This window comes from Paenibacillus sp. 37, assembly GCF_008386395.1.
Taxonomy (GTDB): Bacteria; Bacillota; Bacilli; order Paenibacillales; family Paenibacillaceae; genus Paenibacillus; species Paenibacillus amylolyticus_B.
The window spans coordinates 57,672-173,014 of record NZ_CP043762.1 but is presented as its reverse complement, the minus strand read 5'-3'; the positions used below and the strand labels follow the sequence as shown (position 1 = coordinate 173,014).

The 115,343-nt window shown below is 39.9% G+C and carries 60 protein-coding genes, 4 tRNA genes, 3 rRNA genes and 1 CRISPR repeat array (2 of these 68 cut by a window edge); of the genes, 56 read left to right on the top strand and 11 right to left on the bottom strand.

Annotated elements, in window-relative coordinates:
- The 7 genes from cas3 to cas2 all read left to right on the top strand — a co-directional run.
- A protein-coding gene (gene cas3 / locus F0220_RS30880; protein WP_149847024.1) for a CRISPR-associated helicase Cas3' crosses the window boundary here: on the top strand, positions 1-1,385 show its 3' portion. The gene continues 1,072 nt to the left of window position 1, outside the view; only the last 1,385 of its 2,457 coding nucleotides appear in the window; its start codon lies beyond the left edge, outside the window; it ends in the stop codon at positions 1,383-1,385.
- Between the two features lie 78 nt (positions 1,386-1,463).
- Positions 1,464-2,186: a type I-C CRISPR-associated protein Cas5c gene (gene cas5c / locus F0220_RS30875; protein ID WP_149847023.1), complete on the top strand. Its 723-nt coding sequence runs from the start codon at positions 1,464-1,466 to the stop codon at positions 2,184-2,186.
- Positions 2,183-4,114 carry a type I-C CRISPR-associated protein Cas8c/Csd1 gene (gene cas8c, locus F0220_RS30870; protein ID WP_149847022.1) on the top strand — a complete coding sequence of 644 codons (1,932 nt, stop codon included), beginning with the start codon at positions 2,183-2,185 and terminating at the stop codon, positions 4,112-4,114. Before cas5c ends, cas8c begins: the two co-directional genes overlap by 4 nt.
- Entirely contained in the window at positions 4,115-4,984 is an 870-nt protein-coding gene (gene cas7c / locus F0220_RS30865; protein ID WP_149847021.1) for a type I-C CRISPR-associated protein Cas7/Csd2, read from the top strand.
- Positions 4,971-5,630, top strand: coding sequence for a CRISPR-associated protein Cas4 (gene cas4 / locus F0220_RS30860; protein ID WP_149847020.1), 660 nt, complete (start codon positions 4,971-4,973; stop codon positions 5,628-5,630). Before cas7c ends, cas4 begins: the two co-directional genes overlap by 14 nt.
- Positions 5,627-6,658: a type I-C CRISPR-associated endonuclease Cas1c gene (cas1c, locus tag F0220_RS30855; protein WP_149847019.1), complete on the top strand. Its 1,032-nt coding sequence runs from the start codon at positions 5,627-5,629 to the stop codon at positions 6,656-6,658. The genes cas4 and cas1c overlap by 4 nt, the downstream gene beginning before the upstream one ends.
- 9 nt (positions 6,659-6,667) lie before the next feature.
- A complete protein-coding gene (gene cas2 / locus F0220_RS30850) occupies positions 6,668-6,958 on the top strand; it encodes a CRISPR-associated endonuclease Cas2 (protein ID WP_026081267.1) in 291 nt (96 codons plus the stop codon).
- Between the two features lie 193 nt (positions 6,959-7,151).
- A CRISPR array of direct repeats spans positions 7,152-8,469; the repeat unit is 33 nt; unit sequence GTCGCACTCTGTATGGAGTGCGTGGATTGAAAT.
- A gap of 625 nt (positions 8,470-9,094) precedes the next feature.
- On the opposite strand, the gene F0220_RS30845 is transcribed toward cas2, so the two are convergent.
- Positions 9,095-10,963: an ATP-dependent helicase gene (locus F0220_RS30845; protein ID WP_223200062.1), complete on the bottom strand. Its 1,869-nt coding sequence runs from the start codon at positions 10,961-10,963 to the stop codon at positions 9,095-9,097.
- Positions 10,964-10,996: 33 nt separating this feature from the next.
- The gene (locus F0220_RS30840; protein WP_149847018.1) at positions 10,997-12,733 is read right to left on the bottom strand and encodes an ATP-dependent nuclease; all 1,737 of its coding nucleotides are present in this window, start codon (positions 12,731-12,733) and stop codon (positions 10,997-10,999) included.
- A 788-nt stretch (positions 12,734-13,521) separates the two neighbouring features.
- Here F0220_RS30840 and F0220_RS30835 point away from each other — a divergent pair.
- From F0220_RS30835 to F0220_RS30805, 7 genes are all read left to right on the top strand, one after another.
- Positions 13,522-15,074 (top strand): 16S ribosomal RNA (locus F0220_RS30835).
- Between the two features lie 305 nt (positions 15,075-15,379).
- Positions 15,380-18,307 (top strand): 23S ribosomal RNA (locus F0220_RS30830).
- Positions 18,308-18,387: 80 nt separating this feature from the next.
- Positions 18,388-18,504, top strand: a 5S ribosomal RNA gene (rrf, locus tag F0220_RS30825).
- Together the 16S, 23S and 5S rRNA genes with 4 tRNA genes alongside form the textbook arrangement of a ribosomal RNA operon.
- A gap of 93 nt (positions 18,505-18,597) precedes the next feature.
- Positions 18,598-18,669 (top strand) — tRNA-Glu (locus F0220_RS30820).
- 6 nt (positions 18,670-18,675) lie between these two features.
- Positions 18,676-18,752: transfer RNA gene (locus F0220_RS30815), tRNA-Met, on the top strand.
- A gap of 6 nt (positions 18,753-18,758) precedes the next feature.
- A tRNA-Trp gene (locus F0220_RS30810) sits at positions 18,759-18,832 on the top strand.
- 9 nt (positions 18,833-18,841) lie between these two features.
- Positions 18,842-18,914: transfer RNA gene (locus tag F0220_RS30805), tRNA-Lys, on the top strand.
- Between the two features lie 294 nt (positions 18,915-19,208).
- On the opposite strand, the gene F0220_RS30800 is transcribed toward F0220_RS30805, so the two are convergent.
- The 4 genes from F0220_RS30800 to F0220_RS30785 are packed head-to-tail and all read right to left on the bottom strand — an operon-like array spanning position 19,209 to position 21,305.
- A complete protein-coding gene (locus F0220_RS30800; protein WP_149847017.1) occupies positions 19,209-19,745 on the bottom strand; it encodes a phage tail protein in 537 nt (178 codons plus the stop codon).
- A 17-nt stretch (positions 19,746-19,762) separates the two neighbouring features.
- Entirely contained in the window at positions 19,763-20,260 is a 498-nt protein-coding gene (locus F0220_RS30795; protein WP_100529038.1) for a phage tail protein, read from the bottom strand.
- 30 nt (positions 20,261-20,290) lie between these two features.
- Positions 20,291-20,800 carry a phage tail protein gene (locus F0220_RS30790; RefSeq protein ID WP_149847016.1) on the bottom strand — a complete coding sequence of 170 codons (510 nt, stop codon included), beginning with the start codon at positions 20,798-20,800 and terminating at the stop codon, positions 20,291-20,293.
- Complete coding sequence (locus F0220_RS30785; protein ID WP_149847015.1) at positions 20,793-21,305, bottom strand: GNAT family N-acetyltransferase; 513 nt, start codon at positions 21,303-21,305, stop codon at positions 20,793-20,795. Before F0220_RS30785 ends, F0220_RS30790 begins: the two co-directional genes overlap by 8 nt.
- Positions 21,306-21,639: 334 nt before the next feature.
- Between F0220_RS30785 and F0220_RS30780 the strand changes: the two genes are divergently transcribed.
- On the top strand, positions 21,640-26,418 hold the full coding sequence (locus F0220_RS30780) for an Ig-like domain-containing protein (RefSeq protein WP_149847014.1): 4,779 nt from the start codon (positions 21,640-21,642) through the stop codon (positions 26,416-26,418).
- A gap of 326 nt (positions 26,419-26,744) precedes the next feature.
- Here F0220_RS30780 and F0220_RS30775 read toward each other — a convergent pair whose 3' ends face one another.
- On the bottom strand, positions 26,745-27,740 hold the full coding sequence (locus F0220_RS30775) for a hypothetical protein (protein WP_149847013.1): 996 nt from the start codon (positions 27,738-27,740) through the stop codon (positions 26,745-26,747).
- A gap of 771 nt (positions 27,741-28,511) precedes the next feature.
- Between F0220_RS30775 and F0220_RS30770 the strand changes: the two genes are divergently transcribed.
- From F0220_RS30770 to F0220_RS30755, 4 genes are read left to right on the top strand one after another with little or no spacing between them, the layout of a single operon-like run.
- Positions 28,512-33,341 (top strand): non-ribosomal peptide synthetase, encoded by a 4,830-nt coding sequence (locus F0220_RS30770; protein WP_188310595.1) that lies wholly within the window; start codon positions 28,512-28,514, stop codon positions 33,339-33,341.
- 18 nt (positions 33,342-33,359) lie between these two features.
- A complete protein-coding gene (locus tag F0220_RS30765; protein WP_149847011.1) occupies positions 33,360-41,009 on the top strand; it encodes a non-ribosomal peptide synthetase in 7,650 nt (2,549 codons plus the stop codon).
- A gap of 18 nt (positions 41,010-41,027) precedes the next feature.
- Positions 41,028-48,746, top strand: coding sequence for a non-ribosomal peptide synthetase (locus F0220_RS30760; RefSeq protein ID WP_149847010.1), 7,719 nt, complete (start codon positions 41,028-41,030; stop codon positions 48,744-48,746).
- Positions 48,747-48,762: 16 nt separating this feature from the next.
- A complete protein-coding gene (locus F0220_RS30755; protein WP_149847009.1) occupies positions 48,763-58,158 on the top strand; it encodes a non-ribosomal peptide synthetase in 9,396 nt (3,131 codons plus the stop codon).
- 328 nt (positions 58,159-58,486) lie between these two features.
- On the opposite strand, the gene F0220_RS30750 is transcribed toward F0220_RS30755, so the two are convergent.
- Positions 58,487-60,202 (bottom strand): ABC transporter ATP-binding protein, encoded by a 1,716-nt coding sequence (locus F0220_RS30750; protein WP_076329997.1) that lies wholly within the window; start codon positions 60,200-60,202, stop codon positions 58,487-58,489.
- Between the two features lie 50 nt (positions 60,203-60,252).
- Positions 60,253-60,651, bottom strand: a complete 399-nt coding sequence (locus F0220_RS30745) for a CopG family transcriptional regulator (protein ID WP_076329996.1) — start codon at positions 60,649-60,651, stop codon at positions 60,253-60,255.
- 865 nt (positions 60,652-61,516) lie between these two features.
- Here F0220_RS30745 and F0220_RS30740 point away from each other — a divergent pair.
- The 19 genes from F0220_RS30740 (at position 61,517) to F0220_RS30650 (ending at position 88,792) form a co-directional block, all read left to right on the top strand.
- Positions 61,517-64,582: an S-layer homology domain-containing protein gene (locus tag F0220_RS30740; RefSeq protein WP_149847008.1), complete on the top strand. Its 3,066-nt coding sequence runs from the start codon at positions 61,517-61,519 to the stop codon at positions 64,580-64,582.
- A gap of 522 nt (positions 64,583-65,104) precedes the next feature.
- Positions 65,105-68,212, top strand: coding sequence for a hypothetical protein (locus F0220_RS30735; protein WP_149847007.1), 3,108 nt, complete (start codon positions 65,105-65,107; stop codon positions 68,210-68,212).
- 902 nt (positions 68,213-69,114) lie between these two features.
- A complete protein-coding gene (locus tag F0220_RS30730; protein WP_149847006.1) occupies positions 69,115-69,678 on the top strand; it encodes a hypothetical protein in 564 nt (187 codons plus the stop codon).
- A 299-nt stretch (positions 69,679-69,977) separates the two neighbouring features.
- The gene (locus F0220_RS30725) at positions 69,978-70,412 is read left to right on the top strand and encodes a hypothetical protein (RefSeq protein WP_100528080.1); all 435 of its coding nucleotides are present in this window, start codon (positions 69,978-69,980) and stop codon (positions 70,410-70,412) included.
- 246 nt (positions 70,413-70,658) lie between these two features.
- The gene (locus F0220_RS30720; RefSeq protein ID WP_223200059.1) at positions 70,659-71,063 is read left to right on the top strand and encodes a TrbC/VirB2 family protein; all 405 of its coding nucleotides are present in this window, start codon (positions 70,659-70,661) and stop codon (positions 71,061-71,063) included.
- Positions 71,064-71,167: 104 nt separating this feature from the next.
- Positions 71,168-71,482 carry a PrgI family mobile element protein gene (locus tag F0220_RS30715; RefSeq protein WP_091037044.1) on the top strand — a complete coding sequence of 105 codons (315 nt, stop codon included), beginning with the start codon at positions 71,168-71,170 and terminating at the stop codon, positions 71,480-71,482.
- A 39-nt stretch (positions 71,483-71,521) separates the two neighbouring features.
- Complete coding sequence (locus tag F0220_RS30710; protein WP_223200058.1) at positions 71,522-72,433, top strand: TraC-like domain-containing protein; 912 nt, start codon at positions 71,522-71,524, stop codon at positions 72,431-72,433.
- A complete protein-coding gene (locus F0220_RS30705; protein WP_223200057.1) occupies positions 72,381-74,432 on the top strand; it encodes a VirB4 family type IV secretion system protein in 2,052 nt (683 codons plus the stop codon). Before F0220_RS30710 ends, F0220_RS30705 begins: the two co-directional genes overlap by 53 nt.
- Positions 74,432-76,861, top strand: coding sequence for a hypothetical protein (locus F0220_RS30700; RefSeq protein ID WP_149847005.1), 2,430 nt, complete (start codon positions 74,432-74,434; stop codon positions 76,859-76,861). The genes F0220_RS30705 and F0220_RS30700 overlap by 1 nt, the downstream gene beginning before the upstream one ends.
- 44 nt (positions 76,862-76,905) lie before the next feature.
- On the top strand, positions 76,906-78,801 hold the full coding sequence (locus tag F0220_RS30695) for a bifunctional lytic transglycosylase/C40 family peptidase (RefSeq protein ID WP_223200056.1): 1,896 nt from the start codon (positions 76,906-76,908) through the stop codon (positions 78,799-78,801).
- 28 nt (positions 78,802-78,829) lie between these two features.
- A complete protein-coding gene (locus tag F0220_RS30690) occupies positions 78,830-79,312 on the top strand; it encodes a hypothetical protein (RefSeq protein WP_149847004.1) in 483 nt (160 codons plus the stop codon).
- A gap of 16 nt (positions 79,313-79,328) precedes the next feature.
- Positions 79,329-79,826, top strand: coding sequence for a hypothetical protein (locus F0220_RS30685; protein WP_149847003.1), 498 nt, complete (start codon positions 79,329-79,331; stop codon positions 79,824-79,826).
- 287 nt (positions 79,827-80,113) lie between these two features.
- Entirely contained in the window at positions 80,114-80,815 is a 702-nt protein-coding gene (locus tag F0220_RS30680; RefSeq protein ID WP_149847002.1) for a hypothetical protein, read from the top strand.
- A gap of 192 nt (positions 80,816-81,007) precedes the next feature.
- Positions 81,008-81,205, top strand: a complete 198-nt coding sequence (locus F0220_RS30675) for a hypothetical protein (protein ID WP_149847001.1) — start codon at positions 81,008-81,010, stop codon at positions 81,203-81,205.
- Positions 81,206-81,466: 261 nt separating this feature from the next.
- Positions 81,467-83,653, top strand: coding sequence for an S-layer homology domain-containing protein (locus tag F0220_RS30670; RefSeq protein WP_149847000.1), 2,187 nt, complete (start codon positions 81,467-81,469; stop codon positions 83,651-83,653).
- A gap of 709 nt (positions 83,654-84,362) precedes the next feature.
- On the top strand, positions 84,363-84,725 hold the full coding sequence (locus tag F0220_RS30665) for a helix-turn-helix domain-containing protein (RefSeq protein ID WP_149846999.1): 363 nt from the start codon (positions 84,363-84,365) through the stop codon (positions 84,723-84,725).
- Complete coding sequence (locus F0220_RS30660) at positions 84,719-85,588, top strand: ImmA/IrrE family metallo-endopeptidase (RefSeq protein ID WP_149846998.1); 870 nt, start codon at positions 84,719-84,721, stop codon at positions 85,586-85,588. The genes F0220_RS30665 and F0220_RS30660 overlap by 7 nt, the downstream gene beginning before the upstream one ends.
- Entirely contained in the window at positions 85,585-86,334 is a 750-nt protein-coding gene (locus F0220_RS30655) for a hypothetical protein (protein WP_149846997.1), read from the top strand. Before F0220_RS30660 ends, F0220_RS30655 begins: the two co-directional genes overlap by 4 nt.
- A gap of 1,501 nt (positions 86,335-87,835) precedes the next feature.
- The gene (locus F0220_RS30650) at positions 87,836-88,792 is read left to right on the top strand and encodes a tyrosine-type recombinase/integrase (RefSeq protein WP_149846996.1); all 957 of its coding nucleotides are present in this window, start codon (positions 87,836-87,838) and stop codon (positions 88,790-88,792) included.
- A gap of 146 nt (positions 88,793-88,938) precedes the next feature.
- Here F0220_RS30650 and F0220_RS30645 read toward each other — a convergent pair whose 3' ends face one another.
- Positions 88,939-89,364 (bottom strand): hypothetical protein, encoded by a 426-nt coding sequence (locus F0220_RS30645; RefSeq protein WP_100528098.1) that lies wholly within the window; start codon positions 89,362-89,364, stop codon positions 88,939-88,941.
- Between the two features lie 324 nt (positions 89,365-89,688).
- Between F0220_RS30645 and F0220_RS30640 the strand changes: the two genes are divergently transcribed.
- The 16 genes from F0220_RS30640 to F0220_RS30570 all read left to right on the top strand — a co-directional run bounded on the left by F0220_RS30640 (position 89,689) and on the right by F0220_RS30570 (position 105,748).
- Complete coding sequence (locus F0220_RS30640; RefSeq protein WP_149846995.1) at positions 89,689-90,702, top strand: 3D domain-containing protein; 1,014 nt, start codon at positions 89,689-89,691, stop codon at positions 90,700-90,702.
- Positions 90,703-91,232: 530 nt separating this feature from the next.
- On the top strand, positions 91,233-92,531 hold the full coding sequence (locus tag F0220_RS30635) for a sensor histidine kinase (RefSeq protein WP_149846994.1): 1,299 nt from the start codon (positions 91,233-91,235) through the stop codon (positions 92,529-92,531).
- 135 nt (positions 92,532-92,666) lie between these two features.
- Positions 92,667-93,308 carry a flagellar brake protein gene (locus tag F0220_RS30630; RefSeq protein ID WP_091037139.1) on the top strand — a complete coding sequence of 214 codons (642 nt, stop codon included), beginning with the start codon at positions 92,667-92,669 and terminating at the stop codon, positions 93,306-93,308.
- A gap of 216 nt (positions 93,309-93,524) precedes the next feature.
- The gene (locus tag F0220_RS30625; protein WP_149846993.1) at positions 93,525-93,944 is read left to right on the top strand and encodes an AbrB/MazE/SpoVT family DNA-binding domain-containing protein; all 420 of its coding nucleotides are present in this window, start codon (positions 93,525-93,527) and stop codon (positions 93,942-93,944) included.
- A gap of 277 nt (positions 93,945-94,221) precedes the next feature.
- Positions 94,222-94,755: a hypothetical protein gene (locus tag F0220_RS30620; protein WP_149846992.1), complete on the top strand. Its 534-nt coding sequence runs from the start codon at positions 94,222-94,224 to the stop codon at positions 94,753-94,755.
- Positions 94,756-94,800: 45 nt separating this feature from the next.
- Entirely contained in the window at positions 94,801-95,313 is a 513-nt protein-coding gene (locus F0220_RS30615; RefSeq protein ID WP_149846991.1) for a hypothetical protein, read from the top strand.
- A gap of 256 nt (positions 95,314-95,569) precedes the next feature.
- Positions 95,570-95,956, top strand: coding sequence for a hypothetical protein (locus F0220_RS30610; RefSeq protein ID WP_149846990.1), 387 nt, complete (start codon positions 95,570-95,572; stop codon positions 95,954-95,956).
- Between the two features lie 200 nt (positions 95,957-96,156).
- Positions 96,157-96,855: a DsbA family protein gene (locus tag F0220_RS30605; protein ID WP_149846989.1), complete on the top strand. Its 699-nt coding sequence runs from the start codon at positions 96,157-96,159 to the stop codon at positions 96,853-96,855.
- Positions 96,856-97,492: 637 nt separating this feature from the next.
- Entirely contained in the window at positions 97,493-98,068 is a 576-nt protein-coding gene (locus F0220_RS30600; RefSeq protein ID WP_149846988.1) for a hypothetical protein, read from the top strand.
- An 814-nt stretch (positions 98,069-98,882) separates the two neighbouring features.
- Positions 98,883-100,043 carry a hypothetical protein gene (locus tag F0220_RS30595; RefSeq protein ID WP_091037163.1) on the top strand — a complete coding sequence of 387 codons (1,161 nt, stop codon included), beginning with the start codon at positions 98,883-98,885 and terminating at the stop codon, positions 100,041-100,043.
- A gap of 605 nt (positions 100,044-100,648) precedes the next feature.
- Entirely contained in the window at positions 100,649-102,199 is a 1,551-nt protein-coding gene (locus tag F0220_RS30590) for a hypothetical protein (RefSeq protein ID WP_091037166.1), read from the top strand.
- A 144-nt stretch (positions 102,200-102,343) separates the two neighbouring features.
- Complete coding sequence (locus tag F0220_RS30585; protein WP_188310591.1) at positions 102,344-103,417, top strand: hypothetical protein; 1,074 nt, start codon at positions 102,344-102,346, stop codon at positions 103,415-103,417.
- 143 nt (positions 103,418-103,560) lie between these two features.
- Positions 103,561-103,962 (top strand): DUF8808 domain-containing protein, encoded by a 402-nt coding sequence (locus F0220_RS33140; protein WP_223200055.1) that lies wholly within the window; start codon positions 103,561-103,563, stop codon positions 103,960-103,962.
- A gap of 17 nt (positions 103,963-103,979) precedes the next feature.
- A complete protein-coding gene (locus F0220_RS33135; RefSeq protein WP_223200054.1) occupies positions 103,980-104,564 on the top strand; it encodes an HNH endonuclease in 585 nt (194 codons plus the stop codon).
- Positions 104,565-104,583: 19 nt separating this feature from the next.
- Positions 104,584-104,904 carry a nucleoside triphosphate pyrophosphohydrolase gene (locus tag F0220_RS30575; protein WP_149846986.1) on the top strand — a complete coding sequence of 107 codons (321 nt, stop codon included), beginning with the start codon at positions 104,584-104,586 and terminating at the stop codon, positions 104,902-104,904.
- Positions 104,905-105,226: 322 nt separating this feature from the next.
- Positions 105,227-105,748 carry an AbrB/MazE/SpoVT family DNA-binding domain-containing protein gene (locus F0220_RS30570; protein ID WP_149846985.1) on the top strand — a complete coding sequence of 174 codons (522 nt, stop codon included), beginning with the start codon at positions 105,227-105,229 and terminating at the stop codon, positions 105,746-105,748.
- Positions 105,749-106,546: 798 nt separating this feature from the next.
- Here the strand turns inward: F0220_RS30570 and F0220_RS33500 are convergent.
- Positions 106,547-106,639: a hypothetical protein gene (locus F0220_RS33500; protein WP_411157711.1), complete on the bottom strand. Its 93-nt coding sequence runs from the start codon at positions 106,637-106,639 to the stop codon at positions 106,547-106,549.
- A 920-nt stretch (positions 106,640-107,559) separates the two neighbouring features.
- On the opposite strand from F0220_RS33500, the gene F0220_RS30560 reads away from it, so the two are divergent.
- Both F0220_RS30560 and F0220_RS30555 read left to right on the top strand, forming a co-directional pair.
- Entirely contained in the window at positions 107,560-114,093 is a 6,534-nt protein-coding gene (locus tag F0220_RS30560; RefSeq protein WP_188310590.1) for a fibronectin type III domain-containing protein, read from the top strand.
- A gap of 630 nt (positions 114,094-114,723) precedes the next feature.
- A protein-coding gene (locus F0220_RS30555; protein ID WP_149846983.1) for a DNRLRE domain-containing protein crosses the window boundary here: on the top strand, positions 114,724-115,343 show its beginning. 4,336 nt of this gene lie beyond the right edge of the window; 620 of the gene's 4,956 nt are visible here — the first part of the coding sequence; the start codon lies at positions 114,724-114,726; the stop codon falls past the right edge of the window.

The window sequence follows — 115,343 nt, the reverse complement described above, 5'->3', positions numbered from 1 at the left end:
TTAAGCTTGCCCGTGATCACTGGGATCGGCCCATTATTTTTACGACGATGGTCCAGTTCCTGAATACTTTCTATGCCAAAGGAACTCGAAACGTACGAAGATTGCATCAGCTTTCCAATGCAGTCATCGTATTTGATGAAGTGCAATCCGTTCCTGTTCGGTGTATCTCGCTCTTCAACGCTGCACTGAACTTCTTGCATGTAATTGGACGCTCCAGTCTACTGCTCTGTACAGCTACTCAACCCGCACTTGATTTCGTGAAGCACAAACTTCATTTATCGGAGCAGCCTGAGATTATACAGAATTTAGGGGATGTTGGACGCAGTTTTAAACGAGTCGAATTACATGATCTTACACAGGATACAGCCTCAGGCTGGGACGCAGAAGAAGTATCTTCTTTTGTACAGGAACAAATGAGAGAAGTAAACAGCGTACTGGTTATTTTGAACACGAAAACGGCAGTCCGTAAACTATTTGAACAGTTGAATGACGAGGAATGGCTGCAAGACAGCGGGGTTCAAGTTGTTCATCTAAGTACCAATATGTGTGCTGCACATCGCAAAGAGGTCCTTTCTGGAGAGAATGGCGTCATTCAACGACTGGCAAAGGGAGAACGAATCATTTGTGTGAGCACACAGCTTATTGAGGCAGGCGTGAATATCAGCTTCGAATGTGTGGTTCGATCTTTGTCTGGTCTGGATTCGATTGCCCAGGCGGCTGGTCGATGTAATCGGCACGGCAAAGATGAGATTCGTAATGTATACATTATCCGATCGTCGGATGAAGTATTGACCCACTTACCTGAGATTAAAATTGGTGCCGAGAAAACGGAGCGAGTGCTCCATGATTTCAGGGAAGATCCGGAGTCACTGGGGAATGATTTATTATCTTCTGAAGCAATCGCTCGTTATTTTAAATATTACTTTCACGATATTCAAGAAAAAATGAATTACCCCATTCCTAAGCTCGAACAGAACTTGTTTGATCTGATGGATCGGAATCGCTATTACGTGGATGCATATCAAAAGAAACATGCTACAAAACCAGAGGTTGTTAATCATTATGCTATCGCTACAGCAGAGAAATATTTTGAAGCAATATCGACGAATGCCACTGCTGTCCTTGTTCCTTACGGAGAAGAAGGCAGGGAACTGATTATTGACCTGAATGGTGAGTTGGAGCCGAGTGAATTGGGGGATCTGTTGCGAAAAGCCCAACAGTATACGGTGAACATCTATGATCACGAACTCAAGACATTAGAAAAAAGTGGGGACTTGTATCCATTGTTACATGGTCACGTCCTTGCTCTACGGGAACCAGCATACTCTGAAGACTTTGGTGTGGAATCCAAAGGGGAGGGCGCTTGGGAAACGATGATGATATGAAATGGACGCTAACGTAGAGTGGGGAGTTTCATGACATATGCTTCTCCCTCCTAAACCCCATAGAAAGGAGCTGAAACGTTGAGAAATCAAATCGAATTTGAGGTTTCGGGAAAATATGCGCTATTCACTGATCCGCTCACGAAACTTGGAGGAGAAAAATTCTCTTATCAGATTCCTACATATCAAGCTCTCAAAGGGATCGTGGAATCCATTTACTGGAAGCCGACGCTGATCTGGATTATAGACGAAGTCCGCATCATGAATCCAATTCAAACGGAATCGAAGGGCATGCGTCCGATTGAATACAGCGGGGGCAATACACTGGCCTATTACACCTATTTAAGAGATGTTCGATATCAGGTGAAGGCTCATTTTGAATTTAATCCTCATCGTGAAGATCTGGTACATGACCAGAACGAACACAAACACCACAATATCGCTAAACGAGCTGTCCAGGTTGGAGGACGAAGAGATATTTTCTTGGGAACTCGTGAATGTCAGGGCTACGTCGAACCATGCCATTTTGGTGAAGAAGAGAGCTTCTATGATCGTATAGGTGAGCTTGATTTTGGCACAATGCTACATGGAATCAGTTACCCGGATGAAACAGGAAGCAATGAGCGAGAGGTCCGCCTGTGGAAAGCGAAAATGCAGCATGGAGTGATTCGTTTTATCCGTCCGGATGAATGCACATTGATACGCAAAGCGGGAGAAGGTACAGCTAAAATATTTGGCTCAGAGAATATGCAGTCTGTTGATGATTTACACTCGGAATGGTTCGATAATGAGGTGAGTAAATGAGCTGGCTTGCTAATTTATGCAAAACGTATGATGATCATGCCGATGTCGTAGGGCAATTTGAAATGAAGAAAAGCGGCAAGGAATACGCCTTGATTCCAATCTCGCACACAACCCAGACCGCGCATATTGAAGTGCATCTGAATGAAAAAGGAGATATCGTAAATGCCAAAGTAGTAGAAAAGAATGATGGCAGCACGATTATCCCTTGCACCGAAGCTTCCGCAAGTCGAACGAGTGCGCCTGTACCGTATCCGCTTTTTGACAAGTTAGCCTATGTTGCAGGAGATTACACTCAGTTCTGCGGAGAAGCCAAAGGAACACCGTATCAAGATTATTTGATCCAACTGAAAGCTTGGTGCGAATCTCCCTTTAGTCACCCTAGAGTACAGAGTGTGCTTCACTATGTCAGCAAAGGCACACTCATCGCTGATTTAGTAAGCAGAGGCATACTTCATGTGGATAGCCAAGGTAAGCTGCTGGAGAAGTGGATCGCAGGGCCTGGCGACCAGGAAGGGAAAAAGCCTGACATCTTCAATGTCATTGCTTCGGATCAGAGTGGTGCATTTGTCCGATTTGCTGTAAATATTCCAGGAGAACCCGAATCCAGACTATGGCGGGATGCTTCGGTGCAACAATCATTTATCCAGTTCTACGAGATGAGTTTGCAGGACAAGGATATCTGTTTCGTGACTGGAGATTACCTACCAGTTGCTGATAAACATGCTTCTCGCATACGTCACTCAGGGGACAAGTCCAAGTTGATCTCCGCCAACGACTCAAGTGGATTTACGTATCGGGGACGTTTTCGTACCAGTCGTGATGCAGCAGTAGTCAGCTACGAAGCTTCACAGAAAGGCCATAACGCGCTGAAGTGGCTTATTGATCGACAAGGAACCACTATAGACGGCAAAGTTTTTCTGGTGTGGGGTAGTACAAGTCTGGATATGCCAGAACCTCAAGAAGATTCTTTTAGTTTATGGGAAGATGAAGATGATCAGGAAGCTCTTGCTGGTGGAGATACAACACATAAGGATTTTGCCTTGCAAATCAGGAAGGCGATTGGTGGCTTTCGATACGATGGGGAGTATAACTCCAAGCATGAAGTGACTTTGATGACACTGGATGCGGCCACACCAGGACGAATGTCGATTATGTTTTATCGGAGTTTAGATCAGAACGAGTATCTGGACCGGATAACAGCTTGGCATGAGAGTTGTTACTGGATACATCGCTATCGTAAAAATAAAAACGACAAACCCGTCTCGTTTATTGGAGCGCCCGCGACGAAAGACATTGCTTTTGCAGCCTATGGCCCACGAGCCAGTGACAAGGTAGTTAAAGGACTCATGGAGCGGATGCTTCCATGCATCATTGATCAACGTCCCATTCCGCTGGATATTGTTCGCAGTTCTATCCAACGTGCATCCAACCCGGTAGGCATGGAAAATTGGGAATGGGAGAAAACGCTGAGTATTACTTGCGCACTTGTTAATAAGAAGGAGGGGTACGGAGTGAGTCTGAATACCGAAACAACGGATCGTAGCTACTTATTTGGCAGAATGCTTGCCATTGCAGATGTATTAGAGAGAAGTGCTCTGGGAAAAGAGGAAAAACGAGCAACAAATGCCATTCGATATATGAACGCCTTTGCGCAACGACCAGGCAGAACTTGGAGCATTATTCAATCTAATCTCCAACCTTACCAAGCGCGAATGGGGACGAGTGCCAGATATTATAATTCGTTGCTAGATGAAGTTGGAGCCAAACTTCAATTAGAAGATTTTACAGACAAGCCACTCACGGGATTATACTTATTAGGATTTTATAGTCAGCGTAACGATTTATATACAAGTAGAAAAGATAAAGAAGCCGCGGTTGCACTTGATAAAGACGATGAAAACCAATTGAACGAACAAGGGGATAACTAAATGAGTATACTTGATCACAAAATCGATTTTGCTGTTGTACTGTCTGTTCGTAATGCCAACCCGAATGGTGATCCATTGAATGGAAACCGCCCTCGTCAGAACTATGATGGTTTAGGGGAAATCTCGGATGTATGTATCAAACGTAAAATTCGTAACCGTCTGCAGGATATGGGAGAGTCCATTCTCGTACAATCCGATGAAAAACGTAATGATAGTCACCGTTCTATTAAAGATCGTGTTGATGCCAATGAGAATGTGCAAGAACATGCCAAAGGCAAGAAGGCAAACAAAGATCTGTATGCGGAGGCTGCTTGTCAATCCTGGATAGACGTACGTAGCTTTGGACAAGTATTTGCTTTTAGCGGTACCGATGTCTCTGTGGGTATTCGGGGTCCAGTATCCATCCATACTGCGGTAAGCTTGGATCGGATTGATATTTCCAGCATGCAGATTACGAAGAGTGTAAACTCGGTCACAACGGCTAAAGATCCGGACAAAAAAGGATCGGATACGATGGGCATGAAGCATCGCGTAGATTTTGGAGTATATGTATTCTATGGCAGTATCAACACGCAACTGGCTGAGAAGACCGGCTTTACTTATGAAGACGCAGAGAAAATTCGTGAATCACTGAGAACGTTATTTGAAAATGATACGTCTTCTGCCCGTCCTGACGGTAGTATGGAGGTGCACCAACTGTATTGGTGGGAGCATAGTTCCAAGATGGGGCAATATTCATCTGCGAAAGTACATCGTTCTCTGCAAATTGAATTGAAGCCAGACGTAGCAGAAGCAAAGTCCTACGATGATTATAACTATACGGTGGTGCCACTGGAAGGCTTGGCAGTCCAAGAATATGAAGGACTATAACGAAGAGGACTATCTGCTGCTTTCGGGTATTCAGCATTTTAACTTTTGCAGAAGGCAGTGGGCATTAATTCATATCGAACAGCAGTGGGAAGACAACGTGCGCACCATTGAGGGTGATCATCTGCATCGAAAAGCAGATCAACCAGCGCTTCGTGAGAAACGAGGCGATAAACTGGTGGTTCGTGCGCTTCCGGTGCAATCAAGGGAACTTGGGATCACAGGCATCTGTGATGTGGTTGAATTCATTCGTGATCCATCTGGAGTTCCACTTGCAGGAGAGGAAGGGTTATACCTTCCTTATCCTGTTGAATACAAACGTGGGAAGCCCAAACGAAATGATTCGGATCACTCCCAATTGGTAGCACAAGTCATATGTCTCGAAGAAATGCTCGTATGTGATATTCCCAAGGCCTATTTTTATTATGACGAGATCAAACATAGGGTTGAATTCATCATTACTGCGGCAGATCGGGAACGAGTGAAGGCAAGTATTCAAGAGATGAGACATTATTTTGAACGGAACCATACACCCAAAGCCAAAGCAGGACCACACTGCCTAAGTTGTTCTTTGAACAATATATGTGTGCCTGATATCTTGAACAAACGCTCTGTTTCAAGTTACATCGAAAGCAGGTTGAATGAATGAAAAAGCTGCTGAACACCTTATTTGTGACATTACCCGATACATACCTTGGACTGGATGGGGAAAACATTGTGGTGAAGCAGGAGGAAGAAATTCTTGCTCGCTATCCGCTGCATAATTTGGAGGCCGTTTGTACCTTTGGCTATGCTGGAGTAAGTCCAGCATTGATGGGGGCTTGTGCTTCACGAAATGTAAGTTTGACGTTTATGACACGAACGGGGCGATTTCTCGCACGTGTCATTGGTGAGGATCGAGGAAATGTGGTCCTTCGTAAAGAACAGTACCGCATATCGGACAATGAGGAGCGCAGTGCGCGGGTTGCTCGTAATATGATTACAGGAAAGTTGTATAACACCAAGTGGATTTTGGAACGTGCGACACGAGATTATGCGCTACGCATTAACACAGAACGAATCAAGAAGGTCACGGAGTCGCTAGGAGAAACGATGAAGCTGTTGCGCGAGGTGGAGCAATTGGATATATTGCGCGGATTGGAAGGATCCGCTGCCGTACAATATAACTCTGTGTTCGATGATCTGATTCTACAGCAAAAAGAATCGTTTTATTTTTATGGACGTAGCCGACGTCCTCCGCTGGATAAAGTGAATGCACTATTATCCTTTGCTTATACCTTGCTCGCTAATGATATGAAGTCTGCGCTTGAATCTGTCGGACTTGATGCTTACGTTGGTTTTTTGCATCGAGATCGTCCTGGCAGAGCTTCACTTGCACTGGATATGATGGAGGAACTTCGAGGAGTGTACGCAGACCGATTTGTACTTTCTCTCATTAATAAAAAGGTAGTTAACGATAAAGGTTTTTATGTGAAAGAAAATCTCGCAGTGATTATGGATGATGAGACGAGAAAGAAAGTGTTAAAAGTATGGCAGGAACGCAAACAGGAAAAGATTATGCATCCGTATTTGAATGAGAAAATACCTTGGGGTCTTGTACCATACACTCAAGCGTTACTACTGGCAAGATATATACGTGGGGATCTGGATGAGTATCCCCCGTTTCTGTGGAAGTAGGTGTGATGATTGCTTATTTTGATTACCTATGATGTGAGCACGATAGATAGTGAAGGCCGAAGAAGACTATCTAAAGTGGCGAAAAAGTGTGTGGATCACGGTCAGCGAGTGCAAAACTCGGTGTTTGAATGTATACTGGATGCTGCCCAATTTAGACGATTAAGATTCGAACTAGAAGAATTGATTGATAAGGATACAGATAGTCTTCGATTTTATAACTTAGGTGATAATTACAAAAGTAAAGTCCAACATGTAGGAGCGAAAGATTCCTATGATATGGGGGATCCATTAATACTGTAGCAGGTGCGAATGCCAAGCTCACATGATTTTCCTGGGGGATTCGCACCTCGAAAATTGTCGAAAAGGTCATTTTTGTGACCTTTTGGCAATGATTTAAGGCTAAAAATTTTTAGTAACAGTTTTGAATAAGTAGAAATATCGAAAATACGTTAATAGCTATTCTTGAAATATAGTTATTACGTCACTTTTCGCTGTCGCACTCTGTATGGAGTGCGTGGATTGAAATATCTTCGCCCACCGTACCCGTTCCTCGTGCCACTCGTCGCACTCTGTATGGAGTGCGTGGATTGAAATTTGAAGACGGTCAATACGAGGAGATAATGATACACAGTCGCACTCTGTATGGAGTGCGTGGATTGAAATACTCCTTATTGCGCGCTGCCAATTCGTTGTACGTCGCACTCTGTATGGAGTGCGTGGATTGAAATAAAATCCGTATCATATTATGTGCCGTGCCAGATGGTCGCACTCTGTATGGAGTGCGTGGATTGAAATACTGTATTTTGAACATTGGTATTCACATTTCCCGTGTCGCACTCTGTATGGAGTGCGTGGATTGAAATATTTTATTAAATGCATCCTGCATTGCGTTGTATTGGTCGCACTCTGTATGGAGTGCGTGGATTGAAATTTCTGATTGGGACTGACCAATAGACCAATTGGGATAGTCGCACTCTGTATGGAGTGCGTGGATTGAAATGGTCTGCATCACTTGCTTGCGCTGCTAGGGATCCGGTCGCACTCTGTATGGAGTGCGTGGATTGAAATACCACACTCAGGGCAGTTGATCCATGTGACAAACAGTCGCACTCTGTATGGAGTGCGTGGATTGAAATTTCACCTTTTGTATTGTCGCTGACAATCGGTTAGTGTCGCACTCTGTATGGAGTGCGTGGATTGAAATGCACTATTGGTGAAGCTGCTGGATATGGTGTGAGCGTCGCACTCTGTATGGAGTGCGTGGATTGAAATTCGAAAACATCGCAAATAAAGGCGTATCGACATTCGTCGCACTCTGTATGGAGTGCGTGGATTGAAATATCTTTGGACTGATGGATCATCTGTAAATGATGGCGTCGCACTCTGTATGGAGTGCGTGGATTGAAATATATTTTCAGAGGGGATCGGGTGGCTCAGCTGGTCGTCGCACTCTGTATGGAGTGCGTGGATTGAAATTGGAGCGTGCCGGGTGACTTCAATCTGTATCAACCGTCGCACTCTGTATGGAGTGCGTGGATTGAAATTGTTGTGGCGACCGCTGTTTCAGCTACAGGAGCTGTCGCACTCTGTATGGAGTGCGTGGATTGAAATATTGATGTTGCTGTCTTCCAGCCCTTTGATGTACCGTCGCATTCTGTATGGAGTGCGTGGATTGAAATTTGCAAGCGCTGCTCCATGTCGTCAGCGAAGCGGTCGCACTCTGTATGGAGTGCGTGGATTGAAATCCCTCTCTAGATGATATGTATCCATATTAAAGCGTCTCACTCCGTATGGAGTGCCTAAATTGAAATATCTGTTATGTCTAAGAATTTAATGAGCGGGTTATGCCGTACTCCGTTTGGTTAATTGAATTTGTAGGTGAAACAAGGCAAGCTAATGAATGGCTGTCGGTGGCCATGAAAAATAAGGGTTTAATTACGATTTTAATTAATACGAATTACACGATTATAAAAAAATGATATTTAACAACGCCTACCACAAGGGAGTGGCTTACTTTTTTCGCTTATTTCAGTTGCTTTTTTTATGTAACGCCTTTGATGTGGATCTCCTTCAGGAGTCAACACTCCGATATGATTTCCTAAGTGAGTGTAGGTTTCGATTTTCTATGTAATGGTCTTTGAAATAGTAGTTCCTTAATTTATTCCGGCATAACCATTCATTCTACCATTTAAAATGGTAGGCACCCTTAGTTATCAAGAATGGATATTGGATCTCCAGAATTTTACTCCACTCTGCTTCTCATTAACGATTCCTATGTCGAACGTAAAAAAGCGTCGGGGAAAATCTCCGGCGCTTTTAGCGTTGGTACGGACCTTGGTTTTAACCTAAAGGAAATAATATTAGTTCAAAAGGGTGAGGTCTATGCACCATTTTGAGAACAAAATCCCTGAATTTTAAAACACTCACATTTACCATCTATAATAATTTCATCTCTTTAAGGAATCGGGAAGGTTGTCTATACCTAGCACCCATTTTTAATGAACTTGACTTGATATAAGATAGATACAAAAGTTTTTTAGCACGACTTATGGCTACATATAATACGCGTCTGTCTTCTTCTACTGTAAGTTCGTTCATCGGGAAGACTCCTTCATTTATTCCGAGTACATGCACGACATCAAACTCTAAACCTTGTGAAGAATGCGCAGTCAGTAATCTAACACCACCGGAACCGGTTGTTCTTGATAAGGAGGTGAATTTGTTCTTAAACGAAATCAAACTGTATTCATTGGTATCCCGAATATACGTATTCCAATTATCTCGCCACATTTTTAGATCACTCATAAACACGTTTGTTTCCTCTACACTTGCAACAGGTTTTTCAGACATGAAGTACTTTTCTAAAACGAGTATTGCATCTGAAAAATTCATATCAGGTCCCCATAAATATGACCATGCATCTAATAATGCTTTATAGTTCTTTTTCCATTCCTTGCCGACTAATGAATCGAAATGTTTAAGTAAAGCAATTCCGTTTTCAGTGCTGTTGTAATTGATCGTATTTTTATTTTCCACCCCAATTAAACTTTGAAAGAGGTCAAGATAATACCTATCATTGTGATTAATCAAGAGTCTAAAACCAGATTCAAATACTTGCATAATAGTTGATTCGCTCTCTAATATACCAAATGTTTTGTTGATAAAGGGTATATTATCTTCTGAGAATTGCTTTTCGATTCTTCGAAGAGATGAACGGTTTCTTGCAATTACAGCAATTTTGTCCCAATGTATCTTCTCATTTATTTCAGAAGGTTCTTGTCTCACCAATTTTGAAATATTATCTGCAATCCATATTGCTTCTTTCTCCTCATTTTCTAGTTCTTTAATAATCACCGAGCCATTTTTTAAAGAGCTGGATGAAAAACTTGATTTTGAAATTAACTTATCTGCAAGAGATGCAATCTCGGATGAGGAACGGAAATTATTTTTTAGTATAACAACAGTCGGGTCATAATAGGTTTCGAATTGTTCCATAAAAGAGGTACTAGCACCTGTAAAAGAATATATGGCTTGGTTTTTATCACCAACGAGCATAATATTACTGTTATGTTTAGGATATAATGTTTGCAAAAATTGGTAAGATGCATAAGTTAAGTCCTGTGCTTCAAATATATAAGCAAATTTAAAAATTCTTTGGTAAATCTGATTTATAGAAGGCTTTTCATTAATGATTCTATATGCAAGTAAAATGAGATCATCAAAGTCCATTAACGACCGAGCCTTTAAATACAGATCATATTCATAATAAATAGAGTCGTAAAATCTTGTATCATCATCAATGTGTTCATCATAGGGGAGAGGAAGTTTCAGCTCTCTTTTTTGACGACTGATATAATATAAGATCTCTCTTACCACATTTACGCTATTTGTTTGACTTAAATTTTGAGAAGGTGAATTTGTATTTGAACGGGTGACGAGTATTTCTTTAAGAATATTCTCTGATTCTGAACTATCTATCAAAACGATTTCTTTAGTTTTAAGACCTAAAATATCCCCGCGAGTTTCAACAATATCTCTTGCAAATTGATGTATAGTTCCGACAAAAAATCTTTCTAAAATATCTTTATCATCACTTTGAAATTCTTTTAATATTCTCTCTTTGAACTGTTTAGCCAATAAACGATTGTAAGTTAAAATAAGAATTTTGTAATTTCCTTTAACATTCTTAAGTATATGTTCGAGCCTCTTTATTGAGGTTGTTTGTATTCCGGTTTGAGGTCCTGCATTAACTAATATGGGACCATGAATATGTTCTATTACCTTTTGATGATCCCCAGAGATCATATAATCCAAAATGAATCACCTACCATTTTATAATTATGTTTTGATTTGTAGAAATAATTGTCTGATTTTCTCTGGAATTTTTAGCTCTGAGTCTGCTCTCGTGACAATTGTTTCAGCAAGTACAGAAGCATATTTAGTTTTTCCACTTTGTAGTTTTGTCAAAACATCTTCATCAGAGTATTCCTTTTCTTGCAATACTGCCTTATGCTGCTCATTTACTGCGTCGTACTCAATAATAGCACTAATCGCTTCTTCACGATAATGAGCTAATATATATTGTTCATAGTTTTGATGATTCGCAAAATAAATGACTCTAGGATCTTGAAGGTTAGTATCAACGAGTAAGAGAGCCTCATTAAGTTGATCTAAAACGTCTTTTTCACCATCAGAGAAAATAAGCCAATCAATATTTAATCCTTGTGCAACATGGAGAAAAGGAAGGTACTTCCTTCCTTTTCCTCCCACCCCAATAATATTAATTCCAAGTTCAAATGGGTTACAACCGAAATGAGCCTCAAAAAAAATAGGTAATGCTTGTTCTTCTGTTTCTCCTTCACAAAGAATAATACATTTTGAGAAGAGTAATTCACCGCGACTGTTCATTACTTCTCTATTTATTTTTCGAATATCATCCCTACGCATAGAAGTCATATTAATTTCAGAAACCGCTGTTTGTGAATCATGCTTGCTAAAATGCCTAATTGATTCTAATGGTGCAAAGCTAGCAATGTAGGGTGAATGAGTACTGATTATTTTCTGACCATTAAATGATGCCATTTGTTTTAAAATGTTTCTCTGTGCCTGAGGATGTAAGTGTGATTCAGGCTCCTCCAGTGCTAAGATACTCCAAAAAGGTAAGTTCTTTTCTTGGTTAACTCCCTCAATCCATGAAGCATAACTACGAAAAGCGAGTAAAGTTGCCCAGCTCCTTGTTCCCATGCCATGATATTCAAGTGGAAAGCTATCATCACCTGGCTCACTAAAGAGAACGTCAATACCTCGATATATATCTCTGATCTTTCTTACTATAGGTGTTATTTCAACGCCATTGTGTTCTCCCGATGAAAACAGATTTAGCTCTTTTAGATTCTGCTGTAAATGTGCCAAAATGGTACTGTTGCTAACAATCTCTGTGTTTAATCTTAGAAGATCAGCTTCGATGCGTTCCAATTGATCTTCATTTAGATTAATGTCGGAAATTAGTTTACCCCAAAAGGAATGAGGATTTCGCATTTCTCTATGGATATCTCTCTGTGCGTCTAGATACAACAAAGGTAGTTTTTCCATGATACTTAAAGGAATTTTATCTAAAACAGTTGATGTCCACCATTCGTCAGGATTCTCGTTCCAATCGGATAGAAAATGTTGTTCCAATGAGAAGTCTCTTTTTAATTCATCAAATATGATTGTAGTTCTAATAGCAACGTATTCTGAATCATTTTGATCCGTTCGTATCGCGTTTGCTCCCCAGTGACTCGACCATGTTTCATCAAAAAATTGAACTCTCTTTGAGTCTTGCCCTGTGGGTGTAATTAAAGTATCTATAGTAGAACTCTGTTCAGTCGCTATCAGTTTATCTACAGTGGCATGAAAGTCTTCTTTACGAATAAGTTTGCGATCTAACCCGAATACAAGCTCTAATGCTTTTAAAAATGATGTTTTACCTGAATTATTCGTCCCGACTAGTATCGTGAGAGGGGACAATTTAACTTTTATATCTTTCAGCGCTCTAAAATTTTTTATTCTGACTTCGTGCAAGATTATACTCATTGTTCCCTCCAGTAGTATCGTTTAAACTAGATAAGCATATGATATTCGACACATTCTTAAATACACCTGTAAGCATGGATAAGTGATATTACTATTATTCTATTTTTACTTGTTGAGAGAGTCAGCACTAATTTATGTATTAGTATTAAACATTCACTCTTGTTTAAGATAGATTATATCGTTATGGAAGCTCTTGGAGATGATGAAGGAATTAATGTTTGGATCGGTAAGAACGGAACAAGAGAAATACAACAATGAAACTAGGGGATTTAATATGATTTACTAAGTAGTAGCTAATACTTATTGTAATCTCAACAATGTTCGTAGATTATCATTAACAAAAATAGATATACACGTTACACGCATAGGGGCTGCCTGGAGGAATGGATTTTGATATTTCGTACTATGAGCTTTATAACTCAACAAGGGAGTTAAAAGAAACGAATATACATACTTGGAGCCGGAAGTATGGTTAATAAGCAATCTGATAATTTACATCATATTAATTAGGGATAAGTCTGGTGCATTAAATCTTCTGCCGTAAAGAGCTGATAAAAAAATAAAAAGACTTTACAAACAAATCCTATTCATGATATATTATTTATCCGGCCAAGAAATGGTCGACAAAACAAGTTTGATCTTTGAAAACTGAACAACGAGTGAGTAAACATTCTGCTTGCAGAATGAACGCAAAAGTTGAAACAAGCCTTGGCTTGAATCAGCTGGAGCACAAATGAGATTTTTAATCTCGTCAGATTCAAAATGAGCTTATCGCTCTTTTCAATACTTTATTGGAGAGTTTGATCCTGGCTCAGGACGAACGCTGGCGGCATGCCTAATACATGCAAGTCGAGCGGAGTATCAAGGAAGCTTGCTTCCTTGATACTTAGCGGCGGACGGGTGAGTAACACGTAGGCAACCTGCCCTCAAGTTTGGGACAACTACCGGAAACGGTAGCTAATACCGAATAATTGTTTTCTTCGCCTGAAGGGAACTGGAAAGACGGAGCAATCTGTCACTTGGGGATGGGCCTGCGGCGCATTAGCTAGTTGGTGGGGTAACGGCTCACCAAGGCGACGATGCGTAGCCGACCTGAGAGGGTGATCGGCCACACTGGGACTGAGACACGGCCCAGACTCCTACGGGAGGCAGCAGTAGGGAATCTTCCGCAATGGGCGAAAGCCTGACGGAGCAATGCCGCGTGAGTGATGAAGGTTTTCGGATCGTAAAGCTCTGTTGCCAGGGAAGAACGCTTGGGAGAGTAACTGCTCTCAAGGTGACGGTACCTGAGAAGAAAGCCCCGGCTAACTACGTGCCAGCAGCCGCGGTAATACGTAGGGGGCAAGCGTTGTCCGGAATTATTGGGCGTAAAGCGCGCGCAGGCGGTCATTTAAGTCTGGTGTTTAATCCCGGGGCTCAACCCCGGATCGCACTGGAAACTGGGTGACTTGAGTGCAGAAGAGGAGAGTGGAATTCCACGTGTAGCGGTGAAATGCGTAGATATGTGGAGGAACACCAGTGGCGAAGGCGACTCTCTGGGCTGTAACTGACGCTGAGGCGCGAAAGCGTGGGGAGCAAACAGGATTAGATACCCTGGTAGTCCACGCCGTAAACGATGAGTGCTAGGTGTTAGGGGTTTCGATACCCTTGGTGCCGAAGTTAACACATTAAGCACTCCGCCTGGGGAGTACGGTCGCAAGACTGAAACTCAAAGGAATTGACGGGGACCCGCACAAGCAGTGGAGTATGTGGTTTAATTCGAAGCAACGCGAAGAACCTTACCAGGTCTTGACATCCCTCTGACCGGTACAGAGATGTACCTTTCCTTCGGGACAGAGGAGACAGGTGGTGCATGGTTGTCGTCAGCTCGTGTCGTGAGATGTTGGGTTAAGTCCCGCAACGAGCGCAACCCTTATATTTAGTTGCCAGCACTTCGGGTGGGCACTCTAGATAGACTGCCGGTGACAAACCGGAGGAAGGTGGGGATGACGTCAAATCATCATGCCCCTTATGACCTGGGCTACACACGTACTACAATGGCCGGTACAACGGGCTGCGAAATCGCGAGATGGAGCCAATCCCAACAAAGCCGGTCTCAGTTCGGATTGCAGGCTGCAACTCGCCTGCATGAAGTCGGAATTGCTAGTAATCGCGGATCAGCATGCCGCGGTGAATACGTTCCCGGGTCTTGTACACACCGCCCGTCACACCACGAGAGTTTATAACACCCGAAGTCGGTGGGGTAACCGCAAGGAGCCAGCCGCCGAAGGTGGGATAGATGATTGGGGTGAAGTCGTAACAAGGTAGCCGTATCGGAAGGTGCGGCTGGATCACCTCCTTTCTATGGAGAATCGTTTCCTGCAACGGAAACATTCAAATATGCAGCTCAGCTGCAAAACACTCACTCGTTGCTCAGTTTTGAGAGCTCAAACTCTCAAACAGCTTGCTTTTGCATGGAGCTTGTTCTTTGAAAACTAGATATCGAAACGAAACAAACGCGAATTAGAACATTCCTTTTTAGCTGAACTTGTGTACAACAAGTTTCAATAAAAACGGTAGATTGCACGTACGATGGTATCGAGTGGGAGCGACTTTTGGCTTTGCGCAAGCAAAACAAGGGAAGCGAGCAGTCGAACACGAGCACGAGGTTAAGCTACTAAGAGCACACGGAGGATGCCTAGGCGCTAGGAGCCGATGAAGGACGTGGCGAACAACGAAACTGCCTCGGGGAGCTGTAAGCAAGCTTTGATCCGGGGGTCTCCGAATGGGGAAACCCAGCTGGGGTAATTTCCAGTTACTCATAACTGAATACATAGGTTATGTAGAGGCATACCAGGGGAACTGAAACATCTAAGTACCCTGAGGAAGAGAAAACAATAGTGATTCCGTCAGTAGCGGCGAGCGAACGCGGAGAAGCCCAAACCAGAGAGCTTGCTCTTTGGGGTTGTGGGACGTCTCACATGGAGTTACAAAGGAACCGGTTAAGCGAAGAGGTCTGGAAAGGCCCGCCAAAGAAGGTAAAAGCCCTGTAATTGAAAGTTGGTTCCCTCCGAGACGGATCCCGAGTAGTGCGGGGCACGTGAAACCCCGTATGAATCCGGCAGGACCATCTGCCAAGGCTAAATACTTCCTAGCGACCGATAGTGAAGCAGTACCGTGAGGGAAAGGTGAAAAGCACCCCGGAAGGGGAGTGAAATAGAACCTGAAACCGTGTGCTTACAAAAAGTCAGAGCCCGTTTTAGGGGTGATGGCGTGCCTTTTGTAGAATGAACCGGCGAGTTACGTTCCCGTGCAAGGTTAAGGTGAAGAGCCGGAGCCGCAGCGAAAGCGAGTCTGAATAGGGCGACATAGTACGTGGACGTAGACCCGAAACCGGGTGATCTACCCCTGTCCAGGGTGAAGGTGCGGTAACACGCACTGGAGGCCCGAACCCACGCATGTTGAAAAATGCGGGGATGAGGTGGGGGTAGCGGAGAAATTCCAATCGAACTCGGAGATAGCTGGTTCTCCCCGAAATAGCTTTAGGGCTAGCCTCGGAAAACAGAGTCGTGGAGGTAGAGCACTGATTGGGTGCGGGGCCCGCAAGGGTTACCAAGCTCAGTCAAACTCCGAATGCCATAGACTTACTTCCGGGAGTCAGACAGTGAGTGCTAAGATCCATTGTCAAAAGGGAAACAGCCCAGACCATCAGCTAAGGTCCCCAAGTGTGTGTTAAGTGGGAAAGGATGTGGAGTTGCACAGACAACCAGGATGTTGGCTTAGAAGCAGCCACCATTGAAAGAGTGCGTAATAGCTCACTGGTCGAGTGACTCTGCGCCGAAAATGTAACGGGGCTAAACACACCACCGAAGCTATGGCTTGATGCTTTGCATCAGGGGTAGGGGAGCGTTGTATAAGGGTTGAAGGTGTACCGTAAGGAGCGCTGGACATTATACAAGTGAGAATGCCGGTATGAGTAACGAAAAGATCAGTGAGAATCTGATCCGCCGAAAGCCTAAGGGTTCCTGAGGAAGGCTCGTCCGCTCAGGGTAAGTCGGGACCTAAGGCGAGGCCGAAAGGCGTAGTCGAAGGACAACAGGTCGAAATTCCTGTACCACCGTAAGCCGTTATGAGCAATGGGGGGACGCAGTAGGGTAGTGACGCGGACTGATGGATGTCCGTCTAAGCAGTAAGGCTGATGTGTAGGCAAATCCGCACATTGTAAGGCTGAGCTGTGATGGGGAGCGAAAATTATAGTAGCGAAGGTCATGATCTCACACTGCCAAGAAAAGCCTCTAGCCAGGTGATGGTGCCCGTACCGCAAACCGACACAGGTAGGCGAGAAGAGTATTCTAAGGCGCGCGGAAGAACTCTCGTTAAGGAACTCGGCAAAATGACCCCGTAACTTCGGGAGAAGGGGTGCCCCGGTAGTGTGAATAGCACGAGGGGGCCGCAGTGAAAAGGCCCAAGCGACTGTTTAGCAAAAACACAGGTCTGTGCGAAGCCGTAAGGCGAAGTATACGGGCTGACGCCTGCCCGGTGCTGGAAGGTTAAGGGGAGTGGTTAGGGAGTAATCCCGAAGCTGTGAACCGAAGCCCCAGTAAACGGCGGCCGTAACTATAACGGTCCTAAGGTAGCGAAATTCCTTGTCAGGTAAATTCTGACCCGCACGAATGGCGTAACGACTTGGGCGCTGTCTCAACGAGAGATCCGGTGAAATTTTAATACCTGTGAAGATGCAGGTTACCCGCGACAAGACGGAAAGACCCCATGGAGCTTTACTGCAGCTTGATATTGAATTTGGGTACGATCTGTACAGGATAGGTGGGAGCCTTTGAAGCATGAGCGCCAGCTTGTGTGGAGGCAACGTTGGGATACCACCCTGATCGTATCTAGGTTCTAACCTGGTACCGTAATCCGGTGCGGGGACAGTGTCAGGTGGGCAGTTTGACTGGGGCGGTCGCCTCCTAAAGAGTAACGGAGGCGCCCAAAGGTTCCCTCAGAATGGTTGGAAATCATTCGAAGAGTGCAAAGGCATAAGGGAGCTTGACTGCGAGACCTACAAGTCGAGCAGGGACGAAAGTCGGGCTTAGTGATCCGGTGGTACCGCATGGAAGGGCCATCGCTCAACGGATAAAAGCTACCCTGGGGATAACAGGCTTATCTCCCCCAAGAGTCCACATCGACGGGGAGGTTTGGCACCTCGATGTCGGCTCATCGCATCCTGGGGCTGAAGTAGGTCCCAAGGGTTGGGCTGTTCGCCCATTAAAGCGGTACGCGAGCTGGGTTCAGAACGTCGTGAGACAGTTCGGTCCCTATCTGTCGTGGGCGTAGGAAATTTGAGAGGAGCTGTCCTTAGTACGAGAGGACCGGGATGGACGTACCGCTGGTGTACCAGTTGTTCCGCCAGGAGCACCGCTGGGTAGCTATGTACGGACGGGATAAACGCTGAAAGCATCTAAGCGTGAAGCCCCCCTCAAGATGAGATTTCCCAGTATGTAAGACCCCTTGAAGACGACGAGGTAGATAGGCTGGGGGTGGAAGTGCAGCAATGCATGGAGCTGACCAGTACTAATCGGTCGAGGGCTTATCCAATTAGCAAGTGATAATTCGCGTGTTTCGTTTCGAATCTAGTTTTCAGAGAACGATCTCTGAAATGTAAGCTAAGCTATGCGTTTGGTGGCGATGGCGGAGGGGTTCCACACGTACCCATCCCGAACACGACCGTTAAGCCCTCTAGCGCCGATGGTACTTGGACCGCAGGGTCCTGGGAGAGTAGGACGCCGCCAAGCGAAACCCCGCTGGGGTATTTTTTTTGACTTTTCTTGAGAATTTAAGTGGTGAGAACAATTGGCAGCTTCAAATTCTTCATCAGGAGTAAGTAAGGCCCGTTGGTCAAGGGGTTAAGACACCTCCCTTTCACGGAGGTAACAGGGGTTCGAATCCCCTACGGGTCATAATAAGGCGGTGTAGCTCAGCTGGCTAGAGCGTACGGTTCATACCCGTGAGGTCGGGGGTTCGATCCCCTTCGCCGCTACCATTTTTTAGGGGCATAGTTTAAAGGTAGAACAACGGTCTCCAAAACCGTTGGTGTGGGTTCAATTCCTGCTGCCCCTGCCATTTTATTAAGAGCCATTAGCTCAGTTGGTAGAGCACCTGACTTTTAATCAGGGTGTCGAAGGTTCGAGCCCTTCATGGCTCATTGTTATCTATGCGTGCGGTATTAAAAGAATAACATAGACTCTCTGACGTGGATTATAAACTCTTTCCAGGTGAATCCTCTGTATAGTAAGACATGGAGAAAAGGTCGAGAGTCATCTTTACAAACTATGGTCTCTTCGACAGACAAGGGAAAAATTCCTATCCCATCAACGGATAATGGACGCACCCTGTAGTAAATCTAAGAACGCTAAAACTTTTAAATTAATCCGATTATAATATCCCTATTGGAAAAGAGGCTATCCTTATGGACAGCCTCTTTCTTATATTTATTTCCTTAACCACGTGAAGGAAATTCGCCTTGCAAGCATATGATAAAAGTCTGTGTAATAAAAGGTTGCATATTGTTATGTGGCTGAGATGAACCAGTCACTCCTACAGCCATAGGCGTCATATCTGTGCTTGGTGTGTTATTGTACAATGGGGGCTGCGGTGCTGTGGGAATGGGTTTGGCAGCTTGGGCCCAGTACGCATCTTTAGGTGAAGTTTGATTCCCTGTCGCAACAATACCTTGAGGTGTGTGCGTATGAGCAGGGATTTCGGTTTGATTTAGCGTGACAGTTGCATCTCCAACTTTTTCTCCAACAGTACGAGGAGTTAGACCTGTTCCGGAACCTTGATGAATAACAGCGGAACCCATCAAATTGGGCAAAGCAAAGGTCGATTTTCCATCTCCACCATACTGTACACCTAGTATAGAAAATAGAGCTGTATTTTGGTTAATTGACATCAATTGACCATTACATAATGCCCAGCCTTTTGGTGCGAAATTTCCAGAAAAAATTCGGATTTCACCGATATATGCATCAGCCAAAGTCATGTCCTCCTTAATTAGTTGCGAGAAGGGAAAATTCCCTGAATCGCAATGGCGTAATTCAATACGGTGTATGGTTGCATATTGTTATGCGGTTGAGAACCGCCGGCTCCTGAGAGACTTCCTGAATTCATAGTTTCTTGTCCAGGGGTGGATCCGAATGAATTCGGGACAGCTGCCCAAACGTTATTTAGTGGAGTTGCCACCGATGGATTGGTTTCTGAAGCTGTTACTTGATGGTTATGTATCGGCATCTCATTAATGGTTAACGTGTGAGCTGCTTCACCTTGTTTAGTGCCCAGAGGAATTGTATTTGACACATGTATCGGTACTCGTCCACGATAGTCTGGAAGTGCGAAAGTAGTGATACCATCTCCTCCGTAGACGTTGCCAAGCAAAGAGTAGAGAGCTTGGTTGCTGTTGATCTGCAAGATTTGTCCTTCGCAATAAGCCCAGTTACGAGGGGCATAGTTGTTGGCGAACAATCGGATCTCGCCCAAAAATGGTTCTGACATGAGGTGACCTCCTCTATTTTTTTATTCTCTTTAAGGTTGAGACGGGAATATGCCCTCTAGACAGATAATGAACGAAATGACAGTTGAAGGCATCATATTGTCATGAGCCTGGTTTCCACCGACAGAAGATACAGCTGCAGTGTTCATATTCACAGTAGTGGCTTTATCTGAAGTGTAATAGATTTTTCGTGGTGAGTTAGACCAGGTTGCATTACTTGGTGTTGATGTAATTGTAGAGGAATCCGATGCTGTGTACACCGAATGCGTATGTACAGGGAGTTGATTAGAAACTAATGTAACCGCCTCATTACCTGCTTTTTGCCCACGAATAAACGTAGGGTTTGGATGTACAGCCACTCTACCTTGCAAATCAGGCAAAGCAAACGTGGTTTGTCCATCTCCGCCATACGTTGTTCCAAGTAGAACGAACAGAGCCTCATTTTCAGCAATGGGTATTGTTTGTCCATTACACAAAGCCCATCCAAGAGGAGCAAAATTCCCCGCAAACATCCGAATCTCACCTAAATAAGCTTCACTCATTCGTTTTCACCTCACTAAATTCTGATGTTGATTCATTTGTTCTCAAAGGATACCATTCCATTAGTTGATATAAACCTGTGCTGTGTACAGGAACGAAGTTGAGCTTCTGATACAGCCTCATTGCCCTGTTCATGGGAAGTACGCTTAAACGAATAGTTGCGCCAGCATGACTTGCCCTCTGTTGTAGATCCATAATTATGCTCATACCTATTCCCCGATTCCGATACTCTGGAAGTAGAGATATATCAATGAGCACCCATTCGGACCCTTGTTCAAGTACATACGTTTGACCTACAGAGATATTATTTTCACGAACGATCATTCGAATGGCATCTGGGTAAGAAGCCGTATAAGACATGGTTTGAGCTCTCCATTGCATACGCAAAAATAGTTCTTGTTCCTCTGGCTCCCAGTTCCAACTTTGTAATTCTTCTTGGCGGACTAACGAATACAACTGAAACAAAAACGCTTCATCTTCTAGTTTTGAGGCAACTGTATCAATCACTTTTTAATTCTCTCCCTTAATTCCAAGGTGATGGCTAGATATAGTTGTCATAATTTGTTTATAACAGATGGAGGAAAGGCTGTCATTAAAAATTTTGCAGTTTCAAATCGAATGGTGACGAAAATTTATAACAAAACTTCAAAAAAACACGTTAAATCAAGTTGGGAATGGGTTGAAAGTCATTGTTTTATGAAAAAAGTCCCTAATTTTATATTTACCTATATCAAAGTCTCGTTTATGATGAGAGTAATTTCCATTTCATCATTCGACAAACTTCATCGGGAAATAGATAGGCAATAATAATTGCCAATTAAATCATTTTAGGGGGCCGGACATGTCTTTGTTTCCGAGAAAAAAGAGTTTGAATCGTATACTCCGAACTACATTGGCAAGTATTTTACTCATTAGTTCTTTTAGTGGTGGTGGGTTATCTTCTAAAGCGAACGCTGCTACTTGGAGTACCGTACATCATGTTCCTTCAAGTTTTCAAACTATTGTGGAATATGGCGATGGTACATTTTTGTCTTTAGGTTATTTCCTCGATTATCATCTATCGACAGATGCCGTGACTTGGGACAATCGAAATCTGGGGTTTACAGTGGAACCCACTAATGTCAAGTTTCTGAATTCTACTTGGTTTATTACTGCCTCAGATGGAGTTTATAAGTCAAATGATCCCACAACCGGATGGACCCCTATGAATTCATTTTTTGAAAACAAGCATATCAACGATATTGCTTATAGTCCCGTTACTAACCGTTATGTGTTAGCGGGAAACGGAAAACTATATTCATTCATAGAAAATGTTACCCCAGAGGTAGTGTATACGAATACAAACCTTGATTTTTACCGAGTAGTGTACGGCAATGGGATGTTTATTGCAACAACCTATAATGAAGGACAAGCGGCTAAAATCTTCCGTTCTTCCGATGGGTTAGCATGGACTGAGGTATATACAACTAATCCGACCCAAGCCATTTTCGATGTTGCCTATGGAAACAATACATTTGTAGCGGTTGGTGAGGCTGGACAGGCATACGTTTCAAATGATGGAGTAACTTGGAGCAAGACGACCGTATTGAATTACAGCAACGTTAGTTTAGCTTCAGTGACTTATGCTGCAGGTAAATTTTATACCGTTAGCGCAAATGAAAGAGTTGCAACCTCAATTAACGGGGTTGTTTGGGAAGAGGAATGGAGTAATTTATCCTCATCGATCGATTTTGCTGACGTCATTATAGGTGGAGGGCGAGCAGTTGCAGTAGGTTACGACAGTCAAACGTCTGAAGGTTATATAAAGTCGGCTCCCGCCCCACATGTGAATAGCGTGACTGTGACCCCAGCTAACCCAAGTGTGAAGCAAGGGGAAACAGAACAACTGACAGCAACCATGGATGTTAGCGGTGGAGCGCCCCAAACTGTTACGTGGACCAGTAGTGACACGAACGGCAATGTTACGGTAGATGCGAATGGATTGGTGAATGTGGCCGTAAACACTACACCAGGCACATATACGATTACAGCAACATCAACAGTTGATGGTACCAAGTCAGGTAGTGCAACAATTACGGTTACCTCTGCCCCAGCAGTAAACAGTGTGACGGTCAGTCCGTCTAGCCCTAGTGTGGTGCAAGGTGATACAGAACAATTAACCGCCACTGTGAATGTCAGCGGTGGAGCGGCCCAAACCGTTACGTGGGCCAGTAGTGACACGAACGGCAATGTTACGGTAGATGCGAATGGACTGGTGAGTGTAGCAGCAAATACCCCACCTGGTCCGTATACAATTACAGCAACGTCGACGTTTGACGGCACTAAATCAGGTAGTGCAACGATCACGGTTACTTCAGCACCGGCAGTAAACAGTGTGACGGTCAGTCCGTCTAATCCTAATGTGGTGCAGGGAGATACAGAGCAACTAACCGCCACTGTGAATGTCAGCGGTGGAGCGGCGCAAACTGTTACGTGGGCCAGTAGTGATACGAACGGTAATGTTACTGTAGATGCGAATGGACTGGTGAGTGTAGCAGCAAATACCCCACCTGGTCCGTATACAATTACAGCAACGTCGACGTTTGACGGTACTAAATCAGGTAGTGCAACGATCACGGTTACTTCAGCACCGGCAGTAAACAGTGTGACGGTCAGTCCGTCTAATCCTAATGTGGTGCAGGGAGATACAGAGCAACTAACCGCCACTGTGAATGTCAGCGGTGGAGCGGCGCAAACTGTTACGTGGGCCAGTAGTGATACGAACGGTAATGTTACTGTAGATGCGAATGGACTGGTGAGTGTAGCAGCAAATACCCCACCTGGTCCGTATACAATTACAGCAACGTCGACGTTTGACGGTACTAAATCAGGTAGTGCAACGATCATGGTTACCTCTGCCCCAGCAGTAAACAGTGTGACGGTCAGTCCGTCTAGCCCTAGTGTGGTGCAAGGTGATACAGAACAATTAACCGCCACTGTGGGTGTCAGCGGTGGAGCGGCCCAAACCGTTACGTGGGCCAGTAGTGATACGAACGGCAATGTTACGGTAGATGCGAACGGACTGGTGAGTGTAGCAGCAAATACCCCACCTGGTCCGTATACAATTACAGCAACGTCGACGTTTGACGGTACTAAATCAGGTAGTGCAACGATCATGGTTACCTCGGCACCGGCAGTAAACAGTGTGACGGTCAGTCCGTCTAACCCTAATGTGGTGCAAGGAAATACAGAGCAACTAACCGCCACTGTGGGTGTCAGCGGTGGAGCGGTCCAAACTGTTACGTGGACCAGTAGCGACACGAATGGCAATGTCACGGTAGATGCAAATGGATTGGTAAGTGTGGCAGCAAATACCCCACCTGGTCCGTATACAATTACAGCAACTTCTTCTTTTGATGGTACTAAGTCAGGTAGTGCAACAATTACAGTGACTTCAGCACCAGAAGTGAACAGTGTAACCGTGAATCCTACCTATTCAAGTGTGCTACAAGGTGACACACAGCAGCTGACAGCTACTGTGGATGTCAGTGGTGGAGCAGCCCAAACCGTTACGTGGAACAGCGGTGATACGAGCGGAAATGTCACGGTGGATGAAAATGGACTGGTAAGTGTCGCTGCAAACACAACACCAGGTCCATATACGATCACCGCGATCTCAACGGCTAACGGCAGTAAGTCGGGAAACGCTACAATTAACGTAGTTACTGAAATTGAACAATACACTGTAACGATAAACAATTTGGTAGGTGGCACGATTACTGCTAACCCTACAATCTCCCCAGCCGGTAACTTAATTAGCTTGAACATTCTACCGGATTTCGGGAAGAGAGTAAAAATAGGATCGCTGAAGTATATCTTTAATTCTGTGGGTTATCCGATCGTGGGTGAAACTTTCATCATGCCAAGCGGGGATGTTACCATTAGCGCAGAGTTCGAAGATATCTCAGAGACGATACCTTTTTTAAGTATTGTGGCTCCATTATTTTCACCTGTAACGGTTGGTTATGAGCAACCTTCTGCAAAGAAATTAATCATCACGAATGCCGGGGCGGTTGATACCACCATTCGTAGTCTAACTTCCAGTGAACCCAATACATTTGTGGTTGAAGGAAGTGGCAATAATGTAGCTGCGGGTGAAAGTATCGACACGTGGAGCGTTAGACCGGTAGTAGGCTTACCAGCCGGAACCTATACTTCCGTGATTACAGCTGTTTATGGAGACGGGGAAATAGCAACAACTAACCTTGTACTTACTGTCAATTCGTCCAATAGTTCAGGTGGCGGTGGAAATTCAGGCAATAGTGGCAGTGGAGCGGGCTCACAAGGTGGCGGAACACCATCAGCAAACCCACCTCAGCTAGAGCCAAGTGGTGTCCCTGTTGTAATAAACGGTAAGTCAGAGAAGATCGGCAAGTTGGATACAAAAATCGTTGATAATAGAACCATAACAACTCTTACGCCGGATCCTAGCAAACTTCTAGAATGGTTGGCGAAAGAAGGTCAGAATGCTGTAGTGACTATTCCTGTGAATGAGTCATCGGATTCTATTGTGGGAATATTAACAGGGGATGTTGTTAAAAAGATGATAGATCAATCTGCCGTCTTAGAACTGGTCACCCCGCTTGCCACATATAGACTACCTGCGAGCCAAATCTCAATTGAGGCGGTAGCGGGTCAACTTGGTGCGGATGATACACTATCAGACATGACGATTGAGTTAACAATCTCAAAAGCTCTTCCTTCGGAATCAAGCATTGCAAAGGACTCGGCAATTTCAAAAGGTGCTTTACTTTTAGTGGATCCTGTCCATTTTACGTTAATGGCTGAATTTAATGGTTCAAGAAAGGAAATAAATCGTTTCAATACGTACGTTGAACGGTATATTCCACTTCCGGAGACCGTCGATCCAAATCAGATTACAACAGGAATTGTTGTAGGGTCGGATGGTTCCACTCATCATGTACCAACTTATGTCGAGAAAAAAGATAATCGCTACCATGCAGTGGTTAATAGCTTGTCCAATAGCTTGTACACTCTGGTTTGGCACCCAGTCGAATTTACTGATGTGACGAACCATTGGGCAAAAGACGCAATCAATGACATGGGATCACGAATGATTGTTACGGGAGTTAGGGAGGATATTTTCGAACCGAATAGGAGCATTACACGTGCAGAGTTCTCTGCTATGGTTGTAAGAGGGCTGGGTATAGTACCGATAACTGGCAAAAATTCATTTATCGATGTAAATAAGTCCGATTGGTTTGCTGATTATATCTATACAGCTCACGAATATCAATTAATTGAGGGTTATAGTGATGCTGAATTCGCTCCTATGGATACCATCACTCGTGAACAAGCTATGACTATCATTGCGAAAGCGATGAAGATCACAGGCATCAATCCGGATTTATTGCCTGATCAAGTAGACACGTTGATCGGACAATATAAAGACGATTCATCGATTTCAAGCTATGCCAGAGATCATATAGCAGCTGGTTTAGCAATGGGTATTATGAATGGTAGAACAACGACTACGATTCAACCGAAGGACCAAATCACACGTGCTGAAGTGGCTACGTTACTACAGAAATTACTCAAGAAGTCGAATTTAATTCAATAAAAGTAAAAGTGTGAAAGCAAAGGATCAGACCAAGAGGATCTGATCCTTTGTTTATTGAGATACCAATAAGCCAATACTATCGGATTTCAGTCTTCAGTTTCTATAAGGTGCAAAAACACTAAAACCCAGTTTTAGTTATTCTCATGCAGATGAAACTCTTTGCACAAATATCTTATCAGTGTAGAGCTCAACTTATTTTCTTTTATAAATATACACCAAGAAGCCGTTCCTCAATTGGAACGGCTTCTTCCTTCATTGAAGCGAAAATTCGTCGTCTTTTCTATAAACGATTAATGCTCTGACACTGTGGTGTAATTCATTATTGGCTATGTAGAAAAGCCTGAGAGCTCTAAATTACGAATAAGCTTATTCAAGATAGTTTTCTCTTGAGTTATTAAGACATCAATAGAGGACACAAGCTTTAATAATAAGCTATCATCCTTAATCAAGGTATACTTTAATATAATATTTCTTTGATCTTGAGCTAGTTGTACTATCTCTTTATATTCTTTATCAAGATTAGAATTTGTCAAAAAATTGTTCTCTTCCAAATATGCTATTCTCTCAAGCATACATATTTTATGTTCTAATAAGAGGTGGAAGGGTCTAATGTCTGCTCTAGTACTGTCTTGTTTAATTGTTTCAACATATTTCTTGAGATAGTCATATGCCTTAATACCAAATATAGGATTAAGGGGAAGGTAGCTATTTCCATGAACAGTATTAACGGACGAAAGATAATCCTTTATAGAACGTATAACATTATAGATATTAAACTGAGGGATAACATAGTTATTGTAATTATACAAAATAGATAATTTATAATTTGCGTGTGCGTATCCCTCACTAAATTCCTCAAAAGTAACTTGGGTTGAAGCGAAATTTTGATTCTCATCAAACCCCAATACATTAAAATTACCATTTTCATAACCGTAAACAAAAATATTATGTGTATGATGAAATTGATTATGTACATTCCTATGGGGGATATAGAATTCGTCAACATGGGTATAAACATAGCAATCTTTATTAATACTATTGATTACAAAATCAACAATGTTTGTCTGAACATTTGAGAATTCCGGTTTAGATGCATAAGTTTCTAAACAAGGATAGCTAAATAACGGATCATTTGGGAAGTAAAAATCAACAAGATGATCATTTTTATTTTCAAAATATTCAGTATTACAAAGGATTTGAATAAAATTATTATGGAACCAAGGGATATAGTCTGTATAGTTTCCAATTATGGACAAAGGAAAAGCATGATGTAAAAAACCAAGAACCTTTGGCTTTGCAATAGGAAGTACTTTAGTATTCATTTTTACAATCTCCCACTAGTTTATTATAATATTGGACTTATTAAGGGGATAAAAGTAAACATATACTAATTTCACCTAATAAGAAAAAATATCGATAAGCAATAATACTTTTTTTTTGTGAAAAATTCAATCTGTTGTTTTATAAATATTCATGTTCGAATACAATATACTTCTTTCTTGTAAAATCTGCATGTGTCTCTGACAGAATTTATTCGAAGAATTAAAGAATATGAGAATTATAGTGTATTTTAGTTCTACTAACAATGAATTGTAAACACTTTTTTTGAAAGTATATTCGGACTAATGAGATAATTATAGAATGAAATATAAATAATATGATTTGATGGAAAATTATGATTTTGAGATTGACTATTCACTTAAATTCCAATATCATCAAGTTAATAAGCAATATTTCCCTAATTTATTCTTTCAAACGAAAAAATCGAAACGATTCGAATTCGTAATAGAACGAATTCAAATTTGAGATCACTCTTTTAGTTATATATAAAAAGTGATCAATTTGCAACTTTTTACAAATATGATATAAGCAGTCGAGAAATCACCGAATAATTTCATAGTGATTTTTTGAATTAATTGAATTTCAAAAAATTAAATATTCTCAAAATTAAGTAATTCGTCTAACAAGGTGTATTCGTGTAGTTCTGTCATGAAACCAATATTCCTTTTAAAACTAAAGGAAGGAGAATAATGCAGTGCTACTTTAATGAATTGGAATAATTCATCTCGATCTGTTAAAAAGGAGCAATGATAATGTCACAGCAGGATGAAATAAAAAGCCACTTGAAACAGGTATTAACTGAAGTTCTCGAATGGAATAAGGAAATTGATTTAAACTTGAGCTTTTATCATGCAGGAGGAGACTCTTTGAGTGCACAAGTGCTTATTTCCCTTATTCAACAGCACTACTCCGTTTTAATATCGCATGGCCAACTTGATTCTTTTGAAGATATGGGGACTTTGGTAAACTATGTTGCTTCATCGGCGGGTGATCTCGCTTCCGAAAAACTCCCCAGAGCACCGGTATTGGAATCGTATGCAGCATCTTCAGGACAGAAAAGAATGTACTGGATATCTGAACGGACTGAATCTAATACAAGTTATAACTTGCCGCTTGGATTTAAGATTAATGGTCGACTAAATCCAGAAAAGTTGGAGCAAGCTTTTCTGCAACTTATCCGAAATCACCAAGCTTTCAGAACATCCTTTGAGCTTGTTGGAGGTGAAGTTAGACAAAGGATAAAGCACGACGTTTCTTTTGGAATGGAAAGAATTAATGCATATGAAGATAAGTCATACAATAACGAGTTCATTTCAAGTATTATTCAAAACTTTATTCGACCATTCGATTTAACAAAGGCACCTTTGATTCGGGCTTGTCTCGTTAAAATGAATCAAGAGAATAATATATTGTTGGTCGATATGCACCATATCATCTCAGATGGTGTGTCAATTACGAATATATTGAAAGAGCTTTCATCTTTTTATAATGAGGAGAGGGTACCCAAACAGTCTTTGGACTACTGTGACTTTTCCGAATGGCATAATCAACTTATGGAATGTGACACCTTATTGAAGCAAGAGAGGTATTGGTTGGAACATTTAGAAGGCCACTCTTCCATGATTGAATTACCTTTTGATCAGTCTAGGCCAGCACTCCAGAATTTTGAAGGTAGTCGTTTATGGTGTCAGCTAGACGAGAAGACTACTACCAAACTACGTGAACTTGCTAACCTCACAGGCTGCACGCTTTACGTTATTATGATGACTGCATATCAAATATGGCTTAGTAAGTATAGTGGGAAAGATGATTTGGTCGTTGGAACTACCATAGCTGGAAGAGGGATTCCAGAAACTTGGTCTATGATTGGAATGTTCGCCAATACCGTAGTGTTACGGGGAAATCCTAGTGCTGAAAAAAGCTTTCTTAATTTTTTGAACGATGTTAAAACGCTAACCTACAATGCATTCGAAAATCAAGACTACCCATTTGAGCGTTTGGTCGAAAAAACACATATTCAAAGAGATATGAGTAGCAATCCAATATTCAATGCACATCTAACCCTTCAAAATGTTGGAGAATGGAAATTGAATTTTGATGGTTGCGAAGCGAAAAAACTCGAGATTAATAATCCTGCTTCAAAGTTTGACATTTCGTTAGAAGTCGTGGATGAAGGTGCAACGATAGAGTTCTGTTTGGAATATGCCACTAGTTTGTTTGAAACTCCGACTGCTGAAAGGATGTTGAATCAGTGGCTGTATTTATTAGAACAAGTTGCTGCAGAACCAAACAAGCAAATCGCTAACATTACTTTGGTTGATGAGAAAGAACAGGAGTTGTTATTTGAGGAATTCAATAATACAGAAGTGATTTTTGATAACCTAAGCCTGATTCCGGATGGTTTTAAAGATAAAGTGAGGAAAACTCCAAATCATATAGCCATCATCTCTGGCGATAAAACATGGACATATCATGAATTAAACCAAATGGCAATTAGCATTGCAGAGCGACTTAAAAAAAGAGGTATACAACAAGGTGATATTGTTGGAATATCCTTAGAACGTTCTGTTGAAATGCTTGCAGGAATTTTGGGGATATGGATGGTCGGGGCTGCCTATTTACCAATAGACCCTCATTTTCCAGTCGATCGCATAGAGTATATGGTAGAAGATAGCGGGACCCGATTGATGTTGACTCAATCTAAATTCATCATTCGTTTTACAGAACTTGGTATTCCGTGTATGGAATTGAACTTTAATTCTTTTGTTGCAGCAGAAAGTGAAATCGAAATTAACTCTTGTACGTTGAAATCAGAAGATCTAGCCTATGTAATTTACACCTCTGGTTCAACAGGGAAACCTAAGGGTGTCATGATTGAACACGGTGCGTTAGCCAACCGCATTGAATGGATGCAAAGGGAGTTTCCGTTAACAGAGAGCGATGTCATCTTACAAAAGACAACTTTTACTTTTGATGTTTCGGTGTGGGAATTAGTGTGGTGGATGGTTGCTGGCGCAACAGTTTCAATGTTAAAGCCGGGTGGGGAAAAGGATCCGATCGATATTGCTCAGGCCGTGGTAGATCAAAAAATCACGGTAATGCATTTTGTGCCATCCATGTTCAATGCTTTCTTGAGTTACTGTGAACATTCGCGGAATGATCCTTTTACAGGGTTAAAGTACATTTTTACGAGTGGAGAAGCTTTGCCATATTCAACCGTAAAAAGGTTTGAACAATTAAATGGTTTTAGGGAAACCTCACTGATTAATTTATATGGACCGACAGAAGCGACGATTGATGTTACATACTTTGACTGTAGCGAATATCACCAGTATGAATCTATTCCAATTGGTAAACCGATTGCGAATACAGAGATTCTCATTTTGGATCAAAAAGGGCAACTCCAACCTATTGGTGTGGAAGGAGAACTTTGTATTGCTGGGACAGGATTGGCTAGAGGTTATTTAAATAAAGATACACTTACAGCAGAGAAGTTTGTCGCACATCCGTTTAAACATGATAGAAAAATATATAGAACCGGTGATGCTGCAAAATGGCTGAATGATGGGAACCTTGAGTATATTGGAAGAATGGATAATCAGGTTAAAATAAGAGGATACCGCATTGAGCCTGGTGAAGTGGAATCTGCCCTTCTTAAACTTAAAATCCTAGAGGCTGTTGTTATTCCAAAACAGGATAACAAGATGCAATTGTTTCTTTGTGCATACATCGTCCCTAAATCGGGTGCAACGTATTCGATATCAGAACTAAGAATTGGATTATTGAAACTTTTACCTGAATATATGGTGCCGACACAATTTGTATTAATGAATAGTCTTCCACTGACGTCAAACGGCAAGATTGATCGTAGAGCATTACCTGAACCAGATGAGGTTATAGCCACAGGGCGAGAATATATTGCTCCTCACACCAAGCTGCAATCCCAGTTAGCTGAGATATGGGCAGATGTACTAGGTCGTGAGCGGATTGGTATACAAGATCACTTTTTTGAATTAGGTGGAGATTCTATTAAAGCCATTCAGATCTGCGCTCGACTGTATCAGGCTGAGTTGAAGCTTGAAATGAAACAGTTATTTAAGAATCCAATATTGGAAGATGTAACTGCCTACATTCAACCTTTAACTTTTGTTGCAACCGAAGAGGAAACTACAGGTTTAGTTGATCTTACTCCTATCCAACATTGGTTTTTTGAGTTGTATTTACAAGATTCAAATCATTGGAATCAGTCAATCATGCTTCACCGTAAGGAAGGCTTCCATACTGAAGGCGTGAAGTTCATTTTGGAGCAGTTGGTAGATCATCACGATGCTTTAAGATTAAGCTTCAGGTCACACAATAATTTAATTACACAAGAGTATCAAGAAGACTTCACGTACGAAAACCTTTTGCTTGAGGTTAACCTGAAAGATTCAACACTTGTGAACGAGCGTATTGATACTGAAATAAGGCACATTCAAGAGGGGTTTCATCTGAGTAGTCCTCCCTTAATACGTGCGGGGTTGTTTCGAACGAATGAAGGAGACCATCTGTTGTTAACGGCACATCATCTTGTAGTGGATAGTGTTTCATGGCGTATCCTTTTAGAGGACTTTATCTATGGATATGATAAATGGCTGAAAGGTGAGAAAGTAATTTGGCCCCAAAAATCTAACTCATTTAAAGAATGGTCTACGATGTTACATCGTTATGCAAATAGCAATGAACTGCAGCAAGAACGGTCTTATTGGGAAACGATAGAAAAAGTTTCGATGATCCCTTTATCCAAAGACGGGGTTTCCATCAGTAATACTGCGCGGGACAAAAAAGAGGTAGTAGTTGAAACAAGTATTGATGTAACTCGTGAACTTCTCACTAATGCGCACAAAGCATACAACACGGAGATAAATGATCTTTTATTGGCCGCTCTTGGAAAAGCAATAAATCTTTGGTCGCCTGGCCAACAACATATGAAACTGATGCTTGAGGGGCATGGGAGAGAAGAGTTTAACGAGAGAACTAATGTGACTCGGACCGTAGGGTGGTTTACTTCGATGTTCCCTGTTAATGTTCCGCTCAATCATGAGAAGTGGAGTGAGTGGATCAAGACGACAAAAGAAACACTCCGTTGTATTCCGAATCGAGGCATCGGATATGGAATATTAAAATACTTGTCCAAATCAGGCTTGAATACCAACATTCCTGACGGAACTCCTCCAGAAATTTTGTTTAACTATTTAGGGCAATTCGATTGGAAGCAAAATAGTTTAGGTATAGAGATTAATACTGGTGGGATTAAACATCTTATTGGTCAACAAAATAAAAGAGCATTTAGTTTGGAAATTGTTGCATGGGTTGAAATGGAACGTTTGAAGATTCGTCTCGAATATAACAATGGAGAGTATACCGAAAAAAGTATTAGCAGTTTTGCAACCGAATATGTAAATCAGATTAATGAATTGGTCAATCACTGTCTTTCTAAAGAGGTGATAGAGTATACACCAAGCGATTTTGGAGCTCAAAATCATTTAGATGATGATGAACTAGCATATATTCAGATCCTCGCACAAGGATTACAAAACTAAAAATGTAGGAGACATATCATGAGCAAAAAACAAGGAATCAAGACAATCTATCCGTTAAGCCCTCTCCAGGAAGGGATTGTATTTCATACACTTTATGATCAGAATCCGAAGGTATATTTTGAACAAATCTCGTTCGCAGTTGTTGGGGATTTTGATCATCAATTGTTTATAGAGGCTTATAAGGCTCTCTGTGATCGACATGATATTTTACGAACTATTATTGCCCACGAGAAACTATCTAAACCGATGCAAGTGGTGCTCCATTCACTAGAATTCGATATATATGAGAAAGATATTAGTGATTTATGTGATGAAGAATGTGAAGAGTTTGTAGAATCTTATAAAGAAAATGATATTAATAAAGGTTTTCAAATGGTCGGTATAGCGTTACACAGATTGGCTCTTTTCACACAACAAGGGAAATTCCACGTGGTATGGAGTCATCATCATTCTTTGCTTGATGGTTGGAGTGTGGAACTCCTTCTTAAAGAATGGTTCCAAATTTATTGGGCGAAAGTAGAAGGAGGTAATGCTCTCCTCGGTAAGCCTGAACCATTCCGGTCCTATGTGGACTGGCTAGAGAAGCAAGATAAAAATGGAGCGGCAGACTATTGGGAAAAGTTCACCACGGGATATGAAGAAAAAGCTTCGCTTCCTTTTCGAAAGATGAGTTCCGAAAGAGAAGGTAGTCATTTCAAACGAATTGACTTTGCGTTTAACGAAGAAGTGACAAGTCAGCTGAAAGATCTCTCAAGAACTACCGGGGTTACACTTAACACCGTTATACAAACACTATGGGGGATTCTGTTACAAAAATATAGTGGTCATGAAGATGTGATTTTTGGAACGGTTGTATCGGGCAGACCAGCTAGTGTAATTGACATCGAAAAAATGGTAGGTTTATTCATTAATACTATCCCTGTGCGTGTATCCGCTGAAAGGGATGCCAGTTTACCCGAGGTAATGAGGCTTATCCAAGAGGGATCATTGGAGTCAGAAGCGTACAACTTCTTCCCACTTTATGAAATTCAAGCGCTCTCTTCGTTAAAGCAAGATTTAATGGATCATGTTTTAGTTTTTGAAAACTATCCTAACCGTTTTAACTGGGAAGGGATTAATGATGATGAGCATGGATTTCATATTGAAGGGGTCTCTAGATTTGAAGAAACAAACTTCTCATTTGGCCTTATTGTTCATCCATCAGATCGTTTAGAATTTTCTATACTCTACGATACATTGAAATATGAGAGTGACGGAATTGAGAATATTCCAAATCATATGCTTTGTTTGGTAGAGAGCATGCTTGATTCTCCAAATGGAAAAATCAGTGAGTATGGAATTGTTCCGCAGTCAGAGCTTAAGCAGCTTGAAAACTATATGGGAGAAAATGAGTGGTTTGATCGTGATGTCACAATTCAAGAGTTATTTGAAAACCAAGTCGAGAAGGCACCAGATCAAATCGCTTTAATTACTGGAGATATCTCTTGGACTTACTTCGAACTTAATAGAAAAGCCAATTGCATTGCACATCATTTAAGACACGATATTGGAATTAAACCCGGAATGTTAGTAGGGATAATGACAGATCGTTCCTCAGAAATGATAGCAGGGATTTTAGGAATATGGAAAGCTGGGGGAGCGTACTTACCTTTAGACCCGGACTATCCAGAAGATCGACTGTCGTACATCATTTCAGATAGTGGAGTGGAGTGGGTTCTTTCCCAAACTAATATGAAAAATCTACTCCAAAGTCTTGGTGTAAATGGACTTTATCTGGATGAGGCGACTTTTCAAAAGCAGGAGATAATTTTTGAAAACTTATCTGTTGTAAATCAGCCAGATGATCTAGCATATATCATTTATACATCTGGATCTACGGGTAGACCCAAAGGGGTCATGGTCGAGCATCGTGGTGTATCAAACTTAAGTGAAGCATTCAAAAAAGAATTACAAATTGTACAAGATGATAGGATCCTTTTGTTTGCGAGTATTTCGTTCGATGCATCGGTGTTAGAGTTGGCAGAGAGTATTTTACAAGGGGCAACACTCTGTATTCCAAATAATGAAACGATCCACGATCCATGGGAGATGACACAATGGATGACTACACATCAAGTTACAATAGCCACCTTCCCACCCGGATTTGCAGTGTACCTTGATGTTGAACAAATGCCTTATTTGCGTGTGTTAATAACGGCCGGTTCATCATCTTCTATGAATTTGGTTGAAAAGTTTAAGTCTATCAGATACATAAATGCCTATGGACCTACTGAATACACGGTTTGTTCAGCTCTTTGGAATTTTAATTCTGATGAAATGCTAGATAAGAACGTACCTATCGGTAAGCCCATTGCCAATACAGAGATTTTCATCATGAATCGCTGGGGACAACAACAACCTATTGGGGTAGTTGGAGAATTATGCATTGCGGGAGTAGGGTTGGCACGAGGATATCTTAATCGGTCTGATCTCACCGCAGAAAAATTTGTGGAGCATCCATACAAACCGGAAGAGCGAATGTATAAGACAGGTGATTTAGCTAGGTGGTTACCGAATGGGAATCTGGAGTACTTTGGACGGGTTGATCATCAGGTGAAAATACGGGGATTCCGTATTGAAATTGGAGAAATCGAGAGCGCCATGCAACGGCTATCAGGCGTACAAGATGCAGTTGTATTGGCAAGAAACGATAAGGAAGGCCAGCTTTACTTAGTAGCTTATGTGGTCATGGACACTGAAACAACATCAATGGATGTGAACATGATTCGGAGTGGTTTAAAAAAAGAACTTCCGGATTTTATGGTTCCCGAACGATTTATCGCACTGGAGAAGCTCCCGTTTACGCCTAATGGAAAAGTGGATCGTAAAGCCTTGCCAGAACCAAAGGATGGGATGACAAGTGGAAGGGCTTATGCTGCACCGCGTGATGAATGGGAAACCAAAATGGTTCAGGTTTGGCAGGATGTATTGGTGAGAGAACGGATCAGCATCTATGATCATTTCTTTGAGCTAGGCGGACATTCATTAAAAGCGATGGCTTTAGTGTCAGCCCTTCAAAAACAATTGCAGATCGAGATGCCTCTTCGACAGATATTCAATACCCCGATTCTCCATGATTTAGCTCAATATGCAGCGCGAGCAGCTCAGAGTCGGTTTGAGCCCATTCAACCGTTAGCGCCTAAAACGGCATATCTTGTATCATCTGCCCAGCGTCGATTGCTGATTCTCAATCAAATTGGTGAGAAACAGACAAGTTATAACATGCCTATGGCGGTTCGGCTTCAGGGTGACCTGGATGTGGAGAAACTCGAAACTGCCCTTCAAAGGATGGTCGAAAGACACGAAGCTTTGCGTACTTCATTTACATGGGTCGACGGCGAGCCGCTGCAGATCATCCATGAGAACGTCCCGTACCGGTTAGAGCGGCTCGGGCAGTTGGAGGCCAGCGAGAAGTTAGGGAGTTCCCTGCGTCAGAAACTGAGTGAACTCATCCAGCCATTCGATTTACAACAAGCTCCACTCATGCGAACTTGGCTTGCGGAACAGGGGCAGTCGGATTATGTATTAGTGATGGACATGCACCATATTATTTCAGATGGAGTATCTACGGCATTATTTTGGGATGAACTGTCCCGGATATATAGGGGCGAAACTCTAGAACCGCTAGAGCTGAGCTACAAGGATTACGCGGCGTGGGAACAGGCACAAATGGATAGTGAGTCCATGAAAGATCAGGAATCTTACTGGCTGGATCAATTATCCGGAGAGCTTCCCATACTGGAACTTCCTCTTGATCGACCGCGTCCACTGGTGCAAAGCTTTGAAGGTGACCGAATCACATTCGAATTGGAAAAAGAAACAACAGATCGACTGCAAGAACTGGCAGCGAAGAGTGGCAGTACACTGTACATGGTACTCATGGCCGCGTTCCAAGTGTGGTTAACCCGCTACAGTGGTCAAGAAGACATCGTAGTGGGTACCACTATTGCTGGGCGTCGTCACGCTGATACGGAACAGATGTTAGGTATGTTCGTAAACACGCTAGCTCTGCGGGGAGCACCAACAAGAGAGAAAACATTCACTGCGTTCTTGTCGGAAGTGAAGACAACATTGTTACAAGCCTATGAAAATCAGGAGTACGCCTTTGATCGGTTGGTAGAAAAGCTGGAAGTTAGACGGGATGCGAGCCGTAACCCTCTGTTTGATGCTTTATTTTCGATGCAAAACACAGCTATAGGTGATTGGGGTTTGTCTGAATTAAAACTGGATCCATTAGAGATTGAATGGAGTATTTCTAAGTTTGATTTAACTTTAGAAGCCTGGGAAACCGATGTGGGTATTGTCTTTGGCTTAGAATATGCAAGTCAGCTGTTTGATCGAACGACCGTACAGCGGATGGGGGATCACTGGTTAAAACTCCTTCAGGAGATTGCATCTGAAATGGAGCTAACTATCGGGGCCATCGAAATGATATCCGAGCCTGAACGGGAAGAGCTACATCGATTTAATCGCACGGAAGTTCCGTTAGATATCGAGAAAACGGCAGCAGACTGGTTTGAAGAACAGGTGGCAGAAAGACCGAAAGCAACCGCACTGATCTTCAATGAAACTTGTTGGACGTATGATGAATTGAATCGGTTGGCGAATCGAGTGGCTTGGCATTTGCAAGCAACGGGCATTGGCGCAGGACGTCTCGTCGGCATTATGGCAGATCGGTCGGTCGAGTTGATTGCAGGAATTCTAGGGGTTTGGAAAGCAGGAGGGGCTTACGTTCCGCTGGATCCTGATTATCCAGAAGAACGCATTGCCTATATGCTGATGGATAGTGGCGTGGACGTGGTGTTGACGCAAAGCCATCTTGAAGAACGGGTCACTCAGCATGGTGTGAGCAGCGTTTGTATGGAAGCATTGGCCGAAGAAGCGGAAGAAGTAGTCAATCCGATGCGAACGAATGCAGCTGGAGATATCGCTTATGTCATCTATACATCGGGATCGACTGGAAAGCCAAAAGGTGTGATGGTAGAGCATCGAGGTGTTGTGAATTTAAGACAAGCATTACGTAATCAAATGAATATCACTCCTTCGGAACGTATTCTTCAATTTGCGAGCATTTCTTTCGATGTATCGGTAGCAGAAATTGTGCAAAGTTTGTTATCAGGCGGCGTGTTATGTATGCCAGACCGTGAAACGGTGCGGGATGCATGGAAACTAACTCAATGGATGGCGGAGAAACAGGTGACGATAGCGACCTTGCCACCGGGTTTTGCACTGTATGTTGATGTTCAGCACCTACCCAAACTGCGGATGCTGATTACAGCGGGATCCGCTGCGACCGAAAGTTTGTTGGAGCACACCAAAGGAATCACTTATTTCAACGCCTATGGACCTACCGAAAGTACAGTATATGCAACCATGTGGCAAAGACCTGCTGGTCAAACGCAAGGATCTGTACCGATTGGTGGTCCCATCGATAATACGGAAATTTATATCATAGATGAGGCCGGACGGATGCAACCCATTGGCGTCGTCGGGGAACTGTGTATAGCCGGGATCGGCCTTGCTCGCGGGTATCTAAATCGAGCAGAGCTCACGGCGGAGAAGTTTGTAACTCACCCGAATAAACCTGGGGAACGGATGTATAAGACCGGAGACTTCGCGCGTTGGTTGCCGGATGGAACTCTGGAGTACCTTGGTCGGAAAGATGATCAGTTGAAAATTCGCGGATACCGCATTGAAATTGGTGAAATCGAAGCTGCGCTGGACCAGATGGATGGTGTGCGTGAGGCGGTGGTTGTGCCACGGAAAGATCAGGAGGAGCAAGTATACCTGTGTGCTTACTGCGTACCCGTAGAAGAGGGAACAACCGGATCACAACTGAGAAGTGGTTTACTGAGAATCCTGCCTGAATATATGGTGCCTAGCCGAATCGTCATTATGAGCCAGTTACCGCTGACGTCGAATGGAAAGGTAGATAAAAAGGCACTGCCGGAGCCGGAAGAGGCGAAGGCAGCAAGAACATCTTATGTGGCACCAAGAACTCAAATGGAAGAAGACATGGTGGAAATTTGGCAGGAAGTGCTGGGAGTCAGCCAAGTCAGCGTCGACGATCACTTCTTTGAGCTTGGTGGGGATTCCATAAAAGCTATTCAAATTAATGCTCGATTGTACAAGAAACGATTGAATTTAGAGACGAGACATTTATTCAAGCATCCGATTTTAGAAGACGTGGTGAAATACGTCAAAGCGTTAGAACGGAAAGCAGCTCAGAATGTTGCAGGTTCTATACTACCAACACCAATTCAAAGCTGGTTTTTTGAACAAGAATTTGATCAACCAGAGCATTGGAACCAAGCTATCATGACTTGCAAGAAAAGTGGATACAATCCGAAATATTTAAGCGATAGTTTGTCTTACTTAGTTGCTCAGCACGATGCTTTAAGAATAAGTTGTCAAACAGAAAGAAATTCATTTGAACTTAAATATGAAGAAGTCATTGACACAAGTACTGTATTCAACATATTCGATTTTAGAGACGAAGTAGAACTACACGAGCGCATTCGAGAAGAAGCCAACAAACTGCAAAGTAGTTTTCAATTAGATAACCCGCCCTTGTTTCGAGTAGGGTTATTCCAAACTAACGCTGGAGATTATTTACTTCTTATTGCACATCATCTCATTATAGACGGTGTATCATGGCGTATCATCTTAGATGATTTACATGAGATTTATGATCAAATAGAAGCGGGTAAATCACCTGTCTCACCGGATAAGACAGACTCGTTTCAGGCATGGTCACATTTACTGAAACAATATGTGAACGATCCTAAATTTGAAGAGGATTCTACGTATTGGAAAAAAATGGCGAACTATGAGCCACAGCGGTTACGTACGGAAGGACAAGCATGGAGTGGTTGTTGGAAGGATAGTAGAACGGTTTCCATCCGTCTGAACTATGAGGAGACTCAGGGGTTAATGACGGAAGCTCATAAAGCGTATAACACAGAGATGAACGATCTGCTACTTAGCGCTCTTGTTTGCACAATGAAAACTAAAATGGGATTAGATCGTTTTGGAGTTATGATGGAGGGCCATGGAAGAGAAAATTTGGATGCAGACATTAATGTTTCTCGGACAGTAGGTTGGTTTACCTCGTTATTTCCTGTATTTTTATCTCATTCTTCAGGAGAATTGGGAGAACTTATAAAAGAAACAAAAGAAACAATAAGGCAAATACCTAAACATGGAATTGGCTATGGGATGATGAAATACTTATCCAGTTCAGAGTCGAGCTTCCCGTTCAAGTCCGACTTGGAACCGGAAGTCTGCTTTAACTACTTAGGTGAGTTCTCTTCAGGAAAAGGGTTTGAGTTATCTTCTTATGATGTAGGAACAGTTATAGGTGGAATCAACAAGCGATCATTTGTATGGGACTTCGTTGCTATTGTAGAGGATGGAGAAATGAAGATAAATCTGACATTCAATGGTGGCGAGTTCCTTGAAGAAACGATGATGGGAATTCTAAAGGAATATAGTCAACAGTTACGTGAGGTTTCTCAATATTGCCGAGAAAAAAATGAGACAGAACATACACCAAGTGATTACACGATGAAAATTTCCCAGTCTGAGCTCGATGAATTAGCTCAAGAAATAGAATTTTCAATCGATTAAAGAAGTGGGAGTGGAGTTATGGCTACGAAAATTGTTAACTTGTATCCTCTGACAGCCATGCAAGAAGGCATGTTCTACCAATATGAATTAGAGAGAAAGTCTGAAGCATATTTTGAACAAACAAATATTACAATACAAGGAAAACTTGATCTTAACATTCTTCAAGAAGCAGCTAACTATATGATCCATCGCCACGAAATATTCCGTTCAGTGTTTAATTTCTCAAAATTAAACAAAATGGTTCGTGTAGTTTTGGCAGAGCGTTCAATTTTAATTCCATATCAAGACTTACGAATGTACGATGAAGCAGAACAAAAACATTTAATAGAAGAGTATTGTCGGAGTGACAGGAAAAAAGGATTTGATTTAACTAAGGATTTGTTGATAAGAATGTTTGTGTACCAAACTGGGAAGCAATCATTCAATATCATCTGGAGCTTCCATCATATTCTTATAGATGGTTGGTGTGTGGGCCTGTTTCTGCGAGAATGGTTCGCTACCTATGAATCACTTCTTCATGGGTTAGAGCCAAAGCTTCCTTCAGTCGCACCATTTAGCAATTATGTGGAGTGGTTGGAAGCACAAGATAAAGTTGCATCTTCTATTTACTGGGAAAAAAGATTGAAGGGGTTTGAACAGAAAACTTCTATCCCAGAGAATAAATTTGTAGAGCAAGTGATAGATCAAAATAATAATCAACAATATTTATTCTCATTCAATTCTCAGTTAACCAAGAACATTCAATCCCTAGGTTTATCTAGTGGAGTTACCTTAAATGTAGTTATTCAAACATTATGGGGTCTTCTGCTTCAACGATATAACAATAGTCAAGATGTTGTTTTTGGAGCGGTCTATTCAGGCCGTTCCTCCCAAGTAGCTGATATTGAGCAAATGATGGGTTTATTTATTAATACAATTCCTGTACGGGTGAAATGCGAACCACAAGATAAATTAATAGATGTAATGCATATGGTACAGACCTTGTCCATTGAATCTGAACCTCATAGTTACTATCCCCTTTACGAAATTCAGTCCAAGTCTGAACTGAAGCAAGACTTACTGGATCACGTACTGGTTTTCGAAAATTACCCTAGTCATGGATCCCTTGCAGACAGGGATAAAGTAGGTTTTGAAATAACCGACATCCATGCTTCAGATCGAACAAATTATGCACTCGATATCATTGTGGTTCCTGGAGCAGAATTGACTTTTCGAGTGAACTATAATTCTAGCGTTTATGATGGGGAATTAATCAAAGAAATATCGGAGAATCTGAAACAACTTGCTCAGCATGCATCTAATCATCCTGATTCACAAGTATGTCAGCTCGAGATGATCTCTCATTCTACTCAAAGGTTATTGTTAGAGGAGTACAGTGGGGTATCAGTAAAGTCTGAAATTAATCATTGTATTACGGAATGGTTTGAAAGTCAGGTGGACAATAATCCGAATCATCTTGCAGTTTCATATGGTGAAGTTAGCTTAACTTATGGGGAACTTAATAAAAAGGCAAATTGCCTTGCTTGGAAACTGCGTAATTATGGTGTCGTACAAAACACTGTTGTTGGATTAATGTCAGAAAGATCTATCGAGATGATTGTAGGTATACTAGGTGTACTTAAGGCAGGAGGAGCCTATGTACCGATTGATCCGGAATATCCTTCAGACAGAGTGAAGTACATGTTATCAGATTCGGGTGCAAAATTAGTCCTAACACAACAGCATCTAATTCCCAAATTAGCTCCTTTCAAAGTGACTTGTTGGGACTTAGTTGAGAGTATGACTGATAATGACCAACGGGTATACCACAATCCACCGGTAATCAATGCAATTAATGATCTTGCATACATCATGTACACATCCGGTTCTACTGGAAAACCAAAGGGTGTATTAACATCCCACCGTAATATTATTCGAGTTATTAAGAACACAAATTATATTGAGTTCAACGAAAAAGATAGAATTCTACAACTTTCAAATTATTGTTTTGACGGATCCACCATGGATATCTATGGTGCTTTAACAAATGGTGCAACTTTAGTGCTAGTAGATAAAATGAGAATGCTAAATTTGAATAGCTTGTCAGAGCTGATTAGAACACAGGATGTCTCTGTGAGCTTTTTCACTACCGCGTTTTTTAATGCGATGATAGATGAAGATCCTACTTGCTTTAATGGGATGAGACACGTGTTGTTTGGGGGAGAACGGGCTTCAATAGCACATGTTAATAAGGTACTAGACCATAACCCTGAGACTCGTTTTATTCATTGCTATGGTCCAACAGAAACAACAGTGTTTGCAACTTATTATGAAATTCCAAGAGACAAGCCACTATCTAACTCTCTCCCTATTGGCAAGCCATTGACCAATACTGAAGTTTTAATACTCAACAATGATGGGAATTTACAACCTATTGGAGCAGTTGGAGAGCTGTGTATAGCAGGACCAGGACTAGCGAAAGGATACTTAAATAGAGAAAGTCTTACATTAGAGAAGTTTGTCCAGCACCCTTTCAAAACCGATGAAAAAATGTATCGGACTGGAGATCTTGCGAATTGGAATCGTGACGGGAATATTGAATACGTAGGACGTATGGACAACCAAGTGAAAATTCGGGGATATCGAATTGAGACTGGTGAAATTGAAGCTTCTCTTCGGCTGTTGGTTGGAGTGAGTGATGCCGTAGTTGTACCAAAGAGTGACCAAGGCAATCAAACAAGTCTTTGGGCGTACATCGTCCCAAAACAAGAATACTTATTGAGTATAAGGGATGTCCGAGATAGCCTTTCTACTTTACTACCTGATTATATGCTACCTAATTACTATGTCATTATGGATGCAATACCATTGACGCCTAATGGGAAAATCGATAAGAAATCGCTTCCTGAGGAAGCGATGTTTGAGAAGTATATGTCGGTACAAGAAGCACCTCAAAATGAGCATGAAACAAAGATGGTAAACATCTGGAAGCGTGTATTGGGAATTTCGTTAATCAGTAGAAATGATCACTTTTTTACTCTTGGCGGCCATTCCTTAAAGGTCATGAATCTTGTATCTCATATTCATAAGGAATTAGATGTATTAGTGCCATTCAAACAAGTATTTAAAACTCCAGTCTTGCATGAGCTTGCTACTTATGTGGCAAATTCAGTTCCAGAACGTCTTGAACGAATTCAACAGGCTTGTGAACAAGATAGTTATCCGGTTTCTTCTGTCCAGAAGCGAATGCTGATCCTTAATCAATTTGAGGGTGCGCATGAGAGCTACAATGTCCCTACTGCTGTTAGCTTAAAGGGTAAAGTTAATTTTGACAAATTAGAAGAGGTATTATCGAAACTAGTTGAAAGACATGGAGCACTTCGAACATCGTTTGAGTGGGTTAATGGTACTCCAATTCAAAAAGTGCATGCTGCAGTATCATTTTCGCTTGGAAAATATGATCTGCAAGATATTAAACTCTCAACTCAGGCTGGATTAACGCAAAGTGAAACCACCGACCATAATGTTTTATTGGAAAAAATACAAACTCTGATTCTGCCATTTAATCTTGGTGAAGCACCATTAATGAGAGCGAGTCTTTTGCAGTCAAAAAAAGATGAGTCTATTCTTTTCGTTGATATGCACCACATCATTTCAGATGGTCTTTCAATGAATGTATTTTGGAAAGAATTCTCCATTCTTTATTCAGAAGGGCAATTAGAACCTATTGAACTTGAATATAAAGATTATGCAGTATGGGAGCAATCTCAACACGAATCAGAGGATTTTAAAAAGCAAGAGTCTTTTTGGTTAGATTATCTCTCAGGAGAACTTCCTGTACTAGAACTTCCAACTGATCATATACGTCCAACCGTTCAGAGCTTTGAAGGGGATCGTGTCCGGATTCAACTAGACAAAGAAAAGACAGCTGGTCTCCGACAATTGGCAACTAAGAATGGAAGTACACTCTATATGGTTTTAATGGCAGCCTATCAGGTTTGGTTGAGTAAGTACACTAGTCAAAAAGATATTGTAGTTGGTACACCAATATCAGGCCGTAGGCATATTGACGTACAGAAGATGATGGGCATGTTTGTCAATACGCTAGTTTTAAGAGGAGCTCCTAGCCCTGATAAGAGTTTTAATAATTTCTTAGAAGAGACTAAAGAGGCCGTCTTAAAAGTCTTTGATAATCAAGATTATCCCTTTGAATTTTTAGTGGAAAAGTTACAGATAAACCGCGATGTTGGACGAAATCCATTGTTTGATGCCATGTTCTCGTTAAATAACGCATCGGAGAAGCAATTTCTGAATGTCGATGGGACAGTTGGCGAGACAATTGATCTCGATTATAAATTTGCAAAATTCGATCTTTCCATGGAAGTCATGGAGTACGAATATGGAATTTCGTTCAGCTTAGAGTATGCTACTAAGCTATTTGAGCGGAGCACTATAGAACGTATGGTTCTTCATTGGATTCAATTATTAGAACAAATCATTATTAATCCAGATAATCCTATCGGTTTCATTGAAATGATGACAGATAGTGAAAAACATTTTGTATTAGACAAGTTTAATACGTTGCCTACTAAACGAGAGAGTCTGGGTACAGTGTCTCAACTGTTTGAAGAACATGTACGACGAACGCCAAATCATGTTGCAGTCGTGTTCAATGATCAACAATGGACCTATGATCAGTTAAACAGGATGGCTAATCGTGTTGCTTGGAAGCTCTTACAACATGGTGTTGGTAGAAATACAATCGTTGGCTTGATGACTGAACGTTCCATTCACATGATTACAGGTATTCTAGGGGTTCTCAAAGCGGGCGGTGCATATATGCCAATAGATCCTGAATATCCGCAAGAAAGATTGGAACTGATGATTAAAGATAGTGGTACCGAACTGATATTGGTACAAGAAGAGTTACGTGAACGCTTAAGCGATTTTGAAGGTATTTGTTGGGATTTGAATTCCCTAGTAAGAAATCATGTAGATAGAGATGAGTCTAAGAATCCTTCAATAGCACAATCAATGGATGATTTGGTTTATATCCTCTATACGTCCGGATCTACTGGGAAGCCTAAGGGTGTAATGACAACTCATCAAAATATTATCCGAACAGTTCAAAATAATAATTGTATTGATATTCATGATACAGATCGTGTTCTTCAATTTTCAAATTATTGTTTTGATGGATCTACGATTGATATATATGGAACATTAACCAATGGAGCAACTTTAGTATTGGTGGACAAAGTGACGATGCTAGATATGAAAAGCTTACCAGCACTTATCCAGGCCCAAAATGTGTCGGTAAGTTTCTTCCCTACAGCATTTTTCAATGCAATTACTGACGAGGTTCCTTCTTGTTTTGTTGAGATGAGACTCATTTTGTTTGGCGGAGAACGCGCATCGGTGACTCATGTTAAAAGAGCTTTGGAACACAATCCGAAAACGCGTTTTATCAACGGATATGGTCCAACTGAAACGACAGTGTTCGCAACATACTATGAGGTGCCTAGGGATGAACCTTTATCAGATCCAATTTCGATTGGTACACCGTTGACTAATACTGAAATTTTAATTCTAAACGAAAACAGACGGCTCCAACCAATTGGTGTTGTAGGTGAAATATACGTTTCTGGAGAAGGTCTGTCCAAAGGATATCTTAATCGCACAGAGCTAACCCAAGAAAGATTCATCCCTCATCCTTTTAAAGAAGGAGAAAGGATGTATCGAACGGGTGATCTGGCTAAGTGGTTGAATGAAGGGAATATAGAATATGTTGGTAGACAAGACTCACAAGTTAAAATTCGCGGATTTCGCATTGAACCAGAAGAAGTTGAAAATGTTCTTTCAGGTTTGGAGAAGGTTCGTGAAGCTGTTGTCCTGACGAAGCTTGATATGGATGAGAAGTTATATCTATGTGCGTATGTGGTACCCGAACAGGAATACACTCTGAATCATTCTCAATTGAGAGAAGAGCTCCTCAAGATGTTACCTGAGTATATGGTACCTGGACGATTTTGCATAATGGATCGATTCCCTCTCACGTTAAATGGCAAAGTAGACCGCAGAGCATTACCAGAACCGGAAGAAACAACAGACACAGGACGCGAATATGAGGCGCCACGGAATGAAGTAGAAACGATATTGTCTACAGTTTGGCAGGATGTGTTGGGTTACAAAAAGATCGGTATTCATGATCATTTCTTCCAACTCGGAGGGGATTCAATCAAGGCAATTCAGATATGCGCTAGATTATACAAGGCGAAAATGAAACTAGAAGTAAAACAACTTTTTCAAAATCCAATCCTTTGTGACGTAGTAGCTTGCATAAAGCCTTTGGAAATCAAAGCTGAGTCAGCACAAGTAAGTGGGGAGGTTCAACATACTCCGATACAACAATGGTTCTTTGAACAAGAGTTTGTTAAGCCTGAACATTGGAACCAAGCCATGATGCTCTATCGGAAAGATGGATATCAGCCTGATCTTCTTGAAAAGGCATTAACGTACTTAGTCCAACACCATGATTCGCTTCGTTTGAGTTTTCACGAAGAGGCAGGACAGGTAGTACAAAGATATGAAGCGGATTTTAATGTTGAAAAAATCCTGACAGTTGTAGATGTAAAAGGTGAACCCGATCCAGAATTATTTATTCAAGAGGAAGCTGAAAGGTTGCAGGCTTCATTTTACTTGGATAAAGCACCGTTGTTCCATGCAGGACTATTTCAAACGGAAGAAGGCGATCATCTCTTATTGATCGCACATCATTTGGTTATAGATGGCGTTTCGTGGCGCATTCTTATGGAAGATTTATCGGTAGTTTATAAGCAGTTAGCAGAGGGATCGTTACCTGAGTCCTCAGGGAAAACCGATTCATTCCAGGAATGGTCGGTTGCTTTGCAAAAATATGCAAAAAGTCATGAACTAGTTGGTGAGATTGAATATTGGAAGAATATATTGAATCGTTGCCAAGCCTCAAATCAGGAGCAAACGGTTGGTACATGGATGGAATCTGATATGGTTATGGCTAGCCTAACTTCTGTAGAAACGAAGACATTATTAACTGAAGCACATAAAGCTTACCATACTGAAATGAATGATTTACTTCTCAGTGCCCTTGCTCGAGCCATGAAACAATGGAATGGTCAAACAACATTAGGGATCACCATGGAAGGGCATGGAAGAGAAGAAATAGATAATCAGGTTCAAGTAACTCGTACAGTTGGATGGTTTACATCTATGTTTCCAGTTTCTCTAACCTCAGAATATCTCGGCTGGGCGGAACAGATTAAGGAAACGAAGGAGATGCTAAGAAAAGTTCCTAAAAGAGGTATTGGTTTTGGGATTCTGAAATATCTGAGTGAAGATAGAGCCTGCGCAGAATTGCAAGAAACACCACTCCCTGGTATCAGTTTTAACTATTTGGGTCAGTTCGATACAGATTACGGAACAGAATATAGCTTATCTCCTTACGGATCTGGAAGTACTATAGCTGGATCTAATGCTAAGAGTTTTCAATTAGATATCGTGTGTTTGGTAGAACAAGGGGAATTTACAATCCAACTAAATTACCTGAAAACTGAACATGACAAAGAGAGTATTCAGCTTCTAGTAGAAGAGTATTTGAACCAACTGCGTTCTTTGATCAATCATTGTACAAATTTAGAAGAATCTGAGTTTACTCCTAGCGATTACGGTGATAGCGAATTGTCACTTGAAGAGCTCGACAGCCTGTTAAAACAACTTTAAAAGCGGAGGGGCTATCTTGAAAATTAAAAAAATATATCCGTTGACACCCATGCAAGAGGGCATGCTATTCCATTCCATCATGGAAAAGAAAGACGATGCGTATCATGAACAGGCATCCTTTACCATCAAGGGAACTTTAAATATTCCTTATTTTCAGAGAAGTCTGGACGAACTTGTGCAGCGGCACGATATTCTGCGAACTTCTTTCGTTCATACTGATCTTCAAAAACCAAGGCAAATTGTACGTGAGCAGAGAGAGATCCAGATTTCGTTTCATGATTTATCGAATATGAATACTGAAGATCAGGAAGAGGAAATTCGGTCTTATAAAGCAGAGGATCGATGTGCGCCTTTTGACATGGCCAAAGATCCATTAATTCGATTGAAGTTATTCCAGACGGAACCCGAGTCGTTTAACTTAGTATGGACTTTCCATCATATATTGCTAGATGGCTGGTGTATTAGTTTATTCTTCGGTGAATGGTTTGAGATTTACGAGGCGACACTTAAAGGGCAAAAACCTAAACTTGATCCTGTCGTTCCATACCACGTATATATACAGTGGTTGGAAAAACAAGACAAAGAAAGAGCACGTAAGTATTGGAGAGAGCTTATTGCGGGCTATGAAGACAAAGCGGAGCTCCCCCTACGAAAATCTAATGTTACTGGGGAACTGTATGACCACCAGTGTTTCAATTTTAGCTTTAATGAAAATTTGACTGGTAGATTACAGGAGCTTGCTAGAATCAATGGAGCCACCATGAATACCTTACTACAAGTATTATGGGGTGTGTTGTTACAACGTTATAATGGTACCGATGATGTAGTTTTTGGTGCTGTTGTTTCAGGCAGGCCTTCGAATTTAGAAGGCGTCGAGCGTATGATGGGACTGTTTATTAACACAGTCCCCGTACGGGTCCAGAGTTCAGAAGGCGACACGGCCATTCATTTGCTTAAACGACTTCAACATGCTGTTCTAGAGTCAGAAACTTATAGCTACTATCCTTTATATGAGATTCAAGCAGAATCTGCCTTGAAGCAAGAATTGTTCGATCATATTATGGTATTTGAAAATTATCCGATCGACGAAAAAATGAAGCAAGACGAGACACGTACTGCAGTTATTACAGGTGCCGAAGTAATGGAACGGACAAGCTACGGATTTGATTTAACGGTCCTACCTGGGAAATCACTCGGATTTAAGTTCAATTTTAACGCGAAGATGTATGACTCTATGATGATACAACGAATCGCCCAACATTTTACTCAACTAGCTGAACAAATAGTTGATCAACCTGATGAGCTTCTATACAAATTTGAATTGTTGCCAGAAAAGGAAAAGATAGTTCTGAATAATTGGGGTAAAGGGAACGTAACCCCCCTCGATTCAATGAAATCTATTCCTGAGTGGTTTGAGGAACAAGTTGTAAAGTCACCTGAGCATACAGCCATACTTTTTGAGGATAAAGTAATCACGTATAAGCAATTGAACGACGCAGCAAATCGAATTGCAAATTACTTGAGAAGTGTAAAGGTTGGACCAGAAACGTTGGTAGGTCTTTTATTAGAACGTTCTGAATTGATGATAGCCGGTATCTTGGGAATCTGGAAGGCTGGAGGAGCTTATGTTCCCATTGACCCTGATTATCCTCAAGATCGGATTCGCTACATGATTAAAGATAGTGGGGTTAAGGTTGTTCTTACCCAAGCTCGTCTAATACAAGAGGGATTGTTTGAAGATGAGACAAACCTTATTGCATTAGACCAGCTTGAAACGGAAACGGAACCTAGTGAAGAAGAGCCTGAAAACTCTCTGCCAACAATCCTGCCTGAGAGCTTGGCCTATGTTATCTATACATCTGGATCTACAGGTTTGCCTAAAGGGGTAATGGTCGAACATCGTAGTTTGTCCCATTATATCAACACGTTTTCGGAGTATTTTGATGTTAGCGCACGTGACTGTATGTTGCAGCAAGCTTCTTATGCTTTTGATACTTCATTGGAAGAGATATTCCCGGTGTTAGTTAATGGTGGTACGTTATTCATTTCGGATAAAGATACGGTATTGGAATCAAGAAAACTAGTAGAACTTATGGTGTTGAACCGAGTCACAATGGTTTCTTGTTCCCCTCACTTGTTGAATGAATTAAACCGAAGCTTGGAGAACGTACATCATCAGATTAGGGCATTCGTATCCGGAGGAGATGTCTTAAAAGCACATCATTTTGGAACGCTTATGGACAAATCCATGGTTGTGAATTCATATGGACCTACGGAAGCAACGGTTTGTGCTTTGTATTATGAATGTACATCTGTACAAAACGATGCTATTTCTATTGGCAAACCGATTGCCAATACGGAGATTTTCATCATGAACCGCTGGGGACAACAACAACCTATTGGAGTAGCTGGAGAACTATGTATTACTGGGGCAGGTTTAGCGAGAGGTTATCTCCATCGAGCAGATCTCACCGCAGAGAAATTCGTTCAGCATCCATACAAACCGGCAGAGCGGATGTACAAGACAGGCGATTTAGCCCGGTGGTTACCGAATGGGAATGTGGAATACATGGGACGGGTTGATCATCAGGTGAAGATTCGAGGCTACCGTATTGAAACTGGTGAGATTGAAAGTAATTTACAACACTTGCCAGGGGTACAGGATGCATTCGTGGCGGTACAAAGTGATAAGGAAGGCCAACCATACTTAGCAGCCTATGTAGTTATGAATTCTGAAACAATATCCCTTAATTTGAGTATCCTGCGCAGTGGCTTGCAGGAAACTCTACCGGATTACATGATTCCCGAAAGGTTTGTTGCAATTGAGCAACTTCCGCTTACACCTAATGGAAAAGTGGACCGCAAAGCTCTGCCAGAGCCCTTAGATGTGATGGCCAGTGGAAAGGCTTATGCTGCACCGCGTGATGAATGGGAAACCAAGATGGTTCAGGTTTGGCAGGATGTGTTGGAGAGAGGACGGATCAGCATCTATGATCATTTCTTTGAGTTAGGCGGACATTCATTAAAAGCGATGGCTTTAGTGTCAGCCCTTCAAAAACAATTGCAGATCGAGATGCCTCTTCGACAGATATTCAATACCCCGATTCTCCATGATTTAGCTCAATATGCAGCGCGAGCAGCTCAGAGTCGGTTTGAGCCCATTCAACCGTTAGCGCCTAAAACGGCATATCCTGTATCATCTGCCCAGCGCCGATTGCTGATTCTCAATCAAATTGGTGAGAAACAGACAAGTTATAACATGCCTATGGCGGTTCGGCTTCAGGGTGACCTGGATGTGGAGAAACTCGAAACTGCCCTTCAAAGGATGGTCGAAAGACACGAAGCTTTGCGTACTTCATTTACATGGGTCGACGGCGAGCCGCTGCAGATCATCCATGAGAACGTCCCGTACCGGTTAGAGCGGCTCGGGCAGTTGGAGGCCAGCGAGAAGTTAGGGAGTTCCCTGCGTCAGAAACTGAGTGAACTCATCCAGCCATTCGATTTACAACAAGCTCCACTCATGCGAACTTGGCTTGCGGAACAGGGGCAGTCGGATTATGTATTAGTGATGGACATGCACCATATTATTTCAGATGGAGTATCTACGGCAATATTTTGGGATGAACTGTCCCGGATGTATAGGGGCGAAACTCTAGAACCGCTAGAGCTGAGCTACAAGGATTACGCGTCGTGGGAACAGGCACAAATGGATAGTGAGTCCATGAAAGATCAGGAATCTTACTGGCTGGATCAATTATCCGGAGAGCTTCCCATATTGGAACTTCCTCTTGATCGACCGCGTCCACTGGTGCAAAGCTTTGAAGGTGACCGGATCACATTTGAATTGGAAAAAGAAACAACAGATCGACTGCAAGAACTGGCAGCAGAGAGTGGCAGTACACTGTACATGCTACTCATGGCAGCGTTCCAAGTGTGGTTAACCCGCTACAGTGGTCAAGAGGATATCGTGGTGGGTACACCGATTGCTGGGCGTCGTCACGCTGATACGGAACAGATGTTAGGCATGTTCGTAAACACGCTAGCTCTGCGGGGAGCACCAACAAGAGAGAAAACGTTCACTGCGTTCTTGTCGGAAGTGAAGACAACATTGTTGCAAGCCTATGAAAATCAGGAGTACGCCTTTGATCGGTTGGTAGAAAAGCTGGAAGTTAGACGGGATGCGAGCCGAAACCCTCTGTTTGATGCTTTATTTGCAATGCAGGACAATACAACTTCGGGCGGTTGGAACCTAGTAGAAGAAGAGGTCACTCCGCTAGAGATTGAATTCCCTGTAGCCAAGTTTGACCTATCGATAGAGGCAGTTGTAAATAAAGTGGGAATTGTCTTTAGTTTAGAATATGCAAGTCAGCTATTTGATCGAACGACCGCACAGCGGATGGGAGATCACTGGTTGAAACTCCTTCGGGAGATTGCATTCGGAATGGAGTTAACTATTGGAGCCATCGAAATGATATCCGAGCCTGAACGGGAAGAGCTACATCGATTTAATCGCACAGAAGTTCCGTTAGATATCGAGAAAACGGCAGCAGACTGGTTTGAAGAACAGGTGGCAGAAAGACCGGAAGCAACCGCACTGATCTTCAATGAAACTTGTTGGACGTATGATGAATTGAATCGGTTGGCGAATCGAGTGGCTTGGCATTTGCAAGCAACGGGCATTGGCGCAGGACGTCTCGTCGGCATTATGGCAGATCGGTCGGTTGAGTTGATTGCAGGAATTCTAGGGGTTTGGAAAGCAGGAGGGGCTTACGTTCCGCTGGATCCTGATTATCCAGAAGAACGCATTGCCTATATGCTGATGGATAGTGGCGTGGACGTGGTGTTGACGCAAAGCCATCTTGAAGAACGGGTCACTCAGCATGGTGTGAGCAGCGTTTGTATGGAAGCATTGGCCGAAGAAGCGGAAGAAGTAGTCAATCCGATGCGAACGAATGCAGCTGGAGATATCGCTTATGTTATCTATACATCAGGATCGACTGGAAAGCCAAAAGGTGTGATGGTAGAGCATCGAGGTGTTGCGAACTTAAGACAAATGTTCTGTAATCGAATGAATATCACTTCTTCAGATCATATCCTTCAATTCGCGAGCATTTCCTTTGATGCATCGGTGTGGGAGATCACCCAAAGCGTGCTATTAGGCGCTGTGTTATGTATGCCAGACCGTGAAACGGTACGGGATGCATGGGAACTGACACAGTGGATGGCGGAGAAAGAGGTGACGATAGCGACATTACCACCAGGATTTGCACTGTATGTTGATGTTCAACTCCTACCTAAACTGCGGATGCTGATTACAGCGGGATCCGCTGCGACTGAAAGCTTATTGGAGCACACCAAAGGAATCACTTATATTAATGCCTATGGACCTACCGAAAGTACAGTATGTGCAACCATGTGGCAGAGACCGGCTGGTCAAACGCAAGGATCTGTACCGATTGGTGGTCCCATCGATAATACGGAAATTTATATCATGGATGAGGCTGGACGGATGCAACCCATTGGCGTTGCCGGGGAACTGTGTATAGCCGGGATGGGTCTTGCTCGCGGGTATCTAAATCGAGCAGAGCTCACGGCAGAGAAATTTGTAGCTCACCCAGATAGACCTGGGGAACGAATGTATAAGACCGGAGACTTGGCACGTTGGTTGCCGGATGGAACACTGGAGTACCTTGGTCGGAAAGATGAGCAGTTAAAAATTCGAGGGTACCGTATTGAGATTGGTGAAATCGAAGCTGCGCTGGACCAGATGGATGGTGTGCGTGAGGCCGTGGTTGTGCCACGGAAAGATCAGGACGAGCAAGTATACTTGTGTGCATATTGCGTACCCGTAGAAGAGAAAACAACCGGCTCACAACTGAGAAGTGGTTTACTGAGAATCCTGCCTGAATATATGGTGCCTAGCCAAATTATAATTATGAGCCAGTTACCGCTGACGCCAAATGGAAAGGTAGATAAAAAGGCACTGCCGGAGCCGGAAGAGGCGAAGGCAGCAAGAACATCTTATGTGGCACCAAGAACTCAAATGGAAGAAGACATGGTGGAAATTTGGCAGGAAGTGCTGGGAGTCAGCCAAGTCAGCATCGACGATCACTTCTTTGAGCTTGGTGGACATTCACTGAAGGCAATGAATTTAATTCAACTTGTTCGTGCTAAACTAAAGGTCGAATTAACACTTCAAGTGATTTTTAAAAATCCTGTATTAGAGACCTTGGCGGATATTGCTAGTCATTCGATAGAAGTTGCTTACGAACCAATCTCTCGTAGTGAGCATAAAGAAGTGTACCCGGTTTCTTCAACTCAAAAAAGGATGCTCGTTTTAAATAAGATGGAGGGCAAGCAAACAACCTACAACATGCCTGTGGCTGTGAGGCTCTATGGGGAGTTGAAGCCTGACCAATTGGAACATGCTATACTCCGGGTTATTGAACGCCATGAAATTTTACGAACGTCATTTGAATGGTTGGACGATCAGCCTGTACAACGAATTCATGAAAAAGTACCATTCTACTTGGAAAAAAGAGATCTTCGTTTCCAAGGGGACAATCAGACACTGGAGAAACAAATCTATGAAAGTATGTTTGGCTTCATCCATCCATTTGAACTGAATGAAGCTCCATTAATTAGAGCGAGACTACTTCAATGCAAAGAAGCGGAATTTGTTCTTCTCATTGATATGCACCATATCATTTCAGACGGTACTTCTATGCAGATATTCTGGAAAGATCTTTCTAGATACTATGAGGGATCCACATTGGAAACACTGGAGATAGGTTACAAGGATTATGCAGTGTGGGAACAAAAGCAACTATCCGCTAAACGTATACAGCACCAAGAGACTTTCTGGCTGGATACCTTTAGTGGAGAATTACCTGTATTAAGTTTTCCTACTGATTATCCTAGAACTGCCAAACAGAGCTTCGAAGGTGATAGTTTATTATTTCATCTGAACCAGGAATTATCTGATGGACTTAACAAGCTTGCTACAGAGACTGGAAGTACACTATATATGGTATTACTTGCCGCTTTCCAAGTGTTGTTAGGGAAATATAGCGGTCAAGATGACATTATTGTAGGGACTCCAATTGCTGGGCGAAATCATGCTGATGTTCATGATATGTTTGGGGTTTTCATCAACACCCTAGCGTTACGAGGACGTCCGAATAAGGAGAAATCGTTCCTCGACTTCTTAAGTGAAGTTAAAAGTGACACCATAAAAGCATTTGAACACCAAGACTATCCGTTTGAAAGATTAGTTGAGCAATTAGATCTAAAAAGGGATTTAAGCCGAAATCCGTTGTTCGATGTTTTGTTCTCTATGCAGAACTTGGAAGTCTCAACTAACTTAATAGGAAATTTGGAATACGAAATGCTTCCTTTGCCAGAAAGTGTAGCGAAGTTAGATCTTTCAATGCAAGTGACAGAGATCAAGGATGGCATTGAAGTTGGTGTTGAATATGCAAGTAGATTATTTGAGCGGGCTACAATGGAACGATTCGCAGAACATTGGCGATTACTCTTAATTCAGATTGCATCAAATCCATCTATTAAACTGGCTGATGTGGACTTAGTTAGTTCAAATGAGCGCAGACAGTTATTGGAGACTTTCAATAATACTGAAGTTTATTTTGAAAAAGATGAAACTATCCTGGTACAGTTTGAAAAGTACGTTGAATTGACCCCGGATAAGACAGCCATCATATGTGGTAAAACTTCCTGGACTTATCGAGAAGTGAATCGACATGCGAATCGAATTGCAAGATTGCTTTTGGAACAGGGGCTAGAGAAACAATCCTTAGTTGGTTTAGTTTCCAAACGATCTATTGAACTGCTTTCTGGCATGTTGGGGATTCTGAAGGCAGGTGCAGCCTATGTTCCGATTGATCCGGAACATCCAGAGGATCGGATTCAATACATGTTGGAAGATTGTAATGCTCGTTTCATAGTGACTGATGGTAGTCTTTCAGGTTATATCAGTGAGTCAATTCACCAAATAGAAATTGCTGTACATTATGATGAAGATTTACGGGAAGACAACATTGAACTTTCCAATTATCCTGAAGCAGGCGATCTAGCTTATGTGATTTATACATCAGGGTCAACTGGTCGTCCCAAAGGAGTCATGCTTGAACATCGAGGTCTGAAGAACTTCTGTGAAGGAATGAGAGATCGCTTACCAATTTCTTCAGAAAGTACTGTATTGAGCTTAACCACTGTATCCTTTGATATTTTTGTTTTAGAAAGTCTTCTTCCACTGATGTTGGGGGCAACAGTAGTACTGGCGACGGAAGACGAAATCCAAAGTCCAAAGGTATTAAGTGAATTAGTTTCGTCGCAATACGCTGACATCATCCAACTAACTCCGTCGCGGCTAAGACTATTATTGGATGCAGGAGTTGGTCATTGCTTTAGCAATTTATCGGCCATATTGCTTGGTGGGGAAGCACTACCTCCAACGCTTCTGAACCGCTTGTCTCAAGTAACTTCAGCTAGAATCTACAATATGTATGGACCGACTGAAACCACAGTTTGGTCCACTGTGCAAGAATTGACAGATGGAAGTCACATATCCATAGGCAAACCAATTATCAATTCTCAGATTTATATTCTGAATGAAGAAGAGAGGTTGCAGCCAATAGGGATTGTTGGGGAGTTGTGCATAGCTGGGGCCGGTTTAGCAAGGGGGTATTGGAACCGTGAGGACCTTACCGCTAAGGCGTTTGTTCAAAATCCTTTTAACCCTGGCGCTCGGATGTACAAAACGGGTGATTTAGCACGTTGGCTGCCCGACGGAAATCTTGATTACATTGGACGTGCCGATAATCAAGTGAAAATTAGGGGTTATCGAATTGAACTGTCAGAGATTGAAGCGGTTCTGTTGCGTCATGAATCGGTTATAAATACTGCAGTAATTGTAAATACAGATCCTAGCGGAGAAGGTATGGAGATGTTGGTTGCTTATTTGGTTATTAAGCAAGACATTTCTGCTAAAGTAATCCAGAAATATCTTCAAAACATTCTTCCTACTTACATGATTCCTGCCCAATATGTTGTGGTCGAAGCGATGCCATTAAATGCTAATGGAAAGATTGATCGAAGAAAACTTAAGGAAGTTCCGATTGAAGTTCAGTTGCATCCCGACCAGGAGTCGTCTGAACCTTTAGGTAAGTTGGAAACGTTGGTTTATGACATATGGACTGAAGTTTTAGGGAAATCTGATTTTGGAGTAGAAGATGATTTCTTTGAAATTGGTGGGAACTCCATTAACGCTATTCATGTCGAGATTAAATTGGAACAACAAAATATTACAATAGAGGATTCGATGGTTTTCAAGTATCCTTCTGTACGCAAGATTGCTGAAAATGTAAGTCTCAAAACTTTAGAAAAGTTATAAGATTAAAGTAAGTGGCATTCTTTCAGACAATTTAAAGCGGGAATAAGGTAGATAAAGCATGGGGCGTCTCCATCGTCATCAAGATTACGAGGAGCACCCCATGTTTCTATTTATGAACTTCTCGTGTGTGTAGAAGTAATAATTCTTGGATACAACAATATTGTTATTTTGCAGGAGTAGACAAAGGTGAGTTGTTTCTATTGAGAAAGAAAGGGGAATTAAGCTATGGTTTCAGGAGTTAAGACTCAAAAAATAAAAACAACTCAAAGTTAAGGGCAGTGCCAAGTAGAGAAACGACTTGAGCACTGCCACCTAAGCATTTATGAAATTAGTTTGCTGAAGCTAAGTTTTTGTTGTACAAGTTGAAGTAATGTGCCTGCCTTTTTAACAGTTCATCATGATTACCACTCTCAACGATTTGTCCGTCTTTCATTACAAGAATTCGGTCTGCACTTTGAATGGTTGATAAACGGTGTGCAATGACTAAAGTTGTCTTCCCAATCATCATTTTATTCAAAGCTTCCTGAACAAGGCGTTCTGACTCGTTGTCTAAGGATGCCGTAGCTTCATCTAAAAGTAAGATCGGTGCGTTACGGAGAATTGCTCGTGCTATAGCGATGCGTTGCTTCTGGCCACCAGAAAGGTTTGAGCCTCTTTCGCCAACTTCAGTTTGAAATCCATCTGTCAAGCCAGTAATGAATTCATAAGCATTCGCGTGAATTGCTGCCTGAATGACTTCTTCCTCTGTTGCATCCGGATTTCCGTACTTGATGTTTTCAAGAATAGTTCCGGAAAAGAGATAAGGCTCCTGGGGTACCATAGAGAAGTATCTTCTGACATCTTCTTCACTCAAGCTTTCATAAGACTGGCCATCGACTGAAATGCTTCCTTTTGAACTAGGATATAGACTCAGTAATAGTTTAAATAAGGTTGATTTTCCGCTACCACTTGGCCCGACAATAGCGACAAACTCACCCCTGCTAATATTAACGGATAAGTCATTTATTACAGATTCATTCTCGTACTCAAAGTGAACTTGTTTCAAGCTCAAATTGTTAAACGAAGTTTTAACTGGTTTTGCAGCGTGTGGTACGATTGATGGTTCTTTCGAAACGTCCAAAATTTCAGAGATCCGGTCTGCGGCACCCATAGAGTACTGAAAATGTCCCCATATGCCTGAAAATGCTGTGAACGGCATAATTAAGTAATTCATAAGTTGGATAAAGGCAAGTAGGCTTCCTATAGTCATATCGCCTTGAGAAACGAAATATGCGCCAAGAATGAATGCAATAATGAATGCAATGTTTGCAACAACTTGTGTAGTAGAATCTAATGCGCCGTTCATTCTACCGTTTTTAAGTTCCAATTTGAAAATTTTTTCTGCTTGTTTCACGAATTTTTTATGAAAAATGTTTTCTAGTGCAAAAGTTTTGAAGATAATACTTGATCCCAGAACATCTTGTAAATAACTAGAAGTCTGCCCGTTTTGATTTTGTAAATCATTCGAGAGTCTTCTCATAGCTTTACCAAACAAGGCTGCAACGGCTAAGGTAATTGGCCCAATTAACAAGCATATAATTGCCAGTTTCCAGTTTATCGAAACTAAATAAATGAAGGAAAAAATAGCGAGAAGAGGGTTTTTAATTAGCTCTATTAGCGTATTCCCGAGCGCATCACCTACCATTGAATTGTCATTAGTCAGTCGGGTAACCAATTGTCCAGAATGATTCTTATCGTAGAAGGATTGTTTTAATTGAAGGAGTGTGCTCATTGTTTTCTTCTTGAGATCATTACGAATCATACTGGCCACTTTAGCTTTTAAATATGTATCAGTGTAAGCATTGAAACCGAGTACACCTACGATAATACATCCTGCATAAATCATAAACATCCATTGTGAGGAGTCTTGTATTACAGCTACATCGGTTATTCTTGAGATAAACCAAGCAAGGGATAAATTTAGTGCAATACCAATAAGTGTCGTAATGGCTAAGGGTACATAGAGATACCAGTATTGCTTTAAGTACGATCCTATAAACTTCATGCGTTCCACCTCTTATGAAAATTCATTAAGTTTCTGAAAAGTTTAAAAAACTATTTCTTTTTTATCGCTTCCAATGCAGCTTTTACTTGCGGGCTAGCTTTGATAACACCAAAAATTTTTGCTACTTTTACTGTTTTGTATATCGCTTCTGGAGTAACATCTGGATCCAAGATGAGCATACCAATTAATCTGATCTCCAGACTTTGATTTTTGTTATACAGCTCCACTAGATCAGATTGGTTATAGTGAACTACGCCCGCAGCTAGCACCTTGCTGGATATCTCGTGTTGTATGTACTGTTGATGCGTTGAAATTTGATTTCGCACCGAAGTTTTAATGAAATCGGTTCGATTCGAATAAAATCCTTGTTCAACTAGAAGATCAATGTGACCAAGATCAACAACACCAATATTAATGGTTATTTTCTCTGTTTTATCAATATTGTCCATTTTAGATTCAACTCCTCAGCACTATTAGTATGGTTAAATATAATTGAAATCGATCTATGGAAGTGTAAAAAGGAAGTTACCATCCACAAACCATCCATATACCATCTATATACCATCTATATAGATTATATGATAGAGAGGGTTAAAATTCAAGTTCAATAAAACTATGTTCTTTAGAAGTGTAGGAATATTAATTTTGTATATTTGATTGTTCCTTTGTTTTTGAAGGAAAGGTAGATGGTATTTTTGGAACGTCTAAAAATATTACGGAGTAAAGGCAGTTTCTCAAGGTAATGAAAGCGAAGAGCGCTACCGACTGTTAAGCAGATAACTCGCTCGATTTATCCGATACGTTAACAGCGCCGATACTTTCAAAAGGAACGGTGCTATTGTTGTGTTTAATTATTGCAACAAAGATAAACTCTCAACGTGGATGTCAGAATACCCTGATTAATGGAACTATTTCGTAAATAAAATCGTATTCTTCAGGTGCGCTACAATAGAAGTATAAAAGCAACCCATTAACTGTTAATTCTAACTTGGATAGACTCATAATATATATCTTTTTAAGTAGTAAGTTCTCCCAAAAATACTATAGATCATTACAAGAACGTATCAAATTTGAGTACAAGGCTCGCTCAATTCAGAAAAAGAATAGTGCTGAGTAAAAGAACCTAAGTAATAAGTATAACTCGTGAACTAGTGTAAACCGATATAATAAGATAGCATTGAGAAAAAGGCGGATGGTTGAAGCTTATACCTTAATTCAAAATACGCTTTAAGGAAGAGTAACTGGAGGGGAGGCACAGACTAATCTATTCTATTTAGTAAATAAATAGCTTTAAATTTGAACTGGAGGAAGTATATGTTTTATAGAAAAATGATTCAAAAAGTAAGCACATTCATATTAGTAACGAGTATGGTATCCGTCTTTAGTGGGGTAGCATATGGTCAGAAAACCAATTTAGATATTGAAGGACATTGGGCCGAGTATACCCTTAGTAAATGGCTCTCAGAAGGGTTGATTAAAGGATATTCTGACCAAACACTTAAACCCAACAATGTAATTACACGTGGAGAATTTATAGCATTGGTTAATCGTCAGTTTGATTTTAATGAGGTAGAAGAACTACATTTCACTGACTTGTCGTCTTCAAATTGGAGCTATCTAGAAGTGCAAAAAGCGGTAAAAGCAGGTTACATACAAGGTTATAAAGATCAAACTATACGTACTTCTAAACCGATAAGCCGCCAAGAAGCAGCAGTTATTGTAGCAGACTTACTGAAATTACCTAGTAATGAAAAAGCAGCTTTAGCCTTTAAGGATTCTTCAGAATTTACATATTGGAGTAAGGGTGCCATAGGTGCTACATTCTCAAAATATATCATTACTGGTTATACAAATGGTTCATTCAAACCGGCATCTCCAATTACGCGAGCTGAGGCAGTTGTAATGTTAGATAAAGCGATAAGCTTGATTCAAGAACAAGAACAAGGAACTGAAAGTGAAGATAACGATAATATACCTTCACCATCTATACCTACTGCGAGTTTAAATTCAGATTCATACAGTACATCTAATGGATCCAGTTCACCTTCGATTACTACTGGAGTGAAGACCTCCACATTGAACACCACCGTAGGCGTCAAAGATGTTTTAGGCATATCTCAAGTGGTAACTCTGACATTAACTAGTGGGGCAAATGCGCCAGGTTCATTGCGTGCAACGTTTACAGATGGAGTCAATCCAGTGACCGTTTACGTAGAGCTTGATGGAACTGAATTGGATACTGAGGTAGCTGCTAAAATCGTACAAGCGTTTGATAATGCACTAACAGGATGGAATGTGGATGCTGAGCGTGCAAACATTTATTTTACATCATTAAATCCAGCTGTTAACAACGATCATGTTAAAGCCACCGTTGAAAGCATTATGACAGGTGTGGTTTCGAGTGGAAGTGTCATAACTGTCCCAGGTAGTATTTATAACAATGTAGGTACGGCTCAGGTAGCAACACTAGTGATAGAGAACGGTGCAACGGCTCCGGGTTCATATTATGTTTATTTTACAGATGGAGGAGTGCCAGTTCAAAAAAATATCTACATCTTGGGAACAGAAACAGCGGCTGAAGTAGCATCTAAAATAGCAGTCGCGTATGGAACATCCGTAGCGGGTTGGGGTGCAGAAGCTGATGGGAGTCGAGTACATTTCACATCGCAAACACCAGGTACTAATAACGAAAATGTTCGAATATACGCTTTGGAAGCATCAGGAGTAGGGGCATCTTCAAGTACACTTGAAGTTCCAGGAAATCCTGCGACCAACACATCCCAAGTAATTAAGCTGCGTCTTCCCAATTCAGAGAGTGATCATGGGCCGATAGGCGTCAAATTCACGGATGGAATCTCCTCGTGGACAGCCTATGTGTCTATGATGGGAAGTCCTGAAACAGGAAGTGATCTTGCTGACAAGATAGTATCCGCATTCGGGAGCATGATTCCGGATTGGATCGTTTCGTCACGGGGCTCAGAAGTGATTTTTACAGCCAAGTTTCCAGCAGAGAATAACATAAAGGCTATGGCGAGACTTTCGGGATTAAACACAGGGATTGGTATGCCAGATAGTTCGATTACATCTGTAGGAACAGCGCCATTACAGGGTACAGCACAAATAGCAACACTAGTGATAGAGAACGGTGCAACGGCTCCGGGTTCATATTATGTTTATTTTACAGATGGAGGAGTGCCAGTTCAAAAAAATATCTACATCTTGGGAACAGAAACAGCGGCTGAAGTAGCATCTAAAATAGCAGTCGCATTTGGAACATCTGTAGCGGGTTGGGGTGCAGAAGCTGATGGGAGTCGAATACATTTCACATCGCAAACGCCAGGTACTAATAATGAAAATGTTCAAATATACGCTTTGGAAGCATCAGGAGTAGGGGCGCCTTCAAGTACACTTGAAGTTCCAGCAAATCTTACGACTAACACATCCCAAGTGATTACGCTGCGTCTTCCCAATTCAGAAAGTGATCATGGGCCGATAGGCGTCAAATTTACGGATGGAGTCTCCTCGTGGACAGCCTATGTGTCTATGATGGGAAGTCCTGAAACAGGAAGTGATCTTGCTAACAAGATAGCAGCAGCATTCGGGAGCATGATTCCGAATTGGATCGTTTCTTCACGGGGCTCAGATGTAATTTTTACAGCCGAGTTTCCGGCAGAGAATAACATAAAAGCTATGGCGAGACTTTCGGGATTAAACACAGGAATTGGCATGCCAGATAGTACAATAACGACCGTAGGAGCTCCATACCCTACTGGCGAAGCACAAGTGGCTACCTTAGTGATAGATTCAGGGGCTACAGCTGCCGGAACGATTACTGCTACATTTACAGACGGTAGCACAACCATTCTTAAAGATATTGAATTAATAGGTACAGAAACTGCTGCCGAAGTAGCAACGAAGATAGCTTGGGCATTTAACACGTCTTTAGTTGATTGGAACGCTACGTCAAATGATAGAAATGTTATATTTACAGCCCGAGCACCTTCGGCTAACAATCCTAAACTATCCGTGGCAATCGTGGAAGCGACAACAGGTATTGGATTGGTATCAAGCTCGATTACTACACCAGGATCGGAGACGTTTGCAGGCGTAAAGCAAGCTGTAAGTTTAAAAATTGATTCTGGCCCCAGTGCGCCAGGGATTATTAAGGTTGTATTTCGTGACGGTACGAATGAAGTTTCCAAACGTTTAAGATTGTCAGGAACAGAGACATTAAATGGACTGGCTGAGAAAATTGGTTCTGCATTTGAGAATTCGATGGCCGGGTGGAATGTCACCACGATGGATCATAATGTCATTTTCACAGCAAGTACGCCAGAAGATAACAATTCTAATGTAAGTATAGTTGTCTATCAGGAGTAAATGAATAACCAAAAAAACCATGTCATACAAGACGTGGTTTTTTTGGTTTGGAAGAAGTTTATTAGAGTACTGTGTGCTTTCTATCTCCACGTTGAACCAACCGCTTGTCGGCGACTCTTTATTATGGGATAGAAAAACATAATAAATACAACATGGAGATTTAATTAGCATTGAGATTATAACGTTGTGCATGAATTCTTCATGTAGTTGTGATGATTTATGTTCAATACGCTGCTTAAAGTGATCATCAGCCCATAACTATTAAAGAGGTATCTATATTAAATGTTAAGGAATAAGTCATAATTAAAGCATTTTAGGGATATAAGAAAACTAACATTTAATAAAAAGCATGTTGTGAAATAAAAGTCGAAACTTAACAAAAAAATCTATATTTATGGATAAAATTAACTTATAATTAGGTATAAAGTGATAATTATCACTTTTCAGAAGTTATTACATAGAACTTTTGGATTACATAAAGATGATACTCATAATTATCAAGGCCTAAGGGAGGAACCAGGAATGGGAGTTGCAGAAGTCAAAACTCAGTCATTGTATTCCAATGTTCAGCGGGGAAAAAAAGAAGAATTTATTTATCTAACAGCTTCCGATTTAATCTTAAAGCAAGATTACTTTTCGGATGCTACAGCTCACTACTGGGTTCAGGCAGATACCGTCCATCTGGATGGATCGATACGTTTGCCTGGACGTAATCTAACGATAAATGCGAGAGTTATTTCTTCCCATGGAAACATATCTATTAGCACGTCTGGATTACCCGTTCCTCCGGATCAGGACTTCGTACAAGAACCAAAGGCCGATTCCGGCATCAAAGCGATCAAAAGTGGAGACGATGGAGGAAAGGGTCATGACGGTTCCAGTGGAGCCAATGGGATGTCCGGCGGGCATTTGGTACTGACAGCAGAGCGCTTCAATCTAAAAGGAGAATTGAATCTCTCAGCAAATGGCAGTAATGGAGGTCGCGGGCAAGACGGAGGAGACGGGATGGATGGCCGGCCAGGAGATGATGGAAGAGATGGTGAAACCCATATATTCTGGTTTAATGATCATTCCACATCGGGTGGCGATGGAGGTAATGGAGGAGACGGTGGTAACGCAGGAAGGTCCGGGAATGGTGGAGACGCTGGACATATTTTTATTGGATATGTGGTTTCAAGCGAAGAGCAGAGAATAACGATGGAAACGCAAGTGGGTATCGCTGGAGCCCCAACCTTGCCCGGAAAAGCAGGAGCTGGATGTCAGGGAGGCATAGGTGGCCTTCAACTGGAGACAGTCTCGGTAGGGAAGAAATCAAGCGTTACAAAGCGCAGCAGTACGAAGAGATCCGCTAATGGAAAGGACGGCGTAAATGGCACAGTAGGGATCAGCGCAGAACATGCGATTGATGGTAAACCTGCTCAATCCATTATTGCACAGATTGGGTATAGTCAATTTTATGGAGCGAAAATCGCCGATACGGAAATATATAAGAGACTCTCTCCTGTAGATTTAGAAACTGGCTTAAGTGCCTCACTTGAACGTCAAACATTAACCTTACATAAGGCAGGATTAGCTTATCTGTCAGGAAGTGAGGATAAGCTCGAAGAAGCTGCCGATTTACTAAACTGGCTGCAACAGACAATACCGAATGAGTCCTGGTTTAATGAGGTACGAGCTCAAAGTACCTATTCTGGATTCCAAAGCGACATGCTGGACGCTTCCATTCAATGGCTAGCACTACGAAATAAAGCGATGATCCTTATTACACAGTTGGGACAGGGTCTAGACTATTTTAGCCATCCATGGAATTGGGTGCCTCTGATGCCTCTAAATAAATATCAAGACTTGGGTGTCAATCTGATAAACGCAGCTCAACAAGCTGAAACGTTATATCGTGATTACATCTTGGCTGAGAACGATCAAAGAGGGCGCTTAAAAGTATTAAACGATGCCATCACCGTTGCAGTAAATCGAATTAATGATATCGAGGGTCAAAGGCAAGATTCAATTAAAGAGCGGGCGCGCTTGGAAATAGAAGCAGACAAGCTATATGAAGATATACTTTCAAAAGAGAAGTCGCTCCAGAAAGTGGCTGAAGAATTTGTAGATGCGCTACGGAAGAAACTTGCTTTGTCCACCCTGAAGGCTACATTTGATTTGATAGTGAACGGCGTAGCGCTGGTTACCAATGTAACCCCCGCCCTTACGGCGCTCAAAACAGGCGGTGCCATAGCATCAGCAATGAGCAACTACTGGGATACAGGTAAGACCATTGTGATAGACGATACGTTCAAAAACGCCAAAACGGTAGAAAAAGAAAAAAAGAAAAAAGAAGAGGAACTTTCTAAATCCATTAAAAATGTGACTACCGCTGCTTCTTCGGGGTTAGCAATTATAAAGGATGGAATAGAGATTTACAATCTGATGGGGCAAATGCAAGAAGCACGTGATTCCTTTGGATATTCTTCATCCATGCTTGCCATGTCACGTGAGAAATTCGAAGAGATGTTAAAACCGGTTTATGATCAAATGCCGGAAGATAAAGTGGAAGAATATCGTAAGGCCTTTAATCAATATCTCAACGTCGTTGAAGAATACCAGCGCAAAAAACAAGCAGTGACAGCTAAACACCTGGAGGAAGCAAAACTATTTGCTGAAATGGCACAACGACGTGCAGATCAAGACCGAATCAAGCAGGTAATGGGAGATGACGTGGATGCGGGCTTGCCACTGTTCCATACGTATATTTTCGACCTGTACAACGGCTTAAAGCTGGCATTAACAGATTTCCTGTATCAAGAATACCAAGCATATCGCTATATGGTCCTGAGCCAAGAGCTGTTCCCGTTTGTTCAAGATAGCCACGTTGCCGAGCTTAGTCGTATTCATGCCGATATAACCGTTAAGTTGACAAACGCACTAAATGCTTCAGAAAATCCGGTGCAACCATTCAAAAACGTAACGGTTATCTTTAACGAAGCATCTTTCCCAGAGCAATTTGAAACGCTGCGAGCACATGGAACGGCATTCTTCCCCTTGACACTGGATAACCAACTCATTCGGGAGAGAATTGCAGGTAAAGCTCACATGATGGTTAGTGACTGCCACATTCAGATACCTGGTGCACGGAATGCCGCAGGAAGCATTCACATTGAATATACTCACTCAGGTCATTCAACATTTCTAGATTCGTATGGTCAACGTTTTGACTTTGTACACAACAAGAGCCATGGATTCTTTGAATATGAAGTAACTCCGGATCGAGGTGCAACAGGTGATATAGAACCTAAGGAACTCATTCGGAATGAGTCTGGTGGTGCTGTGGGTGACGGGACTAGCAGAATTATGCCAGGTTTATTGTCAGTATGGTCGATAGAGGTACCTGGCGAGGACCGAGGCGGTCTTGTACTTAATGAGGGCGTGGATTTGAGTCAAGTGAAGAAGATTATCATGACCTTCCAAGGGAAGGCAGAGGCTTATGCTGCTAAAGCTCCAGGAACAAAGTTTACCTCTTTTGTAGCAAAAAAACCTATTTCTGAAAAGTTTGCTGATCATGAGATGTTCGGATTACCGGATACTGGAACAGAAACGGAAATAGGGAAAGAAAATTCAATCCTTATTGAACTCTAGTGTCCTATACCAATCCCACAACAGCGAATGCTAGAGATGACTGAATTATTAGGATTAGGATTAATATATGTGTTAGTAAGGGCCACGGTATGACATGGAAAATACTCCATATGGAGGACAATTATAAAAATACCAGACTGGCGTCGGTGCACAACCGGCGTCAGTTTATTTAATTTGCACGTCGGTCATCTCCGGTTGCAGATGTGGAGATTCCTTCCGTTTTGAGATACGAGATGAAGCTTTCTATAGATGTGTGGTCCAGGCAATTATCCCGACGTATATCGTGCGTACTAGAATTTCTGGACGCTGGGAACGACCAATAGTCATGTCTATTTGCTTGGTATACACTTTTAGCAAAGTCTACGATGTATAGGCCTCATTTTCGTTTCATTCTCAGAAGTAGTAGGCTGCAATCTGGTTGTTAAATACGACTTGAATGATACAAGAATCGCTCACTAGATATGGTAGTGCGTGGCAATCGTCATTCACTTCAAATTAAGCTTTTCTGGCTTAAACTCTTGGGTCAGTAGATTTTCATTTGTTCAGAAACTGGGGATCACCCGCTCTGTTTTTTTCTATTCTTTTGTTTATGGTGTTGTCGAGTCGAATTATATTTGGTATTATAGAACTATATCAATTGTTTAATTATTCTATTACCTGAGCCATGAGGCAAACAGGTCATTCTAATTTGAATTATTTATTGGAATATTTATGTCTAAATACACTCTTTAGGTGCTTGAGTATCATTTTGGATACTTCTATGTACTTTTAGGGTTTTTATTATTTATTTTCCTTATTTCAAAACACCTTTGGTGGAGTTAATTCTTCGGATAACCCACTATAGGTGTTTTTTTATGCTATATATTACAAAACCTAATCAAAATATGAGGGGAATCATTTGATTGAAAACTAAAGTCTTTCAAGTGTCAGAGCTACCTGAAGCTCTCAACAACTCTTTAGATGAACTGTTTAAAGCAATTGATGAGAAAAGTGATTTAAAGCGGGAAGGCGAATCTACATCATGTAGTGGTATCAGTGAGGAATTAACGTATACTTCTAAGGAGTACAGAGAGAAAGTTCTTTCTATTAATACTAGAAATGAACAGTTAAGTACTGAGTCTGTTAATACAGAATCGGTTGCAAATCGCTCAAATTATCCTATTGGACTGCGTGAATATTGGGCTTTGAGAGGTAAATATGAATCGAAGCTCGTAGATAAGATTACGACGACCCCTGCATTAGGTGCAACTGGGAACTATGATGTAATGATGGGGAGATTATTCCAAATAAACGGCGTCACAATACTACAATATGCAGAACAACAAATCCAGATTCAGGGAATGTCTGAAATGGAGGGTGCTTACCTTGTAGAAGGCTCATTTGTTAAATCGAACTTGTTTTGTGCAAACAAATTTATTGATCTGGAAACGAATGCTCACAAAAGACTAATAACAGTGGGAGTTTAGACGCTCTCCGCTTTCTCATATATCCGATAGGTACATATGACTATTGGTTGTTTGAGAAAGCGGAGATACACACTGTTATAAGTCAAAATTCCTAATATTTCGCAAATTCATATCGACAATCTTCTAACAGAAGTGTAAAATGATTTCATTCATATGAAGTTTCACATATTTACCCATATGAAAAAGTGAAATCGAAATATTTACATACATAATTTTTACAATAGATTCATATTTGCACTATTTTTTTATATTTTAAATCTTTTGACCTATAACATATACATTTAGTGGAGGCGTTGAAGATGTCAAAACAATTTGCAAGAACCGGTGGTATTAGCGAGGTAATGAATAAGCCACTTGACAATAGTATACTAGTAGAAGAGATCAAGGCTGCTATATTAGTGGAGTGTTACCCATTAGTGATGTCAAAAAAGAAAGAAGGTTCTTTGAAGTTCTCCGTACGTAGCGGACGCCTAGCCATTAATCATGTTTTAGAGAAGAAGGTCCTAAGTCCTAAGACTATGGATGTGTGTACGGGGAAAGCGGAAAGTTCTACTCCTATTGGAATGAGCCGAAAAGGTCTTAAGACATTGGTGATGATTCTCGATTCTGTACTGAAAGAAAATGAACCGATTGATCATGCGACTATTCTAGTTAATTATTCGGTTGAGGAGAATGGGGAGTATGCTGATGGTGAACTTATTGTAGAACGAGGGATACACCATGCTAGATATTAAAACATCTCTTGACATTAAAGCTCTTAGTAAGGATAATCATAGTAGATTATTCTTTAACTAACTTAATACTGACAAGCGGAAGCACCGCCTACCTTGGATAAATTCCAAAGGTTTGGCGGTGCTTTTTTTTGTTCCCAAAAAAGGGGGAATGTACGTTAGATTGTGATTACAAATTGAGTTTAACTCAGTAACACATGTTTTAAAACAAATATGTTAACACCGCTTATAAGCGAAAGGAGAATTATCTTGTTAAAAAAAATTGTATTAACCTTAGCACTTGTGTTCGCTCTATTTCCAGTATTCGGTCTTGTAGTTCATAATAGCGCGAGTGCCAATGGCACTGTAATAGACTCGGAGTTAAAGGACGGAAAAATGTATGATCCCAATGGAGACGTAGCTAAAAAAGCTAATGTCGATAAGGTTAATAAACCTCTCAAGTTGATTGTACAAATTTTTGGAGGCGTAGGGGGCACATGTTTTGTACTGGCTGTCATGTACTACGCAGTAATGATTATCTTTGGTTCGCTTAATCCTCAAAAGGCAGCAACTTATTGGAAAGCTTTGTTGGGCTGTGCTGCGGGGGCATTTGTCTTCTTCGGTGCCGCAACCTTCGCGGATGTTATTGCGGGCTTATCAAATTCAGCGAAGTAGAAGTTAAGCACTGAGCAATGGTCACAATACCGGATATGAGGACGCTATATGTCTGAAATCATATAGGTAACGGTGACCGTTTCTCATTCACTAGGGGGTTGATTATGAACAATGAAATAGTCGTACCGATTGATATCACTCAAGAGGAAAAATCAATTTTGGCTGTCTTGTCGATTCGACAATTTTTAATTATATTTCCTACACTCGTTTTTTGCGGAGTCTTTTTCATCTTCGGGGGGCTTCCCTTTTTGGATGGCGGTGCAGAGTGGATAGGAAAGTTGATTTTATTTGTTATCCTAGGTGCCATTGCAGCTTTCTTTGCATTTTTTAAGTTCGATAAACATGAGCAATATGCGAGTGAGTTTGTCGTTTCTAGGATTAAGTTTCTACGCTCTCAAAAAACGTTCACACATAACTAAACGAAAGAAGGACCTTAAATGCAGATTTTTATTTTTTGCATGATGGGATTCCTGGCACTAATGCTGGTATTCCTAATGATTGCAAAAAAGAGGATGGACAAGAATGAACCTATTATTGGATGGCAAAGAAAACAGCATCTTGAGGAAGTGAGTGCTGGATCCGTAGAGCATCAAAAAAAGAACCTCAATAAACACGAGGAGAAGCAACTCAAAAAAGATCGGCAGGACATGAAGGATCTGATCGGGATTGAGGATATTAAACAAGGCATCTTTGTTAAGCGAAATAACGAATATTGCCTGATCGTCTCTACAGATTCTGTCAATTATGATCTTTTGAGTGCTCAAGCTCGCCAATCCACAATTCTGGGATACAGCAGTTTATTCAGAGTTGTTCGATTCCCAATTCAGATTTTAGGGCAAGCCGTTAGGCAGGATCTACGGAAAGAAGAGAACCGTTGGAAATCTAACTTAGAAAAATGTAATGCACAAACTATGGATTACAACACAAAAGTAATTAATCATATCAAGAACAAATCCGAAAAAGAATTTCGAATATCTCGAAAAGTGTATTATGTGATCACCTACGTCCCATTGCCTAGTAAGATGGGAGCGCTCAAACCCGAACAACGCGAAGAAATGATTCGAAATGAATTATATCAACGTGCGGCAACCGTAGTAGGAATGTTAAGACAATGCGAAATACACGCGGAATTGTTAGATTCCCTCTCTGCTATGGAAGTAATGAAAAGAGCACTAAACCGGGATCGAATGGTATTGAATCCGATCGATGATTTGGTTACACATGGAAGAGAAAAGCTATCTTCGTATATTACTGTCGACGTTACTACCATGCCTGGATTTGAAGATCTAGTATATGAAGTGGAGGAAGTGCGAGACTATGTTCAAGCGTCTGAAAAAGAAGCAAGAGGACTCATCGAAGTTGCAAATTGATGATGTGCGCAAAGGCAGTAAAGATGATATACCACTTTCATTCCCCTCTATCGTTGACAATATGTTGAATGATGGAGCTCATTTTGAGAGTGATTATTTCACTTTGAAAACGGGACTTGGGAATCTGAAATATGGAAGGTCCTTTTTTGTTAAACCGAGTGGTTACCCACGTACGGTTCGAATAGGGTGGCTCGAAGCACTCTTTAGTGGGGACGATTTGGATTGTTCCGTACATATCGAACCAATTGATCGCAACGTTGCGATCAAGAAGCTTCAAGATAAAATTGACGAACTAGATACAGTTATTTATTCTGCTGCAAATCGAAATGATCAAGCCAAAATTGATGATTCCGTTCAGAAGCGCGATGATACAAAATTCCTTCAACGTCAGATAAAGAGCAATCAAAATGGGCTTTATTATGTATCCATTCAAGCAAGTGTCTACGCAAATTCTTTGGATGAGCTTAACGCGAAGTGTGTGGAAGTGGACAATGCTGTATCCGGTGAATCTATTGAAATCATAAGTGCTTTTGATCGACAGAAAGAGGCTTTTCTTTCATGTATGCCACTGGGAAGAAACTATCTTTCTAAATCTGATCGCAATTTGGATCAGCTTGCGCTAACGGCCATTTTTCCTCACGCATCATCTAAATTGAATCATCAAGGTGGATTCCCTATTGGTCGCTATGGTCGTGATTATGTTTACTATAACAACTTTGATGCATCATTAAATAACTATTCCCTTGGCATTTTTGGAGTGTCCGGGTCAGGTAAATCCGTGTTGGTAAAGCAGATTATTGCACGGGGCTACATGGACGGTATTATGAAAAACGTGATCATCGATGTGGAGCCGGAGTATCGTGAATTAACGTATGCTCTTGGTGGAGTGGTCGTTCCGATCTATCCATCCAAAGAAGATGATGTTAGTCGAATTAATCCACTCGATATTTTCCCTGAAAAAGAGATCAAGAACAAAGGCACAGAAGATGAGTTTATTGATGAGAAAATTAACTTGAATGAGAAGGTCAAAGAAGCTCTTGAATTCTTCAAAGTCATGAAAGAATCATTGACGCCAGATAATAGGGGACTAACCGCTGTCGAAATCGGGGTCTTGAATGATATTTTGGAAGAATTATATCTCTCTCGAGGGATAACGGAGGATCCAGACTCTATTTACGAACAAATTGAACATATTGATGACTTTGGCTCTATTACGTACCGCAAAAAGTTAATTGAAATGCCGACGATCACTAATGTGTATGATGCACTTCTACATGAGGCTAAGAATGATTATGGTGAGGAGCTCCGTGAACTGTGTAACGTAGTAAAACTATTCACGAGAAACAAAGCATTTGGTATGTTCGATGGCCAAACCAGAATTATATCCGAAAATAATGTCTCTCTGGATGACGCACCTGTGGTTACTTTTGATATTAGTAAACTTTCAAGTAATGGTATAGAAAGACCTTTAGCTCAACACGTTCTTATGACTTGGGTGTGGAGTAGATTCATCGTTTCTAATCCGAAAGTGAAAAAGCGGGTTATTTGTGACGAAGCATGGATGATGATCAAGTATGCATCCATGATGGAATGGCTTAAAATCCTTTCTGCTAGAGGACGGAAATGGAATGTATCTCTTACTTTAGTGTCTCAACGATATGAAATGTTTGAGCGAACAGAAGCAGCCAGAGATGTCGTGGCTCAGTTTGATACGGTTTGCTTCTTGAGACAAAGTGATCAAGATATTTCCCCGATACTCAATACTTTCAGGCTTTCAGAAGATGTTGGTAATCTCATCAGGACATCTTCAACTGGTCAAGTGCTCATGAAAGCCGGTAAACAGATCGTTTCATTCCAATCTGAACCGACTCCTGAAGAATGGGTATACCTGAATACGAACCAAAACGTCGAAGTTCCGATGAAGAAAAAGACAACTCGTGAAGACATGATAGGTTGGCTTGAAGATAAAACTCATATACCGGCAGGTGGTGTGGCGTGATGAACCGTTCGAATCTGCTACTGGCATTATTGTGTTTAGTAATGTTGCTTGCGGGTTGCGGATCAACGAATACTACGTCAGAAACCGTGGCTGCATCGACAAGCAAAAGTAGTGGAGCAACACCTTTAAGTACAACCGATGGGACAAGTTCAGATGTTTCTTTCAGTCCTGAAGAACTCGGTAGTGGCGGAGATAACAGTGGAGCTCTGGTCGGAGAGAAAACGCAAGAAATGTTAGACAAAGCAGAAGATGATGCGAACCTAATGAACGGTTTTATTATCGGACAAGCCAACAATCTATTTAAGATACCTGGTATTAATAGCATCCAAAACTTGGTGTTTGGTAATCCCTACAAGACATGGGGATTCGGTGAAAATGAAAAAGACGAGCTTGTTGATGGCATCTTTTATCAATCTGAAATGGATCATGTCATCAATCCACTAATTGCTACGTTTTCAGGAGTCTATGCAACCATTTTGATGCTAGCGATCATGATGTCCAGTTTAAAGTTTGGAATGAAAGCACACAGTCCTCAGTCGAAAGAAGATTTCTGGAAAGATATCCACATGTATGTAGCATCCGCGTTTTTTATGGGTCTTTTCTGGATGTTATTCCATACGTTGATGGCACTGAATTGGGGAATTGTACAAGGCGTGGGTTCTACGCTTAAAGGGCTAGGAAAACCTCTAGATGGAGTTTCTATTATCGCAACCGCTACAAATGATGGTGCATACTCATTTAAGATGGGAGATCTCTTTGTATTCTTAGCAGAGTGGGGCCTTTCAGCATATCTTAACTTTATTTACATTGCCCGAAAAATAATCATTGTTCTCCTTTGTGTGATGTCGCCTTTTGCAGCCTACAGTTTGTTATTTGCAAAAACGCGTTCATTTTTTGGTACCTATATTAAAGAATTGTGCGGAAATATCTTTCTACCGGCTATTCATGCGATTATTCTATTCGTTTTCGTCCAAATGGCAGGTAATTTAGGTTCTGGGATGGGCCCAATGATATTTAAACTTGGCATGATCATTATGTTTGTTCCTATAACCGGCATGGTAAGTAAGTGGCTTAACCTCGGAGACTCGAGTTCTTCTGTAGGTCGAGCTGCGAATGCTATGGGCTTGGGGGCTATCGGCGGAGCCATGATGTTATCTAAAGGTGTCATGAATATGTCCGGAAAAGGGCGTACCACAAACACCACAGGTTCAACAGGTGGGGGAACGGAATCGCCAGGCGGATCTGAAGTTTCTATGGGGAACGATGTCGGTGCATCTACTTTAAGTAAGGCTGCAGCGGGTGGATCGGCGTTTAACAAAATCAAAAAGGCTGGCTCAATAACTGGCGGGATTTTAGGGGGTACTGTAGGTTTGCCATTTGGGGGCGCTGGTGTGGCAGCTGGTGCTGCAGTGGGATCTAAGCTAGCAACCGGTGTTTTGCAAGGTACTCGAAATTCAGCTAAAGGTTTACATGGCACATACAGTACAATTCGGAACGCGGGTCAAGGACAAAATCCAGACGGAACTTCTTCTGGATGGAAAATGTCAAATGTGAAAGAGAAATGGAATGATCTCGCAGAGCGACGTCAGTTGATGGGTAATCTTGGCGAGTCTACTGGGATGCTTGCAGGTGGTATAGGTGCTGCGATTGGAATGTCGGTAGCCGGCCCACTCGGAGGAGCAATCGGTGGTACGCTTGGCAATAAGTTTGGAACAGCTGGTAAATCTATGGGACAAATGTTGTCAGGTGTAAGCCGTCAAAGAGCATTTGATTCTGGAAGCGGAATGCGAGCTGATGGAACGATGAGTCCACGTGGGATGACATTAAATAGTCTCTCTGAAGATCCACGTTTCAGTGGGAGTCAAGCTCGATGGAACCAAACGAATGACCGCTCCTGGTATGAAGCCAAGGACCAGTCAACTGGAAAATGGGAGAAAATTGGGGGCTATGGTGCAGGTGATGCTTCTCTCAAAACGGGTCAACAACGAATGGTAGATTATCAGATGCGTAATCCGAAACAAGACGGCCAATGGAATCGTCAAGAGAACGGTTCATATATGCGATCTATTGAACACCCGAGTACTGTTAGTCCGGTCAATGTGAGGCCACGAACTGAGAGAGCATTAGTTGGGATGAGTGGATCAACAGCGGATCTTGGAAGAAGCAGTGAGGCTTATATTGCTGACAGTGGTGGCCAAAAGCTATACTCCGACAACACGTTTGACATGCGAAGACTTAATCCTGAAGATTACTTCAATCATAAACAACCAGGCAAAGCAGGTGGAGATGACAAAGTGGCTGATATGGTTGGAAAGATACCGCAAGCTACGCGAGCAACCGGTAGGAATCTAATGCAAGGTGCTAGTCGAGTTGCATGGGCTCAATCAGGTGCATATAACAAGGGAAATAGAACAAGTGATATATCTTAATCAAATTTGGTGGGTATTGAGGATGTCTCGTAGGAGATATCCTCTTGCGATTGTGGGGTGAGAAATTGAGTGCGAATGAGATAGGCGGTCAAGCTGCTGGACAAGCAGGGGGAGCATTAAAAAAAGGCGGTACAAAAGTAGCCTCTAAAGCGGTAGGAAAAGCGGGGAAGTACCTAAAAAAACTACTCATGAAATTCTTGAAACAGCTTGTATTATCGATTGGGAAGCTTATTGTCTCATTGATAGGCCCTTGGGGATTGGTAATAATCTTAGCTATTCTTCTTACTTTAGCTGCCCTCTCTGCCATTCCATTTGCGGACTGGTTTTTAGGTGGGAATGCTCGTAGTGAAGAGCAACATGCGGCGGATGTAAAATATGAAAAAGAGTTCAAATCTGCAGCTGATAAAACAGTTGCTGAACTTTGGGGGATTGAAGCAGATAAAAACTGGCTTAATCAAGTTGTGAAGACGGTAAAACCGAGTTGGGGCATACCTGCATCTCTTGTTCGCTATGAAATCATGGTAAATGAAAAGAAAGTTGAACTATCTGATTATAAACCCGAAGAATTGATTAAGAGCTTTCAACCCTCATTTTCTTATACTACAGTCTCCGATGATAAGGAAAGAACAAAATCTATTGTAGCGTGTACGGTTACAACTACAGATGGAGAAGGTAACTCATCTACACATACGACAACTGAAGAGGCTCGATCAGAAAGCACCAGAAAAGCACATGATGTGCTATCAGATATTACATTGGATTACGGCCATATGAATATTAAGCCCCTGAAGTTGTACTATCCTGGGGGTACAACGACAATAACAGATCAATGGGATCTTGTGGGTACAAGTACTAGTGGTGATTGTACTACGACCACCTATCAGCAATATGATCATACTACTGTCGATGATCGCTATGTCCCGGACTTTGTGGTTGATGGTGAAAAGTTCCAGCAAATACTAATTAACCTCGGGGTAGATAAAGATGATATGAAATTATTCTATGAGTTTATATCCGTTGCTGATCCTGATTGGAATCCTGCTTTATATGGAGGTAAGGCATCAGCGAACTATAGTGGTAATTGGTTGCCAGGCACAGCTTCAGTTCCTGCTGTGGTCTTGAGATATGAACCTATAGTAAGGAAGTATCTAGCAATGGTAGGGTTAGAGGAACATACTCAGTTGCTGCTAGCCATGATCATGCAGGAGTCTGGAGGCAAATTGCTAGATGTTATGCAATCTTCCGAATCAATTGGGAAACCGCGTAATTATATTACCGATCCTGAATTATCAATCAAAGTAGGGGTAGATCACTTCTCAACAGTATATAAAGCTGCTGGGGGAGATGTGGAAATAGCACTCCAAGCGTATAACTATGGTTTAGGTTACGTTAAATATGCACTAAACGCTGGTGGATATTCTAAGGAAAATGCATTAGGGTTCAGTCTAATGATGCGAGAGATAAGTGGCTCAAAGGGATATGGTGATCCCAATTATGTAGATAACGTGATGAGATACTATAATGCAACAAGTACGGTCATAAAAGTTCCGAATGATGGCCAGATATTTGATGTACAAGAGGTACTAGACGTTATGACTAAATATCTCGGGCATCCATACTTATTTGGTGGAAGAGATCCATTCGGAAAAGGTATTGATTGTTCAGGTCTTATAGAATTTGCTTTTGGGCAAATCGGAGTTGATTTGTCGGGCTCTACAAGAAATCAATATGATAAAACAGTTGAAATAAGAGCCGAAGATGCCAGACCAGGGGATTTTGTGTTTTGGTCTACCTATAAGGCGGGTCCTTCACACATAGGCATGTATCTTGGAGATGGCAAGTTTATCAATTCAGGAAGTACGTATGGCGTAAGTATTGATACTATGCACCGTTGGAGAAAGATACCTTTCTTCGGATATCGTCGCCTTGTTGAAAAATAATACTACCGAAAGGAGTAATTTAAAAACCATGACAAAAAGAAGTTTTTATGCAGTATGGTTAGCAATTGTTCTATTAGGCGGAGTAGGTATTGGCTCGTTGGCTTATACCAGTAGTCTCAACCAAGAAAAAATGAAAGAACAGACAATCATGCAACAGAATAGGCTATTTGTCGAAGGATTCTTTAACTTTGAAACGACAAATCAACGTTATAAAGCTATAAGACCTTATACAACTGAGAAGGGATATAGATCTACATTTCCTTCAGGAATAGAACTGCCTCCTGATAGTGAAGTTCATTCAACGGTAAGTGACATGAAAGCTTATTTACAACATGATCCTTCTTCTGATAAAAAACAAACTGAAGTCTTGAATAAGTTTTCACTTACTACAGAATTCAATGGGATAGGAAGTGTGCAAATAATTGTCATGAAGACAGTTCTTTTGGATGAAGGACGTGGAGATGGCTGGAAAGTAGATGATATAGAGATGATTATTCAAAATACTCATTAATAAGAGCGTTTGAAAGGTGGATATTTTCATTATGCATGAGAATATAATGCAATCTGTCTTCCAAGTTATTCGACTAGCTCAGATTGTAGGGATTCCTGTTTTTGCTTGTTTATTTGGACTTGGATTTATACTTTTACTGACTGCCGGGAAAAACCCAATTCGAAAACGAAGAGGCCTGCTTTTTGTGATTGCGTTTGGTTTCGGAACTTTCCTCATTGCATACGTACCGGCGATTGTTCATACATTCGTAGGGGACGCACCCAACCAAACCTCTACTGGACAATCAGTAAAGCAACTTGTCGATTCAACCATGCCATTCGGCTCGATCATTTTCAATGGGCTTAAATGGATTGCCATTCCTGTAACGGGAACGATGTTTTATATCGGTATTTTTGTTCGTTTGATGGCTGCAAAAAATCCAGGAAGAAAGAGAATGGGTGTTGGACTCGTAATGTTTTCGCCACTTACATTGGGAGTAGTATTACTTATTCCTAAATTACTTCCAAGCTTATAGATGAAATTAATCTAAAAAATTGTATCTGGCGGGATATCTCAAGAAGATTTATGAATCTCTAACTATGCCCAGCTTCTCAGAGTGATAGTTAGATGTTAATCCTAGTGAAACTCTCGCTGGAACTTTTGAGTTCATGATACCGATTAATGTAGAATCCATACTTTTCATACGTATTGTTCAAAGAACGAGGGTATTTCCTTGTTTTTTGCTTACTAATTAGTAGACATACGTGATTAGAACCAATCCCGTAAGGATAGTAATGATTTTTTTGATGCATCAATTATGATATGATTTGGATAAATGATTCTACTATCTATATATTGGGATTGATATCAATGTTGAATAACTTATCTAGAGAAGAAATAGAGAAAATTCACGCTGAAATTATGTTTAAATTAGCAGCACCATTTCCTCCTAAAACGGTCGAATTCAAAAATGCAAATGCACGCAGCGCGTATATTCCTGTTCATCCCATTCAATATAGGGTAAGGTCAGCTGCCGGACCATATTGGTCTTGGAGAATTACTACTGATAAACCCATCTACCATGAGGAAACGGATGAAATTGAAATGCGCGGTGTCTTGAACATTCTGAATTCAAGTTCTGAAGGACAAGGATTTGCAGTTCTAGAACGGGATAAAAGTAATAAAAAAATTCAATTCTATAGGGAATCTATTCGTTCAGCGGTAAGTGACGCTTTTCGAGATGCTGCAGATTATTTTGCAGTAGGACATCAAGATTTAGCACCCTATCGTAAATGGGCGGAAAATCCAGGAGTTGGTCTTAAAAGCTTGGAAGATCAATCTGAAGGAAGTAGTCTAACAGACACGGGAAACATGGAAGTGAAATACTGCCTTAAATGTGGCGTTGTGCTCACACAAGATGATTTAGACTATCTAAAGATCGTGCGCTGGAACAATACAGTCTGTAAGGAACATGTTCCAGTTCATCAAAAGAAAAAAAACGATCCTAACTTTTTAGACGGTTAATATCAGTGATAGATTCAAGGCACTCAAGTAAAACAGTCACGTTCTTAGTAATATGTTCAATATTTTAGTGTTTTCTGATATAATGATTTTTATTAAATGAATAGATACGACAGCCGGAAGCACCGCTGATTAGGATTATCCTAATTTGTAGGTGCTTCTTTTTTTTCAAAATGATTAATGGAGGAGTAATTTATGTTAATGGAAACACGTATTCCAAGTCGTTTTATCGGTATGTACCCAGGAGAATTTATGGTCGTTGGATTATCCTTTAAATCAATGCAAGAGAGGATACTACCAAGTGGAGATACTAGATTTAAAATCGGAGATATTGAAAAACCTTTAGATATTATTGCTGCTCTTCATTTGAGTGAGCAACATGTGTTGAACTGAACACATGTGAGAAGTTCAGAAGATGGATAAATAACCACCTGCGATTATGTAAAGGATACTACAATAAAAATCATTGAATTAGTTCCAGTTATTCTATATAATTAACTTAATTGAATAATATGGACACCTACGTGGAAGAACCCGGGGTCATTGGATAACAATCCAATGGCCCCTTTTTGCGTTCGTTTGTTTCATTCAATGATACATAAAGAGGAAGGGTGAATTAGTTTGAAAAGGGGAAAGAAAGTATTCTCATTTTTTATGGTGCTGGCAATGTTAGTGTTCTGTTTACCTATGCAGGTATTTGCTGAAGAAATAGGTGAAAGTCGGCTTTTTAGTGTTGATTTTTCACCAAGGGTAGATATGAATAGAGAATTTAATCCTGATGTCTATACATATACGACATCCGTCAATACTTCCGAAAAAAGTATCGCGGTTACACCTTATGCCATGGACTCAAATACTACAATTCGTGTTAATGGAACTGTAGTTACCAATGGTACACCTTCATTACCAATTACCCTTGATCATGAAATAACTTTAATTACTATTGAGGTGCAATCCATTGATGTGCCGAGCAACGTTAAAACCTATGTGTTTTCTGTTAAAAAAACGATAAATCTGGACGATGCCGGCTTGAAATCGATTGTGGTTGAGGGGGCAACACTTGATCATCCATTTAGTACAGAAAAGTCCTACTACACTGGACGTGTAGAGGCTACTCAATCGTATGTGAGTGTAAAAACAACAGCATTCAATAGTGCTATAACTAAGATTAATGGTAACTTAGTTAGCTCTTCAGGAAGTCTGGTTGTGGAGATGAAAACGGGAATCAATACAATCTTTGTTGAAATGACTTCCCTAAATGGTGCATCTAAATCTTATACATTCGTTTTAACCAAGCCTGAAGCCAATAACAACGCTAATATCAGAAGTATACTCATTAATGGTAAGGATTTTGCAGAGAACGGTTCAGTTTTTGTAGATTATGTGAGCTCCAATGCTACTAATTTAAATGTCGTCATCAACCCATCCGATAACTTTAGCTCGATCAATCTGGATGGTAAATACGTTAGGGTTGGATCCTCAACAAACTTAAACCTAAGACAAGAAAGTATTAATGTATTCCCCATTGTCATTACTGCTGCTAACGGCATAACTACTAAAACTTATAATCTTCATATTATCCGCCTAGGCACATCGAATTCTTCCACGGGTGATGTCAATAATAATGCTGCTTCTGGTACCTCATATGCAGGGAACACTAGTCTTACGGTAGATAGCAAGGGAGATGTTGTTGTTACTGATGGTGCTGGTGCAACCACAACGCTCTCCAGACAAGGGTCGGGTCGCTTACACTCGGTCAACTTGGATACTCAAGCTATCCAGAAGATACTCCGTTCAGATTCTAAAGTTTCGGAGATCGTAGTAGACTATTCTAAAAAAACAGGTTTGAATGATTCATTAAATTTGAATATTGATAGTACTTTAACTAAACTGCTTCAAGATCGAAAAGTAAAGGTCAAGCTCATGTCTATAAATGGTTATGCTACAGCGGATTTAACTCTTTTGAGAGATTGGAATAACGGAGGTAGTATTACCATCTCACGTGCCAATATTGGAGTGAACTATGAGGATGAATATATACCTGCTAGTGGTTTTATCCGTTTTGAATATACTGGTGGTCCTTTAGGTGTATACAATCCTCTGGACATAGAAATTCCAATCTACAGTGACGCTGATGTTAAACTAGCCAACGTTTATCGTTTCGATGAGAATTCAGGATTTACGTTAATCCCTAGTACAACAGAGGAAAAAGTGAAAAGATCTAAAGGAGTAAGTGATGGCGACTTTATTGTCATGAACTTCAAAAAAAGCTTTACAGATATAAAGAATCATTGGTCTTTTAAGCTCCTTGATTTTATGTCAAAAAAGCAAGTTATCTCTGGTTACCCCGATGATTCATTTAGACCTGATCGATATGTAACACGTGCTGAATTTACTTCAATGCTTATTAAAGCCATTTCTGAACACTTGGATACAGTTAATGTGGGAGAGGAGCCCTTTTCTGATGTAAATACTAATGACTGGTATTATGCTGTAGTGGATGAGGGATGGAAGGCAGCTCTAATCACGGGTATTACCTCTGACTCCTTTGGACCTAACCAAAATATAACTCGTGAACAGATGGCAGCCATAGCGGTACGTGCATTTAATCAATTGAAAACACTCCCTGAAATGACAACCACTCAGGCAAACAGTATTTTAGGAAAGTATAATGACTCTAAAGTGGTTAGTTCTTGGGCTAAAGTTGATCTTGCAACTGCTATTGATCATAAAATTATTGATGGGCTCGGAAATAATAGACTTGCTAGCCGAGATCTAGCTACACGTGCACAAGCAGCGACAGTTGTTTATAAAGTTTTAAATGAATCCATCGGTTTTTAATTGGTTAAAAAGGACGCAGTACATACTTTAGCAATAGTATGTACTGCGTCCCTTTTATGCATTCTTAATCTTTTCCGAAACTAACAAATGGATATTTAAACAACCATAATCATCTTAGTTTCTTTTTTATACTAAAACAGTAATTAAACTGATAACCATTAGTAATTAAGATAGGCTGGTATAAATGAATTGGTAAGGGGGCCATAACACAGTTTGCTTGTAAAAGTGAACTGATAGACAGAATCATCAATACAAAAGAGAGACAAGTTAGGGGAAAGAAAAGGAGTCTTAGTATTCTCATACCGAAACTATAGAAATTGGAACATTTTTTCAGTAATCAATGGCTATCTATATACATATCGGGGGGAGGTCAGACTTTATGTTCTCAAACTTGTGATAAAGTGAGCTTGTAGTTACTTTTCCGTTAGATTTTTTTTTTTTGGACATACACTAATCAATACTGCTAATTTTCATTAAAGTTTTAGATGTATCCTTCATAGGAAAGTGTGGATCGTGATGGGCTGGATTTTAGAATTTTGGAATCATTCCATCATAAATTATATAATGGGCTATAATTTTCAAATGAATTATGGTTTCAACCCTATAATTATATCTTTTATATATAAAAGATATAATTCATTTATATTTATTGTAATAAGATTATATGTAATGTATAATTTGATTATAAACAGTTGGAGGGATCTAAAATATGAGTATCTCACTTACAAAAATTTCTGGGATTATACATCATAAACGAAAAAATGTACGAAAAATCACTTTAGAGGAATTGAGCAGGGAGACCAATATTAACAAAGATACATTAAGTCGCATAGAGAACGGCCGTTTTTATCCAAGCATTGAACAAATGAATACGCTCATGGAAGCCTTAAGCTTTTCTTTAAAAGATATTGAGGAAAATCCGGATGAAAAAAAGGTGTTCCTAGCAATGATGGGGAGCGCAACGACAGAAAACGAACGTGTAAACTTTGACAAGATGATTTCTATGATGCTTTGCCTCAGAAAACATGACCGTCTGAGAAAAAGTCAAGGAGAGGAAATGACTTCGTGTTAACAACAGAAGATCTTTATACTATTGAAGAACTTGCTAAAGAAAAACGTAGAATGTTGGAACTTGGCATGGGACCATTAGGTGATAATCTTTTTAAAGTTTTACGGACATTAGGCATTCAATTGATACAAATCCCCTTTTCAAATGAAGAAAATGAATCTGATAATCCTCTTGCAGCTCTATATCTCTCTTCTAAAGAAGAAGATGGGTACTCAATATGCTATATCGGTTTGAATACAACGGATTATTGGGATAAGCAAATTTTTGCACTAGCTCATGAACTTTATCATCACTTTGAATCTTCTGATCCTTTTGTTTTATGTAGAGGACTTGATCATTCAAGTGACATCAGAGAATTGAAAGCAAACCGATTTGCAGCAGAGTTCCTACTTCCTACAGAAAAACTTATACATGAAATTAAGGAAAAAAACAGAGGAAATCATGACTTAAAAGGATGGAGCACGAATGCACTGCTGCGCTTAATTGCCGAGGTTCATTGTGATTACCGATTACCTTTTAAAGCAATCGTTCGTCGTTTACTAGAAGCTGGAGCAATATCGAAAGCCACCCTTGAAAACCTATTAAAAATTGATGCAAGAGATCCTGAAGGCATTTATTATACTCTTGGTGCTAATATAAACTTAAAGACTTTCCAGCAACTAAATTCCAGAACTAATCTATTTGGAGTAGAAGGAGAGAATTTAGGAAAACTGATTGAGAATTATGAAGAAGGAAAAGTTTCCCTTAGTGAACTATCAGACGATCTTTCTCTATTTGGAAAATCATTAGATGACTACAAGCTAATGGAAAAAGCTGACTCCGAAGATGATGATCTGGCCCTCTTGTTTGAGGAGGAAGAAGATTGAAAGTCAATGTTACGGATCAGAACCCTGCTCTTGTTTCGCTAATTCACAATTTTGCTCAACAGATTCCGCTGGATGCTAACTTCTTTATTCCTTTTGATCGTTCAAATACAGTTAAAGGTTCAATGGCTATTACTTTTAGTGCATTTAAAAAATATTGGCTTGACCCACTTTTTGTTACTTTCCCCTATTTATCGATTCATGCATCAGTATTTAATGAGCTTGTAAGCGGCGAATCAAAAAAATATGCAGAAAATCGAAGAGATCAAGGGAATCTTATTGTTATGGATGATAGCGAATTTGACACCAATAAAGAAGTTTATAGAAAGTCAGTGGAAAAAGTAATTGCCGCCCATACTGCCTATGAACCTGAGTTAGATAACGCTGATGATAGGGGTGAAGTTAAATCTTTAGCCTATATTGCTACAAAACCTCTCAATTTCTTTGCTTCGCATGATTCAAGAGCGTTGAGACTTTTGGAATCACCAATCAAAGAAAAGATTGGGCTAGCAAGTGTCGGGGCAATTGAAATTTATGAACTCTTGTATTATTTACGACGAATGGAAATGGTAGAACCTGACAAGGTCAATGGTTTGAAAATGATGTATAAGTACTTGTATTGTCTTACAAAAAAAGAGAAAGAGAATAATCCCCAATGGGGAGATTTCTATCAACTTATGGATAATTTATATAAATCAGAAATTATAAAAAGCACTGGTAAACCAACACCTTATAGTCCATATAATTAAAATATATATCCCAAGCATGTTTATGACTAAATTCTAGGAAAGAATGAATTAGCAAGCATGCTTTTTTATTGTATTCGTCGCTTCTTTTAAACACAAATGGAGAAACAATTTAATTGAACTGAATATTTACATACAAATATTAGTCAAGACATTTAGTAGGTATGGGTCAACCAACCATGATTGTATCCTTTTAAAACGTATTGTTTTCATAAGAATTTCTATTTCATGTGTTCAATATTTTCAAGATGGAACTTGATAATGTTCAGGTTCTTTCTTGAGTGAAAAACATTATATCCGTACCAATTCAGAGAGTAAGTTCTAAGATATAAAAAAAACCGCTATGCTGAAAATGTCTCTGTTGAATACATATATTTGTAAAACAGATTAGAGATTCAATGAAAGAGCAGTAACGAAAATGAGAAAAACCTTATCTAGGGTTTGTTGTTCTTCAACAGTTGATACTATTACAATAATTTATATATCACACTTTAGAATTTTTCAGAATGAATTCACAATTAGGTTTCTTGAAAATAATCCTAAATAACTTAACACATACGGTTTAAGTTGTAGTATTAACAATTGAAGAAGAAAATTCTCATCTGATTTAATGCAATTGAGCTAATTCATCCTATGAATAGAATTATCTAGAAATGGTACACGCTGCGGATATAACAGTGTGCACCTTTATTTGGTTTTATCCCAAGTAACAATCTATTTTTTTGATACAGTTTATTGAATTTTGGTGCGTGCGAAGTATAAAAGGGTAATGTATGGTCAATTTTCTTGAATTAGTTTGGATAAACAGTAAGTAAAATCTTTTTCTGACTATGTTAAAGTTCGTAGGTGACTTTTTCTTTTGTTTCTAAACCTCACATGGACTACCTCTTTTTTCTCATCCAAATAATGTATTACAAAAGTATTTAGTCATATATTAAGTAATATGTTTTTTTAAATTTTACTTAATATATGACTGAATACGTAACAGTAATATATTTAATTAACTAAACACAAAAGTATTCAGTTAACTATTATGACATTACTCTAATTCGTTTTTTAGAATGTAAATGGGAATACTAGTACTGACTTTGGTTTACAGTAATATATATTATGTAAACCAAAATAGATAAGAATGTTTCATTACGTCCTTATAATGTGCTAGACTAACTGCTTTAAAGTCTCTGAAGAATTTTAAAGCAGTTAGAAAGCATGAATATAGCGCTGATGATAACTTAATGTTGAGTACTTTAAGGGGGAAAAAGCAATATTTCAGGAACATATGTGCTATAATAAAGAGCGCCAAATCCATATTTTGCGCCCTTTAAGTTTAAAGGCAATTTTACTACTGATAATGGGAAGTTGTATGTGAATTTCAATCTTCATAAGTTTTATATTAATGAAAGTTATCAACATAAATAGATATTTTTTTATTATTTATAATTTACTTACTTCTATAGATGTATTTTGAATTTGATTAAGAGATTAATGTTTGGAGGGAAAGTTAATGAGTAATCCTTATGAGCTCGAGGATTTGTATAGTGAGCAGATTCGAGCTTTTCGAATATACCTGAAGCAATCCGGATACACCGCCTCAACACAGAAAGAATATATGAGAGAGTGTTTGACCTTTCTAGACTCATTAAACGGTTCCCCGCCCCAGGAGGTAGGGAAATTGCATATTATGGAGTTTCTAAATGATAAACAAGCAGCAGCCGATATAACACGGAACAGAACTCTTTCCGCTATCAGGACATTTTATACCGCATTAATGGATTTTGAGCTTGCTTCTAAAAATCCGGCTGCAGAAGTGAAAAAGTCCAAAACGGAAAAAAATAAGAAGCCCGTGTATCTTGAGGAAGAGGATCTCACAGAGAGCCTTAAATTTATCGAAGGGCGTTACCGAAACAGAAACATAGCTATATTCTTACTTATGGCTTACTGTGGATTACGGGTAGGGGAAGTTCACCGGTTGAATTTAAAAGACCTGAAAAAGACTAAAGGAGTAATAGAAGTGTTTGGTAAGGGTAGAAAATGGAATGAAATACCCGTTCCAGACGTTTTACTAGACTACCTACTAGAAGTTGAAAAAGAGAGGATTTCGCCTTATAGCCTTAGGGAAGATGCATTCTTTGTATCTCAAAAAGGGAGAAGACTCTCGATCAGACAGATTCAAAAGCTAGTTAATCAAACATTTGAAGCATTCAAAAAGAGTAATCCAAATGTAAGTGATATGAAACTATCTTGTCACAAGCTAAGACACTCATTTGCTACGATGCTTCTCAAAAATGGAATTGATATACGAGTCGTAAAGGAACTTATGGGCCATTCATCAATAGAGACTACAATGATTTATACTCACGTTAACGATGAACAAAAGAAACTGGCTATGGCAACCATGAATGTTCCTTTAGATTCTATCGGCCAATCAAGTGTTTATTTGCAAGAGACCCCTCATCCTTAGATGATTAACAACTCAACAGCAATGAAGGATATGAACTGAACGCATCTAAATCGAATTGATATGAGTTGAAATATCATTAATGAAATATAGTTTCATGTGAGTTCAAAGTGAGAGGCATGATAACGCCTCTCTATAATTCTTTTTTTCTAGTCATCTGACTTCTTAGACTGCATGTCTAGCTCTGTAATTGGCTCAGAATTTGGAGTATAGAGACTTATTTCAACGATAGACTCCACCAAGCGTATAATAATAAATATGGCTAATATCAAGATAGAAGTGTTTGTATAAAAGTCATTCCCCGTAAAATAGCCAATGATTAATCCTGAAAACAGAAAAACAAATTTAATAATATTATCACTATTTGTCAATCTAAATACATAGACTATTATCCCAATAAAAAATGCTTCAAATGCTGTAAAGTATGCTACGGCACAGAAGGCCAAACATACTGTGATAAGGGCAGTGTCTATAAAGTACATCCGAAGTTCTACTTTTTTTAAAATTACCAGAGAAATCAAGCTTAATACAATTAATAAACATAAAATTATAGCTATTGGCCAGTTGGCATCCATAATGAACAACACTCCTTATTTTGAATTCTTAGAATTAGATGGACCGTCGTTGTCCGAATTAATCCATTGTTTTATCCTCCCTTTCTAAAGACAAAAAAAGCACCACTATAAACCTTAGAGGTTATAGTGGTGCTTCCACATTTCAACGTATTTATTTCATTCAATTCTATCATATTAAACTCAGATGCTCAAAGAGTATTTAGGCTTGTCTGACTGATGGTTGTACTTTATACTAAGATTAATTAAATATCTTGAATCTGGAAGCACCAGACTGCTCTAAAAAGCGGTTTGGTGCTTTTTTATTTATATTGAAGGAGTGACTTTATGTATTACCGTAGAACAAAAAAATGGCTAATAGCATTGGCAATTTCAGTTCCTATCTTATCTGGCTCATCTTTGGTGTATATTCTCCAGACAGAAAAGCAACAGAATATTGGAGGTTTGCAGCTACCCAAATATCGTGTTGTCGTAATGTCTGACAACCACAATACTACAGTGGATACGCACGCTGAAACAGTTGGAGAAGTATTGACACAGCTAAATATTAGATTAGGTAATCAAGACCTTGTAGAGCCTGCTGCGACGGTAAAGTTGACCTCTAATACACAAATTAGAGTTACGCGGCTTGCGAAATCTGAAAAAGAATATGAAGAAGAGATCCCGTACACAATAGTAAAATATAATGATCCTGATCTGTTTATTGGTGAGGAAAAAGTAATACAACAAGGGATACCAGGGAAAGAGATAGTTAGTCGATCTACAGTGTTAGAAAATGGTCAAGTATCGTTAGAACACGAACGTTCACGAAGAGTGGTCCATCCCTACACGCCAGAGGTTATAGCTGTAGGGACAAGGGTTCCTGAACCTAAAGTAGAGTATAACTATACTGATGTAATTGAAAATATAGCTGCTACAGAAGATGATAATATCAATCAACCACAAGAGAGTTCAATAGTTCTCGTAGAAAACAAGAAAAAAATCACCACGATTGAGGAAAGACCGGTAGAATATAAATTTATTTTGGAAGAGGTTGAATTAACTGCATTTACAGCAGGTGTTGAGTCTACTGGTAAGGATCGAGGGCATCCACAGTATGGTATTACAGCTTCAGGAGCTACAGTGGAAGAAGGTCGAACAATTGCAGTTGATCCAAGTGTAATACCAATGGGTTGGTGGGTGTACATTGAAGGTGTAGGCTATCGAAAAGCGGAGGATACAGGTAGTGCGGTAAAAGGTAATATCATTGACGTATTTATTGAAAATCTCGACAGTGCGATACTTTTTGGTAGACAAAAGAACAAAAAGGTATACGTAATTGGACCGAATAAACCAAAATAACTTAGTTATTAGGAGTTATATATTAATTAAACCTTAATTCAACATTTTCTTGATGCTTTCCAATTAATTTAAAACGTACAAATGCGAAGCACTCATCGTCCTTTAAGGGCGGTGCGTGCTTTTTTTATTCGAATTTGCTTTTAAATCTATACAAATTGAATTTGATACTTTGATAGTAGGTCTGAGAGAAAAGCGTCTATTATAAAAAATACTAAGGAGTCTAGTACATGTATAGTGGAGAGTTTTAGTCATTTAATAATTAAATTGTTCGATTACAAGAAAAACAGATGAGCAATAAATTAATTGGTCAATTAAGAAGCGTCTAAGTAGTGTCTTTACGTATTAGATAGATAGGGATTACGCTGTTGCCGTTTAATCAGTATAGAAAGCAACTAGTAGGCCTAATTTAGAAGTGTTATTTAAATTTAAAATATCACTTTAGTACATATCTTTCAGTATCCTTGAATAAATAATGGAGGATAGTGTCGATAAGGATAGAGAAGTATACTTAATCAAGCTGGAGGAACAACATGAAGGCTTTTCTGTTCAAAACGAAGCAAGTGAAAATCATTCTTATAATTGCTATTTTACTACTTACTATTTTAGGTCTATTAAATCAGACATACTATAACTCTACTCGAGAAGCGCTAATTTACGAGCAAGTTGAAAAAATGAAAGCTGAAGCATTAAACATTAGCATCTCTATTCAATTATCACATAGGGGGGGGAGGTCATTAGAGAATTTAATTGAACAGAATGTAATGTCAACTTCATTACGAGAGGTAACGGTGTTTGATCCATCCATCTTTCTTAAACAACAGAGGAAACATCAGAAAATTGGTGATACAGAGTATTATGATCAAGGAATCCTTTTCGGTACTTACCAGTATGACATTGAAGAAGATTATGATTACGTGAGAAGGGCATATGAGGGTAAAAACGACCTTAACTTTGAAACTGAAATGGACCGTAAACCCATTCTTAAAGCTTACTTCTATTTCCATCTTGGGTATCCCGTGATCATTAGTATAGTATCGGACATTAGCAAAATTAATAATTACATGGTCTCATTTCTTCTTAAAATACAGTTGCTGATTGGAATTTCTGCTGTACTGGTATTGATTGTACTAGGAATTATATCGAGAAATTACACAAGTAACAAAATTATGGCGCTACAATCTGAAGAGGCAGCATTTTTTAGTAACATGGATCTTCTCTTCACGACGGTTAAGGAACAACGACATGACTTTAATAATCATATGTTCACTATTCAATCGCTTATAGCTACTGAGCAATATGAGGAACTTAGAAAGTTTACTGTTGAGATGATTGGAGAAGTAACAATTATCAATGATATGATCAATATTAATTCACCGGCACTAGCAGGTTTGATACAAGCTAAAATAACACATGCTACAAACCATAATATTACATTTAGTCATGAGATTAGCAGCATGCAACTCGAATTTTTGAAGAGTACTGATCTTGTGAAAATAATAAGTAACCTGATTGATAACGCCTTTGACAGTGTAAAAGCACTACCTGAGCAAGAAAGAAAAGTAGAGCTGACTGGTTACTTAGAAGATGATCGATTGTTATTCAAAGTATTCAGTAGTGGTCCTCCAATTCCTGAAGATTTAATTGATAAACTCTTCGAAAAAGGATTCAGTACCAAAAAGGATAAAGGACATCATTCTGGATTGGGTTTATATATAGTTCAGAGGATCATTAAACGATATCATGGTCGCATAACTGTTGATTCAAGAGTCAATGGAAACACATTTACTATTTCGATACCTATAAAATCAAAAGAGATCTGTTCTCTCTAAGAGGTTTACCGTCTCTTCCGATTATGATAAAATGAATCAGAAATGAATACATCTAACGCGAAGCACGCGCATGTCCTAAAGGACTGCCGTGCTTTTTTTGCGTTTCGAACTACTTAGGAGGGATGACAAAAAATAATGATTGCTCTTGATGCATTATTTGTTGATCAATACGTGGAGCTTGAAGACAAACAAGGTAATATGTTGGTTGCACAAATCAAAGCTATTGATTCAGAGACATTTCGAATTGGCTCCATTGTGGTTAAACATCGGATATCGATACCTAAACTCGTAAAGAAGGAGGTTTACATATATTTTGCAGGAGGATCAGGAGAAAAATTTCAATTCAAGACTTGTGTTCTTTCCCAATCTAGAGGTGAACCAGTAGAGCTACAGCTTTCCATTCCAGAGGACGTTTCCATATTAACGGTACAAAAGAGAGAATTTTTTCGGGTACCTGCAACCGTGAGTTTTAAACTTGATGTTGGAATAAGTGATCATCCGATGAAAAGTTATATCACGAAGGATATAAGTGGAGGTGGGCTTTCATTTATAAAAGATGGACATTTGTTTGAATACAATTCGGAAGGGCTCAACGGATTATTATTTATCGAAACAAGAGATTCCACTCATGAAATTCCCTTTAGAGGGAGATTCGTGTATCAGAATTTAATTGAAAGTGGTCTTCAAATTGCATTAGAATTTACAGATATACGGGAATCACATCGAGACATTATAATAAAATATTGTATGAGAGTTCAATTGCAGCGTAGACTTTAGCATGAATAGTCGGTCTAATATTAACTGCATTAATGATTTATGATGCTAATTTCTAATGACGTAAGCATGTTGAATTAAGAATATTTATGAATAATCCAGCACCCCATCAAAATCTATGAGATAAAATGTATTGATGGGGTGCATGTTTCTTGATTGTTATAGGAAATCATTGTGATATAATATAATGTCTAAAGAAAGGTTGAAAGGACGTGAGCGATGAGTTTTGTACGAAAGATTGAAGTAGAAGGTAGATTATCTATCCCTAAAGAATTTCGAGACAGGAACCATATTTATTGTGGTAGTGAACTCATCATTAAAACAGAAGTGGATAAGTTGATTCTTATAATTCCTCAATCAAATTGTATACTTTGTTGTAAGAACACAGGCTCGAAGCTTATTGATTTTAAAGGAAAAATTGTGTGTTATCAATGCCTAAAGATGGTGAAGGCTAACTCTACAGCGTTAGAGAGAACTGAAGAACTACTTGATAAGACAAGCAGAACCTCTAATCTGATTAAAATGAAAAAGTTAATTGAACTAGATCCTGAGATTAAGCAATATCAAATTGCTGAAATATTAGGCATTTCTCGATCTAGAGTTTCTCAAATGAAAAAAAGTCAGAAAACGAGCTTGTAACAAAAGAGAGTATTTGGCTGCATTCAAACTGTATAGGGACAATGCAGTATGAGTAGTTATTACATAGTCAGAGCAGGAACATAGAAAATAAAAGTCTGAGATCTCTCTAAAAAAGATTGGGTAAAGCGTTTATGGTAATTCTATAGACAGATTTTATCCCAGAGAATATAATGGAATTAATTAAATAAGAGAAGCGAGGAAGCACCTCGCACTTAGTCATTACTAAGTGTGTGAGTGCTTCCTTTTTTTGCGTTTTTAAATATACAGGGGGTTAGTGATGAATACGTTGGATGTAGTAATCAATCTGCTTGAAACAGGGAAATCAATATATTTATTAGATAATCAAACAAACGCAATGACGAATAAAAGGGACGCGATACACAAAATTGCCCAGATAATTAATGAACTCCTTGGTTATGATCGTACTACTGTAGTGACAGATTATATTGATGGGAAGTTGAATCTGAAAAATACAATTCTTAAACTAGTTGTTAAAGACACCGAAATATCAACTTCTTATCCATCAGAATCGATTGTAGGTAATATTGGACATTCTTATTCGAATTCAAATCTAGTCACACTACCTATTAAAAATCCAGTACAGTCATATTTTCATGGTAAATGTATTGAGGCTGTTCGGAAAGCCTCGGAACAATATGGTAGTTTTCTCTCAAGAAGTGATTACACAACTTTCGCGCAAAACAATCAAGGTTATCCTTGTGCAGAAACCATTATTAAATACCTGGGGCAAGGTTCGACAAAGTGGAAAATAGCTATATCGAACGCTATACAGTTAAGGTTGGCAAAGTAAAGAATCTATCGAAATTATAAAATTTATTGATAGGGAGAGAAGAGAATGGCTCATTATCTTAAAGTAAACAAAGGAACGGAACAGTGGAGTGTTATCCATCATCAGTTTACATATCATGAAAAGTGGTTTAAATATAACGATGAAATTAGTAGTTTTTTAGGTTGGGATGTTAAGGCGGAATTTGGACTATATATGAATGTAGAAGTTTTAACACTAGAAAGGGAACACCTAAAAAAGTATAGGCCCGAGTGGATCGAGCAATTTAAAAAAAACTCCACACCGGCTGAGGCTAAAATGAAATCGCATGTAAATAAATCTTGGATCAAATTATGTAAAGAATTAGGTTTAGAAGTTGCAAGATTCATTGATGTCAGGATTTCAACTGCTCTTCTTAATGAGCGTATTAACGTTCATGAACTGGAGGATTATTATATAGAAATACATAGTGAGAAGGTCTTTTTGCCAAACAATTATAACTGGGGGGAAGAAGTTGATACCCCTTCCTTTTTAAGATTACAAGCCGATCATATTGAAATAAAGAAACTACAGAGCGCGTGAATGTCTTACAGGCCCTGATCAAAGGACCTTTTAGATGTTAATGAGTATTTACTTGAAATATCCTACAAAACGAGCATCCTGCGTGCTACATCTAAATTCACTTGTACTTGCCTAAGAGCATTATTGTTTGTTTACACGCTAGACGCTCAAAGGATATAATAAAAGCAACTGAATAAGGACATGAGGAAGTACCTCCTACAACTGCTTAGGCTGTTGCATGAGGTGCTTTTTCTATTTATAAGGAGTGAAATGGATCGTGAGGAAATTCATCCGCAGCATTTCATTATTGATGGTTGTATTTATTGCTAATGGATGTACTCAGTCAACAAGTGTCTTACCTACCCTGCATGATTTAACCGAGAATTCCTTCATAGCTTACGATGAAACAATATTATCAGGTAAACAAGTGAATAGAGTATTGGATCGTTATACAGAGGTCGTATCTATTGTTGTTGTGAAAGACGGAAAAAATTACGTTTTTGGTGAACAAGCGATCCTAATGGATTCAAATATTAAAAGAACTACTAGTGATATATTTGATATAGAAACTCTTATAAACATTGATGCAACCTATAAAAGCCTTGTATTACGTGACCTCAACAATGATATTGTGGGTATTAAACTAATAGAGAGCATTCCCTAAGGACTCACTTGAGTCCATTTAAATTCTTAAAAGTTTGATTAGACACCAATCCAATCAATATCCACTTGGTTTTGTGCACAAGCTGATGTATAATCTAAAGTAATTGAATATCCGGAAGAGGAAGCACCTCAATAAGACCACATGGTCTTATTGAGGTGCTTTTTTGTTTTTTCGGTATAAACTAAGAGGGAGTGTTATAAATGAAAATTGAGAAAAAAAGGAACTCATTAAAGAAAGGGATAATGGTATTTACCTTTTTGGGATTACTAGTAGTTCTTCTTATGGTTCTTTTATCAGGTTTCAAATCAAAAGAGGAATTCCCCACTTTTCAGGATGTAGACAGTAAAATAGAAGTCATGGCAGGCGATTACAAACTCAATAAACAAGCTTATATAGGTGATCCACAAGCGCCGGTTAAGGTCATTGAATTCGTCGATTACAAATGTCCCTATTGTAAGGCCTGGAATAATGACAATTTCGATAAATTCAAAGAAAAGTTTATTGATACAGGCAAAGCCCAACTCTATGTAGTTAATTATCCTTTCTTAGGTCCAGACAGCATAAAGGCAGCTATGGTAGGAGAAATTCTTTGGAGTCAAAATCAAGAGGCGTTCTGGGAGTATCACCATGCAATTTATATGAACCAAGGAGAAGAAAGAACCGTTTGGGCGAATGAAAAGTTCCTACTTAAATTAATCGATGAATATGTACCGCATGGTAATTCTAAATTGGTTGAACAGAGTTTAAAGAAACTAGAGGGGTTATATGAAGTAAAAGAAGATTTTAAAATCACCTCCATCAATGGCGTTGCGAGTGTACCGACATTTGTTGTAGAGGGAGATAAATACGTTAATCCTAGTTTAGAACAGTTATCTGAGATCATAGAATCAAAAATGTAATTCAAACTTATTTTATATGATCATCAAATTTAGTATGTTTTCTCACAACCAACAGGGGAATTGATTGCGCACATTAATTGTACATATTAGAGAAATCAAACAGCAGGGGTATCCTCTGCTGTTTGATGTTTTTCTTGAGTAACCTACGAAAGAAGAGAAGAGAATACTTCGAGGCTCAGTGATAGTCAGAAGCTCCGGATAGGAATAGAAAGTAAATTAAGGAGCTTCCATCCTGGAATTTTCCTAGGGGATGCAGTGAGCTCATCTCTGTCGACGAAATTGTAAAGTCTTTACGGACAAACGATACAAGAATGAAAAAAAAGATGTCGAGCTCTTAACTGGATTCTTGAACAGCTTACTTTAAGCAAAGATGGTTAATTACAGGTATTATTACAGTTTATCGGAATTGTAAACTGAATAGTCATACTTACTGAGTAGCTCAGTTATCTTATGTCCAGTGTTGCTAGTACTCCATAGGTATTCAGCTATTTTATTCTGTGGAGTAGAGTAATCAATTAATGTTCGTAGATATCTTTTAGAACTGTAAGTAGATAAAATTCAGATCTTTGGGAATATGTTCATATATTTTGGGATATAAATAGAGATATCAATATATCAAAATCAGGGAGTGTTCATTATGGAATTGCGTAAAGACAGTTGGGACGTTGAAGCAGATTTGTTTTTAGCACAGACTGTATTACAGCATATCGAATCTGGAAGTACACAACTTAAAGCATTTGAAGAAGCTAGTGAAAAATTAAAAAGATCAAAAGCAGCGTGTGGTTTCCGCTGGAATGGATCCTTACGTAAAAAGTATGAGGACGCTATTCGAAAAGCTAAACAAATCCGAAATCAAAACAAAAATGATGGAAGTATTGTAACTATAACTAATTCAAATACGATTGCTCATGAACTGAGTCCCAGAGAAGAAAATAATACGGTTTATTCACTTCAAGAACCAATTCAACTAGACCAAGAGTTTGTAGTTACCTTTAATGAAATTATGGATAATCTGAATTCACATATTTCGTTGCTAAGACAGATGACTCTAGAATTAGCAGGTCGTCTCGAAGAAGCGAATAATAAGAATGAGAAGTTGAAAAGTGAATATGCAAACTTACAAAGTGAAATAATTAACGCTGTTGACATGAATGTTTTTATGAGACTCGCTGATAAGATATCAAATAATAAAATGGAACAAATAACTGGGTAAACAAAAAGCAGCCGCGAGCTGCTTTTTTTATTTTCTTCCAGCTTGTGAAACATCAACTTAACTAAAAGATCAGGAGCAAAATGGATTATAAGTATTTTTGGGATATTATACCTATATCCTTTGATCATTTAGTGGTAGAATATTCTTGTTCTTGGCAAGTTTGATAGGTATTACGGAACAGAAAACTACATTCAAGATTATGGGAAGGACGTGTAAATGAGCAGCATAACACATTCACATAAGAGCAGATCCCTAATAAAACTAACTCAATGTAGAAACACCCCACGTAACATTTAGATTCAAATTAACAAATCTGTTTAATCTCAATCTGAAAAAAAGGTCAATCCTAAAGAATACATAGCTTATATCAAGGAAGTATAGTCTGCTTTTAACATGTGGAGCGTGAAAGAATTGAAAAATCCGACTCAACTCTTATTAAGTGGTGCATTGGTATTGGGGATGTATTGATTCACCGGAAACACAAATCAGGCTGCAGTTACCTTATTTAAAGATGTACCTGCCTGCCATCGATGCAGCCGTAGCGAATGGCTATTTCAAAGGATATATTTGTTGGCACATTTAAGCCAGGTATGATGGTAACCCGTGCAGAGTTTGAAACATTTCTGGCTTGAGTGAGGAAGAAGTAAATGATGCAGTTCTTTAGGTTTCCTAAAACCCTCGGATTATCCGAATAGGTTTAAACCGAGCACGACGTTGACACGCGAAGAAATGGCGAAGTGGATCATCTACCAATGTGATTCAAAAGACTTATTATTGAATTTATTTTTTTCAAATTATCGATTAAGGGGACCTTATGAAAAAACTTAACTTATGCTTTCTTATTGTTATATCGCTCTTACTAATGGCTAATCCTATATCAGCAGCATCCACATCCTATGATTCTTTGCCTACGCCAGATTGGAGCATTGCACATAAGGATAGCTCTGACATTATAAGAAAAGTGGCACACTTTGCAAGAACAAAGGATTATCTTTATTTTATGGATTCGTCAGGGAAGGTCACCGTGTATAAAGAAAAAACCAGAGCTAAAGTTGGGACAGTTGATGTCATTTCATCTTCCCGTGTGATTTTTGCGAAATTTGGTTATAAAAATGAAATTTTCTCTAATGGAAATATGTCATTTATTACTGCTTACATGGATGAAAAAAAGAATCGAGAATTCTTCCAACTCCGTGTGTATTCTCCAAATGGTAAAAAACTATGGGGTTATACATTTACAGAGAAATCCTCCGACGAAGTAGGATCTTACATCATGAATGATGGTACACTGCTTGTTCATTTAAAACTAAACACCTCCAAATATGTGACATATCGTTTCAGTGCCGATGGTAAACTACTCAATAAGAAATCAATTAACGAATTTATGTACTACAAACAAAATGGCTTTATTACCACTCTTTCTAATTGGTCCTCAGCAGGTGAATACAAGTCTACGCTTTCCTTTTATGACGATCACTTGAATAAATCATTTAGTTACCGGAATATTGGTTTGTCTTTTATGGGTATCTTAAAAGATAAAACAATGTTATTTACAAAATTTGATCAAGGAGAGACAACGGCAGTTATTGCTAAAAACTCACAAGGAAAAACACTCTGGACAAAAACACTGCCAGAGTCAGCTGGTCCTTATATTGGTAATACGAAAATTTCAACTAACTCATTTTTAATGAAAAGTAAGACTTCGATTTACGCTTTTGACTCAAAAGGATTTATAAACAAAACCAAAATATCATCAAATTCTTTTGAGTTATTTGAATCGGATGAAGGTTCAACCATTCTTTTTCAAGATCAAAACCAACTTGGAATTCTGGATCGAAAATCACTAAAAATTAAATCACTGTACAAATTCAACATGGATTTAGGAGACGGACAATTATACTATGAAGGTAAGGGGATAGTTTACGTCCTGAATTATGCTTCAAGTAATGTGAGTAAATTTACTCTTTCATATTGAATTGAATGACGACCTCTCAAAAGGAGGCCGTCGTTTCTATTTCAGAAATCTTCAGAAAGAAAAAAGAAAGAAGAGCTTCTTCAGGATCTAATTGAACGTTTTAGTTAACTCAAGACTTTCTTGCAATGATGGCTTTCCTCATCCTGTAAGTCGTTTCGTAATACGTGCCGGAATCAAATAATGCAATATAAGAACTGCTTTGCAAACAGGATTCATGTCCTTACGATAAACAACATATGTTGCCTTGAAGGCGCCTGTTCTGCTCTCAGCTTATGATTGATCTCCATCTTGCTCGATAGCCATCCATTTCGCCTCATTCCCATGTCTGTTCGTGATACAAAATTTATGTAAGTCTTTGCGTTTCTTTGTGCTTACTCAATATTTAGCTTTCTTTTAACCTATAGCAGAAGGTAGATCTATTATTTTGACAAAGAATTGTTAGGTAGTTTATTTAAGCTGAGAGTTTATCGTTGATACTCCATTCCAAGACGAACGCATCCAACCATTAATTATGGCAATTATCTCACTCGAGAAGATTGAAAATGAATCCTTAGTTTGTAATGATGATATACCTAAAATAAATTGATTTGGATCGGAGAGTACTAATGAAAAAGATACATAATATAGCGGTTATAATCGTGTTGTTACTTGTTTTAGAGTGGACTGTTCCTGGAAAATTAGCTATGGCTAATGAGATTCCAACCGATAGTAGAGATAAGATCTATTTTGAATGGATGCAAGATTCGAACTTTCGTAATAGAACAGGAGACGCCATTATTCGGAAAACTACAGTAGACTATCATACAGGTTTATTTACCAGTGAAGACACAGTGGTAGATTATGTAGATAAGTCTTCGGAGTACAACTTCAGAAAGATTAAAGGCATGAATACAAAAAATCCATTGATAAGCTATTCGATCCTACAGAGTGGTTCCACCGAAAAAATTGTGAAGTATGATAGCCGCACTAAGGTATTTTCCATTATTGCTAACCGAAATACAGCGAATGGAAGGATAGACGGCGTTTATCCAGATGCAAACATGTATGTAGTAGAGAAAGGAAGTCGCGAATACCTGGTGTACTCTATATCGACCAATAAGCTTATACATACAGCCAAAGAACGACCTACCGAGCATAACGATATATTTGTGACGAATGTATTGTATCGTAATTATTTTGATCCAGCACCTAAAGTAGGCGCATTATATGTCGAGGCAGGATTATATTTCGATTCAAAAAACTATACCTATGTTACATATCCTGGTGAATTCCCCTACGAGATCAGGCCTGATGGAAGTAAACTGAAACTTAAATCTTATCAAAAAAACAACTCAGATGACTTTGTGTACAAAAGAACATTAAGTTCTTCTGTTGTATATAAGCAAACGAAGAAAAAAAGGTCATACAAGCATGAGCTTATTATTCATGGTAAGTCACATACTTTGTTAGAGTCTGATACGAGCAGAGCAAATTATGCATTTGGTATCGCTCAATTTAGCCCTCATGGGAAATATGTTGTGCTGTGGGTCAACTATACAGAGAACGGTAGAAGAGTCAAAGGTAAAGAGGAGTACCGTATATTTGATACCTCTAATGGGAAGTTAATTCAAACAATACCGATTAATTCGACAGGTTCATCTTCTGCCATCGACTATGGCATGAGTTGGATGGGTGGCACCGATCATATTATTCAATCTGGCTTGCTAAATTTTGGAGCGTATCGAATTGTAGGCTCTGATCTGATGACACCTCGAAGATACGGCAATGTCGTTGATTACTCACACGCAGATTCCTATTTCTATACGTTTGGCATGGATAATTATTTAACTATTAATGACCCTATACCAGTTAAATTCAAAAGCAAGTACATGCAATATGGGGGACAAGGATCGTTTCGAACGACGGACCTGACAATATATTCTCCAGTAGATGAACTTGTGAAACTGCTGGGGGGTAACATAGATAACAGCAATGGCAAGATCACTGTGACTTACCAGGAGAGTTCTTTTACTCTAAATCGCAGTAAGCAAATTGTATGGAAGAATAGAGTGTATTATCCATTACGGGAGTTATTAACCGGGATATCCCTGAAGCTCCTGGTTGACACTAACTATCTAACGTCGAATGACTGGAGAGAACTGCAGATAATAAAATAACGTTCCACAATGAAGTTACAAGATCGAATTCATTATTTAAATCAATAATTTTAAGGAGCTACTTTATGAGAAAAACACTATTAACACTGACCGGTTTTATTTTTCTACTCTTAATGACGGCTACTCTTAATGACGGCTACTCCTATGTATGCAGCACCAACATCCTATGACTCCCTACCTAAGCCAGACTGGGTTGTTACACACGATGAAGTTAGTAACTTTGGAAAAATAAAAGATTATCTTTATTTGATGGATTCCTCAGGAAAGGTCACCGTCTATCAAGAAAAAACAAAGACTAAAATAGGATCTGTTGATGTCATTTCTTCATCATGGGTGCAATATAGTGGTGGATTTGATTATAAGAATCAAATATTATCCAACGGAAATATGTCATTTATTACATCGTACAAGGATAAGAAAAAAAATAGAGAATTCCCTCAACTTCGCATTTTTTCACCAAAAGGAAATAAGCTTTTGGATTACACGTTCACAGAAAAAACTACGAATGAAGTTGGGTCTTATATTATGGACGATGGTACATTGCTCGTTTATTTAAAACTTAATTCTTCTAAATATATGACATACCGTTATAGTGTAAATGGAAAATTACTTAGTAAGAAAATGATTAATGAATTTATGTATTATCAACAAAATGGATATATCTCAACCATTTCTAATTGGTCCTTTGCTGGGGAGTATAAAAGTACACTTTCTTTTTATGATGATCAATTGAGAAAAGAATTTAGTTATCGAAACAATGGTTTGTCTTTTCGGGGAATCTTGAAAGATAAAACGATGATATTTACAAAATTTGATCAAGCTGGGTCAACGGCAGTCATTGCTAAAAATCCACAAGGAAAAACGCTCTGGACGAAAACAATATCAGAGTCTGCTGATTTTTTAATTGGAAACACAAAAAATTCATCTAACTCATTTATGCTACAAAGTATTAGCTCCATTTATGCTTTTAATTCTAAGGGTTTTGTAACTAAATCGAAAGTTTCAACTACAGGTTCATTTTGGATACGTGAATCAGCAGATGACAAAACTCTTCTCGTTGAAAAACAAGATGGACTTCTAATTTTAGATCGAAGAACGCTAAAAACCATAACCTCATATAAAATAGACACTTCGGATAAACAATTTAATTATGCCGGTAACAGGGTTGTTTACATTGTGGATCCACTGACTAGTAATGTGAGTAAATATACACTTTAATATCGAATAGAATGTTGTTAGTTGCAGTGCAGTGGACTTGCCGAATTCTCATTGGACAAACTTCGATTGCGAGTATTGGTAATGAAAGTAAAATCTCTCATAGTTCATAGATGGATGTTGTATCAGCATTGTGAAATCACAATATGATAGATCGGGGTAAAATAGTGGACTTCTTAGAAAAATGGCTACACATAATCCGTAATTGTTCTTTTGATAACACCTACAAAATGGCTTGGGCTAAAGCAATTACAGAAATCGCAGTAGAGCAAGAAAATTCAATTGAAATAGAAGAAGCATTTCTGGTTGAAATTCAGTTAAGGGATATTGCCAAAAAGGTTCTTCGCTATTATTTTGAACAAACCCTATTCTTTGGTCTTCAGCAAAGTTCGAATCCTGTGAAGCCGCCTGTCATCGTGACCATTACGAGGGAACTGATAGCTATTTATCAGGCCCGTACAAGCTCGATTAAGCCAGTAAAATGGTTTAAGTCGAATATGAGGCGGTATGCAGTTCAGAGTATGAGAAGGCTGTTTCTTCTACCGTAAGAGCACTGAAATCGGACGTGAGTTACCGCTTCTTACGTGTTGAAGGTAAGGACGTGGAAGGCGTATATCAGTATGAACAGAAGGCGGATAGTTTATTTATGCAAGGAGAGGATGTACTTGCGCTTAAAGGTAGTCGCCTAATTGTATTCGATGCCATTAATTATCGATGGACCCAGATGTTAGAGAATTTCAATCACTCTCCACGACTTTCAAAGAAAGTACGAATAATTGACGAAGATCAGGTACGTCGAAAACCACTAGGTAAGTTTGCAGAATTCATTGAAGCTGAGAACCCTGAATTTCACTGTTTTTTATGTGGAGAAAAAATAGTAACTGAGACACCTGCTATTGATCATGTTATCCCATGGTCATACCTCTACTCCGATGATCTTTGGAATTTGGTTTTTGCACATCGATCTTGTAACAGTAGTAAGTCAAATGTGATACCGCATGAGGAAAAGATTATTCGGCTAGAAGCAAGAAATCAAGTGCTTCTTCATCGTTTGAAGGAGAGTAGTAAGCTGAATAAACATGTATCTGAGCTTGAATTGGCTATCGAGAGCAACATCGTACGGAAGTTCTGGATTGCATGTCAGGGTTGAAAAAGATAGGGGGATTGAGATGAAGACTTCTAACAAACTTGTGCGTGATAAGATACCGCAAATTATTGAAACAAGCGGCAAATCATATAATGTGAAAGTCCTTAGTGAAGAGGAATATGAAACCGCACTTAAGCTGAAAATGCAAGAAGAATTAAACGAGTTTCTCGAAGCAAAAGACAGTAACGAGCAGATACTTGAGTTGGCTGACTTGTTAGAAGTAGTCTATAGTTTTGCCCTTAGCCAAGGTACAACGGTTGAGGAACTAGAGAATATTCGTAAACAAAAACATGATGAGCGCGGTGGATTTGACAAGAAGCTTATGCTTTTAACTGTCCAGTAGTCAACCCATCATATCAAAGGTGGAAAAATTGAACAACAACGGTATTATAATGATCTGTCTTAGTTTACTCAGATGATAATTGTAGTTGCAATATAAGTCGCTCTTTAGGCGGCTTTTTGTCTTTTTAGGCATTATTCTTCTATCAGGGGGAGAAGGACGGATTCAGATTACTGCTTACACGTTTGTTTGATGTTCTCATAAAATATTTCCTTTTGGTCTAGCACTAATAACACTCATAAACGTAAACTTGTTGTAAAAAATCATGTTCACTCTTACAATAAAAATAAGACATGCAGTTAATATTTTCGTGGGAGGAATTTCGATGAAACGGACTGGAATGAAGAGATCTTTGGACCGACTTGGACGTATTGTCCTTCCAAAGGAATTACGGGATACGATGGGAATTCATATCGGCGATCCGCTTGAGTTTTTCACTGAGGGAAAAGAGTTGATTTTAAGAAAGTATAAATCGACATTATGTGTGTTCTGCGGAGATCTGAATACAGATACGTATTTTAAAGAACAATTCGTTTGCCGGTCCTGTGCGCAAGACTTAAAACTTCAAGATAACATTCCCCAAGAGTACGTTCCTCAAATAGTAAAAATTCCTGCATCCCCGGAGGGTATCGTTACTGATTCTAAACAAGATACCTATAACGATTTCAATGAGAGAGCCAGCAACGATTATCCAGATTTGAGGCCAAAAACTGCTATAAAACTCAAACAGTTAAAAGAAATCATTGAGCAACAGCCCGACTTGTCTCAACAGCAAATTGCAGATGAGTTGGGCATTAGTCAAGGACGCATCTCCCAATTAAAGAAAATTCTTATGAAAGGAAATTAGTTCAGTTCCAAAAAAAAGAAAAATAGTTTTTGCTTACCTACCGATACAACTTCCAGATTGGCTATGTATTATATATAGTCTAACGTTAGAAGGAAATCTGTAGCCACTAGTCAGTACTGTTTATGATTTCTTATCAGCAAATTCGACAAACGGCAGAAGAATTGATTTTGATGTTGACTACTAGTACACATCAACTTGTAAATTACACATTTGAAGTCATTGAACTTAATGGTGAAGACACAGTAACATCATTCCATCAATGAGCAGATAATAAGTCAGATCTTGGTCTTTTTCTAATAGGTAATGCTGAAGGAGAACAGCTTTATTTTCTGATAATTGCATGGAATCAAAAAGTTAACGATAATTATTATTTAGTAACATTCCCTTATAATAAGTCACGACACAGAATTACATAAAACAGAAACATTCGGTAAAACGGCGGCTACTTCACTTGTTTGGAAGTATAAACCTATGAAACGAGATGGGAAAAATCAAGAAAGAAAACAGTATTTTAAAAATTACTATGGTAGACTGAACGTTAATATATCTCGACCTCAAGTTAACTCAGAGGTTTAGATGTTTATTGAGGATCTGTTCTTGCCGTGCAAAACCAGGATGAGGGCAGATGACTTATCTATACCTACTCGATAGATTGACTGAGTTTCCGGAAGGTCGTCTGTTGGAGAAACGTCACTTACAAAGAGAGTGAAACTTAACTTTGATTAAACTTGCTAAGCAGCTAGCAATTGATGGAGCTGCCATACTAAATAGAGATTCGATAGCATATTAATTTCCGACCTAGAATCTCTCATTTAATAGTTGGTATAATCTATTCTGTGAAGCCGTCCCAAATAACCTTATCTTGCATAATTCCATGTAACTGATATCCATCAACTGTTCGATGGTGTTAATTCTATGGCGCATCAGGCATAAATACATTCTCTTTTCAAATGAATGGTCCACGGGTGTTAAGAGCTCCTCAAGATCCAAGTTGTATTCAAAATTATCAGCCAAGTTGAAGATCTCTCGCAAACTCAATGTCCATTTGATTGCACCGATAGAACAAAACAAATACACATTCATTCTAAAATTTGCTGAAGCAAAATTATATAGGGAGATTAAAGACTGGATCTATGCCAATATGAATTACATATTCGTTGTGGCAGGGGACTGGGTTTCTCAGCGAACATTTCAAATGTTTACACTGCCCATATATCTACTAGAAAACAGATAACGATGATCAAGTAATGGAGATCTAATTAAATGACAGCAACCTAACAAAAATATATCTTACTTATCATGCATAGATGGGTAGGTGATAGTATGTTGATAGATAATATAATTAATGTTAAAGTTACATTAACTGAATAACTACAAATTGCGAAGCACGCGATTATCCTAATTAACATAGGGATAATTGCGTGCTTTTTTTGTTTTTATTTGGCAGCTCCTCCTCGGTGCGGCCGACACAGGAGGGTTTCCAAAACAAAATACTCATATGTAAAGTGGCTACGAAAGCCACGCTATGGGTGGAAAGGAGTTAAATATGTACGCTAACGATATGGGAGAAGGTTCTAAATTTACTTTTTTGAGAGATTCACATATTAAGGGAATAACCAATTTTCCGGTTTGAGAATTTGGATGGGTGGCGACTAGAAGAGATCCCTACGCCTGGTTGTTATTGTTTCACGAATAGTAAAGAATAAACTTTAACTTTTGGAAATCATTACAATTATGCCTGTTAAATGGCTCCGTCATATTTAGAATCAAAATCGAATGAACAGGAAGCATTGTCTATTAGAGATTCCATCTTGAAGAATAAGGATTTTTTACAAGTAATTAAAAAAACGAAAGAAGGCAGGTATTTTAAGATGAATAGATTGAGGAAAGCACTTATTTTGATGCTAACGATAGTCATTACCTTGTCTGGAATGACAATCTACCCAAGTAATAGCCAAGCTTCTGTTGCGCACAAGTGGTCTATGTACACAGTAAAGCAAGGGTATGCCTATTGGGACATAAGAGGTAATATATTTAAATCGGATTGGATTACGGGTTACAGCTCTTTTACTTTTGATAAGAATACTGGAACTTTTAACCTAGATGGTAATTACGGTCAAGCTAATACAGGTGTGGTTTATACTTATGATGATGCTCCTGGAAATAGAGGTAAAATAAAATATACTAGAGCATATAGTGAAGGTATGGCTGAATCAGGAGTTCTTGAAGCTTATGCCGCACCTATACCTGATACCTTAGTAGGGAGCGTGTACAGCTCTGTAGCCAATACCTACCCAAATAATGCTGTTGATCCTGATGGGTTCTATTATAAGTATGAGGGTACCATAAATAATAAAGTACCTGTTGTAGAAATTACTACTAAAGGGGATATGACCTACCTAAATGATCAGGAATCCTTTAGTATCTCTGGAACTGTACAAGATCCCGATAGCGACAATGTATTAATAACAGGGTTTATAGGTGGTATTGGTAAATCTGTAGAAGTCCATAATACAACTTCAAAAAGTCAATGGGTGTTATCATGGGATATAAGCGAGCTTCCATTAGGTACATATAGTCCCATTATATCTGCTGAAGACGGTATAGACATTGTAGAGGTAAAATATCAAGGTAATATAACTATTAAGCAACAAACTTATTATTACTGGAGCAAATTTAGAGTAGATAAAACACCACTTATCTCGTGGGCTAGATGGACATCTGATCAACACCCTAATTTACCTGGATTTTTCACAGGATACACTACTGATCCTGGAATGCATTCTTCTAAAGTTACAGGTACTTATTTTTACACACTAACTGCACAACAACCTGTAGGTTATATCCCACATTTTAATGATAATAGAAATGTAATTAGATATACCAGGGTTTCTGATCGTTTGTACTATCAAGAAGATCTACATTGGGCAGCGAATGGTGGACAAGATATAAAAGGTTCATTAGTACAAACTAACATTAAAGCAGCTCAAAACACTTATCCAGTAGATGGAGTTCACACTGATGGATTCTGGTACACAAGGGTAGGATTGGTGCCTAATACAAATCCAGTCATCAATGTGACTCAATCGGGTAACAAATCTATAAATTTAAAGACCGGGAGTGACACCTTTGTTATTTCCGGCACATCTACAGATGCAGATAACGATACCTTGTCCATTTCAGCGAGTATAGGTGGGGTAGAGAAACAAGTAGTTTTAAGTCAAACTAAGGATGATAAGGCTTGGACTCTTGTCTGGCGTACATCCGAGTTTAGTAGTAGTGGTACTTTCAGTAGGCCAGTAATTACAGTGGATGACGGTAAGGGTGGAATTTCAACAGCAACATATACAGGAAACCTAATCGTAAATACAGATTCCTTGTACTATTGGGATAAGTACACCACAAAAAATCAGGTGACTAGTTATAGAGAATCTAAAGGTACTACCTATAAAAGTGATATAGATAATATTTCAGGTTATCGTAACTATACGTTTAATAGCACTACTGGTGAATTCTCTGGTGTAGGAGAGTATCAAACGGCTCCAACATATCCAACTTGGGCAGGTACTAGATTATATTCGATCGGTTACCTCCGAAGTATGACAGAGTATGAAGTTACTAATCTGGAGCAAACTCAAGTTACTAGACATGAAGCTGTAGCTAACTCAACAAATAAGATTAAGGATACGTTAGTGCAGAGCAATATTTTAGATATAGACAAAACTTATCCGGATGATGGGTTACACACAGATGGTTTCTGGTATATTAAAAAATCAACCACAAACATGCCACCGGTACTTTCAGTAGATAATTCTGATCAAAATATCGGTACAGCATCTGAGAAAATCAGCTTGAAGGGTAGCGCATTTGACTCAGAAGGAGACGAAATTTCCATTTCAGCAACATTAAATGGTATTACTAAATCGACCAGTGTTACAGGAGCTGGAACTTGGAAACTTGATTGGGCGGTTAATGAAGTCCCGGAAGGAACATATACGAATGTTAAAATTAACGGAAATGATGGGAATAAAGGCACGGACACAATAACCTATACCGGGAGAATCAACTTTGATATGGTCGCTCCTGAGAAGCCGGAGATTACCTTATCTGAAAACGCATGGACAAACAAAGATGTGAAGCTGATAGCTAAGCATGGTGTCGATATTGGCAGTGGTGCGGATTACACTGAATATACGAGAGACGGTGAAACATGGCACAAGTACAATGATCCTTTAGTTATCGGGGATTCCGGAGAATGGACATATCAGTTCCGTACAAAGGACAAGGCAGGGAATGTTGGCCAATCAACGGAAGTCACTGTGCGAGTCGATAAGCAAGCACCCACAGCACCAGTGTTGAGTTTGTCTGAGGAATCCTATACACAAGATCCGGTAACGATTACCCTGAAGAATGGAACAGATGACCTAAGTGGGGCAGAACGGACAGAGGTTAAAGTAGGGACAGGAAATTGGACAACATATAATGGGGAAATGATTGTCGATGAGGAAGGAGAAACAGAAGTATGGGCGCGGACGATTGATGTCGCAGGTAATATCAGCCCTGAAGCAACTGCAAAGGTCCTCATCGATCGCACTGCACCAACAGAGCCGAGTTATACTCTCTCAGAGAGTCAATGGACAAACAAAGATGTGACATTCCAACTAAATGGTAGTCAAGACGCATCGGATGTATATTACGAGTACAAAATTGGTGATAGTCCTTACACTACGGGTGAAAGTGGCACCATTACAGAAACAGGTGAGCATACAATTACAGCTCGCGCCGTGGATGCAGTAGGGCTCATCAGTCCGGAGACTCAATTCGATATCCGAATTGACAAGGAACTACCTGATGTGGATTATACACCTAATGGACTGCAATGGTCGCTGCAGGGTACCGATGTTCAAATTAAGGCATCTGATAGGTTGTCGGGTGTAATTGAACCGGTATATGTAGAGATTAGTCAAAGCGAACAACCGAGTGAAGCATGGCAGGTAATGCCAGACAACGGCAAAGTGACCATAGAGGACAAAGAAGGTATCTGGTATGTGCATACACAAGTGAAAGACAACGCTGGAAACACCGGTACACATACGTCCAACCCATATCAAGTACAGAAGGCACCCGATGCCCCAACACTGGAAGCAACAGCAATCAGTGCTTCTGAAGTCAAACTAAGCTGGGATTTACCTGGCGGAAATCGATACACATCAGGCTACACGTATACCATCAAAAACATGAATACCGGTACAGAGAAGATATTGGAGTATCCGGTTCATGAATACGTGGACCAGCAGCTACAAGGTGGTCAAATTTATAACTATCAGCTGACGATTCGAAATCATGTGGGATCATCGGAGACACAAGTCTCTGCACTAACATATCCAGCTAGTCCTGGAGTCGAGATCAGTCCTGTCTTTCGGAAACCAGATGAAATGTTGATCAACATAGATTCTGTACCAACTGCAACCGATTATCGCCTAAAGTTGATCGATAACCAAGGTCAAATCATAGAAAACGGATTAGTTGCAAGCACTCAAAAAGCATTAACTGGACTAATTCCAGGAAGCAGCTACACGGTACAAGTTTCAGCAATTAATGATAGTGGTGAGGGCTTGGCTACAAGTGTCGGATTTTTAACTCTTCCGGAAACGCCAACAGGGTTTACAGCAATCGAGATTAAAGAAGATACCGTAAATTCAGAGTGGCAGAGCGTTACAACGGCAACCTATTACGATCTCTATCGGAATAACGAGCTCTTGTATAACGGGGGGGATCTAAACTATAAAGATACTGGCTTAACCCCTGGAACAGCGTATGAATACGTAGTGGCAGCTGGAAATGAAACGGGCGAAGGTGATGTCTCGGAACCTTTGAATGTAATGACTTTGCCTGAACAGGATAACTCCCTAAAAATGCACGGTTTTAGTACAACAGGATTCACTGCGCAATGGAACGGCGTCCCAAGCGCAATCAAGTATCTCCTTCAGGTGTATGATCTCGAACAAAATCTTGTTGCCGAGTATCAAGGTCCAAATCTGGAATATACGGCTTCAGGACTTGAACCAGGAAAGGAATACAGCGTGTCACTGGTAGCTTTCAATCGAACAGGTGCAGGAAAAGCGAAGATTGTAAGGACAGTGACATTACCGAGTAATGTTGAATCTGTACAAGTTACTGGGATTGGAGAAACAGAAGCGGAATTCAACATATCATCCGTGACGGGTGCAACTCATTATAAAATAGATCTGAATGGAGAAGAATTCCTGACGAATGATCTAAACTATGTTCTGTCACCGCTTCAAGGAAGCACGGATTATAGCGGGACCGTACAGGCTGGTAATAGCTCCGGTTGGGGCGAACCGACATCATTCAGCTTTTTGACTAAGCCGGTGCGACCATCATTATTTACGGTGAAGACAATCAGTGAAACGGGGATGACATTAGCCTGGGAAGAAGATAAAACGGCATCTCGGTATTGGATCACGGATGAGCAAGGTAGTACAACTGATATAACAGGAGCAGAATTTAACGTTACTGACTTGCAACCAGGAACAGAATACCGCTTTAAAGTATCAACCGAAAATGCGACTGGGATGGGGGATCAATCTGAGATCGTTTGGAGTACCCTAACCGAGGCACCAGATATAGATCGAGTGGATGTAAAAAATTCAGATGCAACATTGAGTTGGACTGAACCTTATGGAGCATTGCGATACGAGATTACAGACAAAGCAACAGGTCAAGTATATTACAACGGATCGGAACCTACTGCAAACCTTACCCACTTGAAAGTTGGATATGCGTATAATTTAACGTTATCAGCATTCAATAAAACGGACCACGCGTCAAAAGGTGTTCTTGTGAAACTGGTGACTCGTGCTGAATTAAAGAAAAGTAATGTCATCATTACTGATGTGAAGTCTAACTTAGTAACACTGGAAATCGTGACATCAGGACAGGAAATCCAGGAGTACGTCATTTTACGAAATGGTGTAAAAATTACGAAGGTAGAAGCAGAAAGCCTAGTGAGCTATACAGATACAAAGGTGGAACCAGGTAAGTCATATGAATATGAGATTGTGCCAGTAAATGAGGGCGGCGAAGGAAAAGGTGTCAAACTGACTACTTTAACGGCAACAAAGCCCGTGTCAGCTCCAGCGGTGAAATCAGGGGATGGTTGGACAGAAATTAGTTTCCAAACCGTAGAGCAAGCAAATGAGTATGTGGTTCTGGACAAGAACGGAACTGAATTGTGGCGTGGAGATACCTTACCGATACGTCTTGAAGGGTTAGAGCCTGGATCAAAAGCTGTTGTGAACATTGTGACAGAGAATGCAGCTGGGTATCCATCAGAACCAGTTTCAGTCACTGTGTGGACCTTACCATCAGTGCCTACGGGTATTGAATCAAGTGCTTTAGAGAGATCCATTACGCTCAATTTCAGCAATGTAAATAAAGAAGGGTTAACCGAATTTGTGATATATAAAGCTGGGAAGGAAATAGGACGTGTAGACGCTGCGGAAAAATCCTGGACAGATAAAAACCTTACACCGAATACAAAGTATGTATACGAAGTAAGGGCTGTGAATTTTGGAGGAGAGAGTACGAAGGGATTAAAAGTGGAACAAAACACGAAACAGGAACAACCTGCAAATCCAGGTAATCCTTCAGCTCCAATCCCTCCGTCAAATCATGATAAAGATTCAGAGAATCCTGAAAATGATAAACCTGATGATCATGTTAAAGGAGATCATCAGGATAATGAACAGTCTGGACCGGTATCGGGTGTGTTTAAGGATGTTTCCGATTCAAGTTTTGCTAAGAATGAAATCGAAACCTTAGCGAAAGATGGTGTAATAAAAGGCATTAGCACAAATGCTTTTGCTCCGAATAAACAGATCACACGTATGGAATTTGCAGCATTAATTGTGCGTGTTCTAAACGTAAATCCGGATGAATCCATAACAATGCCATTCCAGGATGTTAAAGATAATGCATGGTATGGTGCAGAACTAAACGCAGCTATTGTTAATGGTATTGCAAAAGGATTCAATAGCAATGAATTCCGACCGAATGCTGTAGTTAATCGAGAACAGGCAGCTAAGATGATGGTCAATGTGCTGATTAAGGGAGGCATAACTCCTTCAACTACAGCTCAACGATTCTCTGATGATTCGGATATTGCAGTATGGGCATTAGCGGATGTAAAAATGGCAACAGGACAGAAATTCGTACAAGGGTATCCGGACAATACGTTCCGTCCGAAACACGGACTGACACGTGCTGAGGCATCCGTAATGATTTACCGTTTACGCGATCATTTAAATTCAATTTCAAAGTGAAATGAATAAGCTATACAAACAACAATAATTTGATTAGCTTGAATGCGTGACTCTTTAGAAAACGGTAGGTACAGTCTGTCTCGTAGAGTCTGACGATAATTGAATATTTCACACAACTTAGGACGGCGATGGAGCCGTCCTATTTGTCTGTTCCGAAATATCAGTCCTAACATCTTTCAGGATCCCATACGTTGCTTTGGTCTTTTGTGCCGGGGGTATAAACAAGACTTTAAAAATCTTCCCTAGTCTTTTATAAAGAACAGATTTTCACTTTGATGAGTACCTATTTTAAAAGATCACGCCTGTGTTTGATTATATTTAACAAGAAGCTACTGAGAAGCATACGAGAAATAGGGATATGATAGGACTGGAATAATTCCAATCCAGAGCGAATTGATAATACAGAGGTTGCTTAACGAGCAAGAGAATTAGGACAGAGGCATTTGGAATAAGAACATGTTCCTATCCCCAATTAGGGAATGTATAACCTTAGGTTAGAGAGGTGTATGGCCCAGAATACAATAAATATATGGAGGAAAGGTTAACATTGGAAAGTTTTTCATTTAGAAAATATTCCAATGATATGGTATAACTCTTCTTGCTGTGAAAAAATTGACAAGGGGATACAACATGAGAAATAAACACAAATTTTGGAATAAGGTGGTCAGCTTAATTATTGCTGGCTCCTTAATTTCTACATCATCGCTCAATAATACCACTGCTTGGGGGAGCCCCTCAGCCGAAAGATCAACACTTCAAGAAAGCAACACTTCAGACGATTCTAACTTGTCGTCCAACAACACCCCAAAAGAGATTGCTTCGCTTCGTAGTGAGAAATCGAAGACATTCGCAAATGAGAATGGAACGTACACAACTCAAATTTCTGAAACTCCCATTCACTATCAAGATCCCTCAAATCAAGAGTGGAAGCTGATTGATAACCGTTTAAACACGACGAGTCAAACAGCTTACAATAACGATCATGAATTCAAAGTAGAAATGAACAAGAAACATTCTGTTTCTGATAATTTGATAGAGATCAAAGAGGATAAATTCCGCATTGGTCTAAACCCCATAGCGGAAACAAATACGTTAACAACTACGCAAAGCATCTCTAGCACAAAGCCGGCAGGGATTGTTAAGAATAATGTAATGACGTATAAGGGGCTTTATCCCGATACTGATTTAATTTATACCCTGGGAAACGATAGACTCAAAGAAGAGCTTAAACTCAGCAAAAAGCCGACAGG

Bases quoted from the DNA above. Each gene is read 5' to 3' on its own strand.
- F0220_RS30725 (WP_100528080.1), top strand. From the start codon at position 69,978: ATGTCAAAACAATTTGCAAGAACCGGTGGTATTAGCGAGGTAATGAAT.
- F0220_RS30605 (WP_149846989.1), top strand. From the start codon at position 96,157: ATGAAAATTGAGAAAAAAAGGAACTCATTAAAGAAAGGGATAATGGTA.
- F0220_RS30760 (WP_149847010.1), top strand. From the start codon at position 41,028: ATGGCTACGAAAATTGTTAACTTGTATCCTCTGACAGCCATGCAAGAA.
- F0220_RS30665 (WP_149846999.1), top strand. From the start codon at position 84,363: ATGAGTATCTCACTTACAAAAATTTCTGGGATTATACATCATAAACGA.
- F0220_RS30775 (WP_149847013.1), bottom strand. From the start codon at position 27,740: ATGAATACTAAAGTACTTCCTATTGCAAAGCCAAAGGTTCTTGGTTTT.
- F0220_RS30690 (WP_149847004.1), top strand. From the start codon at position 78,830: ATGACAAAAAGAAGTTTTTATGCAGTATGGTTAGCAATTGTTCTATTA.
- F0220_RS30710 (WP_223200058.1), top strand. From the start codon at position 71,522: ATGATGGGATTCCTGGCACTAATGCTGGTATTCCTAATGATTGCAAAA.
- F0220_RS30625 (WP_149846993.1), top strand. From the start codon at position 93,525: ATGAGTTTTGTACGAAAGATTGAAGTAGAAGGTAGATTATCTATCCCT.
- F0220_RS30845 (WP_223200062.1), bottom strand. From the start codon at position 10,963: ATGATCTCTGGGGATCATCAAAAGGTAATAGAACATATTCATGGTCCC.
- F0220_RS30840 (WP_149847018.1), bottom strand. From the start codon at position 12,733: ATGAGTATAATCTTGCACGAAGTCAGAATAAAAAATTTTAGAGCGCTG.
- F0220_RS30750 (WP_076329997.1), bottom strand. From the start codon at position 60,202: ATGAAGTTTATAGGATCGTACTTAAAGCAATACTGGTATCTCTATGTA.
- F0220_RS30600 (WP_149846988.1), top strand. From the start codon at position 97,493: ATGGAATTGCGTAAAGACAGTTGGGACGTTGAAGCAGATTTGTTTTTA.
- F0220_RS30780 (WP_149847014.1), top strand. From the start codon at position 21,640: ATGTCTTTGTTTCCGAGAAAAAAGAGTTTGAATCGTATACTCCGAACT.
- F0220_RS30740 (WP_149847008.1), top strand. From the start codon at position 61,517: ATGTTTTATAGAAAAATGATTCAAAAAGTAAGCACATTCATATTAGTA.
- F0220_RS30705 (WP_223200057.1), top strand. From the start codon at position 72,381: ATGTTCAAGCGTCTGAAAAAGAAGCAAGAGGACTCATCGAAGTTGCAA.
- F0220_RS30645 (WP_100528098.1), bottom strand. From the start codon at position 89,364: ATGGATGCCAACTGGCCAATAGCTATAATTTTATGTTTATTAATTGTA.
- F0220_RS30635 (WP_149846994.1), top strand. From the start codon at position 91,233: ATGAAGGCTTTTCTGTTCAAAACGAAGCAAGTGAAAATCATTCTTATA.
- F0220_RS30790 (WP_149847016.1), bottom strand. From the start codon at position 20,800: ATGAGTGAAGCTTATTTAGGTGAGATTCGGATGTTTGCGGGGAATTTT.
- F0220_RS30795 (WP_100529038.1), bottom strand. From the start codon at position 20,260: ATGTCAGAACCATTTTTGGGCGAGATCCGATTGTTCGCCAACAACTAT.
- F0220_RS30575 (WP_149846986.1), top strand. From the start codon at position 104,584: ATGAAGACTTCTAACAAACTTGTGCGTGATAAGATACCGCAAATTATT.
- cas7c (WP_149847021.1), top strand. From the start codon at position 4,115: ATGAGTATACTTGATCACAAAATCGATTTTGCTGTTGTACTGTCTGTT.
- F0220_RS33140 (WP_223200055.1), top strand. From the start codon at position 103,561: ATGATAGATCGGGGTAAAATAGTGGACTTCTTAGAAAAATGGCTACAC.
- F0220_RS30630 (WP_091037139.1), top strand. From the start codon at position 92,667: ATGATTGCTCTTGATGCATTATTTGTTGATCAATACGTGGAGCTTGAA.
- F0220_RS30595 (WP_091037163.1), top strand. From the start codon at position 98,883: ATGAAAAAACTTAACTTATGCTTTCTTATTGTTATATCGCTCTTACTA.
- F0220_RS30670 (WP_149847000.1), top strand. From the start codon at position 81,467: ATGGTGCTGGCAATGTTAGTGTTCTGTTTACCTATGCAGGTATTTGCT.
- F0220_RS30770 (WP_188310595.1), top strand. From the start codon at position 28,512: ATGTCACAGCAGGATGAAATAAAAAGCCACTTGAAACAGGTATTAACT.
- F0220_RS30745 (WP_076329996.1), bottom strand. From the start codon at position 60,651: ATGGACAATATTGATAAAACAGAGAAAATAACCATTAATATTGGTGTT.
- F0220_RS30675 (WP_149847001.1), top strand. From the start codon at position 81,008: ATGTTAATGGAAACACGTATTCCAAGTCGTTTTATCGGTATGTACCCA.
- cas1c (WP_149847019.1), top strand. From the start codon at position 5,627: ATGAAAAAGCTGCTGAACACCTTATTTGTGACATTACCCGATACATAC.
- F0220_RS30570 (WP_149846985.1), top strand. From the start codon at position 105,227: ATGAAACGGACTGGAATGAAGAGATCTTTGGACCGACTTGGACGTATT.
- F0220_RS30590 (WP_091037166.1), top strand. From the start codon at position 100,649: ATGAAAAAGATACATAATATAGCGGTTATAATCGTGTTGTTACTTGTT.
- F0220_RS30680 (WP_149847002.1), top strand. From the start codon at position 80,114: ATGATTTGGATAAATGATTCTACTATCTATATATTGGGATTGATATCA.
- F0220_RS30585 (WP_188310591.1), top strand. From the start codon at position 102,344: ATGTATGCAGCACCAACATCCTATGACTCCCTACCTAAGCCAGACTGG.
- F0220_RS30735 (WP_149847007.1), top strand. From the start codon at position 65,105: ATGGGAGTTGCAGAAGTCAAAACTCAGTCATTGTATTCCAATGTTCAG.
- cas4 (WP_149847020.1), top strand. From the start codon at position 4,971: ATGAAGGACTATAACGAAGAGGACTATCTGCTGCTTTCGGGTATTCAG.
- F0220_RS30700 (WP_149847005.1), top strand. From the start codon at position 74,432: ATGAACCGTTCGAATCTGCTACTGGCATTATTGTGTTTAGTAATGTTG.
- F0220_RS30620 (WP_149846992.1), top strand. From the start codon at position 94,222: ATGAATACGTTGGATGTAGTAATCAATCTGCTTGAAACAGGGAAATCA.
- F0220_RS33500 (WP_411157711.1), bottom strand. From the start codon at position 106,639: ATGGATATCAGTTACATGGAATTATGCAAGATAAGGTTATTTGGGACG.
- F0220_RS30715 (WP_091037044.1), top strand. From the start codon at position 71,168: ATGAACAATGAAATAGTCGTACCGATTGATATCACTCAAGAGGAAAAA.
- F0220_RS30615 (WP_149846991.1), top strand. From the start codon at position 94,801: ATGGCTCATTATCTTAAAGTAAACAAAGGAACGGAACAGTGGAGTGTT.
- F0220_RS30765 (WP_149847011.1), top strand. From the start codon at position 33,360: ATGAGCAAAAAACAAGGAATCAAGACAATCTATCCGTTAAGCCCTCTC.
- F0220_RS30640 (WP_149846995.1), top strand. From the start codon at position 89,689: ATGTATTACCGTAGAACAAAAAAATGGCTAATAGCATTGGCAATTTCA.
- F0220_RS30650 (WP_149846996.1), top strand. From the start codon at position 87,836: ATGAGTAATCCTTATGAGCTCGAGGATTTGTATAGTGAGCAGATTCGA.
- cas8c (WP_149847022.1), top strand. From the start codon at position 2,183: ATGAGCTGGCTTGCTAATTTATGCAAAACGTATGATGATCATGCCGAT.